104 protein-coding genes and 4 pseudogenes (1 of these 108 running past the window's edge) are annotated in these 110,885 nt (G+C 73.7%); 63 read left to right on the top strand and 45 right to left on the bottom strand.

Annotated elements, in window-relative coordinates:
• Positions 1-709: the 5' portion of an FAD-dependent oxidoreductase gene (locus PUR71_RS24975; RefSeq protein WP_329929338.1), read on the bottom strand. 683 nt of this gene lie to the left of the window's left edge; 709 of the gene's 1,392 nt are visible here — the first part of the coding sequence; it begins with the start codon at positions 707-709; the stop codon falls past the left edge of the window.
• A 335-nt stretch (positions 710-1,044) separates the two neighbouring features.
• Here PUR71_RS24975 and PUR71_RS24970 point away from each other — a divergent pair, with 335 nt between their 5' ends.
• From PUR71_RS24970 to PUR71_RS24955, 4 genes are all read left to right on the top strand, one after another.
• Positions 1,045-2,775, top strand: a complete 1,731-nt coding sequence (locus PUR71_RS24970) for an acyclic terpene utilization AtuA family protein (protein WP_443077571.1) — start codon at positions 1,045-1,047, stop codon at positions 2,773-2,775.
• Positions 2,772-4,370 (top strand): acyl-CoA carboxylase subunit beta, encoded by a 1,599-nt coding sequence (locus PUR71_RS24965; protein WP_329929336.1) that lies wholly within the window; start codon positions 2,772-2,774, stop codon positions 4,368-4,370. The genes PUR71_RS24970 and PUR71_RS24965 overlap by 4 nt, the downstream gene beginning before the upstream one ends.
• 70 nt (positions 4,371-4,440) lie before the next feature.
• Positions 4,441-6,411: an acetyl/propionyl/methylcrotonyl-CoA carboxylase subunit alpha gene (locus tag PUR71_RS24960; protein WP_329929658.1), complete on the top strand. Its 1,971-nt coding sequence runs from the start codon at positions 4,441-4,443 to the stop codon at positions 6,409-6,411.
• A 66-nt stretch (positions 6,412-6,477) separates the two neighbouring features.
• Complete coding sequence (locus PUR71_RS24955) at positions 6,478-7,650, top strand: acyl-CoA dehydrogenase family protein (protein ID WP_329929335.1); 1,173 nt, start codon at positions 6,478-6,480, stop codon at positions 7,648-7,650.
• A gap of 15 nt (positions 7,651-7,665) precedes the next feature.
• Here the strand turns inward: PUR71_RS24955 and PUR71_RS24950 are convergent, their stop codons facing one another.
• Both PUR71_RS24950 and PUR71_RS24945 read right to left on the bottom strand, forming a co-directional pair.
• The gene (locus tag PUR71_RS24950; RefSeq protein ID WP_329929334.1) at positions 7,666-8,376 is read right to left on the bottom strand and encodes a class F sortase; all 711 of its coding nucleotides are present in this window, start codon (positions 8,374-8,376) and stop codon (positions 7,666-7,668) included.
• Positions 8,363-9,034 carry a hypothetical protein gene (locus tag PUR71_RS24945; RefSeq protein WP_329929333.1) on the bottom strand — a complete coding sequence of 224 codons (672 nt, stop codon included), beginning with the start codon at positions 9,032-9,034 and terminating at the stop codon, positions 8,363-8,365. The genes PUR71_RS24950 and PUR71_RS24945 overlap by 14 nt, the downstream gene beginning before the upstream one ends.
• Before the next feature lie 236 nt (positions 9,035-9,270).
• Between PUR71_RS24945 and PUR71_RS24940 the strand changes: the two genes are divergently transcribed.
• From PUR71_RS24940 to PUR71_RS24930, 3 genes are all read left to right on the top strand, one after another.
• On the top strand, positions 9,271-10,857 hold the full coding sequence (locus PUR71_RS24940) for a 4-coumarate--CoA ligase family protein (RefSeq protein ID WP_329929332.1): 1,587 nt from the start codon (positions 9,271-9,273) through the stop codon (positions 10,855-10,857).
• A gap of 70 nt (positions 10,858-10,927) precedes the next feature.
• Positions 10,928-11,548 (top strand): TetR/AcrR family transcriptional regulator, encoded by a 621-nt coding sequence (locus PUR71_RS24935; RefSeq protein WP_329929331.1) that lies wholly within the window; start codon positions 10,928-10,930, stop codon positions 11,546-11,548.
• A gap of 148 nt (positions 11,549-11,696) precedes the next feature.
• The gene (locus PUR71_RS24930) at positions 11,697-14,162 is read left to right on the top strand and encodes a SpoIIE family protein phosphatase (RefSeq protein WP_329929330.1); all 2,466 of its coding nucleotides are present in this window, start codon (positions 11,697-11,699) and stop codon (positions 14,160-14,162) included.
• 59 nt (positions 14,163-14,221) lie between these two features.
• Here PUR71_RS24930 and PUR71_RS24925 read toward each other — a convergent pair whose 3' ends face one another.
• From PUR71_RS24925 to PUR71_RS24900, 6 genes and pseudogenes are all read right to left on the bottom strand, one after another.
• Positions 14,222-15,781 (bottom strand): MFS transporter, encoded by a 1,560-nt coding sequence (locus tag PUR71_RS24925; protein WP_329929329.1) that lies wholly within the window; start codon positions 15,779-15,781, stop codon positions 14,222-14,224.
• On the bottom strand, positions 15,778-16,377 hold the full coding sequence (locus PUR71_RS24920) for a TetR/AcrR family transcriptional regulator (protein WP_329929328.1): 600 nt from the start codon (positions 16,375-16,377) through the stop codon (positions 15,778-15,780). Before PUR71_RS24920 ends, PUR71_RS24925 begins: the two co-directional genes overlap by 4 nt.
• A 154-nt stretch (positions 16,378-16,531) precedes the next feature.
• Entirely contained in the window at positions 16,532-16,924 is a 393-nt protein-coding gene (locus PUR71_RS24915) for a cell division protein SepF (RefSeq protein ID WP_329929327.1), read from the bottom strand.
• 271 nt (positions 16,925-17,195) lie between these two features.
• Positions 17,196-17,711 (bottom strand): DinB family protein, encoded by a 516-nt coding sequence (locus tag PUR71_RS24910; protein WP_329929326.1) that lies wholly within the window; start codon positions 17,709-17,711, stop codon positions 17,196-17,198.
• 58 nt (positions 17,712-17,769) lie between these two features.
• Positions 17,770-18,465, bottom strand: coding sequence for a TVP38/TMEM64 family protein (locus PUR71_RS24905; protein ID WP_329929325.1), 696 nt, complete (start codon positions 18,463-18,465; stop codon positions 17,770-17,772).
• A 252-nt stretch (positions 18,466-18,717) separates the two neighbouring features.
• Positions 18,718-19,949, bottom strand: a pseudogene (locus tag PUR71_RS24900) (MFS transporter).
• 104 nt (positions 19,950-20,053) lie between these two features.
• On the opposite strand from PUR71_RS24900, the gene PUR71_RS24895 reads away from it, so the two are divergent.
• From PUR71_RS24895 to PUR71_RS24875, 5 genes are all read left to right on the top strand, one after another.
• A complete protein-coding gene (locus PUR71_RS24895) occupies positions 20,054-21,250 on the top strand; it encodes an ROK family transcriptional regulator (RefSeq protein WP_329929324.1) in 1,197 nt (398 codons plus the stop codon).
• Between the two features lie 105 nt (positions 21,251-21,355).
• Complete coding sequence (locus PUR71_RS24890; protein ID WP_329929323.1) at positions 21,356-21,772, top strand: TOBE domain-containing protein; 417 nt, start codon at positions 21,356-21,358, stop codon at positions 21,770-21,772.
• An 89-nt stretch (positions 21,773-21,861) separates the two neighbouring features.
• Positions 21,862-21,996, top strand: a complete 135-nt coding sequence (locus tag PUR71_RS24885; protein WP_329929322.1) for a hypothetical protein — start codon at positions 21,862-21,864, stop codon at positions 21,994-21,996.
• On the top strand, positions 21,993-22,733 hold the full coding sequence (locus PUR71_RS24880) for a glycerophosphodiester phosphodiesterase (RefSeq protein WP_329929321.1): 741 nt from the start codon (positions 21,993-21,995) through the stop codon (positions 22,731-22,733). Before PUR71_RS24885 ends, PUR71_RS24880 begins: the two co-directional genes overlap by 4 nt.
• Entirely contained in the window at positions 22,730-23,809 is a 1,080-nt protein-coding gene (locus PUR71_RS24875) for a winged helix DNA-binding domain-containing protein (protein ID WP_329929320.1), read from the top strand. Before PUR71_RS24880 ends, PUR71_RS24875 begins: the two co-directional genes overlap by 4 nt.
• A 117-nt stretch (positions 23,810-23,926) precedes the next feature.
• Here PUR71_RS24875 and PUR71_RS24870 read toward each other — a convergent pair whose 3' ends face one another.
• Complete coding sequence (locus PUR71_RS24870) at positions 23,927-24,142, bottom strand: hypothetical protein (protein ID WP_329929319.1); 216 nt, start codon at positions 24,140-24,142, stop codon at positions 23,927-23,929.
• 75 nt (positions 24,143-24,217) lie between these two features.
• Between PUR71_RS24870 and PUR71_RS24865 the strand changes: the two genes are divergently transcribed.
• The 6 genes from PUR71_RS24865 to PUR71_RS24840 all read left to right on the top strand — a co-directional run bounded on the left by PUR71_RS24865 (position 24,218) and on the right by PUR71_RS24840 (position 30,469).
• Positions 24,218-25,105, top strand: coding sequence for a Vgb family protein (locus tag PUR71_RS24865; protein WP_329929318.1), 888 nt, complete (start codon positions 24,218-24,220; stop codon positions 25,103-25,105).
• 318 nt (positions 25,106-25,423) lie between these two features.
• Positions 25,424-27,181 carry an aa3-type cytochrome oxidase subunit I gene (gene ctaD / locus PUR71_RS24860; protein ID WP_443077557.1) on the top strand — a complete coding sequence of 586 codons (1,758 nt, stop codon included), beginning with the start codon at positions 25,424-25,426 and terminating at the stop codon, positions 27,179-27,181.
• Positions 27,182-27,278: 97 nt separating this feature from the next.
• Positions 27,279-27,812 (top strand): hypothetical protein, encoded by a 534-nt coding sequence (locus tag PUR71_RS24855; RefSeq protein ID WP_329929317.1) that lies wholly within the window; start codon positions 27,279-27,281, stop codon positions 27,810-27,812.
• Between the two features lie 114 nt (positions 27,813-27,926).
• Positions 27,927-28,610: a response regulator transcription factor gene (locus PUR71_RS24850; protein WP_329929316.1), complete on the top strand. Its 684-nt coding sequence runs from the start codon at positions 27,927-27,929 to the stop codon at positions 28,608-28,610.
• A gap of 273 nt (positions 28,611-28,883) precedes the next feature.
• Complete coding sequence (gene paaI / locus PUR71_RS24845; RefSeq protein WP_329929315.1) at positions 28,884-29,252, top strand: hydroxyphenylacetyl-CoA thioesterase PaaI; 369 nt, start codon at positions 28,884-28,886, stop codon at positions 29,250-29,252.
• Between the two features lie 365 nt (positions 29,253-29,617).
• Positions 29,618-30,469 (top strand): universal stress protein, encoded by an 852-nt coding sequence (locus PUR71_RS24840; RefSeq protein ID WP_329929314.1) that lies wholly within the window; start codon positions 29,618-29,620, stop codon positions 30,467-30,469.
• A gap of 45 nt (positions 30,470-30,514) precedes the next feature.
• On the opposite strand, the gene PUR71_RS24835 is transcribed toward PUR71_RS24840, so the two are convergent.
• From PUR71_RS24835 to PUR71_RS24825, 3 genes are read right to left on the bottom strand one after another with little or no spacing between them, the layout of a single operon-like run.
• Entirely contained in the window at positions 30,515-30,994 is a 480-nt protein-coding gene (locus tag PUR71_RS24835; protein WP_329929313.1) for a copper chaperone PCu(A)C, read from the bottom strand.
• On the bottom strand, positions 30,991-33,300 hold the full coding sequence (locus PUR71_RS24830; protein ID WP_329929312.1) for a heavy metal translocating P-type ATPase: 2,310 nt from the start codon (positions 33,298-33,300) through the stop codon (positions 30,991-30,993). The genes PUR71_RS24835 and PUR71_RS24830 overlap by 4 nt, the downstream gene beginning before the upstream one ends.
• The gene (locus PUR71_RS24825) at positions 33,297-33,458 is read right to left on the bottom strand and encodes a hypothetical protein (protein ID WP_329929311.1); all 162 of its coding nucleotides are present in this window, start codon (positions 33,456-33,458) and stop codon (positions 33,297-33,299) included. Before PUR71_RS24825 ends, PUR71_RS24830 begins: the two co-directional genes overlap by 4 nt.
• A gap of 252 nt (positions 33,459-33,710) precedes the next feature.
• Here PUR71_RS24825 and PUR71_RS24820 point away from each other — a divergent pair, with 252 nt between their 5' ends.
• Positions 33,711-34,337 (top strand): hypothetical protein, encoded by a 627-nt coding sequence (locus PUR71_RS24820; RefSeq protein ID WP_329929310.1) that lies wholly within the window; start codon positions 33,711-33,713, stop codon positions 34,335-34,337.
• A 17-nt stretch (positions 34,338-34,354) separates the two neighbouring features.
• Here PUR71_RS24820 and PUR71_RS24815 read toward each other — a convergent pair whose 3' ends face one another.
• The 3 genes from PUR71_RS24815 to PUR71_RS24805 all read right to left on the bottom strand — a co-directional run bounded on the left by PUR71_RS24815 (position 34,355) and on the right by PUR71_RS24805 (position 36,639).
• Complete coding sequence (locus PUR71_RS24815; protein ID WP_329929309.1) at positions 34,355-34,747, bottom strand: NTP pyrophosphohydrolase; 393 nt, start codon at positions 34,745-34,747, stop codon at positions 34,355-34,357.
• Between the two features lie 166 nt (positions 34,748-34,913).
• Positions 34,914-35,327 carry a PPOX class F420-dependent oxidoreductase gene (locus PUR71_RS24810; protein ID WP_329929308.1) on the bottom strand — a complete coding sequence of 138 codons (414 nt, stop codon included), beginning with the start codon at positions 35,325-35,327 and terminating at the stop codon, positions 34,914-34,916.
• 37 nt (positions 35,328-35,364) lie between these two features.
• A complete protein-coding gene (locus PUR71_RS24805; RefSeq protein WP_329929656.1) occupies positions 35,365-36,639 on the bottom strand; it encodes a D-alanyl-D-alanine carboxypeptidase family protein in 1,275 nt (424 codons plus the stop codon).
• A 218-nt stretch (positions 36,640-36,857) separates the two neighbouring features.
• On the opposite strand from PUR71_RS24805, the gene PUR71_RS24800 reads away from it, so the two are divergent.
• Positions 36,858-37,055: a hypothetical protein gene (locus tag PUR71_RS24800; RefSeq protein ID WP_329929307.1), complete on the top strand. Its 198-nt coding sequence runs from the start codon at positions 36,858-36,860 to the stop codon at positions 37,053-37,055.
• Positions 37,056-37,071: 16 nt separating this feature from the next.
• On the opposite strand, the gene PUR71_RS24795 is transcribed toward PUR71_RS24800, so the two are convergent.
• A complete protein-coding gene (locus PUR71_RS24795; protein WP_329929306.1) occupies positions 37,072-37,872 on the bottom strand; it encodes a TetR/AcrR family transcriptional regulator in 801 nt (266 codons plus the stop codon).
• Between the two features lie 92 nt (positions 37,873-37,964).
• Between PUR71_RS24795 and PUR71_RS24790 the strand changes: the two genes are divergently transcribed.
• The 3 genes from PUR71_RS24790 to PUR71_RS24780 all read left to right on the top strand — a co-directional run bounded on the left by PUR71_RS24790 (position 37,965) and on the right by PUR71_RS24780 (position 43,905).
• Positions 37,965-38,816, top strand: coding sequence for a siderophore-interacting protein (locus tag PUR71_RS24790; RefSeq protein ID WP_329929305.1), 852 nt, complete (start codon positions 37,965-37,967; stop codon positions 38,814-38,816).
• A gap of 542 nt (positions 38,817-39,358) precedes the next feature.
• Positions 39,359-42,796, top strand: a complete 3,438-nt coding sequence (locus PUR71_RS24785) for a S8 family serine peptidase (RefSeq protein ID WP_329929304.1) — start codon at positions 39,359-39,361, stop codon at positions 42,794-42,796.
• Positions 42,797-42,921: 125 nt separating this feature from the next.
• A complete protein-coding gene (locus PUR71_RS24780) occupies positions 42,922-43,905 on the top strand; it encodes an alpha/beta fold hydrolase (protein ID WP_329929303.1) in 984 nt (327 codons plus the stop codon).
• A gap of 43 nt (positions 43,906-43,948) precedes the next feature.
• Here the strand turns inward: PUR71_RS24780 and PUR71_RS24775 are convergent, their stop codons facing one another.
• Together PUR71_RS24775 and PUR71_RS24770 are read right to left on the bottom strand one after the other, a co-directional pair.
• Complete coding sequence (locus PUR71_RS24775) at positions 43,949-45,376, bottom strand: vWA domain-containing protein (protein ID WP_329929302.1); 1,428 nt, start codon at positions 45,374-45,376, stop codon at positions 43,949-43,951.
• Positions 45,373-46,245: an AAA family ATPase gene (locus tag PUR71_RS24770; RefSeq protein ID WP_329929301.1), complete on the bottom strand. Its 873-nt coding sequence runs from the start codon at positions 46,243-46,245 to the stop codon at positions 45,373-45,375. The genes PUR71_RS24775 and PUR71_RS24770 overlap by 4 nt, the downstream gene beginning before the upstream one ends.
• A gap of 447 nt (positions 46,246-46,692) precedes the next feature.
• Between PUR71_RS24770 and PUR71_RS24765 the strand changes: the two genes are divergently transcribed.
• Positions 46,693-47,871, top strand: a complete 1,179-nt coding sequence (locus PUR71_RS24765; protein WP_329929300.1) for a trypsin-like serine protease — start codon at positions 46,693-46,695, stop codon at positions 47,869-47,871.
• A 68-nt stretch (positions 47,872-47,939) separates the two neighbouring features.
• Here PUR71_RS24765 and PUR71_RS24760 read toward each other — a convergent pair whose 3' ends face one another.
• Positions 47,940-48,611, bottom strand: a complete 672-nt coding sequence (locus PUR71_RS24760) for a Tat pathway signal sequence domain protein (protein ID WP_329929299.1) — start codon at positions 48,609-48,611, stop codon at positions 47,940-47,942.
• 359 nt (positions 48,612-48,970) lie between these two features.
• Between PUR71_RS24760 and PUR71_RS24755 the strand changes: the two genes are divergently transcribed.
• The 3 genes from PUR71_RS24755 (at position 48,971) to PUR71_RS41340 (ending at position 51,260) form a co-directional block, all read left to right on the top strand.
• Positions 48,971-49,735, top strand: a complete 765-nt coding sequence (locus PUR71_RS24755) for a TetR/AcrR family transcriptional regulator (protein WP_329929298.1) — start codon at positions 48,971-48,973, stop codon at positions 49,733-49,735.
• Between the two features lie 218 nt (positions 49,736-49,953).
• On the top strand, positions 49,954-50,604 hold the full coding sequence (locus tag PUR71_RS24750) for a DUF6230 family protein (protein ID WP_443077555.1): 651 nt from the start codon (positions 49,954-49,956) through the stop codon (positions 50,602-50,604).
• Positions 50,604-51,260, top strand: a complete 657-nt coding sequence (locus tag PUR71_RS41340) for a DUF6114 domain-containing protein (RefSeq protein ID WP_443077554.1) — start codon at positions 50,604-50,606, stop codon at positions 51,258-51,260. Before PUR71_RS24750 ends, PUR71_RS41340 begins: the two co-directional genes overlap by 1 nt.
• 115 nt (positions 51,261-51,375) lie before the next feature.
• Here PUR71_RS41340 and PUR71_RS24740 read toward each other — a convergent pair whose 3' ends face one another.
• Positions 51,376-52,833, bottom strand: coding sequence for a selenium-binding protein SBP56-related protein (locus PUR71_RS24740; RefSeq protein WP_329929297.1), 1,458 nt, complete (start codon positions 52,831-52,833; stop codon positions 51,376-51,378).
• Positions 52,834-53,074: 241 nt separating this feature from the next.
• Here PUR71_RS24740 and PUR71_RS24735 point away from each other — a divergent pair, with 241 nt between their 5' ends.
• From PUR71_RS24735 to PUR71_RS24705, 7 genes are all read left to right on the top strand, one after another.
• A complete protein-coding gene (locus PUR71_RS24735) occupies positions 53,075-55,897 on the top strand; it encodes a hypothetical protein (RefSeq protein WP_329929296.1) in 2,823 nt (940 codons plus the stop codon).
• A gap of 140 nt (positions 55,898-56,037) precedes the next feature.
• Entirely contained in the window at positions 56,038-57,009 is a 972-nt protein-coding gene (locus PUR71_RS24730; protein WP_329929295.1) for an alpha/beta hydrolase, read from the top strand.
• A 53-nt stretch (positions 57,010-57,062) separates the two neighbouring features.
• A complete protein-coding gene (locus PUR71_RS24725) occupies positions 57,063-57,857 on the top strand; it encodes a spermidine synthase (protein ID WP_329929653.1) in 795 nt (264 codons plus the stop codon).
• Between the two features lie 119 nt (positions 57,858-57,976).
• Positions 57,977-58,837 carry a class I SAM-dependent methyltransferase gene (locus tag PUR71_RS24720; protein ID WP_329929294.1) on the top strand — a complete coding sequence of 287 codons (861 nt, stop codon included), beginning with the start codon at positions 57,977-57,979 and terminating at the stop codon, positions 58,835-58,837.
• A 164-nt stretch (positions 58,838-59,001) separates the two neighbouring features.
• A complete protein-coding gene (locus PUR71_RS24715) occupies positions 59,002-59,667 on the top strand; it encodes a DedA family protein (RefSeq protein WP_329929293.1) in 666 nt (221 codons plus the stop codon).
• A 79-nt stretch (positions 59,668-59,746) separates the two neighbouring features.
• On the top strand, positions 59,747-60,415 hold the full coding sequence (locus PUR71_RS24710) for an O-methyltransferase (RefSeq protein ID WP_329929292.1): 669 nt from the start codon (positions 59,747-59,749) through the stop codon (positions 60,413-60,415).
• Between the two features lie 25 nt (positions 60,416-60,440).
• The gene (locus tag PUR71_RS24705) at positions 60,441-61,340 is read left to right on the top strand and encodes a Gfo/Idh/MocA family protein (RefSeq protein ID WP_329929291.1); all 900 of its coding nucleotides are present in this window, start codon (positions 60,441-60,443) and stop codon (positions 61,338-61,340) included.
• Between the two features lie 131 nt (positions 61,341-61,471).
• Here PUR71_RS24705 and PUR71_RS24700 read toward each other — a convergent pair whose 3' ends face one another.
• Positions 61,472-62,581 (bottom strand): hypothetical protein, encoded by a 1,110-nt coding sequence (locus PUR71_RS24700; protein ID WP_329929290.1) that lies wholly within the window; start codon positions 62,579-62,581, stop codon positions 61,472-61,474.
• Between the two features lie 149 nt (positions 62,582-62,730).
• Complete coding sequence (gene sigJ, locus PUR71_RS24695) at positions 62,731-63,609, bottom strand: RNA polymerase sigma factor SigJ (protein ID WP_329929289.1); 879 nt, start codon at positions 63,607-63,609, stop codon at positions 62,731-62,733.
• A gap of 72 nt (positions 63,610-63,681) precedes the next feature.
• Between sigJ and PUR71_RS24690 the strand changes: the two genes are divergently transcribed.
• Complete coding sequence (locus PUR71_RS24690; protein WP_329929288.1) at positions 63,682-64,050, top strand: hypothetical protein; 369 nt, start codon at positions 63,682-63,684, stop codon at positions 64,048-64,050.
• Between the two features lie 9 nt (positions 64,051-64,059).
• Here the strand turns inward: PUR71_RS24690 and PUR71_RS24685 are convergent, their stop codons facing one another.
• A complete protein-coding gene (locus PUR71_RS24685) occupies positions 64,060-64,602 on the bottom strand; it encodes a hypothetical protein (protein ID WP_329929287.1) in 543 nt (180 codons plus the stop codon).
• 357 nt (positions 64,603-64,959) lie between these two features.
• Between PUR71_RS24685 and PUR71_RS24680 the strand changes: the two genes are divergently transcribed.
• A complete protein-coding gene (locus PUR71_RS24680) occupies positions 64,960-66,234 on the top strand; it encodes a M23 family metallopeptidase (protein ID WP_329929286.1) in 1,275 nt (424 codons plus the stop codon).
• 91 nt (positions 66,235-66,325) lie between these two features.
• On the opposite strand, the gene PUR71_RS24675 is transcribed toward PUR71_RS24680, so the two are convergent.
• The 3 genes from PUR71_RS24675 to PUR71_RS24665 are packed head-to-tail and all read right to left on the bottom strand — an operon-like array spanning position 66,326 to position 67,058.
• On the bottom strand, positions 66,326-66,523 hold the full coding sequence (locus PUR71_RS24675; protein WP_329929285.1) for a hypothetical protein: 198 nt from the start codon (positions 66,521-66,523) through the stop codon (positions 66,326-66,328).
• A complete protein-coding gene (locus PUR71_RS24670; protein WP_329929284.1) occupies positions 66,520-66,696 on the bottom strand; it encodes a hypothetical protein in 177 nt (58 codons plus the stop codon). Before PUR71_RS24670 ends, PUR71_RS24675 begins: the two co-directional genes overlap by 4 nt.
• Complete coding sequence (locus PUR71_RS24665; RefSeq protein WP_329929283.1) at positions 66,693-67,058, bottom strand: hypothetical protein; 366 nt, start codon at positions 67,056-67,058, stop codon at positions 66,693-66,695. Before PUR71_RS24665 ends, PUR71_RS24670 begins: the two co-directional genes overlap by 4 nt.
• Positions 67,059-67,164: 106 nt before the next feature.
• On the opposite strand from PUR71_RS24665, the gene PUR71_RS24660 reads away from it, so the two are divergent.
• Both PUR71_RS24660 and PUR71_RS24655 read left to right on the top strand, forming a co-directional pair.
• Positions 67,165-67,989, top strand: a complete 825-nt coding sequence (locus PUR71_RS24660) for a helix-turn-helix domain-containing protein (protein WP_329929282.1) — start codon at positions 67,165-67,167, stop codon at positions 67,987-67,989.
• A gap of 3 nt (positions 67,990-67,992) precedes the next feature.
• A complete protein-coding gene (locus PUR71_RS24655) occupies positions 67,993-68,202 on the top strand; it encodes a DUF397 domain-containing protein (RefSeq protein ID WP_329929281.1) in 210 nt (69 codons plus the stop codon).
• Positions 68,203-68,254: 52 nt separating this feature from the next.
• On the opposite strand, the gene PUR71_RS24650 is transcribed toward PUR71_RS24655, so the two are convergent.
• Entirely contained in the window at positions 68,255-68,695 is a 441-nt protein-coding gene (locus PUR71_RS24650; RefSeq protein WP_329929280.1) for a hypothetical protein, read from the bottom strand.
• A gap of 102 nt (positions 68,696-68,797) precedes the next feature.
• Positions 68,798-68,914, bottom strand: a pseudogene (locus PUR71_RS41335) (hypothetical protein); the annotation flags it as partial.
• 247 nt (positions 68,915-69,161) lie between these two features.
• Between PUR71_RS41335 and PUR71_RS24645 the strand changes: the two are divergent.
• From PUR71_RS24645 to PUR71_RS24635, 3 genes are all read left to right on the top strand, one after another.
• On the top strand, positions 69,162-70,196 hold the full coding sequence (locus PUR71_RS24645; protein ID WP_329929279.1) for a phosphotransferase family protein: 1,035 nt from the start codon (positions 69,162-69,164) through the stop codon (positions 70,194-70,196).
• The gene (locus tag PUR71_RS24640) at positions 70,196-71,407 is read left to right on the top strand and encodes an acyl-CoA dehydrogenase family protein (RefSeq protein WP_329929278.1); all 1,212 of its coding nucleotides are present in this window, start codon (positions 70,196-70,198) and stop codon (positions 71,405-71,407) included. Before PUR71_RS24645 ends, PUR71_RS24640 begins: the two co-directional genes overlap by 1 nt.
• Before the next feature lie 128 nt (positions 71,408-71,535).
• Positions 71,536-72,807, top strand: a complete 1,272-nt coding sequence (locus tag PUR71_RS24635) for an alpha/beta hydrolase family protein (protein WP_329929277.1) — start codon at positions 71,536-71,538, stop codon at positions 72,805-72,807.
• A 17-nt stretch (positions 72,808-72,824) separates the two neighbouring features.
• On the opposite strand, the gene PUR71_RS24630 is transcribed toward PUR71_RS24635, so the two are convergent.
• Positions 72,825-73,238, bottom strand: a complete 414-nt coding sequence (locus PUR71_RS24630; RefSeq protein ID WP_329929276.1) for a winged helix-turn-helix transcriptional regulator — start codon at positions 73,236-73,238, stop codon at positions 72,825-72,827.
• Positions 73,239-73,319: 81 nt separating this feature from the next.
• Between PUR71_RS24630 and PUR71_RS24625 the strand changes: the two genes are divergently transcribed.
• Positions 73,320-74,138, top strand: coding sequence for an NAD(P)H-binding protein (locus tag PUR71_RS24625; RefSeq protein ID WP_329929275.1), 819 nt, complete (start codon positions 73,320-73,322; stop codon positions 74,136-74,138).
• On the opposite strand, the gene PUR71_RS24620 is transcribed toward PUR71_RS24625, so the two are convergent.
• Genes PUR71_RS24620 through PUR71_RS24610 form a run of 3 tightly spaced genes read right to left on the bottom strand, consistent with a single transcriptional unit; the run spans position 74,135 to position 76,661 of the window.
• Positions 74,135-75,106 (bottom strand): NADPH:quinone oxidoreductase family protein, encoded by a 972-nt coding sequence (locus tag PUR71_RS24620; RefSeq protein WP_329929274.1) that lies wholly within the window; start codon positions 75,104-75,106, stop codon positions 74,135-74,137. The two genes, PUR71_RS24625 and PUR71_RS24620, sit on opposite strands and share 4 nt — an antisense overlap.
• Entirely contained in the window at positions 75,103-75,906 is an 804-nt protein-coding gene (locus PUR71_RS24615) for an SDR family NAD(P)-dependent oxidoreductase (protein ID WP_329929273.1), read from the bottom strand. The genes PUR71_RS24620 and PUR71_RS24615 overlap by 4 nt, the downstream gene beginning before the upstream one ends.
• Positions 75,903-76,661 (bottom strand): SDR family oxidoreductase, encoded by a 759-nt coding sequence (locus tag PUR71_RS24610; protein WP_329929272.1) that lies wholly within the window; start codon positions 76,659-76,661, stop codon positions 75,903-75,905. The genes PUR71_RS24615 and PUR71_RS24610 overlap by 4 nt, the downstream gene beginning before the upstream one ends.
• 189 nt (positions 76,662-76,850) lie before the next feature.
• Between PUR71_RS24610 and PUR71_RS24605 the strand changes: the two genes are divergently transcribed.
• The 4 genes from PUR71_RS24605 to PUR71_RS24590 all read left to right on the top strand — a co-directional run bounded on the left by PUR71_RS24605 (position 76,851) and on the right by PUR71_RS24590 (position 80,310).
• Complete coding sequence (locus PUR71_RS24605; RefSeq protein WP_329929271.1) at positions 76,851-77,480, top strand: TetR/AcrR family transcriptional regulator; 630 nt, start codon at positions 76,851-76,853, stop codon at positions 77,478-77,480.
• A 346-nt stretch (positions 77,481-77,826) separates the two neighbouring features.
• Positions 77,827-78,075: an ABC transporter permease gene (locus PUR71_RS24600; protein WP_329929270.1), complete on the top strand. Its 249-nt coding sequence runs from the start codon at positions 77,827-77,829 to the stop codon at positions 78,073-78,075.
• A gap of 24 nt (positions 78,076-78,099) precedes the next feature.
• A complete protein-coding gene (locus PUR71_RS24595; protein ID WP_329929269.1) occupies positions 78,100-78,879 on the top strand; it encodes a hypothetical protein in 780 nt (259 codons plus the stop codon).
• Between the two features lie 6 nt (positions 78,880-78,885).
• Positions 78,886-80,310 carry a hypothetical protein gene (locus tag PUR71_RS24590; protein WP_329929268.1) on the top strand — a complete coding sequence of 475 codons (1,425 nt, stop codon included), beginning with the start codon at positions 78,886-78,888 and terminating at the stop codon, positions 80,308-80,310.
• A gap of 113 nt (positions 80,311-80,423) precedes the next feature.
• On the opposite strand, the gene PUR71_RS24585 is transcribed toward PUR71_RS24590, so the two are convergent.
• From PUR71_RS24585 to PUR71_RS24575, 3 genes are read right to left on the bottom strand one after another with little or no spacing between them, the layout of a single operon-like run.
• Positions 80,424-81,497, bottom strand: coding sequence for a M14 family metallopeptidase (locus tag PUR71_RS24585; RefSeq protein ID WP_329929267.1), 1,074 nt, complete (start codon positions 81,495-81,497; stop codon positions 80,424-80,426).
• Positions 81,498-81,515: 18 nt separating this feature from the next.
• The gene (locus tag PUR71_RS24580; RefSeq protein WP_329929266.1) at positions 81,516-81,842 is read right to left on the bottom strand and encodes a hypothetical protein; all 327 of its coding nucleotides are present in this window, start codon (positions 81,840-81,842) and stop codon (positions 81,516-81,518) included.
• Between the two features lie 53 nt (positions 81,843-81,895).
• On the bottom strand, positions 81,896-82,675 hold the full coding sequence (locus PUR71_RS24575) for a TetR/AcrR family transcriptional regulator (protein ID WP_329929265.1): 780 nt from the start codon (positions 82,673-82,675) through the stop codon (positions 81,896-81,898).
• Positions 82,676-83,175: 500 nt separating this feature from the next.
• Here PUR71_RS24575 and PUR71_RS24570 point away from each other — a divergent pair, with 500 nt between their 5' ends.
• Positions 83,176-83,805 (top strand): maleylpyruvate isomerase N-terminal domain-containing protein, encoded by a 630-nt coding sequence (locus PUR71_RS24570; RefSeq protein WP_329929264.1) that lies wholly within the window; start codon positions 83,176-83,178, stop codon positions 83,803-83,805.
• 166 nt (positions 83,806-83,971) lie between these two features.
• Positions 83,972-84,337, top strand: coding sequence for a hypothetical protein (locus tag PUR71_RS24565; RefSeq protein ID WP_329929263.1), 366 nt, complete (start codon positions 83,972-83,974; stop codon positions 84,335-84,337).
• A 49-nt stretch (positions 84,338-84,386) separates the two neighbouring features.
• Here PUR71_RS24565 and PUR71_RS24560 read toward each other — a convergent pair whose 3' ends face one another.
• Entirely contained in the window at positions 84,387-85,262 is an 876-nt protein-coding gene (locus PUR71_RS24560) for a lysozyme (RefSeq protein WP_329929262.1), read from the bottom strand.
• A 317-nt stretch (positions 85,263-85,579) separates the two neighbouring features.
• Here PUR71_RS24560 and PUR71_RS24555 point away from each other — a divergent pair, with 317 nt between their 5' ends.
• The 7 genes from PUR71_RS24555 to PUR71_RS24525 all read left to right on the top strand — a co-directional run bounded on the left by PUR71_RS24555 (position 85,580) and on the right by PUR71_RS24525 (position 92,757).
• Positions 85,580-86,116: a GNAT family N-acetyltransferase gene (locus PUR71_RS24555; protein ID WP_329929261.1), complete on the top strand. Its 537-nt coding sequence runs from the start codon at positions 85,580-85,582 to the stop codon at positions 86,114-86,116.
• Positions 86,117-86,364: 248 nt separating this feature from the next.
• Positions 86,365-88,101, top strand: coding sequence for a glycosyltransferase family 2 protein (locus PUR71_RS24550; protein ID WP_329929260.1), 1,737 nt, complete (start codon positions 86,365-86,367; stop codon positions 88,099-88,101).
• A gap of 121 nt (positions 88,102-88,222) precedes the next feature.
• A complete protein-coding gene (locus PUR71_RS24545) occupies positions 88,223-90,439 on the top strand; it encodes an acyltransferase family protein (RefSeq protein WP_329929259.1) in 2,217 nt (738 codons plus the stop codon).
• A 333-nt stretch (positions 90,440-90,772) separates the two neighbouring features.
• Positions 90,773-91,084, top strand: a complete 312-nt coding sequence (locus tag PUR71_RS24540) for a hypothetical protein (protein WP_329929258.1) — start codon at positions 90,773-90,775, stop codon at positions 91,082-91,084.
• 244 nt (positions 91,085-91,328) lie between these two features.
• Positions 91,329-91,559 (top strand): hypothetical protein, encoded by a 231-nt coding sequence (locus tag PUR71_RS24535; RefSeq protein WP_329929257.1) that lies wholly within the window; start codon positions 91,329-91,331, stop codon positions 91,557-91,559.
• A 77-nt stretch (positions 91,560-91,636) separates the two neighbouring features.
• A complete protein-coding gene (locus tag PUR71_RS24530; RefSeq protein ID WP_329929256.1) occupies positions 91,637-92,131 on the top strand; it encodes a hypothetical protein in 495 nt (164 codons plus the stop codon).
• Positions 92,128-92,757, top strand: coding sequence for a class I SAM-dependent methyltransferase (locus tag PUR71_RS24525; RefSeq protein WP_329929255.1), 630 nt, complete (start codon positions 92,128-92,130; stop codon positions 92,755-92,757). The genes PUR71_RS24530 and PUR71_RS24525 overlap by 4 nt, the downstream gene beginning before the upstream one ends.
• 311 nt (positions 92,758-93,068) lie before the next feature.
• Here PUR71_RS24525 and PUR71_RS24520 read toward each other — a convergent pair whose 3' ends face one another.
• The 5 genes from PUR71_RS24520 to PUR71_RS24500 form a co-directional block, all read right to left on the bottom strand.
• A complete protein-coding gene (locus PUR71_RS24520; RefSeq protein WP_329929254.1) occupies positions 93,069-93,734 on the bottom strand; it encodes an HD domain-containing protein in 666 nt (221 codons plus the stop codon).
• A gap of 37 nt (positions 93,735-93,771) precedes the next feature.
• Positions 93,772-94,842: an SDR family oxidoreductase gene (locus PUR71_RS24515; protein WP_329929253.1), complete on the bottom strand. Its 1,071-nt coding sequence runs from the start codon at positions 94,840-94,842 to the stop codon at positions 93,772-93,774.
• An 80-nt stretch (positions 94,843-94,922) separates the two neighbouring features.
• Positions 94,923-95,501 (bottom strand): TetR/AcrR family transcriptional regulator, encoded by a 579-nt coding sequence (locus tag PUR71_RS24510; protein ID WP_329929252.1) that lies wholly within the window; start codon positions 95,499-95,501, stop codon positions 94,923-94,925.
• A gap of 59 nt (positions 95,502-95,560) precedes the next feature.
• Positions 95,561-96,178: a histidine phosphatase family protein gene (locus tag PUR71_RS24505; RefSeq protein WP_329929251.1), complete on the bottom strand. Its 618-nt coding sequence runs from the start codon at positions 96,176-96,178 to the stop codon at positions 95,561-95,563.
• Positions 96,179-96,332: 154 nt separating this feature from the next.
• Positions 96,333-97,256: an oxidoreductase gene (locus PUR71_RS24500; RefSeq protein ID WP_329929250.1), complete on the bottom strand. Its 924-nt coding sequence runs from the start codon at positions 97,254-97,256 to the stop codon at positions 96,333-96,335.
• Between the two features lie 92 nt (positions 97,257-97,348).
• Here PUR71_RS24500 and PUR71_RS24495 point away from each other — a divergent pair, with 92 nt between their 5' ends.
• The 4 genes and pseudogenes from PUR71_RS24495 (at position 97,349) to PUR71_RS24480 (ending at position 101,636) form a co-directional block, all read left to right on the top strand.
• A complete protein-coding gene (locus PUR71_RS24495; protein WP_329929652.1) occupies positions 97,349-98,335 on the top strand; it encodes an ArsR/SmtB family transcription factor in 987 nt (328 codons plus the stop codon).
• A 268-nt stretch (positions 98,336-98,603) separates the two neighbouring features.
• The gene (locus PUR71_RS24490; RefSeq protein ID WP_329929249.1) at positions 98,604-100,091 is read left to right on the top strand and encodes a glycerophosphodiester phosphodiesterase; all 1,488 of its coding nucleotides are present in this window, start codon (positions 98,604-98,606) and stop codon (positions 100,089-100,091) included.
• 36 nt (positions 100,092-100,127) lie between these two features.
• Positions 100,128-100,580 (top strand): annotated as a pseudogene (locus tag PUR71_RS24485) (NAD(P)-dependent oxidoreductase); the annotation flags it as partial.
• Between the two features lie 42 nt (positions 100,581-100,622).
• Positions 100,623-101,636: a hypothetical protein gene (locus PUR71_RS24480; protein ID WP_329929248.1), complete on the top strand. Its 1,014-nt coding sequence runs from the start codon at positions 100,623-100,625 to the stop codon at positions 101,634-101,636.
• A gap of 18 nt (positions 101,637-101,654) precedes the next feature.
• Here the strand turns inward: PUR71_RS24480 and PUR71_RS24475 are convergent, their stop codons facing one another.
• Positions 101,655-103,256, bottom strand: a complete 1,602-nt coding sequence (locus PUR71_RS24475) for a M4 family metallopeptidase (RefSeq protein WP_329929247.1) — start codon at positions 103,254-103,256, stop codon at positions 101,655-101,657.
• Positions 103,257-103,554: 298 nt separating this feature from the next.
• Here PUR71_RS24475 and PUR71_RS24470 point away from each other — a divergent pair, with 298 nt between their 5' ends.
• The 4 genes from PUR71_RS24470 to efeU all read left to right on the top strand — a co-directional run bounded on the left by PUR71_RS24470 (position 103,555) and on the right by efeU (position 108,006).
• On the top strand, positions 103,555-104,439 hold the full coding sequence (locus PUR71_RS24470) for an ABC transporter ATP-binding protein (protein WP_329929246.1): 885 nt from the start codon (positions 103,555-103,557) through the stop codon (positions 104,437-104,439).
• 103 nt (positions 104,440-104,542) lie between these two features.
• Positions 104,543-105,691 carry an iron uptake system protein EfeO gene (gene efeO / locus PUR71_RS24465; RefSeq protein WP_329929245.1) on the top strand — a complete coding sequence of 383 codons (1,149 nt, stop codon included), beginning with the start codon at positions 104,543-104,545 and terminating at the stop codon, positions 105,689-105,691.
• Positions 105,692-105,825: 134 nt separating this feature from the next.
• On the top strand, positions 105,826-107,142 hold the full coding sequence (gene efeB / locus PUR71_RS24460; RefSeq protein WP_443077550.1) for an iron uptake transporter deferrochelatase/peroxidase subunit: 1,317 nt from the start codon (positions 105,826-105,828) through the stop codon (positions 107,140-107,142).
• 36 nt (positions 107,143-107,178) lie between these two features.
• Positions 107,179-108,006, top strand: a complete 828-nt coding sequence (gene efeU, locus PUR71_RS24455) for an iron uptake transporter permease EfeU (RefSeq protein WP_329929244.1) — start codon at positions 107,179-107,181, stop codon at positions 108,004-108,006.
• 121 nt (positions 108,007-108,127) lie between these two features.
• Here efeU and PUR71_RS24450 read toward each other — a convergent pair whose 3' ends face one another.
• Entirely contained in the window at positions 108,128-110,686 is a 2,559-nt protein-coding gene (locus tag PUR71_RS24450; RefSeq protein ID WP_329929243.1) for an ABC transporter permease, read from the bottom strand.
• A gap of 59 nt (positions 110,687-110,745) precedes the next feature.
• Positions 110,746-110,885, bottom strand: a pseudogene (locus PUR71_RS24445) (ABC transporter ATP-binding protein); the annotation flags it as partial.

The following is a 110,885-nucleotide window of genomic DNA, read 5'->3' as shown; positions in this document are numbered from 1 at the left end:
CGGCCGCCGCGAAGGTCGTGGCGGAACCCGTCTTGACCCGCCCGGGATCGCGCGGGCCGTCGGCGCGCAGGCGGTACCAGCGGCACAGGTAGGCGATCCCGGCGCGATGGCTCTCGACCATGGGCGGGCGGCAGCCGCCGGCGGTCAGCCAGCCGGGCACCGGTGAGCGGCGGCCGGCGGCGTCCACGACGAGGTCCGCCGGGTGGGTCCCGGCCTCCGTCCGCACGCCGGTGACCCGAGGCGGGATGCCCGCGGCCGGTGTCAGGCCCTGCGCGAAGGCGAGGCCGCGCACCCGGCAGCCGCGCCGCACGTCGACCCCGCCCTCCCGTCGCACCGCGGCGGTCAGAGCGGCCTCCAGCACGATGCGGCGGGTGCGCAGCGTGATCAGGTCCTCGTCGCCGTCGCGCAGCGGCGGGTGCTCGTCGAACCAGTCGAAGTCGTGGTACTCGTGGGCGCCGCGCGCCAGCAGGTCGGCGTAGACGTCCGGAGCCTCGGCGCGCAGCACGGTGCGCACGGGGGCGAGGAACGAGTGGGGCTGGTCGGCCTGGGGGACCCGGGGCCTGGCCCAGTCGTAGAAGTCCCGGTCGAGGTCCTCGCCGGCCGCCCGAGGGTCCTGTTCGAACAGTGTCACCGCATGGCCCCGGCGGCCCAGCATGAGCGCCGTCCCCAGCCCACTGATACCGCCACCGATCACTGCAACCCGCGCCACTGAGGCTCCCCTTCGCGTCGTGTTGCGGAGCGATCTTACTGTCCGGTGATCGCCAGCCGTCAAACCGGCGTCGTCCCTGGTGGCGGTTCCGGGGCAGCCCCGGGGGTGGCTCCGATGGCGGCTCCGAGGCCGTCACCGCGCCGATCGGTCCAGGTGAAAAACAAGCAGGCGTGATTGCTTTTTTCCCCGGCCGGTGCCACGCTGCTGCCCGGCGGTGGCCGTCGAATGACCGTCAACTCACCGGCAGGGGAGGCGCATTGGTGCGCGAGCGTGCGGGTTTGCGGATCGGGAACGCCTCGGGGTTCTACGGCGACCGGTTCGTGGCGGTCCGGGAGATGCTCACCGGCGGGCCGCTGGACGTGCTGACCGGGGACTACCTGGCGGAGTTGACGATGCTCATCCTGGCCAGGGACCGGTTGAAGGACCCGTCGCTGGGGTACGCGCGGACGTTCCTGCGGCAGATGGAGGAGTGTCTGGGCCTCGCCCGCGAGCGCGGGGTGCGGATCGTCGTCAATGCGGGCGGACTCAACCCGGCCCGGCTCGCCGGGGAGTTGCGCAAGCTGGCCCAGCGCTACGGGATCGCCGCCACCGTGGCCCACGTCGAGGGCGACGACCTGCTCCCGCGCGTCGCGGAACTCGGATGGCCCGAAGGCCTGTTGGCCGCCAACGCCTATCTCGGAGGGTTCGGCATCGCGGCCTGCCTGGCCGAGGGCGCGGACGTCGTCGTGACCGGCCGGGTCACCGACGCCGCCCTGGTGGCGGGCCCGGCGATCGCCCACTTCGGCTGGACCCCGGACGACCTCGACGCCCTGGCCGGCGCCGTCGTCGCCGGCCACGTCCTGGAGTGCGGGGCGCAGGCCACCGGCGGGAACTACGCGTTCTTCCGGGAGCACGACGTGACGAGGCCCGGCTTCCCGATCGCCGAGCTGCGCGCCGACGGCTCCAGCGTGATCACCAAGCACCCGGGCACCGGCGGTGCCGTCACCACCGGCACCGTCACGGCCCAACTCCTGTACGAGACCACGGGTTCGCGTTACCTCGGGCCGGACGTCACGGCCCGGCTCGACACCGTCCGCCTCACCCAGGAGGGCCCCGACCGGGTCCGCGTCGACGGCGTGCGCGGCGAGGCGCCGCCCGCCACGCTCAAGGTGGGCCTCAACAGGCTCGGCGGCCACCGCAACGAGGTCGTCTTCGTCCTCACCGGGCTCGACATCGAGGCCAAGGCCGCTCTGGTGCAACGCCAGGTGGAGGCCGCCATCCCGGCCGCCCGCCGCCCGGCCGAGCTGACCTGGACGCTCGCCCGCACCGACCACCCCGACGCCTCCACCGAGGAGGGTGCCTCCGCGCTGCTGCGCCTGACCGCCCGGGACCCGGACCCGTCCAAGGTCGGTCGCGAACTCGGCAAGGCCGCCGTGGAGTTGGGTCTCTCCGGATACCCGGGCTTCCACCTGACCGCCCCGCCCGGTCCGGGCGCGCCGTACGGGGTGTTCACCGCCGCGTACGTCGACGCGAAGGCGGTGGAGCACACCGCCGTCCTCCCGGACGGCCGTCACCTGATCATCCCCCCACCGCAGGTCGGCCCTCAATCGCCCTGTCTCGCGGAGGCGTTGGAGCTGCCCGCCCCACTCCCCGCCGGCCCCACCCGCCGGGCCCCGCTCGGCCTGGTGGCCGGAGCCCGCAGCGGCGACAAAGGCGGCGACGCCAACCTCGGCGTCTGGGCCCGCGACGACGACGGCTGGCGCTGGCTCGCGCACACCCTCACCGTCGACCTGCTGCGCGAACTCCTGCCCGAGACGGAGGACTTGCCCGTCACCCGGCACGTGCTCCCCAACCTCCGCGCGCTCAACTTCGTCATCACCGGCCTGCTCGGCGAGGGCGTCGCCGCCCAGCACCGCTTCGACCCACAGGCCAAGGCGCTGGGGGAGTGGCTGCGCTCCCGCCACGTCGACGTCCCCGAACCGCTCCTCGACGCCCTCGACGTCCCCGAACCGCTCCCCGACGTCCCCGCCGTCCCCGAACCGCTCCCCGACGATTCCGCGAACCCGAACCGCACGGAGGCGCCGTGACCGTCCTGCCCACCCGCGTCGACCCGGCCGCCCCCGACCACGCCGAACACCGCGCCGCGATGCTCGACAAGCTCGCCGCCCTCGACGCCGAGCACGCCAAGGCGCTGGCCGGCGGCGGCCCCAAGTACGTCGAACGCCACCGCGCACGCGGCAAGTTGCTGCCGCGCGAGCGGATCGAGCTGCTGATCGACGAGGACTCGCCGTTCCTGGAACTCTCCCCGCTCGCCGCCTGGGGCAGCGACTACCCGGTGGGTGCCGCGCTGGTCACCGGCATCGGCGTCGTCGAGGGCGTCGAGTGCGTGATCACCGCCAACGACCCGACGGTCCGTGGCGGCGCCAGTAACCCCTGGACGCTGCGCAAGGCCCTGCGCGCCAACGAGATCGCGCTCGCCAACCGGCTCCCGCTGGTCAACCTGGTCGAGTCCGGCGGCGCCGACCTCCCCAGCCAGAAGGAGATCTTCATCCCCGGCGGCGCCCTCTTCCGCGACCTCACGCGGCTGTCCGCCGCCGGGATCCCCACCGTGGCCGTGGTGTTCGGCAACTCGACCGCCGGCGGCGCCTACGTGCCGGGGATGTCCGACCACACCGTGCTGGTCAGGGAGCGCGCCAAGGTGTTCCTGGGCGGCCCGCCGCTCGTGAAGATGGCCACCGGAGAGGAGGCCGACGACGAGTCGCTCGGCGGCGCCGAGATGCACGCCAGGACCTCCGGCCTGGCCGACCACTTCGCGGTCGACGAGGCGGACGCGCTGCGCCTCGCCCGCCGGATCGTGGCGCGGCTGGACCACCGCAAGCCTGGCCCGGGGCCGGACGCGTCCGCCGAGCCGCCGAAGTACGCCGAGGAGGAGCTGCTCGGCATCGTCCCGGGCGACCTCAAGGTGCCGTTCGACCCGCGCGAGGTGATCGCCCGGATCGTCGACGGCTCCGACTTCGACGAGTTCAAGCCGATGTACGGCCCGAGCCTGGCCACCGGCTGGGCCGGCCTGCACGGCTACCCGGTCGGGATCCTGGCGAACGCGCAGGGCGTGCTGTTCAGCGCGGAGTCCCAGAAGGCCGCCCAGTTCATCCAGTTGGCGAACCAGCGGAACACCCCGCTGCTGTTCCTGCACAACACCACCGGCTACATGGTGGGCAAGGACTACGAGCAGGGCGGGATCATCAAGCACGGCGCGATGATGATCAACGCCGTGGCGAACTCGACCGTGCCGCACGTCTCGGTGCTGATGGGCGCCTCCTACGGTGCCGGCCACTACGGCATGTGCGGGCGGGCGTACGAGCCGCGGTTCCTGTTCGCCTGGCCGAGCGCCAAGTCCGCGGTGATGGGCCCGCAGCAGCTGGCCGGGGTGCTGTCGATCGTCGCCCGCCAGTCGGCCGCGGCGAAGGGGCAGCCGTACGACGAGGACGCGGACGCGGCGATCCGCGCGATGGTCGAGCAGCAGATCGAGGCGGAGTCGCTCCCGGCGTTCCTCTCCGGCCGGCTCTACGACGACGGTGTGATCGACCCGCGGGACACCCGGACGGTGCTCGGCCTCTGCCTGTCCGCGATCCACAACGCGCCGGTCGAGGGCGCGCGCGGCTACGGCGTCTTCCGGATGTGAGGCCCCGATGACCACCGAGGACACCGAGGACACCGAGGACGAGGCACCCACGATGACCACGACCACGACCATGACCGCCACCAGCACCAGCACGACCAGCACCACCACGACCATCACCAACCTGCTGGTCGCCAACCGCGGCGAGATCGCCCGCCGGGTGTTCCGCACCTGCCGCGCCCTCGGCATCGCGACCACCGCCGTGCACTCCGACCCGGACGCCGACGCCCCGCACGTCCGCGAGGCCGACGCCGCCGTCCGGCTTCCGGGCGCCGCGCCCGCCGACACCTACCTGCGCGGCGACCTGATCGTCCGGGCCGCCCTCGACGCGGGCGCCGACGCCGTCCACCCGGGGTACGGATTCCTGTCCGAGGACGCCGGGTTCGCGCAGGCGGTGCTCGACGCGGGCCTCACCTGGGTCGGCCCGCCGCCGGCCGCGATCGCCGCGATGGGCTCCAAGACGGCCGCCAAGCGGTTGATGGCACAGGCGGGCGTGCCCGTCCTCGACGCGCTGACGGACCCCACCGAGGCGGACCTGCCGGTCCTGGTCAAGGCGGCGGCCGGCGGCGGCGGACGCGGCATGCGCGTCGTCCGCTCGCTCGCCGACCTCCCGGGCGAACTGGCGGCGGCCCGCTCGGAGGCGGCCAAGGCCTTCGGCTCCGACGAGGTGTTCTGCGAGCGCTACCTGCCCACCGGCCGCCACGTCGAGGTCCAGTTGATGGCCGACGCGCACGGCACGGTCTGGGCGGTCGGCGACCGCGACTGCTCGCTGCAGCGGCGCCACCAGAAGGTGATCGAGGAGGCCCCGGCGCCCGGGATCCCCGACGCCGTGCGCAGCGCGCTGCACGCGGCGGCCGTCGCCGCGGCCCGCGCGATCGGCTACGCGGGCGCGGGCACGGCCGAGTTCCTCCTCGCGGAGGACGGCCGGTTCCACTTCCTGGAGATGAACACCCGCCTCCAGGTCGAGCACCCGGTCACCGAGGCCGTCACCGGACTCGACCTGGTCGCGCTCCAACTCGCCGTCGCCGAGGGCGAGAAGCTCCCCTCCGAGCCCCCGCCCACGGACGGCTGCGCGATCGAGGCCCGCCTCTACGCCGAGGACCCGGCGCAGGACCACCGGCCGGCCACCGGCACCCTGCACCGCTTCGAACTCACGCTCCCGCACGCGGAGTTCGACGGACGCGGGCTGCGCCTCGACGCCGGGGTCGAGAGCGGCAGCACCATCACGCCGCACTACGACGCGATGCTCGCCAAGGTGATCGCCTGGGCCCCGACCCGTTCGGCCGCCGCCCGCCGCCTCGCCGACGCCGTCGCCCGCACCCGGCTCCACGGGCCCGCCACCAACCGGGAGTCGCTCGTCCGCGCACTGCGCCACCCGGCGTTCCTGGCGGGCCGCCTGCACACCGGCTTCCTCGCAGAACACGCGGCCGACCTCACCGCCCCGGACGACAAGGGCGCCGCGCGGGCAGCCCTGGCCGCAGCCCTCGCCGACGCCGCCGAGCGCCGCACCCCGCTGCCGTCGGGCTGGCGCAACCTGCCGTCCCAGCCGCAGGTCAAGCGCTACCGCATGGCCGACGGAGGCGAGTTGGCGGTGCGCTACCGCGTCGCCCGGGACGGCCTGCGAGCCGACGACCACCCGGAGACGGCGCTCGTCGAGCACACGCCGGAGCGCGTCACCCTCCGCCACGGCACGATCCGTCGCACGTACCGCGTCGCCCGCTACGGCGCGGACGTCTTCGTCGAGACCCCGGACGGCACGACCGCCCTCACCATCGTCCCGCGATTGCCCGACCCCACCGCGCGGACCGAACCGGGCGCCCTGCTCGCGCCGATGCCCGGCACCGTCATCCGCGTCGTCGCCGCCGTCGGCGACTCCGTCACCGCCGGCCAGCCGCTGCTGTTCCTGGAGGCGATGAAGATGGAGCACCGCGTCACCGCCCCCGCCGACGGCGTCCTCGTCGAACTCCGCGCCGACCCCGGCCGGCAGGTCGAACTCGGCACCCTGCTCGCCGTCGTCAAACCCGCCCACGAACCGGAAGCCTGACCATCCCGCACACGCGAGACCCCCGCAAGCGAGACCACCCCGCGCACGCCTGAGGAAGGACCCCGCATGTCCGCCATCGGCAGTCAGCTCCTCGACACCCCCGAACGCCGGGCGCTGCGCCGCGCCGTCGGCGACCTCGGCCGCCGCTACGGCTCCGCGTACTACCTCGCCAAGGCCCGCGCCGGCGAGCCCGCCGACGAACTGTGGGCCGACGCGGGCAAGGCCGGTTACCTCGGCGTCAACCTGCCCGCCGAGTACGGCGGCGGGGGCGGCGGCATCACCGACCTCGCCATCGTGCTGGAGGAACTCGGCACCGCGGGCTGCCCGTTGCTCCTGCTGATCGTCTCCCCGGCGATCTGCGGCACGGTCATAGCCCGCTACGGCACGGACGGCCAGAAGGGCCGCTGGCTGCCCGGGCTGGCCGCCGGCACCCGCCGGATGGCCTTCGGCATCACCGAGCCGGACGCCGGCTCCAACTCGCACCGGATCTCCACCGTGGCCCGCCGCGACGGCGAGGACTGGCTGCTCACGGGTCGCAAGGTGTTCGTCTCGGGCATCGACCACTGCGACGACGTGCTGTTCGTCGCCCGCACCGAGGACGCTCGGACGGGCAAGCTCAAGCCCTGCCTGTTCGTCGTCCCGCGCGAGACGCCGGGCTTCGAGTTCCGGGCGATCCCGATGGAGCTCGTGGCGCCCGAGAAGCAGTTCCAGGTGTTCCTGGACGACGTCCGGCTGCCCGCCGACGCGCTGGTCGGCGACGAGAACGCGGGCCTGCTCCAGCTCTTCGCGGGCCTCAACCCCGAGCGCATCCTGACCGCCGCGTTCTCGCTCGGTCTCGCCCGCCAGGCCCTCGGCAAGGCCGTCGAGTACGCGAAGACGCGGACGGTGTGGTCGACCCCGATCGGCGCCCACCAGGGCCTGGCCCACCCGCTCGCGCAGTGCGCGGTGGAGATCGAGCTGGCCCGGCTGATGACGCAGAAGGCCGGGCTGCTCTACGACGCGGGCGAGGACCTCGCGGCCGGCGAGGCCGCCAACATGGCCAAGTACGCGGCCGGCGAGGCCGCCGCCCGCACGGTGGACCAGGCGGTGCAGACGCTCGGCGGCAACGGCCTCACCCAGGAGTACGGGCTGGGCGCGCTGCTGGCCGCCACCCGGGTCGGCCGGGTCGCGCCGGTCAGCCGCGAGATGGTGCTCAACTACGTCGCCCAGCACACCCTCGGCCTGCCGAAGTCGTACTAGCGAACCGGTGAACGCTCACCTGACGCCGGTCAGGTGCGCGAACACGACGGTGTTGGACTCGTACCCGGTCTTCCGGTCGAACGCGCCGCCGCACGTGATCACCCGCAGCTCGGCCCGCTCGGTGGCGCCGTACACGAGGGCGTCCGGGAAGTCCTTCTTCGGGAACACCCGGACGGAGTCGATCGTGAACACGGCCGTGCGCCGGTCCTTGCGCGCCACCTCGACGGTGTCGCCAGGGCGCAGCAGGCCGAGCCGGTAGAAGACGGCCGGCCCGGTGTGGTTGTCCGCGTGGCCGACGGTGATGGCGTTGCCGGCCGCGCCCGGCGTGGTGCCGTCGCGGTACCAGCCGGCCAGGTTGCGCTGGTCCATCGGCGGGGTGGTGAGCTGCCGGGAGGCGCTGAGCCCGAGGCCGACGAACGGGGCGTCGACCTTGATCGCGGGGATCCGGATCCTGGTCGGCGGCGAGGCGGGCAGCGGCGGGTGGCCGGGCGGCAGGGAGGGCGGCGGGGAGGGCGCCGCGGCCGCCGGCCGGCCGGGGCTCGGCGCCGGCACGGCCGGGGCGGCCGCCGAGGGCGGGGGAGCGGGCAGTGGCGGCCCGTCCCGGCCGTCGGTGCCGTCGTGGACGAGCCAGATGCCGCCCGCCGCGAGCGCCAGCGCGACGACCCCGGCCGTGATCGGGCCGGGGCCGCCGTGCGGCACGCGGAAGGGGTGGTCAGGAGTCGGCATTGGTCCCGGGACGGCGGCGCATCGCGCGGACGGTGAGGCCGCCGGCGCCGACGAGCAGCGCGACCCCGCCGATCACCTCGGCGGCGTTGGCCCCGGAGGTGCCGCCGCCACCGGTGGGCACGCCACCGTGCGGCCCGCCGCCGGGGGAGGTGCTCGGCGAGACGCCGGGGGACGAGGACGGTGAGGAGGAGGGCGAGTGCGAGGGACTGGGCGAGGAGGAGGGCGACGGGGACGGCGAGGGCGAGGAGGTGGCGCACGACACCTGGAAGACCTTCTGTTTGGCCGTCCCGCTCTCGCCCACGAACGTCCATTCGAGCTTGTACATGCCGTCCGGAAGGCTGAGGTTGCCCGTGTTGCCGGTGCCGTTGGTGAGCGTGATGGAGCCCGCCAGCACCTGCGTGCCGCCGGGCTGCGTCTCGATGGTCCAGTTGACCTGCTGGACGGTGTCGAAGTTGAACGCGTCGAGGTAGAACGTGCAGACCTTGGTCTCGTCGCGGGTGTCGCTCACCGCGGTGGTGTCGCTGTGGATCTTCACGTCGCCGTTGTCGCCGGGTGCGGCCCAGGCGAGCGGCGCGCTGCCGAGGGCGAGGACGACGGCGGTGGTGGCGGCGGCGAGCAGGCGGCGGCCGCGCGGCAGGGCAGGGGAGGTGGCTCTCACGTTCGGGGTGCTCCAGGTTCCGGGGCCGCTCCCGGGGGCGGGCGGCCGTGGTGCACACCGTCCGACCGGGCGCCCCCCGGTGGCAACTGTGCCACGCGTGCTCCGGCCGTCGTTCCCCACAATGGCGCAGCGTCCCTTCGCTGTCCGTATGCTCCTGAACGCGCCCCCGGCCGGCCTGCCCCCGAGACCGGACGCCGGCCCCGAATTCACCTCAACTTCCTCAGCGGAGGCTTACCTTGGTGTTCCTCAGCGACTTCCCCGACGTGCCGGTGATCGACCTCCCGATCCACGACGCGGTGCTCGGCGACGCGGCGCGGTACGGTGACCGGCCGGCCCTGATCGACGGCCTCACCGGACGGACCGTCAGCCACGCCGAGCTCGCCGGGTCCGTGCTTCGGGTCGCCGCCGGCCTGGCCGAGGCGGGCGTGCGCAAGGGCGACGTGGTGGCGCTCTTCAGCCCCAACACGATCGTCTACCCCATGGCCTTCTACGGCGCCACCCGGGCCGGGGCCACCGTCACCACCGTCTCCTCCCTCGCCACCCCGAACGAGCTCGCCGGCCAGCTGGGCGACAGCGGCGCCCGTTGGCTGGTCACCGTCTCCCCCTTCCTGCCCACCGCCACGAAGGCCGCCGAGCTGCTCGCCGCCGGGGGCCGGCCGCTGCGCGAGATCGTCGTGCTGGACGGCGCCGACGGCCACCGCTCGCTCGCCGACCTGCTCGCCTCCACCGCGCCGGTGCCCGAGGTCCCGATCGACCCCGGCGAGGACGTCGCCGTGCTGCCGTACTCCAGCGGCACCACCGGACTGCCCAAGGGCGTCATGCTCACCCACCGCTCGATCGCCACCAACCTCGGCCAGGTCGACGCCCTGTACCGCCCCGAGCCCGGCGAACGGGTGCTCGCCGTCCTGCCGTTCTTCCACATCTACGGCCTCGCGGCGCTGCTCAACCAGCCGCTGCGCTGCGGTGCCGCCGTGGTCGTGCTGCCGCGCTTCGACCTGGAGCAGTTCTGCCGCGCCATCGAGGAGCACCGGGTGCAGGCGCTCATCGTGGCCCCGCCGATCGCGCTCGCCCTCGCCAAGCACCCGCTGGTGGAGCGCTTCGACCTGTCCTCCGTCGAGTACCTGTTGTGCGCCGCCGCCCCGCTCGACACCGAGCTCGCCGCCGCCTGCGCCCGCCGCCTCGGCCTGCCGCACCTGCTCCAGGGCTACGGCATGACCGAGCTGTCCCCGGTCACCCACGTCGTCTCCCCGCACGACACCGACCCCTCGCCGGGCGCCGTCGGCCGGATGGTCCCCTCCACCGAGCTGCGCGTCGCCGCCCTGGACGGCACCCGGACGGACCTCGGGCCCGGCGAGCCCGGCGAGCTCCTGATCCGCGGCCCGCAGGTGATGAAGGGGTACTTCGGCCGCCCCTGCGAGACCGCCGCGGTGATCGACGAGGAGGGCTGGCTGCACACCGGCGACGTCGGCTTCGTCGACGACCGCGGCTACCTGCACATCATCGACCGGGTCAAGGAGCTGATCAAGTACAAGGGCTACCAGGTCGCCCCCGCCGAACTGGAGGCCGTCCTGCTGGGTCACCCGCAGATCGCCGACGCCGCCGTGATCGGCGTGACGGACGCCGAGGGCACCGAGTGTCCCAAGGCCTTCGTCGTCCGGGTGCCGGGCAGCCGGCTCAGCGCCGACGACGTCACCGCGTTCGTCGCCGGTCAGGTCGCCCCCTACAAGAAGGTGCGCGCCGTCGAGTTCGTCGACGCCGTCCCCAAGTCCCCCGCCGGCAAGATCCTCCGGCGCGAACTCCGGGCCCGGGAGGCGGCCCACTGACGCCGCACCAGGGCGCGTCTGTGAGGATCGACCCGCCGAGCCCCCACCGGAACAGGAACCGCCAGCACCGATGACCAGCCACCCCGCCGCCCGCACCCCCCGGCAGGACCGCAGCCGTGCCACCCGCGCCAGGCTGCTCGCGGCGGCCGTGGACTGCCTGGCCGAACGCGGCTGGCACGGCTCCACCGTCGCCGTGGTCGCCGAACGCGCCGGGGTCTCCCGGGGCGCCGCCCAGCACCACTTCCCGACCCGCGAGGACCTGTTCACCGCGGCCGTCGAGCACGTCACCGCCGAGCGGCTGGCGGCCGTCCGCGCCCACGCGGACGAGCTGCCGGCCGCCGGCCCCGACCGCACCGGGGCCGTCGTCGACATGATCGTGCGCCTCTACACCGGTCCGCTGTTCCGCGCCGCCCTGCACCTGTGGACGGCCGCCGCCACCGAGGAGGCGCTGCGCGAGCGGATCATCGCCCTGGAGGGCCACGTCGGCCGCGAGGCCCACCGGGCCGCCGTCGAGTTCCTGGACGCCGACGAGACCCGCTCCGGCGTGCGCGAATCCGTGCAGGCCACCCTGGACCTCGCCCGCGGCCTCGGCCTCGCCAACCTGCTCACCGACGACAGCGCCCGACGATCCGGAGTGATCCGGCAGTGGGCGGGCCTTCTGGAGAGTACGCTGCGCCCGGTACGCCCATGACGCCCGTACACCAGGAGCGACCGGATCGGCCCCTTCCAAGGGGTCGCCGGGCGGCCGATGTCCGTGCAGTCTGGAGAAGAACCCCGGCCGACACGGACCGCGAGGCCCACCCGGCCGGGCACGAGCCGAACCGGGGTGCTGCCTGATCATGCACGGACACGAGTGGGACGCGACCGACGCCGCCGGCCCCGCACCGGGTGCCGCCCCCGCACGTCCCGAGGGCCACCGGCTGGTCCCACTCGCCACCGTCCTGATCCAGGGCGACGGCCTCATCCTGCACTGGAGCGAGGACGCCGAGGCCCTGCTCGGCTTCACCGCCGACGAGGCCGTCGGCAGCTACGCGGCACGGCTGCTCACCGACGAGAGCGACCGCGCCGAGGTGCTCGGGATCTTCCGGCGGCTCATGGACGGCACCGACACCTCCTTCGTCTACCCGGTGCGCCACCGCGACGGCCACCGGGTCGAGCTGGAGTTCCGCACCTACCCGATCGCCGGCCCCGGTGGCACCCTCCTGCTGCTCGCCACGGCCTCCGACACCGGCGCCATCCACGAGATCGAGGCCGACCTCGCCGTCCTCGACGGCATCTTCGGCCGCTCGCCGATCGGCATGGCCGTGTACGACACCCAGCTGCGCTTCGTGCGGATCAACGAGGCGCTCGCCCGGATGAACGGCGTCCCGGCCACCGCCCACCTCGGCCGCCGGATATCCGCCGTCCTGCCGGGCATCAACACCGCCGAGATCGAGCAGACCATGAGACAGGTGCTCAGGACCGGCAAGCCCGTCGTGGACGCCCGCTCGCACGGCCGCGTCCCCGGGGACCCGAGGCGTGACCACGCGTGGTCCGCCTCGTACTTCCGCCTGGAGGACTCCACCGGCCGGGTCTTCGGCGTCGCCTCCTCGATCATCGACGTCACCGAGCGCTTCCAGGCCGAGGCCCGCGCCTCCCGCGCGCAGGAACGTCTCGCCACCATCGCCGAGGCCACCGCCCGGATCGGCACCACCCTCGACCTCCAGCGCACCGCCGAGGAGCTGATCGAGGCCGTCGTCCCCCGGTTCGCCGACTTCGCCACCGTCGACCTCCTGGAGCCGGTGCTGCGCGGCGCCGAGCCCAGCACGATCCCCGCCGACCGCCCGATCAAACTCCGGGCCGTCGCCGTCGGCGAGTCCTACGCGTCCGGCCTGGTGCACGCCGTGGACGCCGTCGGGGAGACCTCCGAGTACGCCCCGCACCGCAGCTACACCCAGTGCCTGCGCAGCGGGAAGCCGCTGCTGCGCGCCCACGTGGACGAGGAGGTGCTGCGCGGCCTGGTGGCCAGCGAGGAGCGCGTGGCGCCCGGCATCGAGGCGGGCATCCACTCGTACCTGATGGTGCCGATCTCGGCCCGCGGCATGGTCCTCGGCGGCTCCGAGTTCATCCGGATGCGCAACCCCGAGCCGTTCACCGACGCCGACGTCGCCCTCGCCGAGGAACTCGTCGCCCGCACCGCCCTCGCACTCGACAACGCCCGGCTCTACCGGCGCGAGCGCGAGACGGCGCTCACCCTGCAACGCAGCCTCCTGCCGCAGGAGATCCACCGCACGCTCGGCCTGGAGATCGCCTACCGGTACCTGCCGAGCAGCGTCGTCAGCGAGGTCGGCGGGGACTGGTTCGACGTCGTGCCGCTGTCCTGCGGCCGGGTGGCCCTGGTGGTCGGCGACGTGATGGGCCACGGCATCCGGGCCGCCGCCACGATGGGCCAGCTGCGCACCGTCGCCCGCACCCTCGCCACCCTCGACATGCCGCCCGAGCAGGTCCTCACCCGACTGGACGAGACCGCCTCGGGAATCGGCGAGGGCCAGTTCGCGACCTGCATCTGCGCGGTCTACGACCCGCTGGAGCGCACCGTCCAAGTCGCCTCGGCCGGCCACCTGCCGCCGGTGTGGGTGGGCCCCGACGGGCTCGCCCGCCGGGTCGACCTGCCGCCCGGCGTGCCGCTCGGCGTCGGCGGTGTGGCCTTCGAGTCGATCGAGTTCACCCTCCCGGAGGGCGGCATGGTCGCCCTCTACACCGACGGCCTGGTCGAGCGCCGCGGCCAGGACATCGACAAGGGCATCGACCTGCTCGCCCGCACCCTCGCCGAGCCCGGCCGCACCCTGGAGCAGACCTGCGACGCCGTGCTCGGCGCCCTCGTCACCGACGGCACCGACGACGACATCGCGATGATCATGGCCCGGGTGCTGCCGCTGCCCGCCGACCGGATCGCCACCCTCCCGCTCACCGGCGGCGGCCGGCTGCCCGGCAAGGCCCGCCGTTTCACCCGCTCGACCCTGGAGCGCTGGGGCCTGACCCCGCTCGCCGACTACGCCGAACTGCTGGTCAGCGAGCTCGTCACGAACGCCCTCCTGCACGCCGACGCCCCGCGCCGGCTGCGCCTGTTCCGCGACCGCGTGCTCACCGTCGAGGTCTCCGACGCCGGCGGCCAGACCCCGCAGCTGCGCCCTTTCGCCGAGCAGGACGAGGGCGGGCGCGGCATGTTCCTGGTCAGCGAGCTCGCCCAGCGCTGGGGCAGCCGGCTGACCAGGGACGGCAAGGTGGTCTGGGCCGAGCTGGAACTGCCCTTCGGTTCCCACTAGCGCCGGGCGACGGCCGCGGCCCCGCACCCGAGAGCTTGGGTGCGGGGCCGCAGAATCGTTTAGGCATCCACCTTCTCGGGCGCCGGCCGCACCTCCGCCGGCTCGGTCGCCGGGCCGCAGAGCCCGCGCAGCAGGCGCCAGGCCAGCACGGCGGCGCCGATGAGCAGCACGGCCGACGCGATGCCCGCGACGTTCATGCCGTGGACGAACGCGTGCCTCGCGCTCGCCAGCAGCGGCTCGCCGAGGGCCCGAGGCAGCCCGTGGGCCGCCTCGACGGCGCCGCCGAGCGACTCGCCCGCCCGGGCGGCGGCGGCCGGGTCCGCGCCCTGCGGGACGGACAGCCCGCTCGCGTAGAGCGAGCCCACCACCGAGCCGACCAGCGCGATGCCGAGCGCGGTGCCCAGCTCGTACGCCGTCTCCGACACCGCGGAGGCGGCGCCGGCCGTGTCGGCCGGCGCGGCGCTCAGCACCAGGTCGGCGCCGAGCGTGTAGACCACTCCCTCGGCCGTACCGACCAGCAGGAACGAGGCGGCCAGCACCAGGTACGTGGTGTCCTGCCGGAGCCAGCCGAGCACGCCGACGCCGAGGCCCATCGCCAGTAGGCAGAACGTCAGCGCCGGGCGGGCGCCGGTGCGCCGGACCAGCCGGGCGGTCAGCAGCCCGCCGGCCACCGAGCCGGCGAAGGCCGGCAGTTCGGCGAGGCCCGCCTGGAGCGGCTCGTAGCCGCGGACCAGCTGGAGGTACTGCGAGGTCACGAAGACCACGCCGGACAGGCCGATCAGCGAGATCAGCGAGGCCAGCACGGCGGCGGTGAACCGGCGGTCGCGGAACAACCGGACGTCCAGCAGCGGGGTGTCCAGCCGTAGCTGGCGGCGGACGAAGACGGTCAGCGCGACGGCGCCCACGAGGGCGGCGAGCGGCACGTCCCAGCGCGCCACGCCGTTCGCGGCCGCCTCCTTGACCGCGTAGACGACGCCGATCACACCGGCCAGCGACAGCACGACGCTCAGCACGTCCCAGCGGCCCGGCTTCGGGTCCCTGGACTCGGGCAGCAGCCAGGCGCCGAAGACCAGCAGCAGGATCAGGACGGGGATGTTGAGCAGGAACACCGAGCCCCACCAGAAGTGCTCCAGCAGCACACCGCCGACCACCGGCCCGAGCGCGGCGCCCGCGGCCGCGGCGGCGCCCCAGATGCCGATCGCGGTGGCCCGCTCCCGGTCGTCCGGGAAGAGGCTGCGGATCAGCGACAGGGTGGACGGCATGATCGTCGCGCCGGCCACGCCGAGCAGGACGCGGGCCAGGATCAGCCAGCCCGGCCCCGGCGCGTAGGCGGCCAGCAGCGAGGCGGCGCCGAACGCGGTGGAGCCGGCCAGCAGCAGCTTCTTGCGGCCGATCCGGTCGCTCAGCGCGCCCATGCTGACCAGCAGGCCGGCGAGGACGAAGGAGTAGGCGTCGCCGATCCAGAGCAGCTGGGTGCCGCTGGGGCGCAGCGTCTCGCTGATGGAGGGGATGGCGAGGGAGAGGACGGTCGCGTCGACGGCGACCAGGGTGACGGCGAGGACGAGGACGGCGAGGCCGCTCCAGCGGCGGCTCGGGGTGGTCAGGGGCAGGGCGCTCATGGTGTATCGGTTTCCGTTGCGCGGGCCGACGAGGGTGTGGAGGGGGCGGAGGACGGTCGGCGCAGGGCGCCGCCGAGGAAGAGCTCGGTGATCGAGAACGCGGCGTCGCGCGGGGCGAGCCGGCCGTCCTGGATGGCCCAGCCGACGCCGGCGACGAGGTCGAAGAAGGCCTCGCTGAGCCACGCGGCGGACAGCTCGATCCGGAAGACGCCCTGTTGCTGGCCGAGGAGGAACAGCCGGTGCAGCCGTTCGATCTGGATCTCCCAGAGCGCGTTGACGTTCTCGTCGTCGTAGAGCTGGTTCTCACCGGCCAGGAAGGCGCAGAGCATGGCGTCGGGGACGGCGACCTCGACCAGGCGTCGCACCGCGGCCTCGGCGTCGCCCTCCCCGGCGGTGGCGGTGTCCAGTGCGGCGGCGAAGCGCTGGAGGCTGAGCAGGCCGACCTCGCGGATCAGGGCCTCGCGGCCGGGGAACAGCCGGTGCAGCGTGGCGCGGCTGATGCCGGCGGCGCGCGCGATCTCGTCCAGGTGGGCGGTCGGGCGGCGGGAGAGCACGCTGACGGCGGCTTCGAGGACGGTGTCGCGGTCGGTGGCCATGCATCGAGTCTAGCTCAAGTGAGACATGAATGTCTCAAAATAAGATCAGAAGCCTCAGATGGGGCGCGTGGGCCCGGCCGGGCGGGAGGAACCGGGCAGCAAAAAACCGAGGACGGCGGTGGCCGTCCCCGGTCGGTCGCTGCTCCTCGGGAGCTCAGCTCTGGTTGTAGAACCCGGTGTCGTCGAGTGGGCGGTCGATCACCATGACCTCGACGTCGGCCGGGGTGAGCAGGAAGACCCGGCGGGCGATCCGCTCGATGCCCCCCTGGGTGCCGAAGATCAGCCCGGAGGCGAAGTCGACCATCCGCTTGGCCTCGGCCTCCTCCATCTCGGTGAGGTCCATGACCACCGGGGTGCTGGCCCGGATGTGCTCGCCGACGGTGCGCGCGGCCTCGAAGCCGGTCGGCCGCAGCGAGACGATCTTGGCCGGCGACGGCATCGCGGGCACCGTGTCCCGTTCGCTCCACTCGTCGTCGTACACGGCGGCGGGGTAGTTGCCCGAGGGCATCAGCCACCCGTTGTGGTGCTCGTCGCGAAGTGCTCCCATGCCGCGCCTCCCTGCCTCGTCCCGGCCGCGTCCCCCCGGGTGCGCGTGCCCTTTTTGACACGTCATCCACTCGTCGGAACTGTCCGAGTATCGCACTGTTCACCGGTCCCGTGCCCGCTCGCGCCCCCCGTACGAGTCGTGCCGCGCCGGAAACCCGGGCGAACCCGGGCACCCTCATCGACGCGGGGGGCCTGCGTACGGTTGCGCGCGTAGACCTTATCGGTCGCGGTCACCGCCTAATTGACCTTCTGTCAACAATGCGGAAACGATTTCACTCGCCGGTCCTGCCGTCCAGCAGCTCGCGCAGAAAATCCGCGTGACCGTTGTGCCGCGCGTACTCCTCGATCATGTGGACGAGGATCCACCGGAGCGTCACGTCCGCCTCCCGGCGCTGCCGTTTGCCCACCGTGTCGAGCGGGAGGCCGACGATCGCGCGGCGGGCGGCGTCGACCTCGGCGTGCCAGGTGGCGAGGTCGTGGGCGACGTCCGCGGTGGCGACGTCGTCGAAGTCGCCGTCCTCGTTGTCCTCGGTCCAGTAGTGGCCGACGCCGACGTCCGCGCCCAGCAGGATGTCCTGGAACCAGTACTGCTCGACCTCGGCCATGTGCCGCACGAGGCCGATCAGGGACAGGTTGGACGGCGGGACGGAGCGCGTGCGCAGTTGGTCGTCGGTGAGGCCCTCGCACTTGAGGGCGAGCGTGCTGCGGTGGAAGTCCAGCCAGGCCGTCAGCATGGTGGTCTCGTCGGCGGATGTGGGCGGGTCGACCCGCGGCGTGAGGTTGGTCATGGCTGCCATGGTGGCGCCGGGCGAGGACGGATCGCGAGCGAATAACCGCGGGTGCGGCTCAGGCGGTGGTGCGCCGGCGCGCGGCGGCGGCCCGCCAGAGCGAGACCAGGGTGACCGCGCCGAACAGCCCGATCACGCCCGCCGAGAGCAGGAAGGACGCCGAGCCGGGCTCGCGCGCGCTGGCCGCGGCCGTCACGTACACCGCGGTGGTCGGCACGACGCCGACGGCCGTGGCCAGGATGTACGGCGCGAAGCGCGTGCCGGAGAAGGCGGCGCCGTAGTTGCCGGCCTGGAACGGCAGGCCGGGCAGCAGGCGCAGCAGCAGCACGCTGCGGAAGCTCTGGTCGGTGAAGCGGCGGTCCAGCGCGGTCAGCATCCTGCCGCGCAGGAAGGGGCGCAGCGCGTCGCGGCCGAGCGCCCGGCCGAGGCCGAACGCCGCGGCCGCGCCGAGCGTGGTGCCGAGGACGGCGAGCACGGTGCCCTCCTGGATGCCGAGCAGCAGTCCGGCGGCGGCGTTGAGTGCCGGGCGGGGCAGGAAGGCGAGCGTGGCGAGGGCGTAGACCGCGACGAAGGCCGGCGCGAGCCAGTACCCGGGCACTCCGGCGGGCAGCCCGACCCGCAGGAACGCCGTCGGGCTCCACAGCAGCAGCGATCCGGCGGCGGCGCCGAGGATCAGGACGAGCAGCGCGAAGCGCCACCACGGCGAACGCGGGGCGGGCTCGGGCGGTGCGGGGGCTGCGTCTGGTGCGTGCACCGCCCGAGCCTAACGGCTCGGCCGTACGGGTCCTTCTCGGGGTTGTGACGCCAGAACCGGTCGTCCCCGGCGTGGAAGTCCCGCGGGGTGACCGGCGGCAGCAGCCGTCATCGGTTCGCTCCCCCTGGGTGGCTTCGGCGCGGGCCGACGGGAACGGCGGGCGTCCCGGGCCGCGCCGGTGGGTTCGACCGCACCCGGCGCCGAAAAGTGTGCGCCGATCGGGGGGAGACAGACGCGCGGGCGCCCGTCGCGTCACAGCGTCGAGAGGTCGTTGCTCGCGGGTGTGGTGACGCTTCCGGACGGACCGTCGGGGGCCGTCCGTGCGGTGCGGCGCAGCGCCCCGGCGCTCGGCACCAGCGCCAGGGCGAGCACCGTGACGAGGGCGAAGGAGGCGGTCAGCGAGGTGGCCTGGGCGAGCCCGCCGACGACGGCCGGGGCGATCAGGCCGGAGGTGTAGGTGACGGTGGCGACGCCCGCTATGGCCTGGCTGGGGTTGGGGCCGCTGCGCCCGGCCGCGGCGAAGGCCAGCGGGACGATGACGGCGATGCCGACGCCGATCAGTGCGAAGCCCGGGATCGCCAGGGCCGGTTCGTCCGCCAGCACGACGAGCACGCCGCCCGCGGTCGCGGTGGCGCCGCCGAGGCGGGTCGCCCGGACGGCCCCGAGGCGGCGGATCGCCGCGTCCCCGGCCAGCCGGCTGACGGCCATGGTGAGCGCGAAGGCGGTGTAGAGACGGCGGCGACGGTGGCCGAGGCGCCGGTGACGTCCCGAAGGTAGACGCCGCTCCAGTCCATCGACGCGCCCTCGGCGAACACGGCGCAGAAGCCGACCAGTCCGATCACCAGCGAGCTGCGCGGCGGCAGCGCGAACCGCGGCGGCGCCTCGGCCTCCTCCGGCGCCCGCAGGTCGGGCAGGCCCCGGCAGGCCACCTGCGCGAGGGCGAGCAGCACGAGCGCGGTGACGGCCGACTGGAGGCGGGCGTCGAGGTCGAGGTGGGCGGCGAGGATGCCGAAGCCCGAGGCCAGCAGCCCGCCCGCGCTCCACATGCCGTGCAGGCCGGACATGATCGAGCGGCCGAGGCGCTCCTCGATCTCCACGCCCTGGGCGTTCATCGCGACGTCCGACGTGCCAGAGGTCGCGCCGTAGACGAACAGGGCGGCGCACAGGACGGGCAGTGACGGTGCGAGCGCGGGCAGGGCCAGGGCCAGGCACCACAGCGAGACGAGGCCGCGCACCGCGGCCCGGCCGCCGTGGCGGTGGACGAACCGGCTGGCCAGCGGCATCGCGAGGAACGACCCGACGGCGGGCATCACCAGGGCGAGCCCGAGCTCGCCGGGGGAGAGGTCGAGGCGGTGCTGGATCCAGGGGATCCGGCTGACGAAGGTGCCCGTGACGGCGCCGTGCACGGCGAACACCAGGGCGATGCTCGCCCTGGCCCGCCGCGGCGGCGCGGGCAGGTGGTCCAGCGGTGGGGTCATGGTCATGCGGGTTCCCTCCCGGTCGCACGCGGTGGATCGGCCGTCCGGCAACGGGCGATAAATTATCAGGAAGGGACCCTGATAGAAACACTCTGGAAGGATGAGCGCCCATGACCACCGCGCGTACGGCCACGCCGAGCACCGCCCGGGCGATCAACGACCGGCTGGCGCTCAACCTGCTGCTCGAACAGGGCCCCCTCACGGCCACCGAGCTGCGGGACCTCACCGGCCTCTCCCGCCCCACCGTCGCCGACCTGCTGGACCGCCTCCAGCGCACCGGCCTGGTCGCCGTCGTCGGCGAGCGCGGCGAGCAGCGCCGCGGCCCCAACGCCCGGGTCTACGCGCTGGTCGCCTCGCGCGCCCACCTCGCCGCGTTCGACGTCCGCTCCGGCGGCGTCAGCCTCGTCGTCGCCGACCTGGCCGGCCGCACCCTCGCCTCCGCCGAGGTGCCGGTCGACGACGCCGGCGCCTCCGACGCCGCCGGCCGGATCGTCCGCACGCTGCTCGACGTCGCGCGCGGGGTGGGCGTCGAACGGCTGCACACCGTCGCCGTCGGCGCGCCCGGCCTGGTCGACCCGGCCACCGGTCGCCTCCAGAGCACCGGGGCCCTGCCCGCCTGGCACGGCGAACTCCTCGCGGCCCTGCGCGAGTTGCCCGGCACCGAAGTGATCCTGGAGAACGAGGTCAACCTGGCCGGCCGGGCCGAGTACCGGGTCGGCGCCGCCCGCGACCGCGACACCTTCGTGCTGATGTGGCTCGGCCACAGCGTCGGCGCGGCCGTCGTGCTGGACGGGCGGCTGCGCCGCGGCTTCTCCGGCGGCACCGGCGAGATCTGCTTCCTGCCCGTCCCCGGCACCGCCGGCCTGCCCAGCGCCGCCAGCTGCGAGGGCGGCTTCCACGGGCTCGTCGGCAGCGCCGCCGTCTGCGAGCTCGCCCGCGCCCACGGCCTGCCCGCAGGCCCCGCCGGGGACGCGGCCGCCGCCGAGGCCGCCGTCCGCGCGGCGCTCGACGCCCTGGACGCCGCCGATGGGGCCGGCCAGGCCTTCCTGGACGAGCTCGCCGAGCGGATCGCCCTCGGCGCGGCCAGCGTCTGCGTCGTCCTCGACCCCGGCTGCGTCGTCCTCGGCGGTGAGATCGGCCGGGCCGGCGGCCCCGAGCTCGCCGCGCGGGTCGAACGCCGGCTCGCCGCGCTCTCCCCGCTGCGCACCGAGGTGCGGGCCGGTACCGCGGGCGGCGGCGCGGTGCTGGCCGGCGCCGTCCTCACCGCCGGGGACGCGGCCCGGCGCGAGCTCTTCGGCGAGCCGTAGGGGGCGACTCCCGGTGCTGCTTCGCGGGCCGGGGCCCCGGTACGGCAGGATGGCGGCGACGCGCCCCGCGCGCGCCCGTTCCCGAACCACCCTCAGGAGTCGCACATGGGCCAGCCCGACCTGCCGGTCAACCCGTACCGCATCGGCGAGGCCGCGTCGCTGCTCGGCGTCAGCGCCGACACCATGCGGCGCTGGGTGGACGCCGGGCGGGTCGCCGCCGAGCGGGACGAGCACGGCCACCGGATCATCCCCGGTGCCGAACTGGCGGCCTTCGCCCGCGAGTTGGCCCGGCCGGAGAACGCCGAAGCGGAGGGCAGGCCGTCCTCCGCGCGCAACCGCTTCCCCGGGATCGTCACCGACGTGGTGCTCGGCGACGTGGCCGCCCAGGTGGAGGTGCAGGCCGGGCCGTTCCGGGTGGTGTCGCTGATCAGCCGGGAGTCGGCGGAGGAGCTGAACCTGGTGCCCGGCGCGCCCGCCACGGCCGTCATCAAGTCGACCAACGTGATGATCGAACGGCGCTGATCCGGCCGCCGCAGAGAGCGCACTCCCTCGCGGAGCAGTCCGAGCGAACGAGCAGTCCGCGCCGAACGAGACGAGAGGCCCCGACCGGGATGACCCACCCGCACCTGCCGACCACCCGGAGCGCCGTGCTCCCGATCGAGGCCGTGGCCGGCCGGCCCGACCGCACGGCCCGCGCCCGGCACGACCTCGGCCGTGACCAGACCATCGCCGGGCCGATCCGATGACCGCCGGCCGCACGCCCGCCGACCGCACGCCCGCCGACCGCCGGCCGCTGCTCGCCGTCGCCCACCGCGGCGACCCCTACCGCTTCCGCGAGAACACCCTCACCTCCGTCGAGTCCGCGCTCGCCCGCGGCGCCGACGCCGTCGAGGTGGACGTCCAGCTCACCCGGGACAAGGTGCCCGTCCTGCTCCACGACCGCACCCTGGAACGCCTCTGGGGCGACCCCCGGGACATCGGGCGCGTCACCGCCGACCAGCTCGACGAGCTGCGCCGCGGCCCGCTCGCCGTGCCGACCCTCGCCGAGGCGATCAAGGCCGTCGCCGCCGCCCCCGGGGGCCGCCGGCTGCTCATCGACCTCGACGGGCCCGGTCCGGCCGCCGCCACCTGGTCCGTCGTCACCGCTCTGGGCGCCGAGGACCTCGTCGCCTTCTGCGGCCCGGCCACCGCGATGCTCGCCGTGCGCGCCGTCGCTCCCGGCGCCGAGATCGCGCTCACCTGGAAGCAGCCCCGGCTGCCCGTCCGCGCCCTGCTCGACGACCTGCGCCCGCGCTACCTCAACCCGCCGTTCGGGCTCGTCACCCCGGATCTCACCGCCGCCGCGCGGGACGCCGGACTGGCCGTCTCCACCTGGACCGCCGACCTGCGCCGCACCATGCGCCGGCTGCGCGACACCGGCGTCGACTCCATCACCACCAACCGGATCGACGTCCTGCGCTCGGTCCTGGACGGCCGCCGGTGATCGGTCCCCGGGCGCTCGGACGGGCGGTGCTGGCCCGCCAGCACCTGCTCGACCGTTGCGGTGGCGAGCCCGCCGAGGTGGTCCGCCACCTCGGCGGGCTCCAGGCCCAGGCCGCGCCGCAGCCGCCCTACCTCGGGCTGCTCTCCCGGATCGAGGGCTTCGCGCCCGAGCAGCTCACCGCGCTGATCGAGGAGCGCGGCGTCGTCCGGATCGCGCTCCAGCGCGGCACCCTCCACCTCGTCACCGCCGAGGACTGCCTGACGCTGCGCCCGCTCCTCCAGCCCGTGCTCGACCAGGCGCTGCGCACCACCTACGGCAAGCGGCTCGCCGGGCTCGACCTCGCCGCGCTCGGGACCGAGGCCAGGGACCTGGTCGAGGAGCGGCCGCGCACCTTCCAGGAGCTCGGCGCCCTGCTCGCCGTCGGCCGCCCCGACCGCGACCCGGTCGCCCTCGCCCAGGCGGCGCGCTGCCTCCTGCCGCTCGTCCAGGTGCCGCCGCGCGGGATCTGGGGCCGCGGCGGCGCCGCCGCCCACACCACCGCCGAGGCCTGGCTCGGCCGCCCGCTCGACCCGGCGCCCTCGCTCGACGACCTCGCCCTGCGCTACCTCGCCGCCTTCGGCCCCGCCACCGCCGCCGACCTGCAGAAGTGGTGCGGGCTCAGCCGGCTCGGACCGGTCCTCAAGGGCCTCGCCCCGGGGCTGTTCACCGACCGCGACGAGCAGGGCCGCGTCCTCTACGACCTCCCCGATGCGCCCCGGCCGGACCCGGACACCCCGGCGCCCGTCCGCCTCCTCGCGCCCTTCGACAACCTGCTGCTCTCCCACGCCGACCGCACCCGGGTGCTGGCCGACGAGCACAAGGGCCTGGTCATGACGCAGAACGGGCTCGTGCACCCCACCCTCCTCGTGGACGGCGTCGTCGCCGGGACGTGGCAGCTGACGGCCGGGCAGGACGTCGTCCTGCGCCCGTTCGCGCCGCTGCGGCGCGCCGACCGGCAGGCGGCGCAGGCCGAGGCGCAGCGGGTGGCGGCCTTCGGGGGCGGCTCGGGCGGCGTCCGCTTCGAGGAGGCCGCGTAGCGGGCAGGGGGAAGGCGCACGACGGGCAACCCGCCTGATCGTCCGAGGGGATCGATCGGTTCGCACTGATGTGACGACACGGCGTGCTCTCCGGGCTCGGACTGCTCACCCAGCTGCTCACCGGCGGGCGTCGGCGCTGGCCCCGATGTTCTTCTTCCTCCGGGACGGCCACCGGACCGGTGACTCGATCCGCTCCTTCCTGCCGGGGCGCGGCGGGGACACCGTGGCCGCCTGTGCGGAGCGGGCGTTCGACCCGATGGCCGGGTTCATGCGCGGGACGTCGCTGATCGCGCTGATCGACGCGCGCTTCATCACGCTGGGCTTGGCGGCCATCCGGTTGCCGCGGACGGTCGGGAGGTGCGAGGATGCTAATGCGACGGAAGTCGCAATAATGATTCGGGGGCGTGGATGACGCAGCGTGTGGTGGAACGGTTCGAGGTCGCCGGTCCGGGGGACGGGCCGTACGGACTGGCGGTGGGCGCGGACGGGGGCGTGTGGTTCACGCTCGTGCACGCGGGGGAGATCGGGCGGCTGGCGCCGGACGGGAAGGTCACGCGGTACGGGCTCGATGCCGGCGAGTGCGGGCCGGCGGTGATCACACCGGGGCCGGACGGGGCGCTCTGGTTCACCCGGATGCGCGATCACCGGATCGGGCGGATCGACACCGACGGGCGGCGGTCCTCGCACGCCGTGCCGACGGCGCAGGCCGGGCCGTACGGGATCGCCGCGGGGCCGGACGGCGCGCTCTGGTTCACCGAGATCAACGCCGGCCGGATCGGGCGGATCACCGTGGACGGCGACGTGACGGAGTTCCCGCTGCCGCTCGCGGGCGCCTTCCCGTCGATGATCACGGCGGGGCCGGACGGCGCCCTCTGGTGCACGCTCAACCAGGCGGACGCCGTCGCCCGGATCACCGTCGGTGGCGAGGTCGTCGTGCACCGGCTGCCGGCTGAGGGCACCGCGCCGGTCGGGATCACGGCGGGCGCGGACGGCGCGCTCTGGTACGTCGGCATCGGCGGCGGGCTGGTCGGGCGGATCACCGTCGACGGCGAGGTCACCGAGCACCCGCTGCCGGACCGGGCGGCCCGGCCGCACGCGATCGCGGCCGACGCGGCCGGCCGGCTCTGGTTCACCGAGTGGGGCGCCGGGCGGATCGGCGTGCTCGACCCGGACGGCCGCTACGACGCGTACCCGCTGCCCGGCCCGTCGCCCGAGCCGCACGGCATCGCGGTCGGACCGGACGGCGCCGTGCACGCGGCGCTGGAGCGCGGCGAACTCGTCCGGCTGGCGGGCTGATCCGGGCGCCGGGCGCCGGGCGACGGAACCGGCGGCGCGGGCAGGAGGACGGGCGGCGCCGCGAGAGCGAGGCACGGGCGGCGGTGCGCCCGGGGGCTGGGGCCGTTCCGCGGGCGGGCCGTCGGGGCAGGTCAGTCGGCGAGGTGCCGGTTCGGTCGGGGTCCCGTGCGGGGCGTGCGGGAAGTCCCGGGAGGGGGCCGGGAACGCGGGCCCAGGGGCCCCGGGCAACCGGGCCCAACGGCCCTAGGGGGCGCGGGTGGCGTGTTCCGATCATGGATCGCCATCCCATTCGCACGACGTTCCGAAGGAGCGCTTCCCTTGAGCGCCATCGAGGCACAGGGCGGCACCCCGCCGCCGCAGCCGCCGCCACCCGCCGTACGGGCCGCGGCGGTTGGGGTCAGGAGGCCCGGCTCGGCCGTGGTCCGGCTGCTGACCACCACCGACCACAAGACGATCGGCACCATGTACCTGGTGTCGGCCTTCGCCTTCTTCCTGATCGGTGGCGTCCTCGCGCTCGTGATGCGCGCCGAACTCGCCCGGCCCGGCACCCAGATCCTCTCCAACGAGCAGTTCAACCAGGCGTTCACCATGCACGGTTCGGTGATGCTGCTGCTCTTCGCCATGCCGCTGTTCACCGGCTTCGCCAACTGGATCATGCCGCTGCAGATCGGCTCCCCGGACGTCGCCTTCCCGCGCATGAACATGCTCTCCTACTGGCTGTTCGTGTTCGGCTCGCTGATCGCCGCGGCCGGCTTCGCGACCCCGCAGGGCGCCGCCGACTTCGGCTGGTTCCTCTACGCGCCGCTGTCCGACGCCGTCCACTCCCCGGGCGTCGGCGCCGACATGTGGATCATGGGCGTGACGCTCTCCGGCTTCGGCAGCATCCTCGGCGCGGTCAACTTCATCACGACGATCATCTGCATGCGGGCGCCCGGCCTGACGATGTTCCGGATGTCGATCTTCTGCTGGAACGTGCTGCTCACGTCCCTCCTGGTGCTGCTCGTCTTCCCCGTCCTCGCGGCCGCGCTGCTCGCGCTCGAATGCGACCGCAAGTTCGGCGCGCACGTCTTCGACCCGACGAACGGCGGGGCGATGCTGTGGCAGCACCTGTTCTGGTTCTTCGGCCATCCCGAGGTGTACATCCTGGCGCTGCCGTTCTTCGGCATCATCTCCGAGATCATCCCCGTGTTCAGCCGCAAGCCGATGTTCGGCTACGCGGGCCTGATCGCGGCCACCGTCGCCATCGCGGGCCTCTCGGTGACGGTGTGGGCCCACCACATGTACGTCACGGGGCAGGTGCTGCTGCCGTTCTTCTCGTTCATGACCTTCCTCATCGCCGTGCCGACCGGGGTGAAGTTCTTCAACTGGGTGGGCACGATGTGGAAGGGCTCGCTGAGCTTCGAGACGCCGATGCTGTGGACCGTCGGCTTCCTCGTCACCTTCCTGTTCGGCGGCCTGACCGGCGTGCTGCTCGCGGCGCCGCCGATCGACTTCCACGTCTCCGACTCCTACTTCGTCGTCGCGCACTTCCACTACACGCTGTTCGGCACCGTCGTGTACGCGATGATGGCGGGCTTCCACTTCTGGTGGCCCAAGATGACCGGCAAGAAGCTCGACGAGCGGCTCGGGCGGATCTGCTTCTGGACGCTCACCATCGGCTTCCACACGACGTTCCTGGTGCAGCACTGGCTCGGCGCCGAGGGCATGCCCCGCCGCTACGCCGACTACCTCGCCTCGGACGGCTTCACCACGCTCAACACGGTGTCGACGATCGGCTCGTTCCTGCTGGGGCTCTCCATCCTGCCGTTCCTCTACAACGTCTGGAAGACCGCCAAGTACGGCGAGCGCGTCACCGAGGACGACCCCTGGGGCTACGGGCGCTCCCTGGAGTGGGCCACCTCGTGCCCGCCGCCGCGGCACAACTTCGTCTCGCTGCCCCGGATCCGTTCCGAGTCCCCGGCCTTCGACCTCCACCACCCCGACATCGCGGCGCTGGACGTCCTGGAGAACACCGGCGAACCGGCCGGGCACCTGGCCGGCGTGACGCCCGCGACGTACGACCCGCCGCGGCGCTGAACCCGAACCGCGCCCGCCCCTGACCGCCGTCCCCGCCCGCAACCCCCGCCCGCGGGCGGGGACGGCACCCGTCGCGAAGTCCCCAGGAAGGTCCGGCATGTCCCACACCGTCCTCGCCCTCGGCACCGCCGCCCTCACCGCGAGCGGCTGCGTCTGGTACCTGCCCGCCATCGCCGACCTCCAGGCCGGCTCCGACCGCCCCCGCTCGGCCCGGACCGCCGCCGCGGCCTGCGTGGCGTGGTGGGCCGCGCTCGCCCTCGCCGGCGGGCTGCTGCTCGCCCTGCCCGACTGGCGCCCGGGCGCCCAGCTCGCCCTCGCGGGGCTGGTCGGCGGGGTGCTGCTCCGGGCGCGGGCGCTGTGGCACCGGCGGGAGGAGGAACGGGAGTCGAACGCTCGCTGGGCGGCCCTGGACGCCGGCGAGCCGGTCCGCTCGCCGCGCCCGGCGGCGCTCGTCCTCGCCGGGTGGCTCGTCGTGGGCGCCGCCGTCGCCTCGCTGGGCGCGGCGTCCATCCTGCTGTCCGGCGGCGGGGCGATCGCCCCGCGCCTGGCCGTGGCGGGCGGCAGCGCGGCGGCCCTGGCGCTCGCCTTCCTGCTGATCGGGCTGCGGAACGTGCGGCACCTGCGCGGGTGACGCGCTCGGGCCCGCAATGGGGCCGTTCGACCCTGGGGCCGGCCGGACGGATGGGTGATGATGCCCTTGGCCCCGCCGTCCGTGGGCGGGGGTGAACAGAGGTGGAGTCACGCGATGCCGGTCCGGGTGTTCCTGTTGGACGACCACGAGGTCGTGCGCCGCGGGGTGCACGACCTGCTGGACGGCGAGCCCGACCTGGAGGTCGTCGGCGAGGCCGCGACCGCCGAACAGGCCCTGGTGCGGGTGCCCGCGCTGCGCCCCGACGTGGCCGTCCTCGACGTCCGGCTCGGCGACGGTGACGGGGTGTCGGTCTGCCGCGAACTGCGCTCGCGCATGCCGGGCCTGGCCTGCCTGATGCTCACCTCCTTCGACGACGAGGAGGCGCTGCTGGACGCCGTGATGGCGGGCGCCGCCGGCTACGTGCTCAAGCAGATCAGCGGCACGGACCTGGTGGCCGCCGTCCGAACCGTCGCCTCCGGCCGCTCGATGCTCGACCCGGGCGCCGCCACCCGCCTGCTCAACCGCATCCGCAGCGACGCCGAACCGGCCCAACCGTCCACCCCCGGGCCGGATCTGACGGCCCGTGAGCACGAGGTCCTGGCGCTGGTCGGCGAAGGACTGACGAATCGTCAGATCGGCGAGCGGCTCTACCTCGCCGAGAAGACGGTCAAGAACCACGTCTCCCGGCTGCTCGCCAAGCTCGGCGTGGAGCGGCGCGTCCAGGCGGCCCTGATCGCCACCGAGCTACGCCGGCCCGCCGGAGCCGAGCGGCCGTCGCACCAGCGCGGCCGACTCTGAGGTCCGAGGCGGCCCCGGCACACGGGTTCGGCGGCTCGAGCGGCTCCAACTGCTCCAGCGGCTCCCCGGGTCTCCACGGCCGGCAGCGCGTCGGCCACGGCCATCGGCCGCTCTCACGCGCTCGCGAACGCGAGCAGGCCCGGACGGCAGGTCCTGGAGCGTCGTCAGCGGGCCGTACCCGAGGGCGGGGGCGCACCTGAGCCCGGCGGCTCCCGCGGCCTCCCGGACGGCGCGGTCGGCCAGCCACCAGGAGCAGTACGCCCGCGACGAGACGTGCCGGCGCTCGGGATCGCGCTGGACGAGATGGCGGCCGGGCGGGCCGTCATGCGGATGACGGTCGGCGCGACGATGGTCAACCAGCACGGCACGGCGCACGGCGGGTACCTGTTCCTGCTGGCCGACGCGGCGTTCTCGTACGCGTGCAACAGCCACGGGCCGGCCACGGTCGCGCAGGCGGCGCAGGTGGTGTTCCTCGCGCCGGCGGCGGTCGGGGACGAACTGGTCGCGGAGGCGGTGGAGCGGACGCGGGCCGGGCGCAACGGCGTGTACGACGTCACGGTGCGGCGCCCGGCGGACGGCGCGACCGTCGCCGAGTTCCGCGGCCAGAGCATCGTCATCGGCGGGCGGCCGCCTGCCGCGTGAGCGGCCGCCCTTCGACGCTCTCCACGGCGGGTGTGGGCGAACTGTGCATCCATGCCCGGCACTTCGGCGGTCGGGCGGGGACCGTCCTGGTCGGGGGCCAGGGGGTGATGGTGGAGTGGAGGAAGGTCGCCATGAGGTGCCCCCTGATCGGAACCTTCGCCGGATTCGACGTAGGGCCCGGGTGTCGCCCCACCGCACCCCGGGGCCGCCCGTAGGCTCCGTCGGGCGGGCCTTTCGTCCCGTCCCCGGGGGTCCTGAGGCCTCTGCCGCGCGAGCCGCCCGGCCGGAGAGGGTGGAGGAGCAGCGGACGGGACGTCAGCACGCCCACCGTCCGGCAACGGCCACCGAGGGAAGGACCCCCTGCCATGACGCCACCCGTACTCGCCGGGGTCGACGGTTCGACCGGCAGCACCGCCGCCGCCCGCTGGGCCGCCGGGGAGGCGGAGCACCGGGGGGTGCCGCTGCGCCTGGTGCACGCCTGGCCGTGGCTCACCGACGGCCGCAACGCGATGGCCGAGCCCGACCACCTGCCGGCCGCCGCCGAGCGCGTCCTCGCCGACGCCGCCGCCGAACTGCGCGCCGCCCACCCGGGCCTCGAGGTGCGGACGGACGTGGTGCTCGACGCGCCCGTCGACGGTCTGGTCGCCGCCGCGGAGGAGGCCGGCCTGCTCGTGGTCGGCTCGCGCGGGCGGGGTGGTTTCGCCGGGCTGATGCTCGGTTCCGTCGGCATGGCGGTGGCGGCGCGCAGCAGCGTGGCAGTGGTCGTGGTGCGCGAGCAGCAGCCGGTGGGCGGGTCGGACGTCGTGGTCGGCGTCGACGCCCAGGAGCCGGACGAGGACGTCCTCGGCTTCGCGTTCGCCGAGGCCGCCCGGCGCGGGGCCCGGGTGCGGGCGGTGCACGGCTGGGACCTGCCGCCGGTCTTCGCGTACGCGGGCTGGGTGCCGCAGGCCGCGGAGATCTCCCAGCTGGAGGCGATGGAGGAGAAGATGCTCTCCCTCGCCATGGCCGGGCAGCGGGAGCTGCACCCGGACGTGGAGGTGGTCGAGGAGGTCCGGCTGGGCGCGGCCGGGTCGCTCGTCGAGGCCTCGGCGGAGGCGGCGCTGGTGGTCGTCGGCCGCAAGCGCCGCCGGATCGAGCTCGGCCCGCGCCTCGGCCGCATCGCGCACGCGGTGCTGCACCACGCCAAGGCGCCGGTGGCGGTCGTCCCGCACGGGTGATCCGGACGGCGAGCGGCGGGCCCGCCGCTCGCCGACCCCCCCGGGCTACGGGCGCGAACCCGGCGGCCGCACCTGGGCTTTGAGCCGGAGCTCCGGGCTGTGCCGGAACGTGAGCGTGAACTCCACCCACTGGCCCGCCCGCAGCGGCGGCGGCGCGGCCATCATCAGGTCGGAGTCCTCCGGGGACAGGGCGAGCTCGCCGCGCGCCGGCACCGGCAGCGCCGCCACCTGCTCCCACCGCCCGGCGCCGCCCTGGTGCAGGTGCCGCTTCAGCGTGATCGGGCCGCCGAACTCCCAGCTCGCACCGATCAGTTCGTCCGGCACGTCGCCGGGGTTGCGGATCGTGAAGAACGCCGTCGTGGCCGGCGCCGCTCCCGCCGACGGCTGTAGCACCCAGCCGTCCCCGGCCGCCTCGACGGGCCGCGGGCGCCCGGCGCCGCCGACGGCCGTCCAGCCGCTCAGCAGGACCAGGGCCAGGGCCGCGGCGCCCACGGGCGGGCCGACCACCTTGAGCCGCTCGATCATCGCCGGGCCCCCGTCCGGGCGTTGCCGCGTCCGGGCTGCCACGTGCGCAGCCGCAGGCTGTTGCCCACCACGAGCAGCGAGCTCAGCGACATCGCGACCGCCGCCAGCATCGGGTTCAGCAGCCCGACGGCCGCGAGCGGGATGAGCACGACGTTGTAGCCGAAGGCCCACAGCAGGTTCGCCCGGATCGTGGCGAGCGTGCGCCGGGCCAGCCGGACGGCGTCCACCACCGCCTCGATGTCACCGCGCACCAGCGTGAGCCCGGCCGCGCCGATCGCGGCGTCGCTGCCCGAGGCCAGCGCGATTCCGAGGTCCGCCGAGGCCAGCGCGACCGCGTCGTTGACGCCGTCGCCGATCACCGCCGTCGTCCGCCCGGCGGCCTTCAGCTCGGCCACCACCTCGGCCTTGCGCTCGGGCGAGGCCGAGGCGTGCACCGTCCCGATGCCGAGCTCCTCCGCCACGGCGCGGGCCGCACCCGGGCCGTCGCCGGTGAGGAGGACGGTCTCCAGGCCCATCCCGCGCAGCCGGTGCAGCGCGCGCCAGCTTCCGGAGCGCACGGTGTCGCCGACGGCGAGGACGGCCGCCACCTGCCCGTCCAGCTCCACGACCACGGTCGTCCGGCCCGCCCGCCCGGCCGCCGCGACCGCCTCCGCGAGCTCCGGCGGGAGGTCGACGGCGTCCGGACGCACCACGCGCACCGCCCGTCCCTCGACCGTCCCGGCCACCCCGACCCCGGCCGTCGCCCGGAAACCGCTCACCGGCGGCAGCTCCCCGCACCGCTCCCGGGCCGCCGCCGCGAGGGCCCGCCCGATCGGGTGCTCCGACCGGTGCTCCACCGCACCGGCCAGCCGTAGCGTCCCGGTCTCCGCCTGCTCCCCGTTCCCGTCCTGCTCCCCGGTCTCCGTCTGCTCCCCCTTCCCGTCCTGGTTCCCGTCGACGGCCGTCGTGACCGCCGCGAGCCGCATCCGGCCGGTCGTCAGCGTCCCGGTCTTGTCCAGCACCACCGTGTCGACCCGCCGCAGGCTCTCCAGCACCTCGGGCCCGCGCACCAGCACGCCGAGCTCCGCGCCCCGCCCGGTCGCCGCGAGCAGCGCCGTCGGCGTCGCCAGCCCCAGCGCGCACGGGCAGGCCACCACGAGGACCGCGACCGCCGCCGTCACCGCCGCCTGCGGGGCCGCGCCCGCGCCCAGCCAGAAGCCGAGCACGCTCGCCGCGACCGCCAGCACGCACGGCACGAACACCCCGGCCACCGCGTCCGCGAGCCGCTGCGCCCGCGCCTTGCCCGCCTGGGCGTCGGCCACCAGGGCGGTGATCCGGGCCAGCTGGGTGTCCGCGCCGACCGCCGTCGCCCGCACCACGAGCGCGCCGCCGACGTTCACCGTCGCACCCGCCACCCGGTCCCCCGGGCCGACCTCGACCGGCACGCTCTCCCCGGTCAGCAGGCTCAGGTCGAGCGCCGAACCGCCCTCGACCACCACCCCGTCGGTGGCCACCCGCTCGCCCGGCCGCACCACGAACTCCTGCCCCGGCAGCAGCAGTTCGATCGGTACCAGCCGCTCCTCGCCGCCCTCCCGGACGCACACCTCCTTGGCGCCCAGCTCGGCCAGCGCCCGCAGTGCCGAACCGCTGCGCCGCCGCACCCGGCCCTCCAGCAGCCGGCCCGCGAGCACGAACAGCGGCACTCCGACGGCGGCCTCCAGGTACACGTGCGCCGCGCCGCCGCCGTCGGCCGTCAGCGAGAACGGCATCCGCATGCCGACGGCGCCCGCCCCGCCGAACAGCAGCGCGTACGTCGACCAGCCGAAGGAGGCCAGCACGCCGAGGCTCACCAGTGTGTCCATCGTCGCCGCCGCGTGCCGCAGCCCCTGCCACGCCCGCCGGTGGAAGCCCGCCGAACCCCACGTCACGACCGGCACGGTCAGCCCGAAACACACCCACTGCCACGCCGGGAACTGCCATGACGGCACCATCGACAGGACCAGCACGGGCACGGCCGCCAGCGCCGTCACCAGCAGTCGCCACCGCCCGTCCGGTTCCTCCTCCGCCGGGCCGACGGCCGCTCCCGCCGTCACCGACTCGGCGGTGTAGCCGGCCCGTTCGACGGCCGCCACGAGCTCCTCGACGGCCACGCCGGCCGGGTGCAGCACCCGCGCCCGGCCGGTCGCCAGGTTGACCCCGGCCGACACGCCCTCGATCTTCGCCAGCCGCTTCTCCACCCGGCCCACACACGCCGCACAGGTCATCCCGCCGACCGCCAGGTCGGTGCTCACCAGCGCCCCGGCGCCGGTCCCCGCGACCGCGCTCACCGCATGCCCCCCATGTCGTGCCCGGACATCCCGGGCGAGCCGCCGCCCCCGACCCCGGGGCTCAGCCCCGGCGACACCGGCCCCGCCTGACGGCCCACGGCGTACGCCGCCACGAACACCACCACCAGCAGCAGGGCGAACCCCGCCAGCACACTCAACGGCCGGACTCCCGGCGACTTCGTACTCACCCCCCAGCAGTCGGACGGCGACCCGCAGTGGTTCCCGTACGGTCCGAACTCCGCGGAAATCGCCCCTGGCGCCCCGCCCCCCGCCGCTGGAACGGGGAAGCCGCCGGCACGGTCGGGGACGGCCGGAGGTCCACTCGAACGGGCGTGCAGGTCTCGCCGTCCCGCTGCCGCGCCCCGAAGCATGGGGGGCAGGACACGCCGAGCGAGAAGAGGCAACCTGCCGTGCGCGAACTCCACACCCACCCGGGCCCCCGCCGCCGGACGGGCCCCCGCGTGGTCGCCCTGACCGCGATGCTGGCCGCCGGGGGCGTCCTGGCGGCGGCGTGCAGCAGCTCGTCGACCAACCCGTCGATCGTCCGCACCTCGGGCCCCTCGCCCGCCGAGTCCGCCGCGGCCACCCAGTCGTCCTCGTCCTCGTCCTCGCCCTCGCCCTCGGCGACAGGCTCGTCGTCCCCCGGGCCCGAGGCCGCCGCCTCGTCGGCCGCGGCGGCGGCCGCCTTCGCCGCCTCCGTCTCCGCCCAGCAGGCGATGGCCCACGACAGGGCCGTCTCCGCCCTCGCCCAGGCCCCCGACGGCGGCAACGCCATCGGCTCGGTCACGATCACCGGCGTCCCGCTCGCGGCCACCGGCGGCCTGCCGGCCGTCGTGGTGACCATCCACAACAACGGCCTGGACACCGCCTCCTACGCGGTGCAGGTCGACTTCACCGACACCCACGGCATGACGGTCGACAGCTCCGTCGTGGGCGCCGAGAACCTCGCTCCCGACACGGAGGCGTCTCCCGTGGCGTTCAGCAGCCGCACGGACCAGCGGCTGATCCCGGTCGTGGTCAAGGCCGTCCGGTACTGACCGTCCCGGGACCGTCCTCAGGGCCGTACGGACCGGGGCCCGGTGACGTCGGCGCCGAGCGCGCCGACCCGGGCCCGCAGTTCGCGGTCGGCGGTGACGACCAGGCAGTCCCGGTCCGGCCGCTCGGCCCTGGCCGCCCGGACGACCTCGACGATCAGGTCGTCGCCGCTCCCCGCGGCGGCGACCACCCGGACCCCGGGCACCCCCGCCACGCCGCGCGCCGCGCCCTCGACCACCAGCACCACGTCCAGCGGCCCGCCGCGCCCCGGCAACCCCTGCCCGGCGACGGCCACCAGCGCGTCGCGCAGCCGCTCGGCGGCCCCGCGCCTGTCCCGCCACCACCCGTCGGGCACCGACCCGACGACGTTCGCACCGTCCACGACCAGCAGCGGCACCGCGTTGTCTCCCATGACCGGCAAGCCTGCCACGCCTACGGGGAGGCGGCCGTTCGGGCCCGTCGAGGCCGACGGGTGCAGGTCGATGAACGAGTCGCGCCGGAGCCGCGGTTCGGCCCCGAGGCCGCCTTCGTCGGCCTGCCTGGCGTCCGCGCGGACCCGCACCCGTAGGACGCCGGGGTCAGTCCGCGAGCGTGATCCGGATCCCGACCGTGCCGCGCTCGCCGCGCCGGATGCGGCTGCCGAGCAGGGTGAGCACGCCCAGCAGGCCGTACTTCTGGCGCAGCAGGGTGCGGTAGGCGGCGGTCCGCTCGGGGCCGAGGAGTTCGGCGGTGGCGGGGTACTGGTCGCCGGTGGGGCGGCCCTTGACGTCGCAGGGGCCGACGAGGACGTCCGCGCGGTTGCGGATCCGCTTGACCTTCCAGGAGTCCGCGACGGTCCAGACGCCGAGCGCCTCGCCGTCGCGGACCACCCACACCGGGGTCGGCACGGCGGTGCCGTCCTTCTTGTAGGTGGTGACGAGCAGGTAGCTCCCGGCGGACAGCTCGACGATCCGGGCGAGCCGGTCCCGCGGGGCGGGGTCTGGGGTGGTCATGGCCGGAATTCTAGGGTGCGCGGGGGACCCCGGCTGCTCAGCGGCGGGTGCGGGTGCGGGCGCCGTGGACGAGGGCGCGGGCACGGCGGGCCAGGCGGCGGCGGCCGGTGCCGGTGGAGCCGCTGGTGCGGGTGGAACCGGTGGTTGCGGCTTCGGCGGCCGGGTTGCGGCGACGGGTGACCGCGCGGCCCGCCGCCCACAGGACCAGGGCCGCGACGAGGGCGGCGGCCGTCCAGGTGGCGGGGCCGGGGTCGTGACCCTCGCGCCGGGCGGCTTCCGGTCGGGCCCCGGCGGCTCCGGGCGCGGTGCCCGAAGGGGCAGTCGGTGTGTTCGCCGCGGTCACCGGGGCGGTGTCGTCGACGAGTTGGCCGACCGGCTGCACCTTGCCGGCGGCCGCGAAGCCCCAGTCCAGCAGACTGGCCGCCTCGTCGTACACCTTGCCCTGCGCCGCGGGGTGCATGACCGTCACGAGGAGCGTCCGGCCGTTCCGCTCGGCGGCGCCGGTGAAGGTGGCGCCCGCGTTGGTGGTGTAACCGTTCTTGACGCCGATCAGGCCCGGGTACTTGCCCAGCAGCCGGTCGGTGTTGGCGATGTCGAAGCTGGTGCGCTGCCCGGTGAGCTTGTCCAGCCCGCCCGGGAACTGGGCGGTGCGGGTCGAGCAGTAGGAGCGGAAGTCGGGGATGCGCAGCCCGGCGCGCGCGAACAGCGTGAGGTCGTAGGCGGAGGAGACCTGGCCGTCCATGTCGTAGCCGTCAGGCGAGACCACCTTGGTGTCGCGGGCCTGGAGGGCGTTCGCGCGGGCCTGCATCTCGGCGACGGTCTGCGCGATGCCGCCGTTCATGTGGGCGAGCACGTGGACGGCGTCGTTGCCGGAGCTGAGGAAGACGCCCCGCCAGAGGTCCTCGACCCGGTAGGGCAGGTTCTCCTTGACGCCGACGAGGCTGCTCCCGGCGCCGAGTTCGGCCAGTTCGCCCTGGGTCACCTGGTGGACCTCGGCGCGGTCGAACTTCGTCATGACGGTGTCCGCGAACAGCATCTTCAGCGTGCTGGCCGGGGGCAGCGGCAGGTGGGCGTTCTGGGCGGCGAGCACCTCGCCCGTGTCGGCGTCGGCGACCAGCCAGGAGCGCCCGCTGAGCGCCGCGGGGAGCGCGGGGGCTCCGGCGAGCGGCGCGACCTGGACGGCGGGGCGGCCGAGCCGCTCGCCGCCGACGACGGAGGTGGAGTCCTGTCCGGCCGCCACCGGGGCGGTCGCGACGAGCACGAGGACGGACACGGCGGAGGCCGCGGCCAGCCGGCCCGCAGGCGGTGACATCTGCTGCACACCGCGAACGTACCCGCGCCGCCGCCGGGCCGCCGTGCCTGCTGCTCCGTCCGGTGCCCGGCCCGCGGGCGGCTCCGCGCTCGGTTCGCCACGAGGGCCGCCACTCGGTTCGCCACGAGGGCCGCCACGAGGGCCGCCGCCACTTTGGTCCCTCGAGGTCGCGCCGAAAGTCGGATTACCGGGGGCGGCCGCGTTCCTAGGCTTCCGGCATGAAGACCCTGCTCGGCTACCTCGGCTTCGTCCTGATCCTCGGCGGTGCGACCGGACTGCTCTCCGACCACCTCGGGGGCTTCCGGCTGTTCGGGTTCGTGCGCTTCCTCGTCCCGTCCGGGCACGAGACGGCCGGGTACGCGGCCCTGCTGGCGCTGGGCGTCCTGCTGGCCATCCCGGCGGCCCGGCGGGGCTGAGCGGGGACGCAGGGCGTCAGGCGGGCGCCGCGATCCCGTCGAGGAGCACGGCGAGGCCGCTGCGGAAGCCCTCGCGGTCGCGCGCCTGCGGGTCGGGGTCGCCGCCGCTCTCCAGGGCGCTCAGGAGCGGGAAGCGTTCCGCGAAGTCGGGGGCGAGCTCCGCGAGTCGGGCCGAGCGGGCGGTCCACCAGTCCGCGTCGGCGACGCCGGTCGCGGCGGCCGCGTCGCGGGCCTCGGCGGCCACGCCGGCCATCCCGCGGACGAACTGCCACAGCGCGCCGACGGCCCCGCGCAGCCGCACCGCGGGCAGCGCGGCCGGTTGTAGGGCGCGCAACAGGGCTTCCATGGCGGCGAGTTCGGCCGGGCCCAGGACCGGGCGGGCCTGCGAGACCTGGAGCATCCAGGAGTGCCGCAGGTAGCCGGCGTACAGCGCCTCGGCCCAGGCGGTGACGTCGGCCCGCCAGTCCCCGGAGCCGCCGCGCCCGTCGGAGCCGTCGGAGCCGTCGGAGCCGCGGGATTCCAGCGGCATCTCGGCGAACGCCCGGTCGTGCATCAGATCGAGCAGCTCGGCCTTTCCCGGGACGTACGTGTAGAGCGCCATCGCCGTGCGGCCGAGCCGTTCGCCGACGGCCCGCATCGAGAGCGCGGCCATGCCCTCGGAATCGGCCACGGCGATTCCCGCCGACACGATCGCGTCGACGCTCAGGCCGGGCTTGGGGCCGCTGCGTCCGGTGCGGGGGACGGGTTCGGCGCCGGGGGCGCGCCACAGGAGGGACAGGGACCGGCGGGCGTCGCCCTGCCCGGCGTACACGACCATTCCGGGAACTCCTTATGATGTAAAGTAACTGCTCCACGGCAACTCTTTATGGCGTAAGGCTATCAAGCCGCGAGACTGGAAGGCGTTCCGCCTTGACACTGCCCGTCACCCTCGTCGACGTCACCGGCGTCCGCCGGATCACGCCGCGCACCGCCCGGATCACGTTCGAGGCCGCCGCCCTCGACGACACCGTCGGCGGTGCGCCCGACCAGCAGGTGAAGCTCTGCTTCCCCCGCCCCGGTCAGACCGAGCCCGTCCTCCCCGTCCAGGGCGACGACCCCATCGGCTGGTACCAGGCCTACCTGGCCATTCCCGAGGCGGAGCGCCCGCTGATGCGCAGCTTCACCGTCCGCCGTCGCGTCCCCGGCACCCGGCGGATCGAGATCGACTTCGTCCTGCACGGCGACACCGGGCCCGCGTCCGCGTGGGCGCTGCGCGCCGCGCAGGGGGACCGGCTCGGGATGGTCGGCCCGTCCGAGCTGTACGCCCGCCAGGTGCCGCTCGCCGATGCCGCCGCCACCGCCGACTGGGTCCTGTTCGCCGGTGACGAGTCCGCGCTGCCGGCGATCGCCACGCTGGTCGGGGCACTGCCGCCCGGCGTCCCCGCGCTCGCGTTCATCGAGGTCGCGGACGCGTCGGAGCGACAGCCGCTGGACGGTCCGGCCGATCTGACCGTCCGCTGGCTCTACCGCGGCGGTGCCCGCCCGGGCGCCGTGCTGGCCGAGGCGGTCCGGACCGCGGACCTGCCGGCGGGCACCCCCTTCGCGTGGCTGGCCGGTGAGGCGGACGGCGTCCGGGCGCTGCGCCGGTACCTGGTGGGGGAGCGCGGGGTGCCAAGGAAATTTGTCGATTTCTCGGGTTATTGGCGTTACCGGCTCACCCAGGACGACGCTCCGACGGCGCAGGACCTGGCCGACGCTCAGGAAAAACTCACGATGTCCTGATTCCATCCGGTCGGGGTTCGTTTGTCCGGGCGTTCGCCGACGAACGCCCGGACCTCGGCGAACCGGCGCGGGTGCCGATCCGTATCCCTGGCCGGAACGGGCCCTGTTTGGCGGGGTGCTGACGGGGAAGAGGGACATCCGGTCGGCAGTTCGGCCCGGCGCGGCCCGTTTTCGTCCGGTCCGGAGTGGCGGTTGTCCGCCAGTGTCCGAAGTTCGCCAGTGGGGTGAACGGGGACGATCAGGCACTGCTTCGCAGGTGAGAGCAGGGTAAAGCTCTGCGATGGCCGGATTTCCGTGCCGCATTTTACTAAGCGATGGTCATTTTTACTTCCTGATGGGGAAATCGCCCCTTGTCGTGGTCGTGCCGGATGCGCTGGAATGCGTCCGCTGTCGGGACGCGCGGTCCGGAGCAACCACGCGGCCGAACAGGATCCGCGCAGGCCGGGCCGTGCAACCTGACGTCTCATCAGACGAAAGGATGTCCATTGATCGGCTGGCGGAAATCCCAGCTAGCAGCCGCCGTCACGGTCACTGCCGCGTCCATGGTCCTCGGTTTCGGGACCACGGCGTTCGGCGCTCCGATCCCCGACACCTCCAGCGCCCCCCAGGCGTCGGCGGACGGGGCCCCGGTGCCGGTGATCGTGATCCTCAAGGACCAGATAGCGGACGCCCCGGCCGACAACGGCCACGTGGGCGCCCGCCAGCAGAAGACCGAGCACGCCCAGGCTCCGCTGCTGAACAAGGTCAAGGCCAACGGCGGCACCAACGTCAAGAGCTTCGTGCTCGGCAACGCCTTCTCGGCCACGGTCAGCCCGGCCCTGAAGGCGCAGCTCCAGGCCGACCCGTCGGTCGCCACCGTGGTCGCCGACGCCCCCGTCGCCGTGACCCCGGCCGTCGCCGCCAAGGCCAAGGCCGCGCAGGCCGCCGAGGGCGCGAAGGCGTCGACGGGCACCGCGGCACCGGACGCCGTTACGGGCAGCAACGGCACCCAGGCTCCCCAGGAGAACGCGACCAACACGGTCTGCCCCTCCGACCCGAGCAAGCCGCTGCTCGAGCCCGAGGGTCTCTACTCGACCCGCGTGGCCACCGGCAACGGCCAGGCCGGCGCGGCCGACCTGGCGACCGGCAAGGGCGTCAAGGTCGCCTACATCGCGGACGGCCTCGACCCCGACAACCCGGACTTCATCCGGGCCGACGGCTCGCACGCCGTCGTCGACCACCAGGACTTCTCGGGCTCCGGCTGGGACACCCCGACCGGTGGCGCGGAGGCCTTCGGCGACGCCTCGGCGGTCATCGCCCAGGGCCGTCAGGTCTACGACGTCGCGAACTTCGTCAACCAGTCGGCGCACCCGCTCCCGGCCGGCTGCACCATCCGCGTCAAGGGCATCGCCCCGGACGCGGACCTCGTCGCCCTCAAGGCGGGTGGCGAGATGATGTCCAACTCGTCGATCCTGCAGGCGATCGACTACGCCGTGCGGGTCCAGCACGTCGACGTGCTGAACGAGTCCTTCGGTGGCAACCCGACGCCGGACTCCAGCGCTCACGACACCATCTCGCTCTTCAACGACGAGGCCGTCAAGGCCGGTGTCACGGTCTCCGTCTCCTCCGGCGACGCCGGTCTGAGCGGCACCGTCGGCTCCCCGGCCACCGACCCGAACGTCATCGCGGTCGGCGCCTCGACGGACAACCAGAACTACCAGCAGACCGGTTACGCGGGTGCCGGGTTCTCCAACAAGACCTGGAGCAACAACCGCATCTCCGCGCTGTCCTCGGGCGGCTTCACCCAGGCCGGCCGCTCGGTCGACCTGGTCGCCCCGGGCGAGTCGGACTGGGCCCTGTGCTCCACCGACGTCACCAAGTTCACCGACTGCGGCGGCTTCGGCGGCAAGGCCGCGGGCATCCAGTCCTTCGGTGGCACCTCGCAGGCCGCGCCGTTCGTGACCGGCGCCGCGGCCCTGGTCATCCAGGCCTACCGCGACACCCACGGCGGCGACTCGCCGTCCCCGGCCCTGGTGAAGAAGTTCATCACCGGCACCGCCACCGACCTCGGCGTCCCGGCCGAGGAGCAGGGCGCGGGTCTGCTGAACGTCCGCGGCGCCGTCGAGGCCGCCCGCGGCTACGACGACGGTGACGGCACGCCCGGCAGCAGCCAGGTCGTCGTGAACACCGGGCAGCTCGACATCGCCGGCGCCCCGGGCTCGACCCACACCGCCGACGTGAGCGTCACCAACACCAGCGACACCACCCAGACGGTCAGCGCCGCCACCCGCAGCTTCGCGCTGATGGGCAACAGCCAGCAGACCGTCAAGATGGACTCGGCCTCCACCGACACCTTCAAGTACGCCACCAACGGCGTCACCTGGGTGAAGCAGCAGGTCAAGATCACCGTGCCGGCCGGCGCCGACCGCCTCGCGGCGTCGATCGCCTGGCAGGGTGCGGCCAACCCGACCGTCAACGGTCCGGTCGTCCGCATGACGCTGCTCGACCCGAGTGGTCGCTTCGAGACCAACACCCGCCCGCAGGGCGGTGCCACCCCGGCCAACTACGGCCTGGTGGACGTCCCGCACCCGGTCGCCGGCGACTGGACCGCGATCCTCTACACCCCGCAGGGCAAGGGCGGCTACACCGGCCCGGTCCAGCTCGGCGCCACCTTCCAGCGCGCGGAGCCGGCCGGCACCGTGGGCCCGAACGTCGTCGACATCGAGCCGGGTGCCACCAAGACCCTCAAGGTCCAGGTCACCACCCCGGCCACCAGCGGCGACTCCAGCGAGGCGGTCACCGTCTCCAGCTCCAACGGCCAGACCACCAGCGTCCCGGTCATCCTGCGCAGCCTCGTGCCCGTCACCAACGGCAACGGCGCCTTCTCCGGCACCATCACCGGCGGCAACGGTCGCAGCGGCTCGCCCACGCAGAGCTTCTCCTACGCGTTCGACGTCCCGAAGGGCCAGAAGGACCTGCGGGTCGGCGTCACCGTCAAGGACTCCAAGCTCCTCATGCAGGGCGCGCTCATCAGCCCGAACGGCACCCCGGTCGACATCGAGGGCAACGCCCTCCTCGACGGCCAGGGCAACCTGACCGGCACCGGCGCCGGCGTCTCGGCCACCGCGGTCAACCCGGCCGAGGGCCGCTGGCGCTTCGTGTTCAACGTGATCGGCTCGGTCAGCGGCCAGCAGCTCGGCCAGGACTTCGCGGGCACCATCGGCTTCAACAAGGACGTGGCCACCGCCGCGGGCCTGCCGACCGACGCGAAGACCAAGCTCGCCGCCAACAAGCCGGTGACCTTCCAGGTCAACTACACCAACAACACGGTGGCCACCCAGGTGATCTCGGCCGACGGCCGTCTCGACCGCCGCACCGACGTGAACCTGGTGCCGCAGGGTGCCTCGTCCGCCGTCACCCTGCCGCTGTCGCTGACCTCCTCGGTCCCGGCGTTCCTGGTCCCGCCGGGCACCGACCAGCTGAAGGGCGTGGCCGCGTCCACGACCCCGGCCCAGCTGGAGCTCAGCGCCACCGCCGCCTCGCCGGACCTGTTCGGCGACCTGAAGAAGGCCCAGAACGGCTCGACCATCTCGGTCGTGACGTCCAACGGGACCGCCTCCCAGCCGGTCGTGCCCGGTCTGTGGGGCACCTTCCTCCAGCAGATCGGCCCGTTCTCCAACGCGGGCGCCCCGGCCGGTTCGGCCACCATCACCGCGACCGCCCACACCCTGGCGTTCGACCCGGCGCTGACCTCCAGCACCGGTGACGTCTACGCCGCCGCGGTCAACGCCACGGCCCCGGCCGCCACCCCGGTGACCGTCGCCCCCGGCGCCACCGGCTCGCTGCAGGTGACCATCACCCCGACCGGCGCGAAGGGCAGCACCGTCCACGGTGTCCTGTACCTGGTGTCCGGCCCGACCGGTGTCGCCAGCGCCAACAACAGCGTGAGCACCACCGGTGCGGTGCTGGCGGCCCTGCCGTACAGCTACACGGTGAACTGACCCACCGCGCACCACGTGCCGAGGCCGTCCCGGATTCCCGGGGCGGCCTCGGGCGCGTTTCCGGCCCGTCCGGCTGGGCAGGGTCCGGATGAACGCGGTATCGGATGTCCACCGGGGAGCGGGAGTTGAGCGACGCGATCAAGCACAGCCACGTCGACGTGAACGGCGTGCGACTGCACATCGCCGAACAGGGCGAGGGCCCGCTGGTCCTCCTGCTGCACGGGTTCCCGGAGAGCTGGTACTCCTGGCGGCACCAGTTCGCGCCGCTCGCCGCCGCCGGCTACCGGGTGGTCGCCCCCGACCAGCGCGGCTACGCACGCAGCGAACAGCCCGAGCGCATCGACGCGTACACCCTGCTGCACCTCGTCGGCGACGCGACGGCGCTGATCGGCGCGCTCGGCGCCGAGCAGGCCGTGGTGGTCGGGCACGACTGGGGCGCGCCGGTCGCGTGGGCCACGGCGGCGCTGCGGCCCGACCTCGTGCGGGGCGTCGCCGGGCTCAGCGTGCCGCCGCTGCCGAGCGGACCGCGCCCGCTCGCGGAGTCGCGCGCGCAGTTCGGCGACGGCTTCTACCAGAACTACTTCCAGGAGCCCGGCCGCGCCGACGCCGAGCTCGCGGCCGACCCGGCGTCCACCTTCCGCCGCGTCTACGCCGGCTCGGGCCCCGGCGCCGAGCCGGTCGTGTGGGTCGTGCCCGAGGGGCAGAAGCTGATCGACACCGTCCCGGAGCCGGAGCGGCTGCCGGCCTGGATCACCGAGGCGGACATCGAGGCCTACGTGGCCGACTACGCGACCCACGGGGAGCGGGCGTTCACCGGCGGTCTCAACTGGTACCGCAACATCGACCGGAACAACGAGCTGATGGCGGCGTTCAACGGCCGCCCGATCCAGGCGCCCGCGCTGTTCGTGGTCGGCGAGCAGGACCTCGTCAACGCCATCGTCCCGCCGGAGATCCTGGAGCTCCTGCTGACCACCTTCACGCCACGCCTCCACAGGCACGTCCGCCTGCCCGAGACCGGCCACTGGACGCAGCAGGAGCGCCCGGCCGAGGTCACGGCGGCGCTGCTGGACTTCCTCGCCCACGTGGAGAGTGGGGCTTCGCCGGCCTAGCGTGCCATGGCCGGACGGGTCACTGGGCGGGTCACCGGACGGGTCACTGGACGGGGAGCAACCGGGCGATCAGTTCGCCCAGCCGGCGGGCGTTGCGGCAGGAGTGCATCTCCACGACGCCCGCGTAGGCGAGCGCGGCGGAGTCGCCGGTCGGCCAGAGCGCGGGCTGTTCGGGGTTCAGCCAGAAGACCCGCCGCGCCCGGCCGGCGATCCGGCGCAGCGCGTCCAGGTTGGGGTCGCGGTGGTTGGTGCGGGCGTCGCCGAGGACCAGCACGCAGGTGCGCGGGCCGACGGCATCCAGGTGGCGCTCGGCGAAGCCGCCCAGCGCGGAGCCGTAGTCGCTGTTGCCGTGGTGGCCCATGACCTCGGCGTCGGTGAGGATCCGGGCTGCCAGCCGGGCCGGGTCGGTGTCTCCGCGCGTGAGCAGGTCGGTCACCTCGGCGGTGCGGTTGACGAACGCGAACACCCGGACCTTGCTGAACTGTTCGCTCATCGCCTGCACCAGCAGCATGGTGAAGTCGGCGAAGCCCGCCACCGAACCGGACACGTCGCACAGCAGCACCAGCTCCGGCCGGGCCGGGCGGCGCAGCCGGTACGCCGGGCGCAGCGGCACCCCGCCGGTGGACAGCGAGCGGCGCAGGGTGCGACGCAGGTCGATCCGTCCGCGCGCGGCTCGCCGGCGCCGGGCGGCCAGACGGGTGGCCAGCTTGCGGGCCAACGGGTGCACGGTGCGCCGGAGTTCGGCGAGCTGGTCGCGGCCGGCGGCGAGGAAGTCGATCCGGTCGGCGGTCGGGGCGACGGCCCGTTGGGCGATCCGCTCGGCGCCGCGCAGCTCGGCGACGCGGCGGCGGGCCTCGCCGGCGACGAGGGCGCGGAAGTCCCGGATACGGCGGCGGATCTCGTCGGCGAGGACGAGGTCGGAGACGTCCTGGGCGCCGTCCGGCTCGCGCAGGGCGGCGAGGACGCGGGCGAGCAGCGTCTCGGGGGAGAGCCGGCCGAGCGCCTGGTGGGCCGACCAGCCGTCCGAGCCGGGCGTCGAGCCGTTGCCGTAGCGGCCGAAGGCCTCGATGGCCTCGCCCGCCAGCGCGCCGAGGGCGGCCCGGTCGTCGGCGGCGAGCGCGGCGGCGATGCGCTCGCGCAGCTCCTCCCGGGCGGGGTCGGGGCGGCCGAAACGCGGTGCGTCGTCCTGCGGCGCGACGTGCCGCGCGGCCTCCGGGGTGCCGACGCCGAGCGGGAAGAACAGGTCGAACGCGGCGTCGAAGACCGCCCGTTGGCCGCCCGAGCGCAGCAGCGCGGCGGCCAGCCCGGCCCGCATCTGCTCGCGGTCGGCGAAGCCCAGGACGTCGAGAACGGCCGCCGCGTCCACCGTCTCGGCCGGGCCGATCCGCAGGCCGTGCCCGCGCAGGGCGCGGACCAGGCCGGTGAGGCGGGCGGCGGTGTCCTGCGGGCCCGGGGTGTGCGTGGCGCTCATACGGCTGTGAGCTTCTCGGCGGCCTTCCGCACGTCGTCCTGGTGCTTGAGGATCACCCCGAGGGTGTCCTGGACCACCGCCGCGTCCAGCGTGTCCGCACCGAGCGCGAGCAGCGTGCGCGCCCAGTCGATCGTCTCCGCGACGGACGGCGCCTTGCGCAGCTCCATCGCCCGCAGTGCGCCGACCACCCGCACGAGCGACGCGGCGAGGGTCTCGTCCAGGCCCGGCACCTTGGAGCGGACGATCCTGCGCTCCAGCTCGGCGTCCGGGTAGTCGAGGTGGAGGAAGAGGCAGCGCCGGCGCAGCGCCTCCGACAGCTCGCGGGTGGCGTTGGAGGTGAGCAGGACGAAGGGCCGCCGGCTCGCGGTGATGGTGCCGAGCTCGGGCACCGTCACCTGGAAGTCGCTGAGCACCTCCAGCAGCAGCGCCTCGACCTCGACGTCGGCCTTGTCCATCTCGTCGACCAGCAGCACCGTCGGCTCGTCACCGCGGATCGCGGTCAGCAGGGGCCGGGTGAGCAGGAACTCCTCGCCGAAGATGTCGGTGCGGGCCTCGTCCCAGCCCCCCTCGCGGCCGGCGGTGATCCGCAGCAGCTGCTTGGCGTGGTTCCACTCGTAGAGGGCGCGGGACTCGTCGATGCCTTCATAACACTGCAGCCGAACCAGTCGGGCACGACCGATTTCGGCCACCGCCTTCGCCAGTTCCGTCTTCCCCACCCCGGCCGGCCCCTCGACGAGCAGCGGCTTGCCCAGCCGGTCGGCGAGGAAGACCGTCGTCGCCACCGCGGTGGACGCGAGGTACCCGACGCCGGCCAACTGCGTTGCGGCGTCCGCCACCGACGTGAAGAACCCCGTGCCGTCGCTGCTCATTCCCGCTCCGCCTCCACTCGCGCCGACCGTCCGCCAGCACCCTACCGGCCGGTCACTTCGCTGTCGCGGGGCCGACCGGGGAGGTGTACGAACCGGGCGAGGCGGACGAATCGCTCCTTTGTCATCGCTTGGCCGGATCTATTGCAGGTTTATGTCGTCCCGGGCCGAATCGCGTCGTGAATCAGCCAGTTGGCATGCGATCAAGACGAACTCTTTCCGGCCCTTCTTTCCGGCATTTTCGGCACTAGGCTTCCACCGGACATCGGGGCAACAGTCCTGGTGGCAGCCGTTTCTGACGGGCCAGGGGGGATGGGGGAAGAGGGGGAACATGGGTGACTCGCCATTGCGCTCAGGACCACCCGGCCGCATGCGCGCGGCCCACCTGGTCACAGCCGGGAGCCGGAGCAGATCGATCCACCGTTCACTTCCTTGACGAGGAGTTCCATCGTGTTTCACTCACGTCCGCGCGTCGCGTGGATGACCGGGATGCTGGCCTCGGCCGCCGTCGTCGGCAGCCTGGTGAGTGCGGGTACGGCCGGCGCGGTCGTGGGGGACGGCGTGCCGAACGGCATGTACGCCTTCACCACCAAGCTGGACATCGGCAACGGCCAGCGCGCCTGCACGGGTTCGCTCGTGGACTCGTACTGGGTGCTGACGGCGAGCAGTTGCTTCGCCGACGACCCGGCGCAGCCGCAGGCGCTGCGGGCTGGTGCGCCGAAGCTGAAGACGATCGCGACGGTCGGGCGCACCGACCTGACGGCCGGTGGCGGGTTCACCGCCGAGGTGACCGAGCTCGTGCCGCGCGCCGACCGTGACCTGGTGCTGGCCCGGCTCGCACAGCCGGCCCAGGGCATCCCGACCGTCGCGGTGGGTGCCGCGCCCACCGCGGGTGAGACGCTGACGGTGGCCGGGTACGGCCGCACCAAGGACGAGTGGGTGCCGAGCACCCTGCACAGCGCCTCGTTCACCGTGAAGTCCTCGACCGCCACCACCGTCGCCGTCGCCGGCAAGACGGCCGGCAAGGACGCGATCTGCAAGGGCGACACCGGCGGCCCGGCGCTGCGCGTCAAGGCCGACGGCGGTGTCGAGCTGGCGGGCGTCAACAGCCTTTCCTGGCAAGGCGGTTGCCTCGGCTCCGGCACGGAGACCCGCACCGGCGCGGTGGAGACCCGGGTGGACGACCTGGCGGGCTGGGTGTTCGACACCCGCCTGCACACGGCCACGCTGAAGAACACCTACAGCGGTCTGTGCGCCTACGTGCCGTGGCAGACGCCGGAGGACCACGCCAACCTGCTCCAGGTCGGCTGCGCCAACCAGTTCGTCGACCAGGTCTGGAACCTCCAGAAGGTCGACGGCGGCTACCAGCTGCGCAACCTCAAGTCCGACAAGTGCGCCTACGTGCCGTGGCAGACGCCGGACAACGGCGCCGAGGTCCAGCAGATCTTCTGCGACTCGCAGTACGTCGACCAGGTGTGGAAGCTGGAGCCGGTGACCGGCGGCTACCAGCTGCGCAACGTCAAGAGCGACAAGTGCATGATCGGCTGGTCGGGTTCGGCGGCCGTCGGGCAGAAGCTGACCCAGTTCGACTGCATCCCGCAGTACACGGACCAGGTCTGGTCCATCTGACGTCACGTCGGGCACGAGCGGCGTCCGGTGACCTTCGGGTCGTCGGGCGCCGCTCGGCGTTCGGGGCGTCAGTTGACGTAGATCAGCGGGCTGCCGGCCGCGGTGGTGTCGGTGACCGGGCCGTAGGAGGCGGTGAAGTAGCCGGTCTGGAAGCACAGGCCGGAGCCCGAGGTGAGGTTGAACGGCTGGGCGGCGAAGGAGATGCTGTTGTTGCTGTTGGACGTGCTGCCGGAGATGCCGGTCGCCTGCTGGTAGACACAGGTGACGCTGCCGAGGATGGTGTCGAGCACGACCGTGGTCTGCATCGGGCCGGCCGTGCCGGCGGAGAGGGTGACCGGGCTGCCGGCGCCGTCGCCGACGGTGTTGGTGTAGGCGAGGTTGTCGACGCTGATGCTCTGCACGCCGGTGACGCCGAAGACGCTGGAGCTGCAGTTGTCGAAGGTCTGGGTGGTGAGGGACTCGACGGCGTTGCCGGGCGCGGCCGGGTTGGCGCCGACGGTCGCGGAGAACGAGGACGTGCTGCAGCTGATGCCGTTGGTGCTGGTGGCGCTGTCGTAGAAGTTGGCGGTGGTGCCGGGGACGAGACTGGCGTTGAGGACGTCGCCCACTGCGGCGGCCGGGCCGCCGAGGCTGCCGGTGGTGAGGACGGCGGTGGCGTCGGCCTGGGCGGGTGTGACGGCGGTGGCGGCGAGGGCGAGGGCGGCGAGGGCGGCCGTCCCGAGGGTGCGGCGGATACGCATGAGGTGCCTCTCCGTACGGAGTCGGGTGGGGTGCCCGCGGGCGGGTGTGGTGGCGTGCACGGCGGGGGAGGTGCGGGGGCACGGCGGTGCGGCTCCCAGCGGGCCGCGCCGGGGCGGGCCCGGCGCCACGGGCCCGCCGTGCGGCGGAAGGGGTGCGGAGGTGCGCGGTGCAGTGGGGTGCAGGCCGGCGGCTGCCACCGCCGTGCGTGCGTCCGCCGTGCTCCCTGGCCCGGGTGGCGCAGTCGGCGTCGGCGGGCCCTGGCGGGTTCTCCGGCGGTCGTTCGCCCACCGGTTGGAAACCTGCCAGTGTTGTAAACCCGGTGTTGCATCAATGTCAATACGGGACACAGGAGTTGGTGATGGAGCGGAACACCTTCCGGGGGGCCGACATGATCCTGCTGCCGGGGGCGCGCACCGGCCGTGACCCGGCCCGTTCGATCAAGCGGGGACCGAGTCGGCTGCCCCCGGCCGTGGTCGCCGCGACCCAGCGCGAGCGGCTGCTGGACGGGCTGGTCCACACCGTCGCCGAGCACGGCTACCAGCACGCCACGGTGAGCGACATCTGCCGGGCGGCGGGCGTGACCAGACCGGTGTTCTACGAGCTGTTCAGCGGCAAGGAAGACGCCTTCCTCGCCGCCCACCGGCACGGTACGGGCGTGGTGATCCGGCGGATGGCGGCGGCCTTCGCGGCCGAGCCGGCCTGGTGGACGGGGATCCGGCGGGCCCTGGACGCGATGCTCCAGCTGCTGGCCGGCGTGCCGGCGTTCGCGACCATGGCGGTGATCGAGATCGAGGCGGTCGGCCCGGCCGGGCGGCGGGAGCGCGAGCAGCTGCTCGAGCGGTTCCGGGCTTTCTTCGCCGATGTGCCCCAACTCCCGTGTGCCGTAGGGGTGGAGGCCCTGGTGGACGCGGTGGTGGGTGGCGTCTACAGCACGGTGTACCGGCGGGTGAACTCCGGGCGGACGGCCGAACTACCGCAACTCCTCCCGGCGTTGAGCCTGTTCTGTCTCGCCCCGTTCCTCGGTCCGGCCGAGGCGGCCCGCCGGCTGGGACTGGGCACCGATGCCGGCGGTTCGGCCGAGGAATCATTAATTCCGTTGCAAGGAGGAGCATTTGACGTTTGATCAAAATGTTCCACGGGGTGGGTGGTTTGGTGAAGATCCCTTCGTGCACTTCTCTTGACCGGGCGAATACCGGGCAGTAGCTTCACGGTTACCCAACCCGCGGTCCGACCGGTTCCGCCCCGCTGCCGAGGGGTGGCCGACCGGCCGGCCGCGGAACGCTGTCCGCGCCAGGACAACGTGCCAGTGACTGCCCAATCCACCCACTCCAGGGAGCGCACATGGCCATGTCCGAGGAAGCCGCCGCCGGGGCGGAGGCACCCGACACCCCGGCCGGGCCCGGAAGAGGACGCGTCCGGCTCAAGCGGACCGCCCTGATGGCCGTCCCGGCCGTCGTCGCGGGCGGCGTCCTGATGACGCTCACCGCCCAGGGCGTGCTCGCCACGCAGTTCTCGATCTCCGGCATGCCGTTCACGATCACCGCGACCTCGCTCCACGGCGACGGCTTCGAGCAGTTCGGGAGCCTGGACCACATGATCAAGAACAGCCCCAACCAGGGGCACACCGGCGGCCAGGTGCTGGTCGCGGTGACGGCGATCAAGTCGGCCCGGATCACCGACCTGTGCCAGAGCGTCGACCTCGGCGGCATCAACCTGGTGATCCACGCCGGTGACGCCGGAACGCCGGTCACCGCGGAGGACCTCACCACCGACTCCGACATGATGTCCGGCGACGCGTCGTTCTCCGCCATCGAGATCGGCGGGGACGCCAGCGAGTACACCAAGGCCGGGGTCAAGGGCCGGCCCGGCGTCTTCGGCCAGCAGGCCGACACCGTCGACATGGTGAACGTCAACCAGCACAACTACGCCAGCACCGCGGCCAGCTTCAAGCTGCCGCACCTGAAGCTGGCGTTCAGCTCGAAGGGCTGCTGATGACGGGGCCCACACCGCCGGGCGCCCGTGGCGAAGGGGACGGCGCCGAGGGGACGGCTGCCACTCCCGCCGCTGCGAGCGCGCGTCCGGGGCCCGACGTCGCGCCGGGTCCGAAGGCCGGTCCGGGGTTCGACGCGGGCCCGGCCGTCGCGCCCGCCCCGGGGTCCGCACCGACCCTTGGGACCGCACCGACCGCCGGGGCCGCGGCAGCCGTCGCGCCCGCCCGGCCGGTCAGGCGCGACTGGCGGGGACAGCGGCCGTTCTGGGGCGGTCTGCTGGTGACGCTCGGGGGCGCCGAGGTCCTCTTCACCCTGCGGGCGCCGCTGCCGGTCGTCCTGCACATGGGGATGCTGGGGATCGCCGGTTACCTCGTGCCGGCGGTGATGGTGCTCTGCGGCCTGCTGATCCTCTTCAACCCGACGCAGCGGCTGTTCTACTCGTTCATGGCCGTGCTCGCGTCGCTGGGCACCTGGGTGACGTCCAACATGGGCGGCTTCCTGTTCGGGATGCTGCTCGGCGTGATCGGCGCCTGCGTCACCTTCGGGTGGGTGCCCGACCAGCCGCTGCGGCGCGGCCGGGCCAGGCGCGAGCGGCGCAGGGCGGAGCGGCGCGCGGCGGCGGCCGGCGGCGGGGCGGCCGGCCCGGCCGGAGCGTGACAGCGCCCCGTCCTCGGTGTCGGGAGAGCACCGAGGACGGGGGCGTCGTGAGCCCCGCGGGCTCAGATGGCCGCGGTGCCGGCGCGACCGCCGGCAGGCCACCGGCGGGCCCCGGTCACCGGTGGCAGTACGAGTCCGACGAGGCGTCGCCGCCCGCGAGGTGCGTCTGGTGCACCCGCAGCCCGCGGAACTCCTCGCCGTGCGGGAAGAACCGCTCGTCCACGGTGAGCCCGCCCGCGTCGGTGTCCGCGTCCAGCTTGACGATCCACGGCTCGATGCCGTCCGGGTAGAACTGGTCGTCCCACGCGCCGTACAGCGAGTTGGTGAGGTAGAGCCGCCGCCCGTCCCGGCTGACCTCGACCATCTGCGGCGCCCCGCTCAGCGGCCGCCCCGGCTCGGCCGGGTGCGGGGTGCGGGCGGTGACCCCGCCGAGGCGCACCGAGGCGGTCTTCCGGGGGTGGAACGGGTCCGACACGTCGAACTGGAGGAGCTCGCCGGTGCCCCACGCCGACACGTACAGCCAGTGGTCGTCCACCGACAGGTTGATGTCGGTGACCAGCGGGGGCACCGCGCCGAACGGCTGGAGCGCGGGCGGCAGGTCCTCGGTCTTGGCGGGCTCGGCCGGGATGTCGATCACCTTGCGCGCGGTGAACGCCGGCCCGTCCCGGTACCAGAGCCAGACGGAGGACGAGAGGTCCTCGACGTTCGTCACGACGCCCGCGAAGCCCCACTCCGCCTGCGGGTCGTGGGCCGGGCGCAGCTCCAGGACCATCTGGTACTGGTCGCCGAAGTCGACCCGCTGGAGGTGGCGGCCCGAGTCCAGCTCCCAGAAGTGCAGGGCGTGCCCGTACTCGCGCCCGAGCAGCAGCTCCGGCACCACCCCGTCCTCGACCATCGACGGGGTGCCCCACTCGCTGGTGATGCCGACGTTCGTCCCGAGGTGCCACCACACGTCGTACGCGAGGTGCTGCGGCCCGCGCTCGGTCTCCCAGGGGCGCAGCACGTCGAAGGTGGTGTGGTCGAGCAGCGCCACCCCGCCCGGCCCGTCCGTCCCGTCCCCGGCGCCGAGGCAGGACAGGAACACCCCGCCCGGCCCGCAGTGCAGCGTGTGCGGCCGCGAGTACCCGGATCTGGCCGCCAGTTCTCCGGCCTCCACCGTCTTCACCAGCCGCGGCCGCACCGGATCGGGCCGGGTGTCCATGACGTGCACGCGCGACGACCGCAGACCGGGCAGCAGCAGGTACCGGCGCTCCGGGTTCTCGTGGCAGCCGTGCGCCAGCGCGCTGGAGCAGGCGTTCCAGCCGAAGTGGTGCAACTCGTCCCCGAGGGTGGGAAGTTCGGCGAAGTTCAGCACCCGCCCGTAGCTCGTCGACGCCGGGTCGACGTCCACCGTCAGCAGCGCGTCCGGCCGCAGCCCCGCCCGGTCGAACCCGGCGACGTACGCGAGCGTCTCGGCCGGCGCCGCCATCGCCTCCGCCGCCGACCGGTACAACGTGGGATCGGTGGGCCCGGCCACCCCTCCGTGTCCCGCCGGCCCGGTGTCCCCCACCCTCGAACCCTCACCCTGCGCCATGTGTGCGGACTCCTCAACTCGCCTATCGGATACGGGGAGTGACGTGCGTCCAGGTAGCGTTCCACACCCCCACCGGCGCACCACAGGCGCACGGGGAGCGGTCCGGTGGTGCGGATCGGTTCGGGAACGTATGTCTCGCTCCGGCCGGTGTCCGCCGGGCTCGGTAGGGTGATCGGCACCGGTCGTGGCTCCGGGCCACCGCCGCGACCACGTGGCGGAGGCCCTACCGGAGGTTGACGGCATGACGGTCGAGGACAGCGGTGCTTACGACACTCGGAACCGGGTCTCGGGAACTGTGTCCGGTTCCGTGTTCCAGGCGGCGCGCATTGAGAACCTCACTGTCCATCAGTACGGCGGGCCGGGCGCCGCGCCGGGTCGTCGTCTACGCCGCGTTCTTCCGCATGACGAGGTGGTGAGGGGTCTCCTCGGCCGTCGCACCTACCTGACCAGTGGCCAGCTACCGTTCATCAGTCCCGGGGCTGGGCACGCTGCTGATCCCGAAGCTCTGCTGCGCCGCTTGTCGGTGCCCGGGGCGCGCGGAGTGCTGCTGATCGGTCCGGCCGGCGCGGGGAAGACGAGGACGTGCTACGAGGTTGCCGAAGGGGCCCACCGTGCCGGGTGGTGGGTCCTTCACGTCCAACCGCACAACTCCGTGACGGTGGAGGACCTGGCGCAGGAGATCCTGGGCGCCAAGCGCGACCGGATCCTGGTGCTGTTCGACTACCTGGACGCGTGCTCCCAGGTGGACCTGCAGGCCCTGGCCAACGTTCTCCTGCCGGAAGCCAAGCGCACGGGCATCGACGTGGCGGTGATGGCGTCGATTCGCCCCAGCGGTCTTCACGACCTCCGGCGGCGGGGCGCCGCAGAGCTGTTCGACGACGTCGGGCTGCGACAGGACGAGGACCACCAGTCGCGGATCGTCGGACAGATCCTGCGAGAGGTGGCTCCCGGGGCCTTGCGCCGGTGGGGGATGGCGGCGCTCACCCGGACGTGTGGCCGACGCCCGGTGATTGCCCTGCTGATCGCCCGCGCCCTCGAGCAGCTGCTGACGGCGGGCCGCACCGACCCGGATCTCGCACGCGTGCCGCGCGGGGAACTCCAGGGCTGGCTGCAGGAGGCGCTGCGCAGGGACAGCCTCACATCGACGATCGAGCGGAAACCGGCGTCTCCGCTGGAGCAGGCTGCTCCGGATGTCTGGCAACTGGCCGCCACGGCAGCAGTTGCCGTCTGCCCTCAGCCCCGTGCTGCTGTCGAGGCTGCGGTCGACTCGCTGCTGGACCGCCAGGCGGGCGAGTACCCGGCTCGTCTGGGCGGGCGACGAGTCGTCGACACCCTGGTGGGTCTGGGGTGGATGGACGAGACGGACGGGGAGCTGCGTGTTGTCCATGACATCGTCGTCGACGAACTGGTGACCCAGGTCCTCTTCCCACCGCCCGGCTTCAGCGTCGACTACCGGGGCGCCGGTGCCCTCTTCGAAGCGGCGTCCCGGGAGATCAGCTCACTGGCGCGGTTCGCGGGACACATCCGGCGGCTTGCCGCAGACCTCGCAGTGGAGAGCCACGACAGACGGTCCGTCGCACTCGAGCGGTTCTGCCACGAATGGGTGACGGCACACGCGAGCCCGTTGGGTGCACGACTGGAGCGGTCGGGCACCGACGGCGAGCACGCGCTGCTGACCATGGTGACCAGCCCGCCCTGGAGGAGCGCGGTGACCGACAGGTGGGAGGACCTCGTCAAACCGTGGCTGAGCCGGGCGGAGGAGTCCTATTCCGCGCGGCCATTCCTCGACGCGGCTCTGTCGGACCCTCGGAGCGCCGTCCGCCCGCTGGTCGGCTGCGCGCTTTCCTGGCTGGCGAGGCGAGGACAGCAGACCGACGGTGACCACGTGATCCGCGCACTCCTGGGTCGGGGCGACCTCGACCCGGCCCAGGAGCAGCTGACGGTCGAGTACGCGTTGGCGTGGGTACGGAAGCATCCCGGATGGCGGACCACGCCAGCGATGCTGCAGCTCATCTTGCAACGGAGGCACGATGACCGCCGCCTGCAGCTGGTGGCGGAGTGCGTGATCGACTGGCTTCGCCCCAGTCGTCGGACCGAGAACGGAATCAAGGTGCTGCGGCGTCTGTTGGAGCACGACGGCCTCTCCGCGGACCTGCGGCGTGAGGTGGTGGCCCGGTCGCTGGCATGGTGCGCCGACAGCGGCAGTGCGGGTTCGCTCTTCAGGGTGATGGTGCTGCAGATGCTGGTGGCCTGCAAGGACCTCGACGGTGATCAGGAACGCTCGGCATGGGACCTCGCGATCACATCGCTCTCCCGCCGGGGCGCGAGGGCACCCGAGACCGGATTCCTGCTGCAGGCCCTCCTCGAATCGCGCAGCGCCGATCTCGGCGAAGTGCCAACGGAGGTCATCGACCGGGCCTTCTGGTGGCTGGAGGCCAACCGGACGACATCGGCCCAGAGCCGACGCGTCATCCAAGCACTGCTGTGGCTTCCGCAGACGTCGGGCGAACAACTGACCAGGGCCGCGGACTTCGCCATGGCCGAGCTCGAGGAGCGGCCGGACCAAGCGGCCTTGATCGGATCTTTGCTCAGTAAGCGAGAGGGCCTGACACCTGGCCAGGCACAATTCGGCATCCGGCTCGGTCTGGACTGGTGCGATTCCGAGCGTTCCCGCAAGGCACAACGGCCAGTCCTCTGCCCCCTGCTGAGGCGCTCCGATCTGGACACCGACCAGGCGGCGCAGGCCATCGACCTAGGCCTCGACAGGGTGGCCCGCACGCCGGGCGGCAACACTGCACGCGAGATCCTCTGCGCGCTGCTCGAACGCCGGGATCATTCGTCGTCGCAGCTGACCGAACTGCTCGAGCGCTCGGTGGACTGGTTGCGCGAGAAGGGCTCCTCGCCGCGTGCCGCGTTCGTCCTGCTCAGCCTGCTCGAACGGGACGACCTTCCTCCCGATCTCGAAGCGGACGTCGTCCGGCGGGCCGAGGCCGCGCTCCTCGATCCACCTGCAGCGCTATCGGTACCCCGTCTTCGCGCGCAACTGGACCGCCGGAGGAGGTGAAGGGCGAAAGCCGAGCCACCGACCGGCCCATCGCCGAGGCCGCCGCGCGGGACGGGGCTACCGGCCGGTATCGTCGGGGCTCGGGAACGGTGGAGACCTGCTGCGGCGGGCCCGAGCGCGGATAGGTGCGGCGAGAAGCGATGGAGTTTCGGGAAGACATCCTGGGTGCCCCTTACGAGGCGGTCGAGCTGCCGCTGCGGCCCGACCACGAGGGCGAGGTCTGCGCGACGCTCGTGCGCCGGCTCGTACCGGGGTCCACGAAGGCCGTGCTGTACGTCCACGGGTACAACGACTACTTCTTCCAGACCAACCTCGCCGACCACTTCGTCGCGCGCGGGTTCTCCTTCTACGCGCTCGACCTGCGCAAGTACGGGCGCTCGCTGCGCCCGCACCAGTCGCCGAACTTCGTGCGCGACCTCGCCGAGTACGACGAGGAGATCGACGAGGCGGTGCGGATCGTCCGCGAGGTGGACGGGCACCGGCAGGTGCTGCTGAACGGGCACTCCACCGGCGGCCTGATCGGCGCACTGTGGGCCGGCCGGCGCTCCGGGCGGGGCCTGATCGACGGGCTCTTCCTGAACAGTCCCTTCCTGTCGATGCCGGCCTCGGCCGCCGCCGTGACCTTCGGCGGCCCGGCCGTCTCGGCCATCGCCCGGGTGGCGCCGACGCGCGTGCTGCCGTCCGCGCTCAACCCGCACTACACGCACAGCCTCCACAAGGACCACCGCGGCGAGTGGGACTTCGACCTGCGACTGAAGCGGCCCGAGGGCTTCCCGCTGTTCGCCGGCTGGCTCGCGGCCATCCACCAGGGGCACCGTCGGGTGCGGCGCGGGCTCGGCATCGACGTGCCGGTGCTGCTCATGGCCTCCACCGCATCGGTCTCCACCACCAAGTGGCACAACGCGCTGCACCACGCCGACGGCGTGCTGCGCGCCGACGACATCGCCGCCCAGGGCCCGCACCTCGGCCGGCACGTCACCATCGTCCGGATCAAGGGCGGCATGCACGACCTCGTCCTGTCCGGCGAGAACGCCCGCACCCAGGTCTTCGCCGAACTCGACCGCTGGCTCGACGCCTACCTGCCGGCCGTGCCGGTCGGGGAGCCCGCGTGACCGACGAGCCGGTGCCGGTCGGGCGGCCCACCGACCTGGGGTTCGCCAAGCTCATGCCGGACATCGACCGGGACGGCGGCTGGCTGCTCACCCTCGACGGCACGCCGCAGTCGTACGTCGACCTCGCCGACCCCACGCACCTCGAGTTCGAGTACACCCGCCGCCTCGGCCATCTCGCCGACGCGCTCGCCCCCGCCGGGCGCCCGCTCGACGTGCTCCACCTCGGCGGCGGGGCGCTCACCGTGCCCCGCTACGTCGCCGCGACCCGCCCCGGGTCGCGGCAGCAGGTCATCGAGGTGGACGGGCCCCTGCTCGCCCTCGTCGAGGAGCACCTGCCGTGGCAGGGCCCCGGCGTCGACATCACGGCGACGGTCGGCGACGCCCGCGCGGCCCTGGCCGCCGTACCGGGCGGATCGCTGGACCTCGTCGTCGCCGACGTCTTCCACGGCTCCCGCACGCCCGCGCACCTCACGTCGCTGGAGTTCCTGCGTCTGGCGGCCGCCGCGCTGCGGCCCGGCGGCTGCTACGCCGCCAACCTCGCCGACGGCCCGCCGCTGGCCTTCGCCCGCGCTCAGGCGGCGACCCTGCGGGCGGTGTTCCCGGAGGTCTGCCTGATCGCCGAGGCGCCGGTGCTGCGCGGCCGCCGCTACGGCAACATCCTGCTGGCCGGCTCGACCGCCCCGCTCCCGGTCGCGGACCTCTCCCGCGCCCTGGCCGCCGACGTCTTCCCGGCCCGCCTGACGGACGGCGCCGACCTGGCCGCCCTCGTCGGCCGCACGGCCCCGGTCACGGACGCCGACGCCACCGACTCCCCGCCACCCCCGGACGGCGCCTTCAGCGTGGGCTGAGGCGCCGCCGTCAGAGGGCGGGCGCCCCCGCCGCGCGTCGGCTCGGCCGCGCCGCGTCCCGGGGTGTGAGAATCGGCGGGTTCGAGCGGGTGATCGGTGGACGGCGGAGGGAGCGGGCGATGGGCGGCGTGGAGCGGCCGGATCTGGGGGAGGTAGCGGAGACGGCGCTGTGGACGCTGTGGCACCGGGCGGTGGAGGCGGGGCGGCCCGACGCCGTCCTGCACGATCCGAAGGCGGTCGAGCTGGTCGGGCGGATCGACTTCCCGTTCGAGGAGCGGTTCGGGCGCCGGGCGGCGATCGCCCAGCTCCAGGCGCTGCGGGCGTCGTGTTTCGACCGCGAGGTGGCGGACTTCCTGGCCCGGCACCCGCGCGGCACCGTCGTCTGCCTGGGCGAGGGCCTGGAGACGCAGGCCTGGCGCGTGGACAACGGGCGCGCCCGCTGGATCTCCGTCGACCTGCCGGAGACGGCCGCGCTGCGCGAGCGCCTCCTCCCGCCGGACGAGCGCCACCGCATCGTCGTGTGCTCCGCGACGGACCCGCGCTGGATGGACGAGGTCGACCCGGCACAGGGGGTGCTGATCAGCACCCAGGGTCTGCTGATGTACCTGCGCCCGGCCGAGGTCCGCGCGCTGATCGCGGCCTGCGCCGAACGCTTCCCCGGCGCGACCTTCGTCCTCGATGCCGTCCCGCGCTGGTTCAGCGAGCGGTCCGCCAAGGGGAAGCTGCGGAACAAGTGCTACCGGGCGCCCGCCATGCCGTTCGGCATGGACGCGGACGAGCACGGGAAGCTCACCACCGCCCACCCGGCGGTGACGGACGTCCGCGAGGTGTACCCGGAGGGCGGGCGCGGGATCGTCCGCGCGCTGCTGCCGCTCGCGGCCCACGTGAACGGCAGGCCGTCCGTGATCGCACTGCGCTTTGCCGAAAGGGGGGATTCGTCGGACGGTAGCGGAACCCCGGCCGCGGCCCGTACGTCGTAAGGCCGGGTATGTCCAGGCGATCGGCGGGGGGAACGTGTCCGGCCGGCACGTTAGGCTGCCTGCTCAGAGGGGGAAGCGGCACGCGTGCCGCCATCGGAACACCGCCGGGACGGGCACGCCGCTGAGGTGCGCGCCCGCACCGACCTGCCACGGAGGTACTGGCCTTGCACATCGACGCCTGGATCGAGAGCGTCCCCCCGGGGGCGGTGTACGGCCTCGTTGGCCTGATCATCGGTCTGGAGTCGCTGGGCATCCCGCTGCCCGGCGAGATCGCCCTGGTCACGGCCACGCTGATGGCGGTCAAGGGCGTGGTGAGTCCGTGGGGCATCGCGGGCGTGGCGATCGCCGGGGCGATCATCGGCGACTCGATCGGCTACTCGATCGGGCGCAAGGGCGGCAAGCCGCTGTTCGAGAAGCTCGGCCGCAGGTTCCCCAAGCACTTCGGGCCCTCCCACCTGGCCACCGCCGAGCGGTCGTTCCAGAAGTGGGGCATGTGGGCGGTCTTCTTCGGCCGGTTCGTCGCGCTGCTGCGCATCTTCGCCGGGCCGCTGGCGGGCGCGCTGAAGATGCCGTACTGGAAGTTCCTGATCGCGAACGTGCTGGGCGGCGTGGTCTGGGCCGGTGGCACGACCCTGCTGGTCTACAAGGTCGGCAAGAGCATCGAGCCGTGGCTCTCGCGCTTCTCGTGGGCCGGTCTGGCGGCGGCCGTCGTCGTGGGCGCCGGTTCGGCGTGGTTCATGAAGCGGCGCGCCGCGAAGGCGCACGCCGCGCACGAGGCCGCGGAGGCGGCCGGGACGTCCGAGGGCGTCAAGGAGCCGGTGGCGGACTGACGTTGGTCCGCCGCGTCGGTGGCGGTGCGCAGTAGCGTGTGATCACGCACGAGCCCCGCACCGAGCACTGGAGGCCCCGATGACGCAGCCGACCTGGGACGCCGTGGACGCGTACTTCTCGGACACGCTGGTCGGCCACGACCCCGTCCTGGAGGCCGCGTCCGCCGCCGCCGACGCGGCGGGTCTGCCGCCCATCGCCGTCGCCCCCAACCAGGGCAAGCTGCTGCACCTGCTGGCGCTGACGGTCGGCGCCCGGCGGATCGTGGAGGTGGGCACGCTCGGGGGCTACAGCGCGATCTGGCTGGCGCGCGCCCTCCCGGCGGACGGCACGCTGATCACCCTGGAGATCGACCCGGGGCACGCCGAGGTGGCCCGCGGGAACCTCGCCCGCGCCGGGCTGGACGACGTCGCCGAGGTGCGGCTCGGCAGCGCACTCGACTCGCTGGCCGTGATCGGCGCGGAGGGCGGCGAGCCCTTCGACCTCGTCTTCATCGACGCCGACAAGGTCAACAATCCGGCGTACTTCGCCTGGGCGCTCGAGCTGACCAGGCCCGGCTCGCTGATCGTCGTGGACAACGTCGTCCGCGGCGGCGCCGTCGCGGACGACGCCAGCACCGACCCCGCCGTCGTCGCCACGCGTAGGCTGCACGACGTGATCGCGGCCGAGCCGCGCGTCACCGCGACGTCCGTGCAGACCGTCGGCAGCAAGGGCTACGACGGCTTCACGCTGGCCCGCGTGCAGAACTGAACCACCGCAACACCTTGGAGGACCTGTGCGAATCGGACTGCTGGGCACCGGCCCCTGGGCGGAGCGCGTGCACGCGCCCGTCCTCGCCGACCACCCCGGGCTGGAGTTCGCCGGCGTGTGGGGGCGCCGTGCCGAGGCCGCCACGACGCTCGGCGCGGCGCACGGCGTGCCGGGGTACGCGGACCTCGACAAGCTGCTCGCCGAGGTGGACGCGGTCTCCATCGCGCTGCCGCCCACCGTCCAGGCCGACCTCGCGGTGCGTGCCGCCGAGGCCGGCCGCCACCTGCTGCTCGACAAGCCGGTCGCGCTGACCGTCCCGGACGCCCGGCGCGTGGCGGCGGCCGTCGAGCGGCACCGCGTCGCGTCCGTGGTGTTCTTCACCGTCCGCTTCGGCGGCGACCAGATCCCGTGGATCGAGCAACAGGCCGCGCTGGGCGGCTGGTTCACCGGCCGCTCGGACTGGCTCGGCTCGGTGTTCGCCCCCGGCAGCGGCAGCCCGTACGCGGCCTCGCCGTGGCGGCTGGAGAAGGGCGCGCTGTGGGACGTCGGCCCGCACGCGCTGTCCGTCCTGCTGCCGGTCCTCGGCGACGCGACGCAGGTGACGGCCGTAGCGGGCCCGCTCGACACCATCCACCTGGTACTGCGCCACGCGGGCGGCGCGTCCAGCACGCTGGCGCTCAGTCTGACGGCGCCCGTCGCCGCCGGCGGCACGGGCATGGAGATCCGCGGCGAGCACGGCGTGGCCCACCTGCCGGAGCGCGGCGAGGGCCCGATCGCGGCCCTGCACCGCGCGCTGGACGCCCTCCAGGACTCCGCGCGCACGGGCGAACCGCACGCGTGCGGCGCGGAGTTCGGGCTGCGCGTGGTGGAGATCCTCGCGGCCGCCGAGCGTTCGCTGGAGTCCTCGGCGCCCGTCGAGGTGTAACGGGGCCCGCCTACCGTCCCTCGGCCACGAAGCGGGCGAAGTCCCGCCCGGCGGGGCCCGCTCGGAGGCCGGGGGACTGCGGCCGGGCAGCCGGCGCGGCAGCGTGCCGGCTGCGTTGTGGACGGCTCCCGTCAAGCCGGGGGCAGGGCCGGTCCGGGCTGGTCGGGGCGGCGGTCGGTGGGGCGGCTCGGCGGGATGACGGGGGCGCGGAAGTCGCGGGGGCCGGTCCACAGGGCGGGGACGGCGTCGCTGCGGCGGGCGAGCTCGTAGGCGATGGACTCGTAGTTGACGCGCCAGCCGTGGAAGTGGGGCCAGGCGTCCTCGGTGGGCCGTTCGCGGGGGAAGCCGGCGGCAGTGATCATCGCGACGGCGCCGAGGTACTCGGCGTAGGTGAGGCGGATCGGCGTCTTCGGGTCCGGGTCGGGGTCGAAGTCGATGCGCAGGGCGCGTGCGATGTCGCGCATCGCGGTGAACCCGGCGCGGATCACCAGGCGGGCCTCGGCCGGGGCCGAGCGCGGGCACAGGGCGAGGTGGAGGGCGGCGGCGTCCATGACGGAGATCAGGCCGACGACCCAGCTGCGGTTGGGCTGCGGGGAGCGGAAGGAGAGCAGCACGGGGTAGTTGGAGTGGCTCTCGCCGATGTCCGCGGCCAGCCGCTCCCAGTCCCGGTAGAGCTGGGGCAGGGCCGTCTCGGTGTCGACGAGGGACTGCCGGGCGAGCAGCTCCGGGCCCCACGCGGGCTCGCCGGCCCGGGACTGGAGCAGCGTCACCTCGGTCTCGCGCCGCTGGTAGGCGGCGTACAGGGTGGGCAGGTAGGCGATCTGCAGCGCGATGACGAGCGGACCGCTGGAGGCGGCGAGGAAGTCGATCACGGACAGCCGCAGGCGGTCGCCGCTCGCGAAGCCGAGGGTGAAGAGGCTGGAACCGGCCTCGCGGAAGGAGACGGACCAGTCGAGGTCCGACGTGCCGTGCAGCAGCAGCATGTACGCGAGCAGCATCCCGCTGAGCCACACCCCGAGCATGCCCAGCAGCACGAGCGGCGCGAGCCAGGTCAGCGCGCGGTCCTGCGCCCGGTAGGTGCCGAAGGGTGCGGCCCAGACGCGCAGCAGCAGCCGGAGTGCCGACCAGAGCCGGAAGACCAGCGCCGAGTACAGGCCGCGGGGGACGACGAGCGTGCGCAGGATGCTGCCGATGACGAGCAGGAGCACGAGCGCGCCGGCCACGGTGTGGATCAACCTCATGCGGCCATTCTGACGGTCCTCCAGGTCAGACGCGGCGCCGGGCGCGGACGACGGCGGTTCACCGGATGCGGTATGACCATGATCACACCGGTTCGGGGCGTCCCCGGCGTGATGGCGACGGCGTCTTCCCGTTCGACGGGACAGGGCGCTTATGGCGCCCAGGACCCGAGCTTCTCCGGGGTGCGGACCGCCCAGATCCGGGTGACCCGGCCGTCGGCGACGTCGAACGCCGCCACCGTCACGACGACGCCGTCGCGCCGGGCCACCAGGCCGGGCACGCCGTTGACCGAACGTTCCAGGAGCTCCAGACCCGGCGCCTTGTCGGCGATGGAGACCATGTACTGGGCGATCCGCGCGCCGCCCTCGACCGGGCGCAGCACAGCGCCGACCAGCCCGCCGCCGTCGGCGGTCATCACGGCGGCGGGGTCGAGCACGGCGACGAGCGCGGGGACGTCCTTGTCCTCCCAGGCCTTCTTGAGGCGGCGGACGGTGTCCTGTCGGCCGGCGGTCGTCGGGGCGGGCGCGGTGCTCACCCGTCGGCGGGCGGATGCCGCCAGCTGCTTGCAGGCGGCGGGGGTGCGGTCGAGGACGCCGGCGATCTCGGCGAACGGGTACCGGAAGACGTCGTGCAGGACGAACGCCACGCGCTCGGCGGGCGTCATCGACTCCAGGACGACGAGGAAGGCCATGGCGACGGACTCGTCCTGGACGATCTGGTCGACGACGCTCTCGTGGGCGCTCTCGCGCTGGGGACGGTCCGGCAGCGGCTCCGGCAGCCAGGCGCCGACGTAGCGTTCGCGGCGGGCCCGCGCCGAGCCGAGCACGTCCAGGCAGGTGCGGCCGGTCACGGTCGTCAGCCAGGCGCCGGGGGAGAGGATCTCGTCACGGCGTGCTTTCGGCAGCGCGTACCAGCGGGCGAAGGCCTCCTGGACGGCCTCCTCGGCCTCGGCGAGCGAGCCCAGCAGGCGGTAGGCGATGTTGACCAGGTGGCGCCGCTCGCCTGCTATGCCGTCCTGCGCCGCCCCCATGGTCCTTCGCCTTACCTTTCGCGGGCCTGCGTCGTCGTGTTCGTGAGACCTTACAGAAGAGAGGACCGAGACATGGCGACGACGCAGGTGACCCCCGTGCGGCGGACGTTCCCGCTGGTGCGGATCGCGATCGCGCTCCAGACCCTGACGATCTTTCTGCAGGCCGTCTCCGCCGGGTTGCTGCTGACCACGTCCTACGGGGAGACGCTGCACGGCGTCGGCGCCCGCGTGATGTACGGGGCGTCGATGCTGTACGTCCTGGCGGCGGTGCTGGCGTGGAAGCCGGGCGGCGGCCCGGTGCGGCCGGTGTGGGAGGCGTCGGGCTTCCTGGCCCTCGCGTCCGTTCAGGTCGTGCTCGGGATCGCCCACGTGCCGTCGGTGCACCTGCCGTTGGGCGTGGCGATGTTCGGGCTGAGCGTGCTGGCGCTGGCGCGGCGGTGAGCGGTCGGGTCACGCGGGGTTCGATGGGTCGAAGAAGCGCCCCGTGACCGTTTCGCCGACGGCCAGGTCCTTCATCTGCATCGGGCAGCCGGTTGTGGTGGCCAGGAGCCGATCGGCGGTGGCGTAGGCGTGGAAGGACAGTGCTGTTTCGTCGGGCAGACCCGAAACGGCGAGCCAGAACGTCAGCCCGTCGGTCGGGTGGGTGGAGACGATGTGGGTCTTGTCAGGTTGCCGGAGCCGCAGTCGGGCCGTGGGCTGGTCGGAGTTGGACTCGTCCCAAGTGCCGTCCGCCTTCGGTACGCCCCATAGCACGGATCCCATCTTCGGGTTCCGGACGAACAGAGCCCCGGGCGGGCTGGTGATCTCAAGAGTGAGGGTGACGTTCTCGAAGTCCGTCGTGGCGTACGTCGTGGGTCCGATCACGTCGATGAACATCTCCGCGGTGACACCCGCCGGCGGGGCCGTCGACTGGGCCCAGGGCTTGAGTCCTGTGTTCCCCATGAACAGGATCTCGGACTTGCACGTCGAGTCGTCCAAGACGTAGGCGCCCATGGTGCTTCTCCCTTCGGAGCAGGCCTACTTCCATGCAAGCACCGCGCCGGGGGTGCGGCGAGTTGCCGGGCTCGGCGCAGGTGTCACCGAGCGTCACTTCCTTCCAGGACCCGCACGAGAAGTCGATGGGGCCGACTTCTCGTGCGGGTCCTGGAACCCTTTCGATCGATGCCTGTCGAGGTTGGAGGGGAGGTGCGTCGTGTCGGTGTTCGATGCGGCTGGACGGGTGCAGTTCGGCGCTTGACCCCCGCGAGCTCCGGCCGAAGCGGTGTGTCGCCGGGTTGCATGGGCCTGCGCCTCGGCGCGGGGCGTGCCGGTGTCCTCCACGGTCCCGGACCCGACGAATGAAAGAGCACCATGGCAGATCGCCACCCTCGCAACCGCACCGGCCGCCGCCCCCTCCGCCGCGGGCTCGCCGCCGCCGTGTTCGCGGCCGCAGCGCTGCTGGCCTCGGCGGGACCGGGATCCGGCACCGGCGCGGCCGCCCTGGCACCCGGCACGCAGTTCACGCCGCTGACGGCGGCGGTGATGACCGAACCGGCGCCGTTCGAGGCCACGGACGGCAGGACGCACATCTCGTACGAGCTGCTCACCACAAGTGCACTGTCCAGCAGCACCCCGCTGCGGCTCGACCAGGTCGACGTGCTGGACGCCCGCAGCCACCAGGTCGTCGGCTCGCTGAGCGGGCAGCCGCTGGCCGAGGCCGCCAATCCGGTGGGCGACCCCCTGCCGGGTGCGGACGGGTACACCCCGGCGCCCCCGGCGCCGACGCCGACCGTCATCCAGGGCTCCCAGCAGTGGATCATCTGGATCGACCTGGCCCTCGACCACGGTCAGCCGGTGCCCGAGGTGCTCGAACACCACCTCTCGGGTGCCGTCCTGACCCCGTCCGGGCCGTCCGCGTTCGAGGAGACGGTGCAGGCCACCCCGACCGCCCGTACCGCGCCGTTGAACCTGAGCGCGCCCGTGGTCCCCGGCACCTGGTTCGCCAGCGAGTCGTGCTGCGGCAACACCCACCACCGGCGCGGCCTCGCGCCGGTCAACGGCCGTTTCGGCGTGCCGCAGCGTCTCGCGATCGACTGGTACCGGGTGGGCGCGCAGGGGCAGGCCTGGGAAGGCGACCCCGGGCAGCTCGCCAGCTACCTGAGCTTCCGCCAGCCGGTCGTGGCCGCGGCCGGCGGCCGCGTGGTGGAGGTCCAGGACGGAGTCCCGGACAACCCGCCGCCCGTGACGCCGCCCGTCCCGCCGATCGCGGACACCGTGGGCAACCACGTCACCGTGGAGGTCGCGCCGGGCCGCTACCTGCTCTACGGCCACCTCGAAGCCGGGACGCTCCACGTCCGGGAGGGCGACTGCGTCGAACCCGGCCAAGTCCTCGGGCTGATCGGCAACAGCGGCAACTCCACGACGCCGCACCTGCACTTCCAGGTGATGACCACGGCCGAGTTCTTCCCGACCGACAGCCCGCCGTTCACCTTCCGGGAGTTCCGCGTCCTCGGGCAGGTCGAACCCCGGATCTGGGACGACAACCTGGGCCTGCAGCCGACCGGCGTCCTGCCGATCGCGCCCTCGCCGTACGACGGACCTCACCGCGCGCGGTACCCGCTCGATCGGGAGGTGCTGGAGTTCTGACCGGCCCTGGACTCCGACTCCCGCAACCGGCCCCGCCGCCTCCGGACTTGCCCCGTCCGGAGGCGGCGGGGTCAGTTGTCCGGGCTGTGCCTCAGGCCTGACGGTGCGCCTGCTGTGCGTGGCGGCGGAAGGCCTCGGCGGAGACACGGGTGTAGAAGCGCCGGATCCGGTCCGAGGAGCCGGGGACCCGGAGGTATTCGCGGCGGGTGGGGTCCCAGATGCCCCAGCATTCGAGGAGGAGGAAATGGGGGCTGCGGGAGTCGATGAGGCGGATCTCGTAGGCGGTCACGAGGTCTCGTTTCTGTGCACCCAGGTGAGGGCCCGGTCGTAGGAGTAGAAGCGGAGAGGCTCGGGCCGGGGCGGCAGGGCGCGGACCAGGCGGCGGGTGCGGTGGCTGTAGACGAGCCAGGTGGGGCAGGCGGTGTTGGCGGCGCGGATGATCGTGAAGCGGCGGGCGGTCACCGGCGGGCCACCTGGATGAAGCCGCCGGCCTTCTCGACCTGGCGGGAGAACTCGTGGAACTCGCCGTCGAGGGGCGAGATCGTGGCGTTGCTGGGGACGAGCAGTGCACCGGATCGGGCGGAGCGGATGCGCTGGAGGGCGATCTGGAGCTTCGGCCGGGAGTCCGGGGGAGTGTGGGAGTCGTCGTCGATGACGGTGAGGCAGACGCCCCAGTTGAAGGCCAGGGCGTACTCCTCGCAGCTCCGCATTTCGAGTTCGGGGAAGGTGGGGCCGGTCTTGGTCAGGTAGATCACGACCTGGAGGCGTTCGACGGCCTCAACTCGGGGGGTGTGAAGGGCGCGTGGGGGCGTGCGGCTGTTCAAGGTCCGCTCCTCTCCGTATTGGAACGACTACCGGTAGTGCTCACTGTCGTCTACGCTGGGGAACCGTTCAACTTGTCTGCGTATCAAGTGGATTTGGGCGTGACCTGTGAACCGCAAGGACCTTGACCCGACGTCATCTCCCCGTGAGGCGTTCGGCGCGCTACTTCGCAGCTCGCGTGAGGCGATCGGCTGGACCCAGGAGGATCTGGCCGAGGCCATGGGCTACTCGGACAGTTACATCTCGGCGGTGGAAACGGGTCGCAAATCCACCAGCCGTGACTTCGTCAGAGCGGCGGACAAGGCTCTCGGGACCGGCCAGACCCTGGAGTTGATGTGGGTCGGAATGCGGCACAAGGGGTTCCTGGAGGGTTTCCCCGAGCACGCTGCGCAGGAGGCCCGGGCGTCGGAGATCAGGATCTTCGAGCCGAACCTCATTCCTGGGCTGTTCCAGACCAAGGCCTATGCTTCCGCGCGAGAGGCGGCTTCGGTGCAACGAGGGAGCAGTACGCAGGACCAGGCTGACGAACGAGTGCGGTTCCTCGTAGCGCGGCAGCGGCTTCTCAAGCGTGCTGAGCCTCCCCTCATCCGCGCAGTGATAGACGAGAGCGGCCTGCGGCGCTCCATTGGTGGTGCCGCGACGATGCGTGCGCAACTCGACCACCTGGTAGAGATGATGGCCAGGCCGAATGTGATCTTCCAGGTAGCTCCGTTCGGTCTGGCCGAGCAAGTCCCGTTCCGAGCCGTGGTCACGTTGCTGACGTTCGCCGACCGCTCGGTGGTCGGGTACACGGAATCTGCGGAGCAGGGATATGTCGTCCGCGACGACAGGACTGTCAGGATGTGGGAAAGGGCCTACGATCGGTTGCAGGTAGAGGCGTTGGCCACACCCGCGACCCTCGAACTGATCCACAAGGTTCGAAAGGAACTCTGACCCATGACTCGTCCAGACCTGTCCCGCGCCACATGGTTCAAATCGTCGCACTCGGACAATGGCGGCACCTGCGTAGAGGTCTCTTCGGACTTCCCCGGCGTCGTGCCGGTTCGTGACTCGAAGGACCCGGAGGGGCCCGCCCTTGTCTTCCCTGCCGACGCGTGGCAGGCGTTTGTTGCGTCCGCCGCCGCCGGCGAGTTCGGCTCTATCTGACACGCCACCGAGGGCGGGAGGGCCCAGTCCTCCCGCCCGGCCCGCAGCTCGCTCAGGGCATCGGCCAGGAGTTCGCCGGGGAGTCCAGCCATGCCTGGTGATGTCCTTCCGCCGTGACGGAAAGCCCGAACCGTTCAGGCCCCGGCCGGCCGTTGGTGATCCACCACGTGTGGGCCGCTTCCACCTCGTCCCACAGGCGGCGCGGCCCGTACTGCCGGACGGTGAACACGTCCTCGTCACCCCCGTCGTGGTCCACGGCCGCCCACGACGAGCGGTCCGTGCTCGCGATCCACAGCCGGTCGGCCACGCCCTCCGCCGGGGCCTCCTGCCAGGCGTGCCAGATGTCGCCGATCCGGTGGCCGATCGCGAACGCCGCCTCCCCGTGGACGACCACACGGCGGGGCAGCACCGTTTCGGACACCTCGGCTTCGTGGTCGTCCCTGACGACCTCGCGGAGCAGGTCGACGTCATCGCGCTGCGTCCGCATGAGCATGAACGAACTGTCCGGGCTGAACCGACCGACCGCCGTTCCGTCCTCCCCGACAGTGAGCCGTAGCAGACCCCAGCAGATCCACGGGTTGTCCCACGGCGTGAGGATCACCCCGCCGTGTCTCGTCTGGTCGATCCACGGCCGAGGGATGCGTCGCACCGAACACGTCGACACGATGCGGTCGTACGGCGCGCCTCCCAGCCGAGTGCGCCGTCCCCGCACACCACCTCCGGACCGAAGCCGACGGCGCCGAGAGCGGCCCGGGCATTGCTCCCGGTGGACTCGGTTCCGCGTAGTCGCATGTCAGTGGCCCCTCATCCTGGCGCGTGGACGGGCGACGTGTCCGGGCTTCGGGCAAATCTGACCGCTCGCCGTGACCCCCGCGCGGCATTGACAGCGGGTGGCCCTCGGCTGAATGCTAAGCAAGCGCTTAGTCATCGATCTTCCTTTCCCTCCCAGGAGCCGCCCGATGCCCGAGACGACGCCCGCCGATCCGCCCGGCTTGGACTCGGGCCTCCTCCGTGCCCACCTGGACCGTGAGCTGCCCGGCCTCGTCCAGGGCCCCCTCGCGGCCTCCCTCATCGAGGGCGGGCGCTCCAACCTGACCTACGTCCTCACCGACGGCGCCTCCCGCTGGGTCCTCCGGCGGCCGCCGCTCGGGCACGTGCTCGCCACCGCGCACGACATGGGCCGTGAGTACCGCGTCATGACCGCCCTCCAGGACACCGACGTCCCCGTGCCCGGCACGCTGCACCACGACCCCACCACCGACGTCCTGGGTGCGCCCTGGTACCTCATGGAGTACGTCTCCGGCGTCGCCCACCGGGACGCCGCACCCCTGACAGCCCTCGGCGAGGACCGCGTCCACGCCCTCGGTCGCCGCCTCGTCTCGACGCTCGCCGCCCTGCACCGCATCGATCCGGCGGACGTCGGCCTGGCCGACTTCGGGCGCCCCGACGGCTACCTCGAACGGCAGCTCCGCCGCTGGTCCACCCAGCTCGCCGCCTCCCGCAGCCGCGACCTCCCCGAGCTCGACCGGCTCCATGAACTGCTGGCCGAACGCCGCCCCGAATCGCCCGCCCCCGCCCTCGTGCACGGCGACTACCGGCTCGACAACGTCCTCGTCGACGACACCGACGCGATCACCGCCGTCCTCGACTGGGAGATGTCCACTCTCGGCGACCCCCTCACCGACATCGGGCTCCTCGTGATGTACAGCGAGGTCGCCGGCGTCGGCGGTGGCATCATCCCCGCCGCCATGACCGCTCCCGGATTCCCGTCCAGCGGCGAAATGGTCGCCCATTACGCCGAGGTGACGGGACGTCAAGCCGAGGACCTCGACTGGTACGTGGCCTTCGCCGCCTTCAAGCTCGCCGTCGTCGCCGAGGGCATCCACTACCGCTTCCAGCAGGGCCGCACCCTCGGCGCCGGCTTCGAGCGGGCCGGCGAGATGGCCCCGATCCTCGCCCGGTACGGCCTGACCACCCTGAAGGAAGAAGCCTGATGGACTTCGCCTACGACGCCCGCACCAACCAGCTCCGCGAGCAGCTGCTCGCGTTCATGGACGCGCACGTCTACCCCGCCGAGCCCGTCCTCGAAGAGCAGCTCGCCGACCCCGCCCGCCCCGCCTGGAGCGTCCCGCCGATCGTCGCGGACCTTCAGGCCGAGGCTCGCAAGCAGGGGCTGTGGAACCTCTTCCTGCCCGGTGACGAGGGAGCCGGTCTCACCAACCTCCAGTACGCCCCGCTCGCCGAAATCACCGGCCGCAGCCCCCAGTTGGCGCCGCCCGCGTTCAACTGCGCCGCGCCCGACACCGGCAACATGGAACTCCTCGCCCAGTTCGGCAGCCCCGAGCAGCGCGAGCGCTGGCTGCGGCCGCTCCTCGACGGCGAGATCCGCTCCGCCTTCGCGATGACCGAGCCCGACGTCGCCTCCTCCGACGCGACCAACATCGCCACCCGCATCGAGCGCGACGGCGACGAGTACGTGGTCAACGGTCGCAAGTGGTACATCACCGGCGCGATGAACCCGCAGTGCCGGATCCTCATCGTCATGGGCAAGACCGACCCGGCCGCCGCCAAGCACCGCCAGCAGAGCATGATCCTCGTGCCGCGCGACACCCCGGGCGTCACCGTCAAGCGCGGCATGAAGGTGTTCGGCTACGACGACTCCGACCACGGAGGCCACGCCGAGGTGCTGTTCGAGGACGTCCGCGTCCCGGCCGAGAACCTGATCGGCGAGGAGGGGGCCGGCTTCGCCATCGCCCAGGCCCGCCTCGGACCCGGCCGCATCCACCACTGCATGCGCGCCATCGGCATCGCCGAGCGCGCGCTGGAGCTGATGTGCCGCCGGTCGATCCAGCGCGCCGCGTTCGGCCGACCGCTCGCCGACCAGGGCGTCGTGCAGGACTGGATCGCCGAATCCCGGGTCCGCATCGAGCAGTTGAGGCTGCTCGTGCTCAAGACCGCCTGGCTGATGGACACCGTCGGCAACCGCGGCGCGCACACCGAGATCCAGGCCATCAAGATCGCCACCCCGGTCACCGTCGAGTGGATCCTCGACAAGGCCGTCCAGGCGCACGGCGCCGCCGGCGTCAGCCAGGACACCCCGCTCGCCCAGCTGTGGGCCGGCAACCGCACGCTGCGCCTGGCCGACGGGCCGGACGAGGTGCACAAGCGCTCGCTGGCGCGCCGGGAGCTGAAGAAGCACCTCTGACCGGAGGGACGTCATACCGGGGTACTACAGGCCGACTTGGCACCCCGGTATGACGGTTTCCGGCCCTCCTCGCCCGTATCGTCCCCCGTGTCGGGAACGAAGACGGAACCGAACGAGGAGGAACGGCGATGAACAGGCGAGGACGGGCCGTGGCGGCCGTGCTGCTGGCGGCGACGGCCACACTGGGCGTGGTGGCCGCACCGGGCGCGGTGGCGGCCGCGGGGCAGGGCGCCACGCAGCAGGCGAGGGCCTGGCTGCCGCAGCCCACCGGCCCGTACCCGGTCGGGACGACGTCCCTCCAGCTCACGGACGACCGCCGGGACGACCCCTGGAAGCCGGGGCAGGCCCGCAAGCTGATGATCAGCTTCTGGTACCCGACCGCCCGGCCCGCCACCGGCGACGACCGCGCGCCGTACATGGTGCCCAGCGCCGCCGACCACTTCGGCAGCGCCGGGAGCGTCGGACAGAGCGACTACGGCTTCGAGCCCGGCCGCACCGACTGGGCCGACGTCCGCACCCACGCCCGCCCCGACGCGCCCACCCTCCCCGGCGGGAAGCGGCCCGTCGTGCTGTACTCGGCGGGCTTCGGCGACCCGCGCACGTGGGGCACCGGCCTGGTCGAGGACCTCGCCTCGCGCGGGTACGTCGTCGTCACCGTCGACCACACCTACGACGCCTCCGAGGTCGCCTTCCCCGACGGGGACCTCGCGACCTCCGTCTTCCCCGCGCTGATGGCCCAGCCCGGCCTGGACATGGAGGCCGTCCTGCGCAAGACGCTCCAGACCCGGGTCGACGACACCCGCTTCGTGCTGGACCGGCTCGCCGGGCTGCGCCACGACAAGCGGCTGCCGCCCGGCCTCGCCGCCTCCCTGGACCTCGACCGGATCGGCATGGTCGGCCATTCCGGGGGCGGCTCCACAGCCCTCCAGACCATGCACGACGACCCCCGCCTCAAGGTCGGCGTCAACCTCGACGGCCAACTGCACTTCCCCGGCCCGGACGGCACCGGCGTCAACCTGACCAGCGTCGCCGCGGACGGCCTGACCCGGCCCTTCCTGCTCATGGGCACCCAGAACCCCGACTCCGGCAGCTACCACCGGCAGCCCGGCTGGGACGCCCTGTGGCAGCACAGCACCGGCTGGCACGCCGACGTCACCCTCACCGGCTCCCGCCACAGCTCCTACACCGACGCGCAGTCCCTGCTGCCCCAGCTGGCCCGCCAGGGCGCGATCGGCCACGACAAGCTGACCGAGGACGTCGGCGACGTCCGCCCGGACCGCGCGGTGGAGGCCACCCGCTCGTACGTGGCCTCGTTCTTCGACCGGTGGCTGCGCGGCCACGACGACCACCTCCTGGACGGCCCGTCGCCGCGCTTCCCCGAGATGGTCTACGAACGCTGATCGGCTGCGAACGCCGATCAGCGGATCTCGGATCCGGGGTTGGCGGCGTCCCACTCCTCCCGCGAGGCGACGATCGCGTCGTGGTGCTCGTAGGACCAGTCCGTCATCGCCCGCACCAGGTGGGTCAGGCTGTGGCCGAGGGGCGTCAGCTCGTACTCCACCTGGGGCGGGACGGTCGGGTGGACGGTCCGCGAGACCATCCCGTCGCGCTCCAGGCGGCGTACCGTCAAGGTGAGCATCCGCTGCGAGATTCCCGGCAACGCGCGCTGCAGCTCGCGGAAGCGCCGTACGCCGGCGGCGAGTTCGACGATCGTCAGGACGGACCACTTGTCGCCGAGGCGGTCCAGCAGGTCGCGGATGCCGCAGTCCACGCCGTCCTCGCACCAGACCACGGGGCGGAGGGCGGTTACCGCGGTGTGCCCTACTGACATGAAAGTGCCTCCTTACGCCGAGTGGGCAGGCTATCGAGGATGGTTGCGAAGCCAACGCCGATCATCCCCCGGAGGGACCCCATGCTGCTCGTCACCGGTGTCAACGGCGCCCTCGGCGCCCTCGTCCTGGAGCGCCTGCGCGGGCGGGAGGGCGTCGTCGCCGGCTCCCGCACCCCCGAGGCCCTGCCGGACGGCACCCCCGCCCGGCTCGTCGACTTCGATCGGCCGGAGACTCTGAAGAAGGCCTTCGTCGACGTCCGCACCCTGCTGCTGATCTCGGCCGGCGCCGCCGAGGACGACGTCGTGATCGCCCGGCACGGCGCGGCGATCGCGGCGGCGGAGGAGGCGGGCGTCGAGCACGTCGTGTACACGAGCCTGTCCGGCGACGGCGACCACCTGCCCTACGCGCTCGCGCACCGCTGGACGGAACGGCGGCTGCGCGGGTCCGCGGGCCTGCGCTGGACGGTGCTGCGCAACGGGCTCTACGCCGAGTTCCTGGCCGCGATCGCCGCGCCGGACGCGGACGGGGTGATCACCGCGCCGCTCGGCGACGGCGGGCTCGCGGCGGTGGCCCGGGCGGACCTGGCCGAGGTCGCGGTCGGCGTGGCCCTCGCACCCGCCGAACACGCCGGCCGGACGTACGAGTTGGTGGGGGAGCGGGCGATCGGCGGAGCGGACCTCGCGGCGGCGACCGGCGCCGAGTACCGCCCCGCCACCCTCGCCGGGACGAGGGCGGCGGTGGCGGCCTCGGACGCGCTGGACTTCCAGGTGCCGATGGTGGTGGGCACCTACTCGGCGATCGCCCACGGCTTCCTGGCCGGTCCGGGCGCCCCGGGTGACCTCGCCGCCCTCCTCGGCCGCCCGCCCCGCCCGGCGCTGGACGTCATCGCCGCGGGCTAACCACCGAGGACGACCAGGCGCCCCACGCTCCGCCCGTCCGCCACCCGCTGCACCGCCTCGGCGGCCGACGCGAGCGGGAGGCGGGCGCTGACCAGCGGGCGGACGACGCCCGCCTCGGTCAGCTTGGTGAGCTCCTCGTGCGCCGCCTGGACGGTCTGCGGGGCGTGCGTGTTGTAGAGGCCCCAATGCAGGCCCAGGATCGCGTAGTTCTTCACCAGGGCGTGGTTGAGCGCGGGTGCCGGGATCTGCCCGGCGGCGAAGCCGACCACGACGATCCGGCCCTCGAAGGCGATGCACTTCGTCGAGCCGGTGAAGGCGTCGCCGCCGACCGGGTCGAAGACGACGTCGGCGCCGCGGCCGTCCGTCACCTGCTTCACGACGGCGACGAAGTCCTCGGCCGTCCGGTCCACGACGACGTCGGCGCCGAGCGCGCGGGCCGCCTCCGCCTTGGCCGGGCCGCCGACGACGGCGATCACCCGGGCCCCGGCGGCGCGGCCGAGCTGGACGGCCGCGCTGCCGACGCCGCCCGCCGCCGCGTGCACCAGCAGCGTCTCGCCGGCGCGCAGCCGGGCGCGGCGGTGCAGGGCGAACCAGGCGGTCTGGTAGCCGATGTGCAGCGCGCTCGCCTCGGCGTCGTCCAGGGCGTCGGGGGCGGGGAACGCGGCGGCGGCGTCGAGCAGCGCGTACTCGGCGAACGCGCCGTGCGGCAGCACGGGGTTGCCGATCAGCCGCTCGCCGCGCCGGGCGCCGGAGACGACCTCGCCGCACAGTTCGACGCCGGGTGTGAACGGCAGCGGCGGGCGCACCTGGTAGTGACCGCGGACCATCAGCGCGTCGGGGAAGTTGACGGCGGCCGCGCGCACCCGGACGAGCAACTGCCCCGGCCCGGGCGCGGGCTGGGGGACGTCCTCGACCAGCTTCATCACGTCGAGCGGCTCGCCGAGCTCGCTCACCTGCCAGGCCTTCACAGCGCGTTGCTCCTCTCGAGGCCCTGCTGGAGCCGGTTCATCGATCCCAGCCAGCGGTCCGGATCGGTGGCGCGGGCGCGGTAGTAGTCGGCGACCTCGGGGTGCGGGAGGATCAGGAAGCGGTCCTCGCGCAGGGCGGTGAGGGCCGCCCCGGCGACGTCCTCGGGGTCGAGGGCGGTCGGCGCGAGCAGGGCCTCGCCGACGGCGCCGGTGCCGGTGAGCATGTCGGTGCGCACGCCCTGCGGGCAGAGCGCGTGGACCTGGATGCCGCGGTGGCGGTAGGTCGCGGAGAGCCATTCGGCGAAGGCGAGCGCGCCGTGCTTGGTGACGGCGTACGGGGCCGAGCCGAGCATGCTGAGCAGTCCGGCGGCGGAGACGGTGGCGAGGAAGCGCCCCCGGCCGCGCTCCAGCCAGCGCGGGAGCAGGAGGTCGGCGGCCCGCACGTGGGCGAGGACGTTGACCTCCCACGCGCTGGCCCAGGCCGCGGCGGGCGCGTCGGCGCCGCCGATCGGGGCGACGCCCGCGTTGGCGCACCAGACGTCGATCTCGCCGACGGCCTCCCGGGCCCGCCCGACCAGCTCGGCGAGACCGTCGGCGCAGGCCGCGTCGCCGGGCAGGGCGGTGCCGCCGATCCGGGCGGCGACGGCGCCTGCGGCGTCCGCGTCCAGGTCGTTGACCACGACGTGCGCGCCGGCCTCGGCGAAGGCCGTCGCGAGGGCGGCGCCGATGCCGCGTCCGGCGCCGGTGACGACGACGCCCTGTCCCACGAAATCGACGTCGGCGGCTGCGGAGGGGCTCACATCCCACCGCCCAGCGTCACGCCGCCGTCCAGGACGACGGTCTGGCCGGTGATCCACCCGGCGTCGGGGGAGAGCAGGAAGGCGACGGCGCCGGCGATGTCCTCGGGCACGCCGAGGCGGCCCAGCGGGTACTTGGCGGCGACCTTCTCCTCGCGCCCCTCGTACAGCGCCTCGGCGAACTTCGTCTTGACGACGGCGGGGGCGACGGCGTTGACCCGGATCCCCTGCGGGCCGAGCTCGGCGCCGAGCTCCGCGGTGAGGCGGATCAGCGCGGCCTTGCTGACGCCGTACATGCCGATGCCGAGGGAGGCGCGGATGCCCGCGACGGAGGCGACGTTGACGATCGACCCGCCGTGCTCGCCCATCCACGCGGCGTGCGCCCGGCGGGTCCAGGCGAGCGGGGCGAGCACGTTGACGGCGAGGATCTTGGCGGCGGCGTCCGCGTCGGTGTCGAGCACCGGGCCGTAGACCGGGTTGATCCCGGTGTTGTTGACGAGGTGGTCGAGCCGTCCGAAGGCCTCCAGGGTGCGGGTGACGGCCTCCTCCTGGTGAGCCGGGTCGTCGGACTTGCCGGCGACGGCGATCGCGTTCTCCGGGCCGCCCAGGTCGCGGACGGCCTCGGCGAGCGGTTCGGGGGTGCGGGCGGTCAGGCAGACCCTGGCCCCACGGGCGACCAGCTCGCGCGCGATCCCGAGGCCGATGCCCCGGCTCGATCCGGTGACGACGGCCACCTTGCCCTTGAAGGAGTGCACCACGGAGGGTCCTGCCTTTCGCGCGGTTCGACGGGAGGATCAACGGTGAGAGGAGCGCTGACTAAGCGCTTGCTCAGCATGGTGTCGGTGGGGGAGCCTGTCAACAGCCCGCCCGGGCCGCCCGGGCCGGTCGGGGCACCCCGCGCGAATGCCCGTACGAGCTCCCGGCGACGATGATGCGAGGATGACGCCATGACCAGCACGCCCATCGCCGACCTCTGGCCCGCCCCGACCGGCGGCACCGACTCCCGCCCCGAGGCGGCGTACCGGCTGCTCCAGGCCGCCGTCGAGTCCTTCGCCGAGCGCGGCTTCCACGCCACCACCACCCGCGACATCGCCACCGCCGCGGGGATGAGCCCGGCCGCGCTGTACATCCACTACCCGTCCAAGGCCGCGCTGCTCGCCGAGATCAGCCAGGCCGGGCACGCCGCGACGCTGGCGCTGGTCCGGCGGACGGCGGCGGGCGAGGGGGAGCCGGCGGAGCGGATGCGGCGGCTGGTCGAGGAGTTCAGCGCCTGGCACGCGCGGGGCCGGATGGTCGGCCGGGTGGTCAACTACGAGCTGCACGCGCTGCCCGAGGACGCCTATGCCGTCGTCGCCGCGCTGCGCCTGGACATCGAGCGCGAGGTGAGCGCGCTGATCGAGGAGGGCGTCGCGGCAGGCGCCTTCACCGTCTCCGAGGTGCGCACGGCCGCGCGCGCCGTCACCTCGCTCGGCATCGACGTGTCCCGCTGGTACACCGACCGCAGCACCGAGACGCCCGAGGAACTCGGCCGCCGTTACGGTGAGTTGGTGCTCCGGATGCTCGGCGCGCAGGTGTGAGCCGTCGGGCCCGTCCCGCCCGCCCTTGACCCTGTCTTCGACGGCGCGCAGACTCGTATACGAAGTACGTGTGCCTCGTAGCTCTACATCGCAGGTGTACATCGCCACCCCTGGTGCCATGGCCCGACGCCGCAGCACCGCCGGGACCGGCGAACTCCCACGCGATCCCGAAGCAGAACCCGAAGCAGAACCCCGAGCAGACCCCGAGCAGAACATCCCCCGACCCGGGCCGGCCCGGCCGGTCGGTCACGACGGCGTGCGCAGCCGACCCGGGCGTTTGGAGAAGGGGGGCGCAGTGATGCCCATCCAACGCGCCCAGCACACGAACACGAGTACGAACACGAGAATGAACACGGTCCGGCTCCGTTTCTGGCTGGAGACCGCCCTCGGCAGCCTCTCCGGGCTGCTGTTCCTGATCACCCTGGTGTGGCCGCAGTGGATCGAGACCCTGCTCGGCGTCGACCCGGACGCCGGCAGCGGCGCCGCCGAGTGGCTCGTCGTCGCGCTCGCCGCGGCCGTCACCGCCGCCTGCGCCTTCGGCGCGCGGACCGAGTGGCGCCGGACGCACCCGTCCGCCGCCCGCGCCGCGCGCTGACCGCGCCACCGAAGGAGGATCGCCATGACCGATCCCACACCGGCCGAAGCCCCCGCGGTGCCGCCCGGCGAGCTCACGGACCTCGTCCGGCGTACCCCGCTGAGTTTCCTCGGCACGGTCACCCGCACCGGCGGCACCCCGCTGCCCGGTCTTCCGGCCGACGAGCACACCGCCGTCATCAAGGTCGACCACGTCCTGCACGCGCCCGACGCGTTCCGGCGGCTCGCCGGCAGCCAGGTCACCGTGCAGTTGCTGGCCGACGCCGCCCCGCTCGCGGTCGGCGACTCGGCCGCGTTCTTCACCGAGGGCCTGTACTACGGCAGCGGCCTCGCCGTCAGCGAGGTCGGCCGCCTGCCCGCCCACGCCGTCCGCCCGCACGTCGCCCTCGCGGCGACGACCGCGGACGAGATGCCGTTCTCCGCCGTGCTGCGCCGGATCCACCGGCAGGACCTCGCCACGCACGCCCGGGAGGCGGACGCCGTGCTGCTCGGCACGGTGTCCGGCCTGGAGCGGATCGACGGCTCAGGCCACTACTCCGAGCACGACCCCGACTGGTGGCGCGCCACGCTGGACGTCCAGCACGTGGAGCACGGCGCGATCTCCGCCGACAGCGTCTCCGTGCTGTACCCCAACAGCCGCGACCGCCACTGGAACCACGTCCCGAAGCCGAGGGCCGGCCAGGCGGGACTGTGGATCCTGCACGCCACCGAGGGCGATCGGCAGCAGCTGGCGCCGTACGCGCTGCGGGACGCCGACGACTACCAGCCGGCGCACCGGCTCGCCGCGCTGCGCGAAGGGATGTGAGCCGGCATGCCCAGGTTCACTGTCGTCAACATCACTCCCAAGTCGCTGAGCGGCGAGTCCGAGCAGGACTCCGAGCCGTTCCTCGCCGTCAACCCCGAGAAGCCCGCCGAGATGGTGGCGACGGCGTTCACCCCCGCCCCGCTGCACGGCAAGTCCGCCCCCGTCTACGTGTCCACGGACGGCGGCGCCACCTGGTCGCTGAACACGATCGTCCCCGGCGGAGGCGCCATCCAGGGGCACGGGTTCGGCACCGGCGACATCACCGTGGCCTTCGCGGACCGCGGCGGCACCCTGTACGCGGGGATCCTGAACGGCGTGGCCGCCTTCCTGCAGGACAGGACGATCCTGCAGATCCTCCGCACGCCGTCCGTCACCTCGACCGCGCCGATGAAGGTGCTCGTCAACCGGGACCCGGTGGACCAGCCCTGGGTCGTCGCCGACACCGTCGCCGGCGACGGCGGCGACCGCGACCGCGTCTTCATCGGCAACAACAACTTCGCCCACAACCCGCCGAGCCCGAGGACGGCCACCGTCGACGTCTCGGGCGATGCCAGGGCGGCCGCCGGACCGGCCGGCTTCGCGCCGGCCGGCATCGAGCGGCGCACCCCGGCGCAGCAGGACGGCCCGCCGGTCCGGTTGGCCCTGCACCCCGACGGCACGGTCTACGCGGCGTTCGAGAGCTGGACGACGGACAAGGCCGTCAGTCAGCAGGTCTCGGACGTCACCTTCGACGTCGTCGTCACCCGCGACGACAGCGCCGCCGCCGGAACCGACCCGTTCCAGGACCTCAAGGACGCCACCGACAGCACTCCCGGGCAGCGGGTGGCGACCGGCTGCTTCGTGGTGTTCGGCGGCGGCATGGGCCAGGAGCGCATGGGCGGCGACCTCACGATCGCGGTCGATCCGACGGACGCGAACAACGTGTGGATCGCCTGGTGCGACCGTGTCGGCGGACCGAAGGGCATCGACAACACCCTGCACGTCCGGCGCTCGACCGACCGCGGCCAGAGCTGGGCGAAGACCCGCGACGACCTCACCGACGTGAAGAACCCGGCGCTGGCCGTCAACTCCCAGGGCGTGATCGGCCTGGCCTACCAGAAGTTCGCCGACAACCAGTGGACGACGATCCTGGAGACCACCGCCGACAGTTGGAGGAGCGCGCCGGAGACGACGGTGCTCCACCAGGCCCCCGCCGACGTGCCGCAGGCCGTCGGACTTCCCTACCTCGGCGACTACATCCGGCTGCTCGCGGTCGGCGCCGACTTCTACGGCATCTTCTCGGGCAACAACACCCCCGACAACGCCAACTTCCCGGTGGGCGTGAGCTACCAGCGCAACGCCGACTTCACCACCCACCGGCTGCTCGACGTCGACGGCACGCCCGGCGTGCCGGTGTCGATCGACCCGTTCTTCTTCCACCGGGCCGCCTGATCTCCTGCCCGGCCCACAACCCGGGTGCCCGCCACGAGCGTTCGTGGCGGGCACCCAGCTGTCGGGCACTGTGGTCTGTGTGGTGAGCGTGCCTCCTCCGGACGCCCGGACGTCTACGCGGTGGCCAGGCAGAAGCCGACGAGGCCGGCGTCCACGTCGAGGACGATCCGTTCCATCTCCGCCCACGGCGGGTGGAAGCTCGTGCCCCACTCGACGGTGAAGCCGAGCACCTTGCCCCGGTCGGGGTTCACGAAGTGCCGGGCGAACGCGTAGTCGTCGCTGGTCCCGCTGGTCGGGTAGAGGTGGAAGCCCGATTCGGGTTTGTAGGTGCGGCCGCGCACGCCGGCGACCGCCTGGCAGAAGTGCTCGGCGAGCAGCACGGCGCTGTCGGCGTCGGTCTTCTCGATGTACTCGGCGTAGGTCACGTCACCGGGCAGGCCGCGGGTGTGGTCGTAGGCCGGGTTGCGGAAGTTCATCGAGGGGTCGGCCGACTGGTTCTCGTCGTCGCCCCAGTTGTACAGCATGTCCTCGGAGTAGCTGTGCACGTCGACGAGCCACCTGGTGCCGGGGTAACGGTCCAGCAGCGCGCGCACGTTGCGGGTCTCGGGCTCCGAGAAGGCGCTCGGTCCCGCGTACACCTGCGGGTCGCACGGGCTGGCCGACACCTGCGGGGTGGCGGTCGGGGCGAAGGCGGTGGCGAAGTCGAAGAGGAAGTCGTAGTTGCGGTTGATGTCGACGCCCACGCAGGCGGGATCCCGGCTGGCGCCGCCGTAGGCCGGGTTGCGGTTCTTGCGCCACATCGGGTCGACGGTCTGGCTGTGCAGCCGGCCGTCCGGGTTGACGAGCGGGAACAGCACGAGGTCGAGGCGGTGGAGCAGCACCTGCACCTGGTCGGCGGTGTAGTGGCAGCCGCCGTAGGCCAGGCCGGTGCCGCCCTGGTGGGCCTCCAGGAGGTCGGCGGCGAGGTGGACGAGGATCTCGCAGCTGCCCCACTCGCGGGCGTGCACGCCGCCGATCATGAGGACGCAGTCCTTGCGGGCCTGCGGGTCGGTGGTGATCCTCAGGGCGTGCGAGGTCCTGCCCTCGACGGAGGCCTCGGGCAGGGTGACGAGCTCGGTGAGGCCCGGGTAGGAGGTGGCCAGTGCGGTCACCGCGGACTCGACCTCGGCGATGTTGAGGTACGGCATGACGGCTCTCCTCCCCGGTCAGCCGGGGAGCTTGGCGGCCAGGCCGCGCGGCACGGCGCCGCCGGCGAACCGGTTGCCGGTGCCGACCTCGGCCTGGGCGGCCCGGCCCTCGGCGCTGGCGTTGCCGGTCCTGGTGACCGTGATGCCTTCGCGCTCGAGGGCGGGGATCCGCTCCTCCGGGACGTACGCGTCGATGCCGACGCTGCCGTCGGCCTCGACGCCGGGGCGGCCGCCCGTGTCCGGGCGGAGCTCGCGCAGCAGGGCGCGCAGGGCGTCCGCGTCCCTGGCCGTGAGGCGGACGCGGAGGATGTCGTTCGGGAGTGGTTCGTTGGGAACGGCGGACATGATGGCGGCCTCTTCCGGGCGCGGGGGATATGTCCGACGTGTACCTCGTATCCTCAGGATGCGCCGCCGCCGTAGAACCCGTCAAGCGGGGCCGGGGGCATCCGGTCGAGCAGGCCGTCCAGGCCGGCCAGCAGCTCCGCCTCGTCGTCGAAGTCCGCGAACCGGGGCACCAGCGCGCGCAGCCGGGGGTACTCGACGGCGGACAGCCGGTGCAGGCCCAGGCGCAGCGCCGGGTCCGGCTCGGCCGCGTTGTCGACGACCTGGCGCTTGTCGACGAGCATGCTGCCGAGGCTCCAGGCGACGAAGGAGCGGTAGACGGTGAGGGCGGCGGCGTCGTCGAAGCCGGCCCGGCCGAGGACGGCGAGGATGTGCTCGGTGAGGTCGAGCTGGGAGGCGGGCCGGCGGGACATCGGTATGGCGAGCGGGCGGGTGGCGACGAGCGGCAGGATCTCGGGGTGGGCGTGCGCGACCGCGGCGAACGTGCGCGCGATGCGGCGCAGTTCGGCGCGCCAGCCGGGCTCGGGGGTCTGTGCCGAGCCGCGCAGGCGCTCGTTGACCTCGGCGAAGTAGGCCTCGACCAGTCCGTCGAGCAGGGCTTCCTTGCCGGGGGTGTAGCGGTAGAGGGCCATGGACTCGACGCCGAGCTCCCCGGCCAGGCGCCGCATGGTGAGCGCCGACAGCCCTTCGCGGTCGACGAGCGCGACGGCCGTGCGGAGCACCAGCGGACGGTTCAGCCGCGGCCGCTTCTCGGGGCGGCCGGAGGTCGGCGCCTCCCTGTCGCGGCCGTCCTGCCCGGGCGCGTCCTGCTCGTCCTGCTCGTCCTGGTCGGCCATGTCCGCACTCCTCCGCGGTGGGGGGATACCGAGGGGTGTCCAGGGGATGTGAGTCCAGGATACAAGGTAAATGTGCTACCGAATCGGATGAATTGCTCCGAATCGGGAGGAACAAGAGACTTCAGGCCGCTCCGGCGGGATCAGCCCGCACGCACGAGGAGGCGCGGCCCGGTCCGGCAGCGCCCCGCCGGTGGCGAGCGGGAGCTGCCGGCTGCGGAGGCCGCGAACGCGGCGGCGACGAACACGGCGATGCCGCAGCCGGCGAGGGGCCCCTGGGACGAGCTCGGCGCTCACGCGTGGGAGCGGTCGGGCCTCCGGGGGTGACGGCGCCGCTGCTGGACCCGGGGCGGTCGGGCTGCGGGGGTCGGCGGCAGCGGGCGGGCGGAGGTCCTGGTCGTGCCCCGATCCTCGGACTCCAAGTGCCCACCCGGGAACCGGTTTTCCGAGCCGTTCGGTTACGGTGGACGGACGTTGTCCGCGCCCCTCCCGGAGGAGACCGAATGACCCGTCACATCGCCCCCACGACCGAGGTGTTGGCCGAGGCGTGGCTCTCCTGGGCGGAACGCGGCAAGGGGTTGGACGCCGAGGCGTGGGCCCGGCCGACCCGGCTGCCGGACTGGACGGTCCTGGACCTGTTCGCGCACGTCGCCCCCACCGCCGAATCGTTCGGACAGCTGCGCGCCGCCGTCGTCGACGGCCCGGCGGAGGTCGAGTCCGCCGCCGCCGTCCTGCGCTTCTTCAACCAGCCCGGTGGCCTCGCCCACACCGCCGCCGGGCAGGTCGCCGAAGGCGCCAAGAAAGCCGCCGCCGAGACCGACCCGGCCGGGCTGATCGCCCGCTTCGAGGTCGAGGGCCCGGCCGCGCTGGCCGGTTACGCGGACCTCTCTCCGGACACCGTCGCCGCGCACCCGATCCTCGGCGCCGTGCGGATCGGCGCGCTGGCCGAGGTGGCGCTCATGGAGGCGACGGTCCACCTGCTCGACCTGATCGCGGCCGTCGGCGGTCCGCCGCCCGCTGACGCCGCCCTGCACGCGGTCCGCGCACTGCTCGCCGAGGTGGCCGACCCGGTCGCGTTCATCGAGGCGGCCTCGGGCCGCTCGGACGCCGCGGTGCTCCCGGTGATCCGCTGACCCCGGGGTCTGTCGTCGGACCCCCGTCGGCCGCCCGGACGCCGCACGGCGGGCGGGGGTTCGAGGACCGGCCCCAGTCCTCGTGGGATCCTCCGGCGCAGGTCAGGCGTACGATGTGCGGCGGAACCCCGAGAGGGGTGATTCGGGGACGACGGGGGATGGGTCGATGTACGACATCGCGTGGTGGGTCTTGCCGGCAGTGCTGTACGGCGGCGGGTGGATCGTCAAGGACGCCCGCCGGGCCCTGAAGACGCGCCACGAGCGCAAGCTGGAGCTGCTGGAGGCGGCCGACCGGAAGCAGGCCGCGCTGGAGGCGGCCACGCGGCCGCCGGAGCCGGTCTGCGGTTGCACGCACCACCTGGCCAAGCACGACAAGCAGGGCCGTTGCCACGAGGAGGTCGAGGCGCCCACCGCGTGGGACGCCGAGCGCCGCCCGGTGCAGTTCGAGGCCCGCCAGTGCAACTGCCAGCAGTACGTGGGCCCCGAGCCGCTCGGGACGGTCTTCGCCCAGGAGCTCGTCGACCCGCGCTGAGCACGCCGCGAGGGAGCCCACGGTCCCGCCGGGGGCTCCCCTTCGCGCGTCAGCCGTTGGCGAGGGCCTGGAGGCGGTCGTAGGCGCCGTTGAAGAGGTCCTGGTCGCCGGGGAAGGTGCCGGAGGAGGCGTACTGCCAGATGGTCTGGTAGCTCCAGCCGTTCGGCAGGGTGCCGGGCGAACTGGAGTAGCGGGCTGTCCAGAGAGGGTTGGTGGCGCCGAAGTCACCGTTGTTGCCGGTGCACTGGGTCCACCAGTTGGTCGTGGTGTAGATCGTCGGGTACCGGCCGGTGCGGGCGAGGACGGTGTCGCTGAAGGAGTGGATCCAGGCGACCATGGCGCCCTGGCTCAGCCCGTAGCAGGTCGCGCCGTACGGGTTGTACTCGATGTCGAGCGCGGGCGGCAGCGTCACGCCGTCGGCGGACCAGCCGCCGCCGTGGTCCACCAGGAAGTTGGCCTGGGTGGCGCCCGAGGAGCGGTCCGGCAGCGCGAAGTGGTAGGCGCCGCGGATCAGCCCGGCGTCGTAGGAGCCGTTGTACTGCTGCGCGAAGGACGGGTTCCGGTACGTGGTGCCCTCGGTCGCCTTGATGTAGGCGAAGTCGGCGCCGTGGGCGGCGGCGGTGGCCCAGTCGACGCTGCCCTGCCAGCTGGAGACGTCCATGCCGGCGGTCTGGGTGACGGCGAGCGAGCGGATCGCGGCCGGGTCGGCACCGTCGCCCTCGTGGGCGGCGACCGTGGAGCCGGCGAAGTCGAGCTCGGGGTGGTCGCCGCGGCCGGCGGGTGCGGCGGCGGGTGCGGGCGCGGGATCGTCCGCGTACGCCGGTGCGGTCGCGCCCGCGACGAGCGCGACCGTCGCGGCGAGCACGGCCGGCGTGGTGCGGCGGCGGGTCGTGATGGATCTGGCGGAGCGGGAAGTGCTGGACATGAACACTCCTCTGGTCCGGTGCGTGGTGGCCCAATGGGGCCGGTGCGGCGGGGAGTTGGCCCGGCCGGGGAGCAGAGTAGCCATGTGCTCGCCAGGAGGACCAGACGCCGGGGCCACATCCTGAACCGCCGCCACGTGTGGCGGGGTGACACCGCGGGCCCCTGACGTCCGCCCGTTGCCCGTGCGCCTCCCGCTCGTCGCCCCCGGTTCGCCCCGGCCGGCCGGTCAGGGGTCGCCGCGGCTGTGGCACGATGCCCGCAAGGCCGCCCCACCCGGGCTGATCGCGACAGACCAGAGCAAGCGGAAGGACCGCCCCCATGACCGACACCGCCCAGCAGCCCGTCTTCCGCCCGGCGACCGTCGCCGACGTGCCCGCGCTCGTCGCCCTCGTCGAGTCCGCCTACCGCGGCGACTCCAGCCGCACCGGCTGGACGACCGAGGCCGACCTGCTGGACGGCCAGCGCACCGACGCCGTCGCCGTCGCCGAGGCGGTCGGCGACCCCGACGGCGTCGTCCTGGTCGCCGAGCAGGACGGCGAGCTGCTCGCCTGCTGCCAGCTCGAACGGCACGCCGGCCACGCCTACTTCGGCATGTTCTCGGTGCGCCCCGGCCTCCAGGGCGGCGGCCTCGGCCGTTCCGTGCTGGCCGAGGCGGAGCGGCTCGCGGGGGAGGAGTGGGGCGTCACGGTGCTGGAGATGAAGGTGATCGAGCAGCGCGCCGACCTCATCGCCTGGTACGAGCGCCGCGGCTACCGCCGGACCGGCGTCTACACCCCGTTCCCGTACGGCGACGAGCGCTTCGGCATCCCGCGCCGTGACGACCTGCGCTTCGAGACGCTGACGAAGGAGATCTGACCGTCCTTCCCGAGGAGTGGTCACGGCACCGACGCCCCCGGACGTTGCCCACGAGGCACGGCCGGGGGCGTTGTCCGGTGTTCGGATCCGTGATCCCCGGAGTGCGCCCGGAGGTGACGCGCCGTCAAAGTCGCTGACCAGTGCCGATGCGGAGATGTCACGCCTCGTTCATGATTGGTCTAGGCCAATGTGAGACCCTGGGCTCGAACGGCCGACGTTCCGTCCCACTCCCAGGGGGCCAATTCCGCATGCCCGTACTCCATGGCACCGCCATGCCCGCACCCGACACCGGCCCGCGCCGGACTCCCGACTCCCGCCGATCCGGCGACCACCGCCTGCCGGCACCGCCCGACGACGACGAGCTCTACTGGTACTTCGGCCCGCAACGCCGCTGGGTACCGCTCTGCGCCACGCTCTCCTACGCCGGAGCCACCGTCACACTCGGTCTGTTCGCCCTGAGCCGTCCGCTGCTCTGGCCCTTCCTCCTGCTCACCGTCCTCAACGCGGCCACCTGGCTGCTCTCGCTCGCGGACGGCCAGCGCGCCCGCCGCTACACGCGCGACTCGCACGACCTGCTGGTCCGCGCCCGGCGGCCCGCCCACCACCCCGGCGTCGACCTGCTGCTGCCCACCGCGGGCGAGCCGCTGGCCGTCCTCGACAACGCCTACCGGTACACCGCCGCCGTGCACTGGCCCGGCGAACTCACCGTCCTCGTCCTCGACGACGCCGCCCGCCCCGAGGTGCGCGAACTCGCCGAGTCCTACGGCTTCCGCTACCGCGCCCGGCCCGACCGCGGCCGGTTCAAGAAGGCCGGCAACCTCAACCACGGCCTCGCCGAGGGCGACGGGGAGATCATCGCCGTCCTCGACGCCGACTTCTGCCCGCGCCCCGACTTCCTGCACCACCTGGTGCCCTACCTCGACACCCCCGGGGTCGGCATCGTGCAGAGCCCGCAGTGCTTCGACACGGACCCCGACATGTCCTGGCTCGAACGCGCCGCAGGAGCCACCCAGGAGATCTTCTACCGTTGGATCCAGCCCTCCCGGGACGCGCAGGACGGCACCGTGTGCTGCGGCACCAACGCCCTCTACCGCCGCGCCGCGCTGGCGCGCGTCGGCGGCTTCGCGGAGATCGACCACAGCGAGGACCTCTACACCGGCCTCTCGCTCGCCCGCGCCGGGTGGACCACCCGGTACGTGCCCGCCCTGGTCGCCAAGGGCATGTCGCCCACCGGCCTGCCCGCCTTCATCAGCCAGCAGTACCGCTGGTGCCTCGGCTCCCTGGCCCTCGTCCGCGACCCGGACTTCCGCCGGGGACCGCTGCCCCGCTCCGCGCGGCTCTGCTTCTGGAACGGCATCCTCGGCTACGTGACGAGCGCGGTGAACGTCTTCGCCGTGCCGCTGCCCGCCCTGATCATGCTGTTCTTCGCCCCGGACGACATCGAGCCCTGGCAGGTCCTGCCGTTCCTGCCGCCGATCTGGGTCGCCCTCGTCCTGCTGCCCGCGATGTCCCGCACCCGCTGGCGCTTCGAGGTCACCCGCGTCCAACTCCTCGGCGGGCTCTGCCACGTGGTCGCCATCGCGCACGCGCTGCGCCGCCGCAGCGCCGACTGGGTGCCCACCGGCGCGGTGTCGCGCGGCGGTTCGCTCGCCCGGACCGTCGCCCGGATGGGCGTCGGCTGGCTCGGGCTCGTCGTCCTCGCGGGCGCGGCCGGACTCGTCCGCGCCGTCGCGCTGCACGGCTGGCGGCCCTACTGGGCGCTCACCGCGCTCCTCACGCTCACCGCCTACACGATGATCCCGCTCATCAGGGCCCTGTGGCCCCTGCTGCGCGGCGGCAACGGAGCCGCCGGCGCCGACCTCGCCCCGCCCGCGCGGCGCCGCACCGACCCGGGCTTCGGCCGGGCCGAGGCCGTCGCCGTCACCGCCGTGCTGCTGCTCTGCGGCCTGCTGGCGTCCGGCTGGGCCGACCCGCTGGTCTTCTGACCGCTTCCCCCGCTCCGTCGTTTCCTTGCGCGTCGCCCCACCGGCGCGGACCCGCCGCCCGGCCGCCCCATCGGCCCGGCGGCCCCCGACCCCCGCTGCCTGCCCAGCAAGGAGCCCCGCCGTGCCGACGGCCGTACCACCGGCGAGCGCCGAACCGCCGACCTCGTCCGCCTCCGAGAACCTGCTCCCCGGTGTCGTCCGGGTCGAGCGGCCCGTTCCTTCCGATCCCGCCCCAGCCGCCGTCCTTGTCGCCGACGCGCCCCGCAAGCGTGGCGCCTTCCGGCCCGACGTCGAGGGACTGCGCGGCGTGGCCGTCCTGTCCGTCCTCGCCTACCACGCCGCCGTGCCCGGCCTCACCGGCGGCTACGTCGGCGTCGACGTCTTCTTCGTCATCTCCGGATTCCTCATCACCGGTCTGCTGCTGGGGAGTTCGGGCGGCCCGCTCGGCCTCCTCGACTTCCTCGCCCGCCGCGCCCGCCGCATCCTGCCCGCCGCCGCCGTCGTCCTCGTCGCCACCGCCGTGGCGGGCGGCGTCCTGCTCGACCCGCTGCGCGGCACCGACCTCGCCCGCGACCTGATCGCCGCCGCCGGGCAGTACGCCAACTGGCGGTTCGTCGGCCGGCAGACCGACTACCTCGCCGCCGGGCGCGACCCGAGCCCGCTCCAGCACTTCTGGTCGCTCGGCGTCGAGAACCAGTTCTACCTGCTGTGGGGCGTCCTGCTGCTCGGCCTCGCCCGCCACCTGCACGGCCGCCGCCGCACCGCCGCCGTCGCCGTCGTGACGGCGGGCGTCGGAGCGGCGTCGTTGGTGCTGTGCGTCCAGTGGACGCAGACCTCGGCGCCGCTCGCGTACTTCTCCACCGCCGGCCGGCTCTGGGAGTTCGCGGCGGGGGCGCTCGCGGCCCTGCTCGGCGGGGTGCTCGGCGCTCGTGGGTGGGCACTGCGGATCGTCGGGTGGGCCGGCCTCGCGGCCGTCGTCGCTCCCGTCGTCCTGTACGACCGCACCACGCCGTTCCCCGGCACCGCCGCCCTCCTGCCGGTGCTCGGCACCGCCGCCGTCCTCCTCGCGGGCCCGGGCAGCGTGCGGGACGCCGGAGCGCGGGGCGCGGGTACGCCGGACGCGGGAGCGCTGACCGCAGGTGCGCCGACCGCAGGACGGCTCCTCGCCACCCGCCCGCTGCGCGCCGCCGGGCGCCTCTCGTACGCGTGGTACCTCTGGCACTGGCCGGTGCTGACCATCGCCCAGGCCCGGTACGGCACGCTGCCTTGGCCCGTCCAGCTCGTCCTCGTCGCGGCCGCCGCCCTGCCCGCCTGGCTCACCCTGCGGCTCGTCGAGCACCCCCTGCGATACGCCGGCAGCCCGGCGCCGCGCCGCGGGCTCGCCGTCGGTGCCAGCGCGCTCGTCATCCCGCTGATCGCCGGCCTCACCCTCGGCGGCGGCACCGTCCGCGCCCTCGGCACCGCCGACACCCCGGCCCTCGCCCCGGCCGGAGCCGTCGACGGGCCCGCCCTGCTCGCCCCCGGCACGCGCCTCACCGGGCTCACCCCGTCGCTCGCGCGCGCCCGCGTCGACTTCCCACCCGGCAAGGGCTGCGAGATCCCGCTCAACGCCGACACCAGCCCGCGCTGCCTCTTCGGCGCCGAGAACAGCCCCGACCGCGTCGTCCTCCTCGGCGACTCGCACGCCGGCCAGTGGATCTCGGCCGGCATCGCCATCGCCGAACAGCGGCACTGGGCCCTGGAGGTCCTCGTCAAACCCGGCTGCCCGCTGGCCACCCTCACCGTGCGCAACGACGTCCTCGGCCGGACCTTCGACGAGTGCGACCGCTGGCGCGAGAACACCCTCACCCGGCTCGCCACCGGCCCCGAGCCACGCCTGATCCTCATGGCCGGCCTCAACCGCTACGGCAGCCAGGACGAACGCGCCCGCGGCTGGACCCGCACCCTCGACCGCCTCGCCGCCACCGGCGCCCCCCTCGCCTACCTCGGCGACACCCCGATGGCCGGCAAGGACGTCCCCACCTGCCTCGCCGCCTCCGACGGCCGCTCCGACGCCTGCTCCTTCCCCCGCGCCACCGCCTTCGAGCCCGACCCGATGCTCGACGGCGGCCTGGCGGTGCGGTACGGCGTCCGGGTGGTGGACGTCGGCCCGCTCCTGTGCCCGGGCAGCGGTCCCGACTGCCCGGCGGTCCTGGAGGGGGTGGTCCTGTACCGCGACACCGGCCACATCACGGACACGCTGGCCCGCGTGCTGGCGCCACGGCTGGACCGGGCCCTGCTGGGGCGGGCTGAGAGCGGGGGTGTGGTGCTCCCGGAGCCTGGTCGGCCGTCCGGGTGAGGTGGCGCCGGAGCCGGCCGTGCCTCGGGTCCCCGGGGACCGGGGGCGGAGACCGACCCGGTGCCCGACGCCCTGTGGCCTCAGCCGTAGATGTTCCGGCAGAGGCGGGCCTGTTCCGAGTCGGCGGGCCAGCGGCCGATGCGTTCGGCCTGGTCGCAGAGTGAGCCCGGCCCCGGGGCCGGCGGGGCGGCCGGTGGGCCGGTCCGGCCGGCGGGGGAGGCCGCCGGGGCGGGGGCCGGGTGGGGAGTCGTGTGCGGGGCGCGGCCCGACTTCGGGTGGGGGCCCGGCGTGTGTTCCGCCGCCGCCGGCGGCTCCTCCTCTGCAGTGGTCGCGGTGCCACCGGCACTCGCCGACTCGCCGCCCGCGGGGGTCGGCGCGGGCAGCGGGGACGGCGCCGGCGTCACCGCGGGTGGCGAGACCGGCCGCAGGTTCGGCGCCGCCGGGACGGACGGCGACGGCGAGGACGTCTGCGGCAGGGCCACCACGGACACGTCGTCGCCCGCCCCCGGCCCGCACATCGCCAGGACGGACGCCATCAGTGCCACCGTCCCCAGCGCCGCGGCCGCCCACGTCCACCGCGAGCGTGTCGGGGCGGGCACCGCCGGCGGCGGCACGTCGGGCGGCGGCGGGGGGACGGACGTGTAGGCGGGCCCGGTCGGCGGTGGCGCGGGGACCGGCGGCGGCTGCCAGGCCTGCTGCGGCCACTGCCACTGCCCACCGCTGGGCTGCCCTGTCATGTCGATGTCCTCCTGCGTCCGGTACCCCCCGGTTCGTGGCGTGCTTCGTGCTCAACGAGCCACCGGGCCCAACGGGCGCGCCGAAGCGCGGACATGACCCGGAAGAGGGTTCCGGACGGGCGCGGATTGCCACGGCGCCACATATTGGGGGCATGGAGACCAACAGCACGTCCGGCCCCCTCGTCGATGTCGCGGAGTTCCGCACCGACAGCCGCTACCGGCTGGTCCACTTCGAGGGCCACGGCTGGGAACCGCTGGCCCCCGAGGAGTTCGAGCCCCGGATCCACCAGCTCTTCCCCGACGTCGACCCCCACGACCCCGAGCGCGTCCACTGGGCCGACCGCCCGTGGGAGTGGCCCGCCTGGCACCCCGGCGAGGCCTGACCCGGTCCCGCCCCGGCCCGGGCCCTCGCGCCCTGTGCCCTCCCTTCCGGTAGGATCCGTCGCGCTAGGCTGTTCGGGTGAGCGACCACGTCTGGCGGCGCCTGCCCGGGCAGGCCGTGAACACCAGCTCGCCGACCGAACTCGGCGCGCTCGTCCCCTCCCGGTACGACGCGGGCTTCGCCGAGCTGACGGCCGCCGGGCTCGCCCTGGCCGTACGGCGCACCGCGCGGCTGATGGCGCTCGCCCTCACCGAGAACGGCCTGCACCCCGACCCGGCCGCCCGCCTGCCCCTCCACGGCGGCGCACCGCGCCCGGCCGGGGAGCCCGAGGTGCACGTGCTGCGTCCCGAACAGGTCGCCGCCGCTTCGGTGTTCCTGCGCGGCTCGGCCCTCGGCGAGCTGGTCCGCCAGCAGGAGTCGCTGCTCGCGCGGACGGTCGTCGCGCTCGGCTACGTGACGCCGTGGTCCGAGGCCCTCGCCGCCGAGGTGGTCGCCGACCTGCGGGAGCTGCGGGACTTCTTCGCGGACGCTGCGGCGGCCGGCGACGCGGTGGTCATGCGGAGCGCCCTGTGAACGAGCTGACCGGCAACGAGCCGACCGGCAACGAGCTTGCCAGCACTGCGGGGTACGGCGCCGAGGCGCAGGCGCTGGCCGTCCAGTACGAGAGCGTCACCTTCGCCGAGGTGCACCGCGAGATGCTGCACCTCTTCCCGGCGCCGCCCGCCACCGTCCTCGATGTCGGCGCCGGCACCGGCCGCGACGCGGCGGCCCTCGCCGCCCTCGGCCACTCGGTGGTCGCCGCCGAGCCGACGCCCGAACTCCGGCTCGTCGGAGAGGAGTTGCACCGGGACTCCGGCGTCAGGTGGGTCTCCGACGCCCTCCCGGAACTGCCCTCGCTCGGTGCGGGATGCTTCGACCTCGTCCTCCTGACGGCCGTCTGGATGCACCTCGCCCCCGCCGAACGCCCGCCCGCGATGGCCTCGTTGGCCCGCTTGGTCTCCCCCGGAGGCCGCGTGATCCTGTCGCTGCGCCACGGCCCGGTGCCGCCGGGCCGCCGCATGTTCGACGTCCCGGCGGAGGAAACGATCACCCAGGCCGCCGCCCACGGCCTCCACCCCCTCCACCGCACCACCCGGCCCGACCTGCACGGCCGCCCGGGCGTGGGGTGGACGATCCTGGCCTTCGAGGCGGCCGCCTGACACCTCGGAAACAAGGGGATGCCGCCGCCCGCCCGGCCGTTGCGACGATGCGGTGCAGGAAAGCCGAACAGCCGAACGGTCGGCCAGCCGACCAGGCGAGGGGCCGTCACACCCCATGCGCATGCGCAGATTCGTCACCGCAGTGGCCAGTACCGCCACCCTGTCCCCGTCCCCGCTGTTCCTCCTGACCGCCGCTCCCCAAGCCGAAGCCACCGAACCCTGGCAGCCGACGAAACGCCAGCAGGGCGAGGCGTCCCGGGACGTCAACCACCGGTCCGGCGGCGCCGGAAGTCGGGCCCGCCGACTTCCTCCTACGCAGAGGTGGGTTCGTCGTAGTCGTTCCAGCCCGACGATCGCGCAAGCTGCTCCCATGCCGGCCAGGTTCCTCCTGTCGCCTGGCGCACGAGCTCGCCCGCCATCGTGAAAGGTGGCGCCTTGTGCGGCTTCTTCAGGGCCTGGCCGACGATGCTGTCGTGGAGGACCGCCGCCGCGCGCAGCCGGGGCAGCGTCCGGTGGACGTGGTCCGCGTAGCCGTCCGGGAGGGCGGCAGGTCCGCCGCCCAGGTCGAAGCCCGCGCCGAGTGCGACCAGTGCGATCTCCGGTCGCTTCCGTTGGGCGATCTCCCGGTCCGTGTGGAGCGCGACCGCGTCCCACACGACGTCCGTCCGGTCCGGTGGCACGCCCTGGTCCGCCAGGAAGCGGACGGCCAGGTCGGCGCCGTCCAGTTCGAACCGCTGGTCGCCGTCGCCCTCGTCGCTGAGGCCGCTGTCGTGCAGGACGCAGCCCAGGAACAGCAGTTCGTCGTCGTAGTCGCGGTCCGGCCGCAGGCCGCAGTGCTCGCCGAGGAGCCGTCCGTAGAGGTAGGTGCGCAGGCTGTGGTTGAAGATCGCCACCGGGAGCAGGGTCCTCGCGCGGCGCAGCGCGGCCTGCGCGAGATCCGTTGCAGGCAGGGCCAGTTCGCTCTGGTCGGCGCTCACCAAGCGACCGTACTCGGTCGTTCGCCTCGCGGGCGCGCTATTCGGCGGTTCCGAAGCCGTCCGCGACCAGGCGGGCGGCCCAGGTGCGGATGGCGGCCTCGACGGGCGGGTGGGTGAGGCCGATGGTGGCGGCCAACTCGTCGGCGGACGCGGTGTCGTAGCGGTCCTCGGAGAGAAAGGTGAGGGTCTCCGGGTCCGCGCCGGTGAGCGCCCGGGGGAGAAGGCGGACGACGGGGACGGGGATGAAGCCGCGTGGTGGGCGGACGCCGAGGTGGGTGGCGAGGAGGGCGATGAGGTCCGGGAGGGCCGGGGTCTCGGGATCCAGGACGGTGTGGGACGAGGCGGGTGCGCGGTCGTGGGCGGGGACGGCCGAGAGGAAGCGAGCCAGGTGGTCGACCGTGACCACCGGGACGAAGGTCCGCCGCGTCCCGGGGAGCAGGGGGAGGCGGCCGCGGTGGAGCTGCCGGACGACGTGGGCGAGCCCGAGGTACTGGCCGGCCTCGCCGGTGGCCGAGTGCCCGATGACGCTGCTCGGGTTGACGGTCGTGAGGGGGACGCCGAGTCGGTCGGCCGTCACGCGCACTGCTGCGTCGCCGAGGTGCTTCGAGGCTTCGTAGGCGCCGAGCCGGGAGTAGAGGGCGGCGGTCTCGCGGGGTGGGAACGGGTAGCGGGGCCGGGGGTCGCGGCCGACGCGGTAGCCGGAGAGGTGGACGTGGCGGCGCAGGCGGGGGCGGGTGGCGGACCACCGGAGCGCGTGCAGGGCGCCGTCGACGTTGGCGGGGTGGGCCTCGGCGCGGGTGAGGCCGAACTCGTAGCGGGCGGCGAGGTTGTGGACGTCGCGGACCTCGGCGAGGCGGGCGTCGTCCTCGGGGCCGAGTCCGATGCCGGGGTGGGTCAGGTCGGTGGCGACGGTGGTGAGGGCGGTGGTGAGGGCGGTGTCGTCGGCGCCGTGGGCGCGCAGCCACGAGCGGAGGGCCGTGTCGCGCCGGCCGCCGGCGCCACCGCGGACGGCGACGGCGACGGGTTCGCCTTGGGTGAGGAGTTCGAGGGCCAGCCAGCGCCCGATGAAGCCGGTGGCGCCGAGGACGAGGGTGGTGGGGAGTGGCATGGCGTGGTGTTCCGTTCTCTGTAGACCGGTCTGTATATTTTTTGGGCGCGCGGAAGCCCTGGACGGCGAAGCGCGCGCTGTCAGCCCTTGGCGCCGATGAGGTGCAGTACGGCGTGCTGGGCGTGGTCGAGGGGTTCGCGGCTGCGCCGGACCGACGCGAGCAGCACCGCGCCCTCCATCAGGGCGAGTGCCTGCCCGGCGGCGGTCCAGGCCTCGTCGGGGCTGAACCCGCCGGCTGCCAGCCGCTCGGCGAGGAGCCGCTGCCAGCTCTCGTACACCGCCGAACAGACGGCGCGCAGCGGCTCGTTGGTGCCCGCGACCTCCAGTGCGACGGTGGCGATCGGGCAGCCCTTGGCGTAGCCGGAGCGCTCCAGGCGGTCGGCGAAGACCTCGGTCAGGCGTCGGGTGAGCGCGGCGGCGTCGACGCCCTCGGCGGCGAGCGACCTGAGCAGGTCCTCGACCTCCCGGCCGGCCTGGGTGAGGGCGGCGGCGACCAACTGATCCTTGCCCTCGGGGAAGTGGAAGTACAGCGACCCGCGCGGCGCCCCGCTCTCGGCGACGATCTGGTTGACGCCGCTGCCGAAGTACCCCTGTGCCTCGATCAGCGCCCGCGCGCCGGCGATCAGCCGGGCACGGGTTTCCTCACCCTTGGCTCCCATGGAGGAGAGAATAGACCGGTCTACATATTCTGCCAACGGGAGGGTGCGGGCTGCGGGGCCTACACCCCGTACCCGCCCGGGAACCCGGTCCAGCGAAGCTCCTCGGGCAGGTGGCCGAGGTCGTTGACCAGCAGCGGGGAGGGCGGCCGACCGGGCGCGTAGCGGATGACGGTGAGCGAGGCATTGGCGTGGTTGAGCCCGAGCCAACGCCACGGCGGCGCGTCGAGAGCGTGGCGCACGAGCCAGCCGATGAGGAAGTTGTGCGTGACGACGAGTTCGTGCCGCTCCTCGTCCCCGGCCACGGGCCCGGTGAACGCGGCCACGGCCTGCCGCGCCAGCTCCGGCCCCGACTCGTGGGGCTCGGAACGGGAGAGGAAGTCGAGGAAGTGGTCCGCACTGCCGGCGGGCAACTCCGCCCGCTCGGGGACGTACGGAACGTAGTCACCCGCCGCGTCGGAGACGTGGACGGTGGCCGCAGGCAGGTGCTCGGCGATCAACCCCGCCGTCTGCGCGGCCCGGGCGAGCGGTCCGTGGTGCACAACAGAGATCGGCCGCCCCGCCAACCGACGCCCGAGCAGCCCGGCCTGACGCCGTCCGACTTCCGAGAGCCCACTCTCGTCCGCCAACGCCTCCCCGTGCCGGACGAGGTAGAGGTAACGGACAGCGCTTCCGGCCATACGAGGACTCCTGGGGAGGACGGTGATCAGCTCCCCCACCCCGACGCCACACCCGAGCCATCCGGTTCCCCGGACACCAGGAAGCCGGCGACCCCATGGGGCGTTGAGCCGTGGGCGTGCGCAGGAAGTCGACGGGCCGACTTCCGGTGCTGTGTCAGTCCTGGTGGGCGGTGTTCAGGGTGGTGAGGTCGGCGGGGGTCAGGGGCAGGGTGGCGGCGGCGATGTTCTCGGTGAGGTGGGTGAGGCCGCCCGTGCCGGGGATGGCCAGGACGTTGGGGGCGCGGTGGAGGGTCCAGGCCAGGCGGACCTGGGCCGTGCTCGCGCCGTGGGCCTCCGCCACGGCTGCCACCTCGGGCAGCTCGGCGCCGCTCGCGCCGGTGCCGCGTTCGCGGCCGCTGCCGGCGATGGCGTAGAAGGGGACGAACGCGATGCCCAGTTCGGTGCACAGGCGCAGCACCTCGTCCTGTTCGGGGGAGGCGCCGATGCCGTACGGGTTCTGGACGCACACGACGGGGGCGATCGCCCGGGCCTCGGCCAGGTGCTGCGGGCGGATGTTGGAGAGGCCGAGGTGGCGGATGAGGCCGGCCCGGCGCAACTCGGCGAGGGCGCCGAAGCGTTCGGCGATGGAGTCGGTGCCGACGATGCGCAGGTTGACCAGGTCGAGGTGGTCACGGCCGAGCTGGCGGAGGTTCTCCTCCACCTGGGCGCGCAGGGCCTCGGGGGTGCGGGCGTGTTCGGCCCACGTGCCGTCGGGGGCGCGGGCGGGGCCGACCTTGGTGGCGATCACGAGGTCGTCGGGGTAGGGCGCGAGGGCGTGGCTGATGAGCTCGTTGGCGGAGCGCAGCGGGGAGAAGTAGAAGGCGGCGGTGTCGATGTGGTTGACGCCGAGTTCGACGGCGCGTCGCAGGACGGCGACGGCCTGGTCGCGGTCGCGCGGGACGGCGCGCGGGGTGAGGGCGGGACCGGTCTGGGGGAGGCGCATGGCGCCGAAGCCGATCCGGTGGACGGCGCGGTCGCCGAGGGTCCAGGTGCCGGAGGCGGAGGCGTGCACGGTGGTCACCGAGGTGGCGGGAGTCATGTCCGACATGATCGAATCCGGGCTACCCTGGCCGCCAATGATTCGCGAATGTGCGAATCCAATCGGTGGGGTACGGGGGAATGCGCGTGGCCGTGGAGACGGAACTGTCGTTCACGGTGGGGGACCTGGCGAGCATGCGGTTCGCCGTCTCGCCGATGTGGGAGCTCGGGCCGAGCCTCCGGCTGCTCGCGTCCGGCCGGGCCCACCCGGTGCACCGCCCGTGGGTCGAGCAGGTGCGGCCCCGGCTGGCCGCCGTCGGGCCGTTGCGCGGCTGGCTCACCGAGATCGTGCCGCCCGCGGGGTACGTGCCGGACTTCGTCAACCCGGCCCCGGCCGGCCCGGCGCCCACGCTCGCGCAGGAGCTGGCCGCGATCCGGGCCACGCCCGCCGAGCGCGTCCGGCGCGACCTCGACCGGTTGCGGGAGTACGGCGCCGGCCTCGGCCCCCGGCTGCGCGCACTGCACGCGGACCCGCCGGCCGGCCTCGCGCGGCTCGCGGAGGCGTTCGAGGCGTACTGGGAGGTCGCGCTCGCGCCGTACTGGGCGCGCATCCGCGCCACCCTGGACGCGGACGTCCTGCACCGCGCCCGGCAGGTGGCCGAGCACGGCGCGGCGCGCGTGCTCAACGACCTGCACGCCGAGGTCCGTTGGGCGCAGGACACGCTCCGGCTGGAGCGCCGCCCGAAGCCCCTGGACCGGCGGACGTCGGGCGCGGGCCTCCTGCTGCTCCCGTCCGCCTTCACCGGGCCCGGCCCCCTGATGCGGGTCGCGCCGCCGGACCCGCCACAGCTCGCGTACCCGGCGCGCGGCATCGGCAGCCTGTGGACCGCCCGGCCCGCCACGCCGAACGCGGCCCTCGCCGCCGTCCTCGGCCGCTCCCGCGCGCTGCTGCTCGTCGAGCTGGACGCCCCGGCGTCGACCACCGAGCTCGCCCGCCGTACGGGCCTGTCGCCCGCGGCCGTCTCGCAGTACCTGACCGCCCTCCGCGCCGCCCACCTGGTGAGCGCCCACCGCGCCGGCCGCTCGGTGCTGTACGCCCGCACGGCCTCGGCGGAGGCGGTACTGGCGCCACTGACGTGAGGGTGCCGCTCGACGGAGGCGGATCGGAACGGCGGATCGACGGTGAGCCGCATCCGCCGCCCGCGGTCCTCCTCGTTTCGACGCCGACGCTGTCGTGCCCCCACGCGCGCGGGCCGTCGAGGGCGACGTCCCGGGGGGCGGGGCGGTCGCTCTCCGCCGGCAGGCGCCGGGCGGAAAGCCTGCGAGGAACCTACGAAAGGCCCAATCGTCACGGCAGGTTCCCCGTTTCTTCGGGGTGCATTCGCCGGCCGCGCGTAGCGTGCTGTACATGACACCACGTCAGCTCGTCGCCTCCGCCCGCCGCCGACGGACCGGTCTCGTCGCGGCGCTGGTCGCGGCGGCCCTGGGACTCGCGACCATCGCCCTGACCGCGCCGGCCGCCCCGGCCGCGCCGACGAGCAGCACGACGAGAGGCACGAGAAGCCTCGGTGACGTCGTCATCGACGAGACCTTCGCCGGCCCCGGCCTCCCCTCCGGGTGGAACCCCGTGGAGGGCGACTGGCGCGTGGAGAACGGCCGACTGGTCGGCGACTCCGCCGACGGGGCGCGGCAGAGCCGGATCACCTTCGGCCGGCACCTGGACGACTTCCGGCTGGAGGCCACCGTCCGCTTCGAGACCGTCCAGGACGCCACCCGCTGGACGGCCCTCGGCCTGGACGTCCCCGCCGCCGGGACGACGCCGTGGTCGATCGCCACCCTCCGCTCCGGCAGCACGGCCGGCAACGGACTCGAGTTCGCCCAGCGCACCACCGGCAACACGTGGCACGTCACCGACAGCGCCGCCGCGCCGTCCGCCGCCGCCACCGGCCGGGACGTGCGGATCGCCGTCGAGGTCCACGGCACCACCGCCCGCTGGGTCTTCGACGGCCGCGAGGCGCTGCGCACGACCCGGCTCGTCCGCAGCGCGGACGGCGGCCAGGCGCTGCTCGTGAACGGCGCGCGGGTGTCGTTCGCGGCCGTGAAGGTGACGGCGCTCGCGCCGAACGCGTGGATCCGCCCGGCCGGGACGCCGGTGACGGTGTTCGCGCACCGCGGCGGCTCGTCGGCGGCGCCCGAGAACACGCTCGTCGCGGACGAGGTCGCCCGCCGGGCCGGTGCCCAGTGGATCGAGAACGACGTGCAGCCGAGCAAGGACGGCGTCCCGTACGTCCTGCACGACGACACCGTGGACCGCACGACGAACGGCACCGGCCGCGTCCGCGACCTGACGGCCGCCCAGCTGGACGCGCTCGACGCCGGCTCCTGGTTCGCCCCGGCCTACGCGGGCACCCGGCTGCCGACGCTCGCCGCGCAGCTGGAGGACCTGCGCACCCGCGGCGGCAACCTCCTGCTGGAGATCAAGGGGCCGCACACCCGCGACGAGGTCGCCCGGATCGTCAAGGAGGTCCGCGACCACGGCATGACCGACCGGGTCTTCGTGCAGAGCTTCCAGGTGGACGCCCTGCGCTACGCCCGCGAGCTCGCGCCCGAGCTGCCCCGCGGCCTGCTGCGCTCCGAGCTCGACCCCGACCCCGTCGCCACCGCGCGCGACCTCGGGCTCACGTCCTACAACCCGTCGGACGACGCCCTCGCCCCGCGCCCCGGCGTGATCGGGGACCTGCACGCCGCCGGCGTCGCCGTGAACGTCTGGACGGTCGACGCGCCGGCCCGCTGGAAGGCACTGGAGGAGGCCGGGGCGGACGGCATCATCACCGATCGCGCGGCGGAGCTGGCCGGCTGGAACGCGGCCCGGCTCCAGGCCGCGGCCGGTCGGTAGTCTGCGGGGCATGAGGTGGCCGACATCCGAGGACCCGTGGACGTCGTCGCCTGGAGCCGGAACCTGACGGACGAGCGCGCGGCGCAGGCGGGTGTGCGGCGGGCGGTGAGCAAGGAGGAGCTGCTGCGCGAGAGCGACTTCGTCTCCGTCCACGTCGATCTGAACGACGGTACCCGCGGGCTGATCGGCGACGCCGAACTGGGCCTGATGAAGCCGGCCGCGTACCTGGTGAACACCTCCCGGGCGGCGGTCGTCGACCAGGACGCGCTGGTCTCCGCGCTCACCGAGGGCCGGATCGCCGGCGCCGCCGTGGACGTCTTCGACGTCGAGCCGCTGCCCGCCGGCCACCCGATGCGGACGGTGCCCCGGCTGCGGGCCACCCCGCACCTCGGGTACGTGAGGCGGGACAACTACCGTCGCTACCACGGCGAGGCGATCGAGGACATCGCGGCCTTCCTCGCGGGCGACCCGATCCGCCGGCTCGGCTGAACGCTCCACGGGATCGGGCCCGGTCCGCCGCATACTGGGCGCGTGACGAGCCAGGACGACACGCGGCCGACGGGCCGGCGCGGGGTGCTGCGGGCGGGCGCGGCGGCGCTGCTGCTCGGCGCCGCCGGGTGCGGGAGCGGCGGCAAGCAGCCAGTGGCCACGCCGAGTTCGACGGGTGCGAGCCCGACCTCCACGACGACTCCCACGACGAGCCCGACCTCGACCCCACTCCCCGGCCCCCCGCTCTGGCAGCCCGGCCCCGGCGAGGTGCAGCCCGACGTCAAGCGCCGCGCCGTCGAGCTGGTCGCCGCGCTCGGCGCGTGGCCGCCCGGCGGGCAGGGCGCGGAGGCGGCGCGGGCCCGGGTGGCGGCGCTCGGGCTGCCGCCCGCCCTCGCGGACGCGGCCGGGCCGCTCGCCCCCGCCGCGCCGGAGGCGAGCCTGGAGGTGATCGACGCCCAGTACGGCGGGATCCTGGCGGACTCGGCGAGCGTGCTCGTCGTCTGCCGCCAGTGGACCCGGCAACCGGACGGCTCGGTCGCGGAGGGCGGCGTCACGGTGGACGTCCGCCTGAGCCGTGCCGCGCCGCGCTGGACCGTCACCGAGCTGCACCCCGGGGCGCCCGGCCCGCCCGCCGAGCCGCCGCCCGCGGCGCTGGCGAAGGTGCTGGCGCAGCCCCGGATCGAGCTGCCGCCGGGGGCGCTCGCGGACCTGCGCAGCGGCAGCGTCCATGACAGCGTGATGAACGCGATGCTGGCCCTGGCCGACGGCCACGCCCTGTCGGTGAGCGTCGTGCGCACCGGCCACCCGCTGGACGTCTTCGGGACGACCCGGCCCAGCGACCATCCGCCGGGCCGGGCCTTCGACGTCTGGCGGATCGACGGGCACGCGGTGGTGGACCCGGCGACGCCGCGGCAGCTGATCGAGTCCTTCATGCGGGCCGCGGCCGCCGCCGGTTCGTACAACGTGGGCGGGCCGATCGCGATCCCGGGCGCCGGCGGCCAGTTCTTCACCGACGACACCCACCACGACCACGTCCACGTCGGGTTCACGAGCTGAACCGGTGACGCGGTGGCGTCAGTTGACCTTGACCGCGCTCCACGCCGCCGCGACGGCCTTGTACTCGGCGCTGTTGAGCCCGTACAGGTCGCTCGCGGCGTTGAGCGAGGCGGTGCGCGCGCCCTTGTAGTTGGTGGTGGAGGTCATGTAGACGGTCAGCGCGCGGTACCAGATCCTGGCGATCTTCTGGTTGCCGACGCCGGTCACCTTGGAGCCGTTGCAGGTCGGGCTGTTGTAGGTGACGCCGTTGATGGTCTTGCTGCCGCTGCCCTCACTGGCCAGGTAGAACCAGTGGTTGCCGACGCCCGAGGAGTAGTGGACGTTGAGCTTGCCGACGGTGGCGCTCCAGCAGTCCGCCGACTTGCCGTCGAGCGAGGGCTTGTCGAAGCGGCGCAGCCACGGCGGGGTCGACTGGTCGCTGAACAGGTAGTCGGGGGTGTCGGTCTTGTTGTTGGCGAACCACTCGACCATCGTGCCGAAGATGTCGCTGGTGGACTCGTTGAGGCCGCCGGACTCGCCGCTGTAGCGGAGGTCGGCGGTGGCGCTGGTGACGCCGTGGGTCATCTCGTGGCCCATGGTGTCGAGGTCGACCTGCTCGGGGTCGGTACTGCCGTTGCCGTCGCCGGTCATCATGCAGAAGCAGTCGTCGGACCACTGGGCGTTGTCCCAGTCGGTGCCGACGTGGACGAGGACGGTGGCGCCCTTGCCGTCGTTCTTGATGCCGTTGCGGCCGAAGGTCTTCTTGAAGTAGTCGTACGTCCAGGCGGTGTTGGCGTGGGCGTCGACGGCGGCGGTGGAGCGGTCGGAGGAGAACTTCCTGCCGTCGCCCCACACGTTGGTGCTGCTGGTGAACGGCGTGCCGGAGGCCGCGGTGATGGTGTCGGCGGAGGCGTTGCCGGCGTCCTTGGTGACGTGGCCGCGCACGGGGTCGGTGAGCGTGTAGCCGCCGCCGGCGGCCGGGGTGGTGTCGACGGTAACGTCGCCGGTGTACTCGGAGTGGCCGGTGCCGGAGGCCTGGTGCTCCTTGTCGTAGGCCTCGATCTCCTCGCCGGTGGTGGCGTCGGTGACGACGACCCGTCCCGCGGGCTGACCGTGCTCGCCGGTGCCGGCGACGGTGGTGCGCCAGGCGAGGCGGGGCGTGCCGTCGGCGGCCCAGACGACCAGTTCGGGCGTGCTGACGGCGTCGTGGACGCCCGGGGCGGAGGCGATCGCCTTGCCGGCGGTGGTCTGCGGGGCCACGGCGGGGGAGGTGGAGGCCACGGCCGGGTCGTGGGCGGCGGCGCGGGTGGAGTCCTTGAGGCGGCCGCGGGCGTCCTGGTGGACGACGAGGTCGCCGCCGACGACGGGCAGGCCCTGGTAGGTGCGGTCGAAACGGACGTGCGACGAGCCGTCGGCGTCCAGGACGACGTCCTTGAGCACGAGGTCCTGGCCGTCGGCGAAGCCGAACACCCCGCCGTTGCGGGCCACGTTGGCGCGGGCCTGGGCGACCGCGGCGTCGCGTCCGGCGGGGGCGGCGGAGGCGGTGCCGGCGGGGACGGTCACGGCGACGAGGGCGGCGATGACGGCGGTGGCACCGGCTATGCGGGCACGACGGGACGCCGAGGGGGACGTGGGGCTCACTCTGACTCCAGTGGGGTGGTGGCAGGGAGACGCGCGTGACTGGGAACGCGCGTGGCAAGCACCGCGCGTTTTGGGGAAACGTGCGGTAAAGCACGGGCGAAGTGCGGCCCGCGAACAGCTGCGACTGAGATTGACGGTGAGCGGTCATGGAGAGCCAGAGGAATGGTCATATCTTTGCCAATTCGTGTCCTGCACAAATCAACATCGACCGGATCCGGTCACCTGACTGACCAGTGGTGAAGATCCAGCATGTGAACGGCTCGTGACGGTCCGTCCGGGACGGTTGTACCGTGCACGCATGACACCGTCCGTCCCCGTCCCGGATCCCGCCCCCGACGCGCCGCTGCTGCGCACCAGGGACGTGGACGTCGTCCGCGACGGCCGCCACCTCCTGCGCGGGATCTCCCTGACCATCCGGCCCGGCGAGCACTGGGCGCTGCTCGGCCCCAACGGCGCCGGGAAGTCCACGCTGCTCGCCCTCCTCGGGGCGGTCTCCCACCCCACCCGGGGCGAGGTGGACGTGCTCGGCCGCCGGCTCGGGCGGGTCGACGTCCGCGAGCTGCGCGCCCACCTCGGGCACGTCAACCCGCGCCACCCGCTGCGCTCGCCGCTGACCGTGCGGGAGGTGGTGCTCACCGGGTACGCCAACACCATCGAGCCGGAGTGGCACCGCAAGCCCGCCCCCGAGGCGGTCGAGCGCGCGGAGCTGCTGATCGACACCCTCGGCATGACGGCCATGGCCGAGGCCCCGTGGACGACGCTCTCCCAGGGCGAGCGCGGCCGGGCCCTGATCGCCCGCGCGCTGATGCCGAGCCCCCGCCTGCTCCTGCTGGACGAACCGGCCACCGGGCTCGACCTGACCGCCCGGGAGTTGCTGCTCGACAGCCTCGACCTGCTGCGCCACCAGCACCCCGACCTCGCCAGCGTGCTGGTCACCCACCACCTGGAGGAGCTGCCGGAGACGACGAGCCACGCGCTCCTGCTGCGGGATGGCGAGTGCGTGGCGGCCGGGCCGGTCGACGAGGTGATGACGACCGAACCGGTCAGCGCGACCTTCGGCCACCCGATCCGGATCACCCGGCACGAGGGCCGCTGGACCGCCCGCGCCGCGGCCCGCCGCACCCCGGGGGGCGAGCGCCAGAAGGCCGGGGGCGGGGATCCAGGGGGTGGGTGTCGCCGGTAAGGAAATCTTACGTAAGGTATGCCTTAGCTAATCAGGAGGCGCCGACCCGGTCGGCGCTCTCCCACGCCTTGGCACCCCCATGCCCTTTTCCGTTGGAGCCGTCATGCCCGCCCGCCGTCGTACGACCGCAGCCGCGCTGCTCACCCTCGCCGTCGCGACCGCGACGCTGGCCGGCTGCGCGGACAAGAAGGACGACAAGGCCGGCGGCGCCGACGCGGTGAAGATCAACGCCACCGACTCCGCCTGCGAGGTCTCGAAGACCTCCTTCCCGGCCGGCCACGTCGTCCTGGACATCAGCAACAAGGGCTCGAAGACCACCGAGGTCTACGTCTACGCCGAGGGCGACAAGATCGTCACCGAGCGCGAGAACATCGGCCCCGGCACCAAGGCCACCGTCAACGCCGAGATCAAGGCCGGCTCGTACGAGATCGCCTGCAAGCCCGGCATGGTCGGCGACGGCATCCGGCAGAAGATCACCGTGACCGGCGAGGGCGCCGCCACCGCCTCCGCGGACCCGCGCCTGGCCGCCGCCGTCGACGCCTACCGCGCGTACGCCCAGGAGCAGGCCGACGCCACCATCCCGGCCGTCGAGGCCTTCGCCGCCGCGATCAAGGCGGGCGACGTGGAGAAGGCGAAGTCCCTCTACGCCCCGTCGCGCACCGGCTGGGAGCGCACCGAGCCGGTCGCGGAGAGCTTCGGCGACGTCGACCCGAAGACCGACACCCGCGAGGACAAGGTCGAGGCCGGCACGCCGTGGACCGGCTGGCACCGCCTGGAGAAGTCGCTCTGGGCGGACGGGAGGATCGGCGACGACGAGAAGCAGCTCGCCGACCGGCTCGTGGGCGACCTGAAGGACTGGCAGAAGAAGATCCCCGAGGCGGAGATCACCGCGACCAGCATGGCCAACGGCGCCAAGGAGCTGCTGGACGAGGTCGCCACCAACAAGATCACCGGCGAGGAGGACCGCTACAGCCACACCGACCTGGCGGACTTCAACGCCAACGTCGAGGGCGCACAGAAGGCGTACGAGCTGCTGAAGCCCGTCGCCGCCGAGAAGAACCCCGACCTCGCGAAGACCCTGGACTCCGAGTTCGCCTCGATCCAGGCCCTGCTCGCCACGTACAAGCAGGCCGACGGCACCTTCACGTCCTACGCCGTGGTCACCGAGGCCGAGCGCAAGACCTTCTCCGACGCCGTCAACTCGCTGGGCGAGCCGCTGTCGAAGCTGGCCGCCGCCGTCGTCGTCAAGTAGCCGGCCGCGCCGGGCCGTCGAGCGACTGCCCGGCCCCCGGCCCGCATTCACCACACCCCACGGGTGCCGTGGCGGCCCCTCCGGCCGTCCCGGCGGCCGTGGACCCAGCAGCACAGAGAAGGGCCCGCCCGCCGATGGACGCCGAGAAGCCGATGGACCGCACGGAGTCGGCCGCCGCCGACACCACCCCCCGCAGCGCGGTCAGCCGCCGCGCCGTCATCGGCTGGGCCGGGGCGGGCGTCGCGCTCGGCGCCGCCGCCGTCGGCTCGGTCGCCGCGGCCACCCGGCAGGACGACCCGGACCCGGCGCCCGCCGCGGCCCCGGGCGCCGAGGTGCCGTTCTACGGCGACCACCAGGCCGGCATCGCCACGCCCGTCCAGGACCGGCTGCACTTCGCCGCGTTCGACGTCTCGGAGAAGGCCACCCGCGAGTCGCTGGTCAAGCTGCTCAAGGAGTGGACGAAGGCCGCCGCCGCCATGACCGGTGGCCGCGAGGTCGGCACCGGCGCGGCCGACGGCCTGCCCGAGGCGCCGCCGGACGACACCGGCGAGGCCCTCGGCCTGCCCGCCTCCCGGCTGACGCTGACGATCGGCTTCGGCCCGAGCCTCTTCGAGAAGCCCGGCCCGGACGGACAGCCGGTGGACCGCTTCGGCCTCAAGGGCAGGCGCCCCGAGGCCCTGATCGAGCTGCCGAACTTCAAGGGCGACAAGCTCGACCCGCTGCGCAGCGGCGGCGACATCTGCGTCCAGGCCTGCGCCGACGACCCGCAGGTCGCCGTGCACGCGATCCGCAACCTGGCCCGGATCGGGATGGGGACGGTGAGCATCCGCTGGTCGCAGCTCGGCTTCGGCAAGACCTCGTCCACCACGCCGGACCAGCAGACCCCGCGCAACCTCCTGGGCTTCAAGGACGGCACCCACAACATCGCGGGCACCGACACCGCCCGCCTGGCCGACCACGTGTGGGCCGCCCCGGGCGACGGCCCGGACTGGATGACCGGCGGCTCCTACCTGGTCGCCCGGCGGATCCGGATGCACATCGAGACGTGGGACCGCACCTCGCTCAAGGAGCAGGAGGACGTCTTCGGCCGCACCAAGGGCGAGGGCGCCCCCTACGGCAAGGCCCGGGAGCACGACGACCCGGACCTCAAGGCGATGCCGGCCGACTCGCACGTCGCGCTGGCCCACCCGGACGCCAACGGCGGGCTGATGATCCTGCGCCGCGGCTTCTCCTTCACCGACGGCACCGACGGACTCGGCCGTCTGGACGCCGGCCTGTTCTTCCTCGCCTACCAGCGCGACACCCGCAAGGCGTTCGTGCCGCTCCAGCAGCGGCTCGCGGCGAGCGACAAGCTCAACGAGTACATCCAGCACGTCGGTTCCGCGCACTTCGCCTGCCCGGCGGGAGTCCGCAAGCCGGGGGAGTGGTGGGGCCAGGCCCTGTTCGGCTGATCCCGCCCGCCCTTCCACCACCCCGAGGAGTCAGCCGTGTTCGGCAACTACCTGATCGGCCTGCGCGAAGGCCTCGAGGCCAGCCTGGTCGTCTGCATCCTGATCGCCTACCTGGTCAAGACCGACCGCCGGGACAAGCTCCCGCCGGTGTGGCTCGGCGTCGGCTCGGCGGTCGTGCTCAGCATGGCGTTCGGCGCGGTGCTCCAGTTCGGCTCCTCGCAGCTCACCTTCGAGGCCCAGGAGGCGCTCGGCGGCAGCCTGTCGATCATCTCGGTCGGCCTGGTGACCTGGATGGTGTTCTGGATGCGGCGCACCGCCCGGCACCTGAAGACCGAGCTGCACGGCAAGCTGGACGCGGCGATCGCGATGGGCACCACGGCGCTCGTCGTCACGGCCTTCCTCGCGGTCGGCCGCGAGGGCCTGGAGACGGCGCTGTTCATCTGGTCGGCCGTGCAGGCCACCGACGACGGGTGGAACCCGCTGGCCGGCGCCGCGCTCGGCCTGCTGACCGCCGTCGTGCTCGGCTGGCTGTTCTACCGCGGCGCGCTGCGGATCAACCTGGCGAAGTTCTTCACCTGGACCGGCGCGATGCTGGTCGTCGTCGCGGCCGGCGTGCTCGCGTACGGCGTGCACGACCTCCAGGAGGCCGGCTGGCTGCCGGGCCTGCACACCCTGGCCTTCGACATCAGCGAGACGATCCCGAAGGACAGCTGGTACGGCACGCTGCTGAAGGGCGTGTTCAACTTCCAGCCGGACCCGACGGTCCTCCAGCTGGTGGTGTGGCTGGGCTACCTCGTCCCGACGCTGGCCGTGTTCTTCGGCCTGTTCGGGGGCAGGGCGACGCGCAAGCCCGTCAGCGCCTGACCCGCCCGTCCTCCTCGACCGGCCCCGCACGGCGATCAGCCGCCGTGCGGGGCCGGTTCACGGCGGAGGGCCCCCGCACGCGGGAGGCGTGCGGGGGCCCTCCGCCGGGGGCGCCGTGCGACTACTCGCTCTTGATCGCGCCCAGGATGTCCGTCCGGGCCGCCCGGCGGGCCGGCCAGAGGGCGGCCAGGAGACCGATCAGGGCGGCCGCGACCAGGAAGCCGAGCACCTGCAGCGGCGGCACCACGGTCGACATGCCCTTGAACGTGTCGCCGAGCGTCTTGAGGCCCGCCCAGGCGACGACGATCCCCAGGCCCACCCCGACCACGCCGCCGAACAGCGCGATCACCAGGGACTCCAGGCGGATCATCCGGCCGACGCCGCGCCGGTCGAGGCCGATCGCCCGCAGCATGCCGATCTCCCGGCGGCGCTCGAAGACCGACATCGCCATGGTGTTGACCACACCGAGCACGGCGATGACGACGGCCATGCCGAGCAGGCCGTACAGGACGCTCAGGAGGTCCGTGATCATGCGACGGTTCTCCTTCTTGATGTCCTTCTCGCCCTTGACCTCGATCAGCGGGTTGCCGCCGGTCGCGTCGCGCACGGCCTGCTTGAGCTTCTCGTCCGCGCCGTCGGCGCCCTTGACGAGGACCTTGTCGGGGCCGGTGCCCGGCTGGGCGTGCGGGACGACGACGGCCTCCGGGGCGACGACGCCGGCCAGTACGGAGTTGGCCTCCATGACGCCGCCGACGGTCAGCGCGGCCTTGGTGCCGTCGGGGTAGGTGACGTTCAGGACGTCGCCGACCTTGTAGTGGGAGACCGACGAGCGGCCCCCGCTCACCAGTAGCTTGCCCTGCTTGAGGGCGTCCGCGGAGCCGTCCTTCATCGTGATGGTGACCATCGTGTCGATGGCGTTCGCGTCGACCGCCGTCAGCCACTCGCTGTCGTCCCCGCCGGTCTCCACCGGGACGCCCCGCACGCCGCTGGCCGCGGTGACGCCGGGCGCCTTGGCGATCTGCGGGACGACCTCGGGGGAGAGCATCGAGTAGTTGGCCATGGCGACGGTGTAGTCGGCCTTGGAGTCGCTCGCGGTGGCGTCGTCCACGGCCTTGTTCACCGAGGCGCCGACCACGGTCAGCGAGGTGATCAGCATGACGCCGATGGTGAGCGCCGAGGCGGTCGCGGCGGTGCGGCGCGGGTTGCGGACCGCGTTCTCGCGGGCCAGCCGGCCCGGAGTGCCGTACACCGCGCGCAGCAGCGGGGCGAACAGGGCGATCAGCGGCTTGGCCAGCAGCGGGGTGAGGACGAAGACGCCGATCATCAGCACGGCCGCGCCGAGGGCGACGAGGCCGACCGTCTTGCCGACGGCGCCCATGGCCAGGGTGGCCGCGCCGATGGCCGTGAAGACCAGGCCGATCACGTTGCGGAGCAGCAGGCTCTTCTGGGTGGCCGGCTGCTCGACCGAGCTCATCGCCGCCATCGGGGCGATCCGCGCCGCGCGGATCGCGGGCAGCAGGGCCGAGAGGACCGTCACCAGCACGCCGACGACGATCGCGGCGACCACCGTGCCCGGCGCGACGACCAGCGGGCCGTCCGGCAGGTTGGCCTCCAGCGGGCCGTTGAGCAGCGAGCGCAGCCCGGCCGCGATGCCCACGCCGGCGGCCAGGCCGGCCACCGAGGCCGTCAGGCCGACCAGGAACGCCTCGACCAGCACGGACCGGGTGACCTGCCAGCGGCCGGCGCCGATGGCGCGCAGCAGCGCGAGCTCCCTGGTGCGCTGGGCGATCAGCATGGTGAAGGTGTTGGCGATGATGAAGATGCCGACGAAGAGGGAGATGCCGGCGAAGACCAGCAGCGCCTTGCTCATGCCCTTGGTGCCGGCGGCGATCATCTTGTCCTGCTCGTCGGCGAGTTCGCGGCCCGTCTTGGCCTCGAAGTCGCCACCCTGCGGCAGGGCCCGCTGGACGGCGGTGAGCAGCGCGGCGTCGTCCGTGCCCGGCTTGGCCTTGACGTCGAGCGAGGCGAAGTGGCCCGGACTCAGGTAGAGCTGCTGGGCGGTGGCGGTGTCGAACGCGGCGAGCGAGCCGCCGGAGACGACGCGCGGGTCGTTGGTGCGCAGGGTGCCGGTGAGCTTCAGCTCCATGACCGGGCCGTTGACGGCCACCCGGACGGTGTCGCCGACCTTGTAGCCGCCCTTGCCGGCGGTCTTGGCGTCGAGGGCGATCTCGGTGGCGTCCTTCGGGCCGCGGCCCTCGACCAGCGGGTAGCGCGGGTCGGTGCCGTCGGCGCCGGGCACGAAGTTGGTGCCGGTCGTCGAGAAGCCGTCGCCGATCAGCGCGCCCTTCTTGTCGGCGATGCCGGCGAAGCCGCTGACGACGCCGCGGGCGTCGGCGGTGCCGGGCAGCGCCGCGACGGCCTTGCGGGTCTCCTCGGTCAGCGGCGCGCCCGTGGCGGCCTTGCCGCCGTGGTCGTAGCCGCGGCCGACGGCGCCCCGGTCGGAGACGGTGACGGCGATGTCGGTGTAGCTCTTGGCGTTCTGCGACCTGAGGGCGCCGCCGAGGGTGTCGGTGAAGACGAGCGTGCCGGCGACGAAGGCGGTGCCCAGCATGACGGCGAGGACCGTCATCAGCAGGCGGGCCTTGTGGGCCAGCACGTTGCGCAGTGCGGTGCGGTACATGGGGGAGAGTCAGTCCTGGTGGGTCTAGGGAGCGTCGGCGCTGCGGTGTTCGTGCGGCGTCAGCTGGTGCGGCCCTTGGCGTCGAAGCGGCGCATGCGGTCCAGGACGGTGTCGGCGGTGGGGTTGGGGAGTTCGTCGACGATGCGGCCGTCGGCGAGGAAGACGACGCGGTCGGCGTAGGAGGCGGCGACGGGGTCGT

Source organism: Streptomyces sp. SP17BM10 (genome assembly GCF_036322405.1).
Taxonomy (GTDB): Bacteria; Actinomycetota; Actinomycetes; order Streptomycetales; family Streptomycetaceae; genus Kitasatospora.
Note: the sequence above shows the minus strand (reverse complement) of the source record. Positions and strands in the feature narration are given on the sequence as shown.

Excerpts from the sequence above, each read along its gene's own strand:
- PUR71_RS24970 (WP_443077571.1), top strand. The coding sequence starts at position 1,045 with ATGCTCACCGGCGGGCCGCTGGACGTGCTGACCGGGGACTACCTGGCG.
- PUR71_RS24960 (WP_329929658.1), top strand. The coding sequence starts at position 4,441 with ATGACCGCCACCAGCACCAGCACGACCAGCACCACCACGACCATCACC.
- PUR71_RS24955 (WP_329929335.1), top strand. The coding sequence starts at position 6,478 with ATGTCCGCCATCGGCAGTCAGCTCCTCGACACCCCCGAACGCCGGGCG.
- PUR71_RS24950 (WP_329929334.1), bottom strand. The coding sequence starts at position 8,376 with ATGCCGACTCCTGACCACCCCTTCCGCGTGCCGCACGGCGGCCCCGGC.
- PUR71_RS24935 (WP_329929331.1), top strand. The coding sequence starts at position 10,928 with ATGACCAGCCACCCCGCCGCCCGCACCCCCCGGCAGGACCGCAGCCGT.
- PUR71_RS24930 (WP_329929330.1), top strand. The coding sequence starts at position 11,697 with ATGCACGGACACGAGTGGGACGCGACCGACGCCGCCGGCCCCGCACCG.
- PUR71_RS24925 (WP_329929329.1), bottom strand. The coding sequence starts at position 15,781 with ATGAGCGCCCTGCCCCTGACCACCCCGAGCCGCCGCTGGAGCGGCCTC.
- PUR71_RS24920 (WP_329929328.1), bottom strand. The coding sequence starts at position 16,377 with ATGGCCACCGACCGCGACACCGTCCTCGAAGCCGCCGTCAGCGTGCTC.
- PUR71_RS24915 (WP_329929327.1), bottom strand. The coding sequence starts at position 16,924 with ATGGGAGCACTTCGCGACGAGCACCACAACGGGTGGCTGATGCCCTCG.
- PUR71_RS24910 (WP_329929326.1), bottom strand. The coding sequence starts at position 17,711 with ATGACCAACCTCACGCCGCGGGTCGACCCGCCCACATCCGCCGACGAG.
- PUR71_RS24895 (WP_329929324.1), top strand. The coding sequence starts at position 20,054 with ATGACCACCGCGCGTACGGCCACGCCGAGCACCGCCCGGGCGATCAAC.
- PUR71_RS24890 (WP_329929323.1), top strand. The coding sequence starts at position 21,356 with ATGGGCCAGCCCGACCTGCCGGTCAACCCGTACCGCATCGGCGAGGCC.
- PUR71_RS24885 (WP_329929322.1), top strand. The coding sequence starts at position 21,862 with ATGACCCACCCGCACCTGCCGACCACCCGGAGCGCCGTGCTCCCGATC.
- PUR71_RS24880 (WP_329929321.1), top strand. The coding sequence starts at position 21,993 with ATGACCGCCGGCCGCACGCCCGCCGACCGCACGCCCGCCGACCGCCGG.
- PUR71_RS24870 (WP_329929319.1), bottom strand. The coding sequence starts at position 24,142 with ATGGCCGCCAAGCCCAGCGTGATGAAGCGCGCGTCGATCAGCGCGATC.
- PUR71_RS24865 (WP_329929318.1), top strand. The coding sequence starts at position 24,218 with ATGACGCAGCGTGTGGTGGAACGGTTCGAGGTCGCCGGTCCGGGGGAC.
- PUR71_RS24855 (WP_329929317.1), top strand. The coding sequence starts at position 27,279 with ATGTCCCACACCGTCCTCGCCCTCGGCACCGCCGCCCTCACCGCGAGC.
- PUR71_RS24850 (WP_329929316.1), top strand. The coding sequence starts at position 27,927 with ATGCCGGTCCGGGTGTTCCTGTTGGACGACCACGAGGTCGTGCGCCGC.
- PUR71_RS24840 (WP_329929314.1), top strand. The coding sequence starts at position 29,618 with ATGACGCCACCCGTACTCGCCGGGGTCGACGGTTCGACCGGCAGCACC.
- PUR71_RS24835 (WP_329929313.1), bottom strand. The coding sequence starts at position 30,994 with ATGATCGAGCGGCTCAAGGTGGTCGGCCCGCCCGTGGGCGCCGCGGCC.
- PUR71_RS24815 (WP_329929309.1), bottom strand. The coding sequence starts at position 34,747 with ATGGGAGACAACGCGGTGCCGCTGCTGGTCGTGGACGGTGCGAACGTC.
- PUR71_RS24810 (WP_329929308.1), bottom strand. The coding sequence starts at position 35,327 with ATGACCACCCCAGACCCCGCCCCGCGGGACCGGCTCGCCCGGATCGTC.
- PUR71_RS24805 (WP_329929656.1), bottom strand. The coding sequence starts at position 36,639 with ATGTCACCGCCTGCGGGCCGGCTGGCCGCGGCCTCCGCCGTGTCCGTC.
- PUR71_RS24800 (WP_329929307.1), top strand. The coding sequence starts at position 36,858 with ATGAAGACCCTGCTCGGCTACCTCGGCTTCGTCCTGATCCTCGGCGGT.
- PUR71_RS24795 (WP_329929306.1), bottom strand. The coding sequence starts at position 37,872 with ATGGTCGTGTACGCCGGGCAGGGCGACGCCCGCCGGTCCCTGTCCCTC.
- PUR71_RS24785 (WP_329929304.1), top strand. The coding sequence starts at position 39,359 with ATGGTCCTCGGTTTCGGGACCACGGCGTTCGGCGCTCCGATCCCCGAC.
- PUR71_RS24775 (WP_329929302.1), bottom strand. The coding sequence starts at position 45,376 with ATGAGCGCCACGCACACCCCGGGCCCGCAGGACACCGCCGCCCGCCTC.
- PUR71_RS24770 (WP_329929301.1), bottom strand. The coding sequence starts at position 46,245 with ATGAGCAGCGACGGCACGGGGTTCTTCACGTCGGTGGCGGACGCCGCA.
- PUR71_RS24760 (WP_329929299.1), bottom strand. The coding sequence starts at position 48,611 with ATGCGTATCCGCCGCACCCTCGGGACGGCCGCCCTCGCCGCCCTCGCC.
- PUR71_RS24755 (WP_329929298.1), top strand. The coding sequence starts at position 48,971 with ATGGAGCGGAACACCTTCCGGGGGGCCGACATGATCCTGCTGCCGGGG.
- PUR71_RS24750 (WP_443077555.1), top strand. The coding sequence starts at position 49,954 with ATGGCCATGTCCGAGGAAGCCGCCGCCGGGGCGGAGGCACCCGACACC.
- PUR71_RS41340 (WP_443077554.1), top strand. The coding sequence starts at position 50,604 with ATGACGGGGCCCACACCGCCGGGCGCCCGTGGCGAAGGGGACGGCGCC.
- PUR71_RS24740 (WP_329929297.1), bottom strand. The coding sequence starts at position 52,833 with ATGGCGCAGGGTGAGGGTTCGAGGGTGGGGGACACCGGGCCGGCGGGA.
- PUR71_RS24735 (WP_329929296.1), top strand. The coding sequence starts at position 53,075 with ATGACGGTCGAGGACAGCGGTGCTTACGACACTCGGAACCGGGTCTCG.
- PUR71_RS24730 (WP_329929295.1), top strand. The coding sequence starts at position 56,038 with ATGGAGTTTCGGGAAGACATCCTGGGTGCCCCTTACGAGGCGGTCGAG.
- PUR71_RS24725 (WP_329929653.1), top strand. The coding sequence starts at position 57,063 with ATGCCGGACATCGACCGGGACGGCGGCTGGCTGCTCACCCTCGACGGC.
- PUR71_RS24720 (WP_329929294.1), top strand. The coding sequence starts at position 57,977 with ATGGGCGGCGTGGAGCGGCCGGATCTGGGGGAGGTAGCGGAGACGGCG.
- PUR71_RS24710 (WP_329929292.1), top strand. The coding sequence starts at position 59,747 with ATGACGCAGCCGACCTGGGACGCCGTGGACGCGTACTTCTCGGACACG.
- PUR71_RS24700 (WP_329929290.1), bottom strand. The coding sequence starts at position 62,581 with ATGAGGTTGATCCACACCGTGGCCGGCGCGCTCGTGCTCCTGCTCGTC.
- sigJ (WP_329929289.1), bottom strand. The coding sequence starts at position 63,609 with ATGGGGGCGGCGCAGGACGGCATAGCAGGCGAGCGGCGCCACCTGGTC.
- PUR71_RS24690 (WP_329929288.1), top strand. The coding sequence starts at position 63,682 with ATGGCGACGACGCAGGTGACCCCCGTGCGGCGGACGTTCCCGCTGGTG.
- PUR71_RS24685 (WP_329929287.1), bottom strand. The coding sequence starts at position 64,602 with ATGGGCGCCTACGTCTTGGACGACTCGACGTGCAAGTCCGAGATCCTG.
- PUR71_RS24680 (WP_329929286.1), top strand. The coding sequence starts at position 64,960 with ATGGCAGATCGCCACCCTCGCAACCGCACCGGCCGCCGCCCCCTCCGC.
- PUR71_RS24655 (WP_329929281.1), top strand. The coding sequence starts at position 67,993 with ATGACTCGTCCAGACCTGTCCCGCGCCACATGGTTCAAATCGTCGCAC.
- PUR71_RS24650 (WP_329929280.1), bottom strand. The coding sequence starts at position 68,695 with ATGCTCATGCGGACGCAGCGCGATGACGTCGACCTGCTCCGCGAGGTC.
- PUR71_RS24645 (WP_329929279.1), top strand. The coding sequence starts at position 69,162 with ATGCCCGAGACGACGCCCGCCGATCCGCCCGGCTTGGACTCGGGCCTC.
- PUR71_RS24640 (WP_329929278.1), top strand. The coding sequence starts at position 70,196 with ATGGACTTCGCCTACGACGCCCGCACCAACCAGCTCCGCGAGCAGCTG.
- PUR71_RS24635 (WP_329929277.1), top strand. The coding sequence starts at position 71,536 with ATGAACAGGCGAGGACGGGCCGTGGCGGCCGTGCTGCTGGCGGCGACG.
- PUR71_RS24630 (WP_329929276.1), bottom strand. The coding sequence starts at position 73,238 with ATGTCAGTAGGGCACACCGCGGTAACCGCCCTCCGCCCCGTGGTCTGG.
- PUR71_RS24625 (WP_329929275.1), top strand. The coding sequence starts at position 73,320 with ATGCTGCTCGTCACCGGTGTCAACGGCGCCCTCGGCGCCCTCGTCCTG.
- PUR71_RS24605 (WP_329929271.1), top strand. The coding sequence starts at position 76,851 with ATGACCAGCACGCCCATCGCCGACCTCTGGCCCGCCCCGACCGGCGGC.
- PUR71_RS24600 (WP_329929270.1), top strand. The coding sequence starts at position 77,827 with ATGAACACGGTCCGGCTCCGTTTCTGGCTGGAGACCGCCCTCGGCAGC.
- PUR71_RS24595 (WP_329929269.1), top strand. The coding sequence starts at position 78,100 with ATGACCGATCCCACACCGGCCGAAGCCCCCGCGGTGCCGCCCGGCGAG.
- PUR71_RS24590 (WP_329929268.1), top strand. The coding sequence starts at position 78,886 with ATGCCCAGGTTCACTGTCGTCAACATCACTCCCAAGTCGCTGAGCGGC.
- PUR71_RS24585 (WP_329929267.1), bottom strand. The coding sequence starts at position 81,497 with ATGCCGTACCTCAACATCGCCGAGGTCGAGTCCGCGGTGACCGCACTG.
- PUR71_RS24580 (WP_329929266.1), bottom strand. The coding sequence starts at position 81,842 with ATGTCCGCCGTTCCCAACGAACCACTCCCGAACGACATCCTCCGCGTC.
- PUR71_RS24575 (WP_329929265.1), bottom strand. The coding sequence starts at position 82,675 with ATGGCCGACCAGGACGAGCAGGACGAGCAGGACGCGCCCGGGCAGGAC.
- PUR71_RS24570 (WP_329929264.1), top strand. The coding sequence starts at position 83,176 with ATGACCCGTCACATCGCCCCCACGACCGAGGTGTTGGCCGAGGCGTGG.
- PUR71_RS24565 (WP_329929263.1), top strand. The coding sequence starts at position 83,972 with ATGTACGACATCGCGTGGTGGGTCTTGCCGGCAGTGCTGTACGGCGGC.
- PUR71_RS24560 (WP_329929262.1), bottom strand. The coding sequence starts at position 85,262 with ATGTCCAGCACTTCCCGCTCCGCCAGATCCATCACGACCCGCCGCCGC.
- PUR71_RS24555 (WP_329929261.1), top strand. The coding sequence starts at position 85,580 with ATGACCGACACCGCCCAGCAGCCCGTCTTCCGCCCGGCGACCGTCGCC.
- PUR71_RS24550 (WP_329929260.1), top strand. The coding sequence starts at position 86,365 with ATGCCCGTACTCCATGGCACCGCCATGCCCGCACCCGACACCGGCCCG.
- PUR71_RS24535 (WP_329929257.1), top strand. The coding sequence starts at position 91,329 with ATGGAGACCAACAGCACGTCCGGCCCCCTCGTCGATGTCGCGGAGTTC.
- PUR71_RS24515 (WP_329929253.1), bottom strand. The coding sequence starts at position 94,842 with ATGCCACTCCCCACCACCCTCGTCCTCGGCGCCACCGGCTTCATCGGG.
- PUR71_RS24510 (WP_329929252.1), bottom strand. The coding sequence starts at position 95,501 with ATGGGAGCCAAGGGTGAGGAAACCCGTGCCCGGCTGATCGCCGGCGCG.
- PUR71_RS24505 (WP_329929251.1), bottom strand. The coding sequence starts at position 96,178 with ATGGCCGGAAGCGCTGTCCGTTACCTCTACCTCGTCCGGCACGGGGAG.
- PUR71_RS24500 (WP_329929250.1), bottom strand. The coding sequence starts at position 97,256 with ATGACTCCCGCCACCTCGGTGACCACCGTGCACGCCTCCGCCTCCGGC.
- PUR71_RS24490 (WP_329929249.1), top strand. The coding sequence starts at position 98,604 with ATGACACCACGTCAGCTCGTCGCCTCCGCCCGCCGCCGACGGACCGGT.
- PUR71_RS24470 (WP_329929246.1), top strand. The coding sequence starts at position 103,555 with ATGACACCGTCCGTCCCCGTCCCGGATCCCGCCCCCGACGCGCCGCTG.
- efeO (WP_329929245.1), top strand. The coding sequence starts at position 104,543 with ATGCCCGCCCGCCGTCGTACGACCGCAGCCGCGCTGCTCACCCTCGCC.
- efeB (WP_443077550.1), top strand. The coding sequence starts at position 105,826 with ATGGACGCCGAGAAGCCGATGGACCGCACGGAGTCGGCCGCCGCCGAC.
- PUR71_RS24450 (WP_329929243.1), bottom strand. The coding sequence starts at position 110,686 with ATGTACCGCACCGCACTGCGCAACGTGCTGGCCCACAAGGCCCGCCTG.